96 protein-coding genes and 1 tRNA gene are annotated in these 102,757 nt (G+C 59.4%); 31 read left to right on the top strand and 66 right to left on the bottom strand.

Annotation, left to right across the window (positions count from 1 at the left end):
* On the bottom strand, positions 1 to 2,859 hold a 2,859-nt coding region (locus NNA36_RS18435; RefSeq protein ID WP_255109823.1), incomplete at its 3' end, for a type I secretion C-terminal target domain-containing protein.
* Positions 2,860 to 3,565: 706 nt separating this feature from the next.
* Between NNA36_RS18435 and NNA36_RS18430 the strand changes: the two genes are divergently transcribed.
* Positions 3,566 to 3,688, top strand: a complete 123-nt coding sequence (locus tag NNA36_RS18430; RefSeq protein ID WP_255109821.1) for a hypothetical protein — start codon at positions 3,566 to 3,568, stop codon at positions 3,686 to 3,688.
* Positions 3,689 to 3,784: 96 nt separating this feature from the next.
* On the opposite strand, the gene NNA36_RS18425 is transcribed toward NNA36_RS18430, so the two are convergent.
* Together NNA36_RS18425 and NNA36_RS18420 are read right to left on the bottom strand one after the other, a co-directional pair.
* A tRNA-Leu gene (locus tag NNA36_RS18425) sits at positions 3,785 to 3,869 on the bottom strand.
* A 237-nt stretch (positions 3,870 to 4,106) separates the two neighbouring features.
* Positions 4,107 to 5,777 carry an NAD(P)H-hydrate dehydratase gene (locus tag NNA36_RS18420; protein ID WP_255109820.1) on the bottom strand — a complete coding sequence of 557 codons (1,671 nt, stop codon included), beginning with the start codon at positions 5,775 to 5,777 and terminating at the stop codon, positions 4,107 to 4,109.
* 173 nt (positions 5,778 to 5,950) lie between these two features.
* Here NNA36_RS18420 and NNA36_RS18415 point away from each other — a divergent pair, with 173 nt between their 5' ends.
* Both NNA36_RS18415 and glnA read left to right on the top strand, forming a co-directional pair.
* A complete protein-coding gene (locus tag NNA36_RS18415) occupies positions 5,951 to 6,289 on the top strand; it encodes a P-II family nitrogen regulator (protein WP_127111708.1) in 339 nt (112 codons plus the stop codon).
* 38 nt (positions 6,290 to 6,327) lie between these two features.
* Positions 6,328 to 7,734, top strand: coding sequence for a type I glutamate--ammonia ligase (gene glnA / locus NNA36_RS18410; RefSeq protein ID WP_255109818.1), 1,407 nt, complete (start codon positions 6,328 to 6,330; stop codon positions 7,732 to 7,734).
* A gap of 88 nt (positions 7,735 to 7,822) precedes the next feature.
* Here the strand turns inward: glnA and NNA36_RS18405 are convergent, their stop codons facing one another.
* Positions 7,823 to 8,359 (bottom strand): hypothetical protein, encoded by a 537-nt coding sequence (locus NNA36_RS18405; RefSeq protein ID WP_255109816.1) that lies wholly within the window; start codon positions 8,357 to 8,359, stop codon positions 7,823 to 7,825.
* 339 nt (positions 8,360 to 8,698) lie between these two features.
* Positions 8,699 to 9,355: a hypothetical protein gene (locus NNA36_RS18400; RefSeq protein WP_255109814.1), complete on the bottom strand. Its 657-nt coding sequence runs from the start codon at positions 9,353 to 9,355 to the stop codon at positions 8,699 to 8,701.
* Between the two features lie 176 nt (positions 9,356 to 9,531).
* Here NNA36_RS18400 and NNA36_RS18395 point away from each other — a divergent pair, with 176 nt between their 5' ends.
* A complete protein-coding gene (locus NNA36_RS18395; protein ID WP_255109812.1) occupies positions 9,532 to 10,017 on the top strand; it encodes a flavodoxin family protein in 486 nt (161 codons plus the stop codon).
* Here the strand turns inward: NNA36_RS18395 and NNA36_RS18390 are convergent.
* The 3 genes from NNA36_RS18390 to NNA36_RS18380 all read right to left on the bottom strand — a co-directional run bounded on the left by NNA36_RS18390 (position 10,014) and on the right by NNA36_RS18380 (position 13,731).
* Entirely contained in the window at positions 10,014 to 11,612 is a 1,599-nt protein-coding gene (locus NNA36_RS18390; protein WP_303623801.1) for a sulfotransferase, read from the bottom strand. The two genes, NNA36_RS18395 and NNA36_RS18390, sit on opposite strands and share 4 nt — an antisense overlap.
* Before the next feature lie 94 nt (positions 11,613 to 11,706).
* Positions 11,707 to 12,912, bottom strand: a complete 1,206-nt coding sequence (locus tag NNA36_RS18385; protein WP_255109810.1) for a bifunctional 2-polyprenyl-6-hydroxyphenol methylase/3-demethylubiquinol 3-O-methyltransferase UbiG — start codon at positions 12,910 to 12,912, stop codon at positions 11,707 to 11,709.
* 69 nt (positions 12,913 to 12,981) lie between these two features.
* Positions 12,982 to 13,731: a DUF3445 domain-containing protein gene (locus NNA36_RS18380; RefSeq protein ID WP_255109808.1), complete on the bottom strand. Its 750-nt coding sequence runs from the start codon at positions 13,729 to 13,731 to the stop codon at positions 12,982 to 12,984.
* 127 nt (positions 13,732 to 13,858) lie between these two features.
* On the opposite strand from NNA36_RS18380, the gene dddP reads away from it, so the two are divergent.
* The 4 genes from dddP to NNA36_RS18360 all read left to right on the top strand — a co-directional run bounded on the left by dddP (position 13,859) and on the right by NNA36_RS18360 (position 20,516).
* On the top strand, positions 13,859 to 15,202 hold the full coding sequence (gene dddP, locus NNA36_RS18375) for a dimethylsulfonioproprionate lyase DddP (protein WP_255109806.1): 1,344 nt from the start codon (positions 13,859 to 13,861) through the stop codon (positions 15,200 to 15,202).
* 346 nt (positions 15,203 to 15,548) lie between these two features.
* The gene (locus tag NNA36_RS18370; protein ID WP_255109804.1) at positions 15,549 to 16,760 is read left to right on the top strand and encodes a bifunctional alpha/beta hydrolase/OsmC family protein; all 1,212 of its coding nucleotides are present in this window, start codon (positions 15,549 to 15,551) and stop codon (positions 16,758 to 16,760) included.
* Between the two features lie 145 nt (positions 16,761 to 16,905).
* The gene (locus tag NNA36_RS18365) at positions 16,906 to 18,582 is read left to right on the top strand and encodes a calcium-binding protein (protein WP_255109802.1); all 1,677 of its coding nucleotides are present in this window, start codon (positions 16,906 to 16,908) and stop codon (positions 18,580 to 18,582) included.
* 161 nt (positions 18,583 to 18,743) lie between these two features.
* Positions 18,744 to 20,516, top strand: a complete 1,773-nt coding sequence (locus NNA36_RS18360; protein WP_303623800.1) for a calcium-binding protein — start codon at positions 18,744 to 18,746, stop codon at positions 20,514 to 20,516.
* Here NNA36_RS18360 and NNA36_RS18350 read toward each other — a convergent pair.
* A complete protein-coding gene (locus NNA36_RS18350) occupies positions 20,508 to 20,723 on the bottom strand; it encodes a hypothetical protein (protein WP_255109801.1) in 216 nt (71 codons plus the stop codon). The two genes, NNA36_RS18360 and NNA36_RS18350, sit on opposite strands and share 9 nt — an antisense overlap.
* Before the next feature lie 312 nt (positions 20,724 to 21,035).
* Here NNA36_RS18350 and NNA36_RS18345 point away from each other — a divergent pair, with 312 nt between their 5' ends.
* Positions 21,036 to 21,593, top strand: a complete 558-nt coding sequence (locus tag NNA36_RS18345; RefSeq protein WP_255109800.1) for a TetR/AcrR family transcriptional regulator — start codon at positions 21,036 to 21,038, stop codon at positions 21,591 to 21,593.
* Between the two features lie 28 nt (positions 21,594 to 21,621).
* Here the strand turns inward: NNA36_RS18345 and NNA36_RS18340 are convergent, their stop codons facing one another.
* Entirely contained in the window at positions 21,622 to 21,951 is a 330-nt protein-coding gene (locus NNA36_RS18340) for a hypothetical protein (RefSeq protein WP_255109797.1), read from the bottom strand.
* Positions 21,952 to 22,032: 81 nt separating this feature from the next.
* Here NNA36_RS18340 and purB point away from each other — a divergent pair, with 81 nt between their 5' ends.
* The 6 genes from purB to NNA36_RS18310 all read left to right on the top strand — a co-directional run bounded on the left by purB (position 22,033) and on the right by NNA36_RS18310 (position 27,216).
* Entirely contained in the window at positions 22,033 to 23,337 is a 1,305-nt protein-coding gene (purB, locus tag NNA36_RS18335) for an adenylosuccinate lyase (protein WP_255109795.1), read from the top strand.
* 142 nt (positions 23,338 to 23,479) lie between these two features.
* The gene (locus NNA36_RS18330; RefSeq protein WP_255109793.1) at positions 23,480 to 23,647 is read left to right on the top strand and encodes a hypothetical protein; all 168 of its coding nucleotides are present in this window, start codon (positions 23,480 to 23,482) and stop codon (positions 23,645 to 23,647) included.
* A gap of 90 nt (positions 23,648 to 23,737) precedes the next feature.
* Positions 23,738 to 24,280 (top strand): hypothetical protein, encoded by a 543-nt coding sequence (locus tag NNA36_RS18325; protein WP_255109791.1) that lies wholly within the window; start codon positions 23,738 to 23,740, stop codon positions 24,278 to 24,280.
* A 53-nt stretch (positions 24,281 to 24,333) separates the two neighbouring features.
* The gene (locus NNA36_RS18320) at positions 24,334 to 25,380 is read left to right on the top strand and encodes a flagellar motor switch protein FliG (protein ID WP_255109789.1); all 1,047 of its coding nucleotides are present in this window, start codon (positions 24,334 to 24,336) and stop codon (positions 25,378 to 25,380) included.
* Between the two features lie 50 nt (positions 25,381 to 25,430).
* Complete coding sequence (locus NNA36_RS18315; protein ID WP_255109787.1) at positions 25,431 to 26,288, top strand: DMT family transporter; 858 nt, start codon at positions 25,431 to 25,433, stop codon at positions 26,286 to 26,288.
* Positions 26,289 to 26,295: 7 nt separating this feature from the next.
* Positions 26,296 to 27,216 carry a lysophospholipid acyltransferase family protein gene (locus tag NNA36_RS18310; RefSeq protein WP_255109785.1) on the top strand — a complete coding sequence of 307 codons (921 nt, stop codon included), beginning with the start codon at positions 26,296 to 26,298 and terminating at the stop codon, positions 27,214 to 27,216.
* 3 nt (positions 27,217 to 27,219) lie between these two features.
* On the opposite strand, the gene NNA36_RS18305 is transcribed toward NNA36_RS18310, so the two are convergent.
* From NNA36_RS18305 to yajC, 16 genes are all read right to left on the bottom strand, one after another.
* On the bottom strand, positions 27,220 to 27,918 hold the full coding sequence (locus NNA36_RS18305) for a thioredoxin family protein (protein WP_255109783.1): 699 nt from the start codon (positions 27,916 to 27,918) through the stop codon (positions 27,220 to 27,222).
* Positions 27,919 to 28,041: 123 nt separating this feature from the next.
* Positions 28,042 to 28,824: a DNA-binding domain-containing protein gene (locus tag NNA36_RS18300; protein ID WP_255109781.1), complete on the bottom strand. Its 783-nt coding sequence runs from the start codon at positions 28,822 to 28,824 to the stop codon at positions 28,042 to 28,044.
* Positions 28,821 to 29,672, bottom strand: a complete 852-nt coding sequence (locus NNA36_RS18295; RefSeq protein ID WP_255109779.1) for a DUF692 domain-containing protein — start codon at positions 29,670 to 29,672, stop codon at positions 28,821 to 28,823. Before NNA36_RS18295 ends, NNA36_RS18300 begins: the two co-directional genes overlap by 4 nt.
* Positions 29,673 to 29,741: 69 nt before the next feature.
* Positions 29,742 to 30,008, bottom strand: a complete 267-nt coding sequence (locus NNA36_RS18290) for a hypothetical protein (RefSeq protein ID WP_255109776.1) — start codon at positions 30,006 to 30,008, stop codon at positions 29,742 to 29,744.
* A gap of 227 nt (positions 30,009 to 30,235) precedes the next feature.
* Positions 30,236 to 31,375 (bottom strand): serine hydrolase, encoded by a 1,140-nt coding sequence (locus tag NNA36_RS18285; protein ID WP_255109774.1) that lies wholly within the window; start codon positions 31,373 to 31,375, stop codon positions 30,236 to 30,238.
* Between the two features lie 206 nt (positions 31,376 to 31,581).
* Positions 31,582 to 31,812, bottom strand: a complete 231-nt coding sequence (locus NNA36_RS18280) for a hypothetical protein (protein ID WP_255109772.1) — start codon at positions 31,810 to 31,812, stop codon at positions 31,582 to 31,584.
* 112 nt (positions 31,813 to 31,924) lie between these two features.
* Positions 31,925 to 32,464, bottom strand: a complete 540-nt coding sequence (locus tag NNA36_RS18275) for a DsbE family thiol:disulfide interchange protein (RefSeq protein WP_255109769.1) — start codon at positions 32,462 to 32,464, stop codon at positions 31,925 to 31,927.
* On the bottom strand, positions 32,457 to 32,606 hold the full coding sequence (gene ccmD / locus NNA36_RS18270) for a heme exporter protein CcmD (protein ID WP_255109766.1): 150 nt from the start codon (positions 32,604 to 32,606) through the stop codon (positions 32,457 to 32,459). Before ccmD ends, NNA36_RS18275 begins: the two co-directional genes overlap by 8 nt.
* Positions 32,606 to 33,337, bottom strand: a complete 732-nt coding sequence (locus NNA36_RS18265; RefSeq protein ID WP_255109765.1) for a heme ABC transporter permease — start codon at positions 33,335 to 33,337, stop codon at positions 32,606 to 32,608. Before NNA36_RS18265 ends, ccmD begins: the two co-directional genes overlap by 1 nt.
* Before the next feature lie 109 nt (positions 33,338 to 33,446).
* Positions 33,447 to 34,103 carry a heme exporter protein CcmB gene (ccmB, locus tag NNA36_RS18260; protein WP_255109763.1) on the bottom strand — a complete coding sequence of 219 codons (657 nt, stop codon included), beginning with the start codon at positions 34,101 to 34,103 and terminating at the stop codon, positions 33,447 to 33,449.
* Positions 34,100 to 34,735 (bottom strand): heme ABC exporter ATP-binding protein CcmA, encoded by a 636-nt coding sequence (ccmA, locus tag NNA36_RS18255; RefSeq protein ID WP_255109760.1) that lies wholly within the window; start codon positions 34,733 to 34,735, stop codon positions 34,100 to 34,102. Before ccmA ends, ccmB begins: the two co-directional genes overlap by 4 nt.
* Before the next feature lie 204 nt (positions 34,736 to 34,939).
* Positions 34,940 to 35,293 carry an Mth938-like domain-containing protein gene (locus tag NNA36_RS18250; RefSeq protein ID WP_255109758.1) on the bottom strand — a complete coding sequence of 118 codons (354 nt, stop codon included), beginning with the start codon at positions 35,291 to 35,293 and terminating at the stop codon, positions 34,940 to 34,942.
* An 11-nt stretch (positions 35,294 to 35,304) separates the two neighbouring features.
* On the bottom strand, positions 35,305 to 36,048 hold the full coding sequence (locus tag NNA36_RS18245; RefSeq protein ID WP_255109756.1) for a sulfite exporter TauE/SafE family protein: 744 nt from the start codon (positions 36,046 to 36,048) through the stop codon (positions 35,305 to 35,307).
* Positions 36,048 to 37,016, bottom strand: a complete 969-nt coding sequence (gene secF, locus NNA36_RS18240) for a protein translocase subunit SecF (RefSeq protein ID WP_255109754.1) — start codon at positions 37,014 to 37,016, stop codon at positions 36,048 to 36,050. The genes NNA36_RS18245 and secF overlap by 1 nt, the downstream gene beginning before the upstream one ends.
* 3 nt (positions 37,017 to 37,019) lie before the next feature.
* Entirely contained in the window at positions 37,020 to 38,681 is a 1,662-nt protein-coding gene (gene secD / locus NNA36_RS18235; protein WP_255109751.1) for a protein translocase subunit SecD, read from the bottom strand.
* A gap of 21 nt (positions 38,682 to 38,702) precedes the next feature.
* On the bottom strand, positions 38,703 to 38,987 hold the full coding sequence (yajC, locus tag NNA36_RS18230; protein ID WP_255109749.1) for a preprotein translocase subunit YajC: 285 nt from the start codon (positions 38,985 to 38,987) through the stop codon (positions 38,703 to 38,705).
* 208 nt (positions 38,988 to 39,195) lie between these two features.
* Between yajC and serS the strand changes: the two genes are divergently transcribed.
* Positions 39,196 to 40,488 carry a serine--tRNA ligase gene (gene serS / locus NNA36_RS18225; protein WP_255109747.1) on the top strand — a complete coding sequence of 431 codons (1,293 nt, stop codon included), beginning with the start codon at positions 39,196 to 39,198 and terminating at the stop codon, positions 40,486 to 40,488.
* A gap of 194 nt (positions 40,489 to 40,682) precedes the next feature.
* On the opposite strand, the gene NNA36_RS18220 is transcribed toward serS, so the two are convergent.
* The 4 genes from NNA36_RS18220 to NNA36_RS18205 form a co-directional block, all read right to left on the bottom strand.
* Positions 40,683 to 41,669, bottom strand: coding sequence for a fatty acid desaturase (locus tag NNA36_RS18220; RefSeq protein ID WP_255109745.1), 987 nt, complete (start codon positions 41,667 to 41,669; stop codon positions 40,683 to 40,685).
* Between the two features lie 142 nt (positions 41,670 to 41,811).
* Entirely contained in the window at positions 41,812 to 43,284 is a 1,473-nt protein-coding gene (gene der, locus NNA36_RS18215; RefSeq protein WP_255109743.1) for a ribosome biogenesis GTPase Der, read from the bottom strand.
* A gap of 48 nt (positions 43,285 to 43,332) precedes the next feature.
* Complete coding sequence (locus NNA36_RS18210) at positions 43,333 to 44,640, bottom strand: PQQ-binding-like beta-propeller repeat protein (RefSeq protein WP_255109740.1); 1,308 nt, start codon at positions 44,638 to 44,640, stop codon at positions 43,333 to 43,335.
* A 25-nt stretch (positions 44,641 to 44,665) separates the two neighbouring features.
* Positions 44,666 to 45,331, bottom strand: coding sequence for a tetratricopeptide repeat protein (locus tag NNA36_RS18205; protein ID WP_255109738.1), 666 nt, complete (start codon positions 45,329 to 45,331; stop codon positions 44,666 to 44,668).
* A 220-nt stretch (positions 45,332 to 45,551) separates the two neighbouring features.
* On the opposite strand from NNA36_RS18205, the gene NNA36_RS18200 reads away from it, so the two are divergent.
* Positions 45,552 to 46,790 carry an efflux RND transporter periplasmic adaptor subunit gene (locus tag NNA36_RS18200; protein WP_255109735.1) on the top strand — a complete coding sequence of 413 codons (1,239 nt, stop codon included), beginning with the start codon at positions 45,552 to 45,554 and terminating at the stop codon, positions 46,788 to 46,790.
* Positions 46,787 to 50,488, top strand: a complete 3,702-nt coding sequence (locus NNA36_RS18195; protein ID WP_255109733.1) for an efflux RND transporter permease subunit — start codon at positions 46,787 to 46,789, stop codon at positions 50,486 to 50,488. Before NNA36_RS18200 ends, NNA36_RS18195 begins: the two co-directional genes overlap by 4 nt.
* A gap of 16 nt (positions 50,489 to 50,504) precedes the next feature.
* Here the strand turns inward: NNA36_RS18195 and NNA36_RS18190 are convergent, their stop codons facing one another.
* The 3 genes from NNA36_RS18190 to NNA36_RS18180 all read right to left on the bottom strand — a co-directional run bounded on the left by NNA36_RS18190 (position 50,505) and on the right by NNA36_RS18180 (position 55,671).
* Positions 50,505 to 52,430 (bottom strand): calcium-binding protein, encoded by a 1,926-nt coding sequence (locus NNA36_RS18190; protein ID WP_255109731.1) that lies wholly within the window; start codon positions 52,428 to 52,430, stop codon positions 50,505 to 50,507.
* A gap of 97 nt (positions 52,431 to 52,527) precedes the next feature.
* Positions 52,528 to 54,348, bottom strand: coding sequence for an ABC transporter ATP-binding protein/permease (locus NNA36_RS18185; RefSeq protein WP_255109728.1), 1,821 nt, complete (start codon positions 54,346 to 54,348; stop codon positions 52,528 to 52,530).
* A 96-nt stretch (positions 54,349 to 54,444) separates the two neighbouring features.
* The gene (locus NNA36_RS18180; RefSeq protein ID WP_255109725.1) at positions 54,445 to 55,671 is read right to left on the bottom strand and encodes a LysM peptidoglycan-binding domain-containing protein; all 1,227 of its coding nucleotides are present in this window, start codon (positions 55,669 to 55,671) and stop codon (positions 54,445 to 54,447) included.
* Positions 55,672 to 55,883: 212 nt separating this feature from the next.
* On the opposite strand from NNA36_RS18180, the gene NNA36_RS18175 reads away from it, so the two are divergent.
* Positions 55,884 to 56,435 (top strand): TIGR00730 family Rossman fold protein, encoded by a 552-nt coding sequence (locus NNA36_RS18175; RefSeq protein ID WP_255109721.1) that lies wholly within the window; start codon positions 55,884 to 55,886, stop codon positions 56,433 to 56,435.
* Here the strand turns inward: NNA36_RS18175 and rarD are convergent.
* The 10 genes from rarD to NNA36_RS18125 form a co-directional block, all read right to left on the bottom strand.
* Positions 56,378 to 57,292 (bottom strand): EamA family transporter RarD, encoded by a 915-nt coding sequence (gene rarD, locus NNA36_RS18170; RefSeq protein ID WP_255109718.1) that lies wholly within the window; start codon positions 57,290 to 57,292, stop codon positions 56,378 to 56,380. The two genes, NNA36_RS18175 and rarD, sit on opposite strands and share 58 nt — an antisense overlap.
* Positions 57,293 to 57,414: 122 nt before the next feature.
* On the bottom strand, positions 57,415 to 58,014 hold the full coding sequence (locus NNA36_RS18165; protein ID WP_255109717.1) for a superoxide dismutase: 600 nt from the start codon (positions 58,012 to 58,014) through the stop codon (positions 57,415 to 57,417).
* 70 nt (positions 58,015 to 58,084) lie between these two features.
* The gene (locus NNA36_RS18160; protein ID WP_255109715.1) at positions 58,085 to 58,501 is read right to left on the bottom strand and encodes a hypothetical protein; all 417 of its coding nucleotides are present in this window, start codon (positions 58,499 to 58,501) and stop codon (positions 58,085 to 58,087) included.
* Positions 58,502 to 58,645: 144 nt separating this feature from the next.
* Positions 58,646 to 59,074 carry a hypothetical protein gene (locus NNA36_RS18155; protein WP_255109713.1) on the bottom strand — a complete coding sequence of 143 codons (429 nt, stop codon included), beginning with the start codon at positions 59,072 to 59,074 and terminating at the stop codon, positions 58,646 to 58,648.
* An 86-nt stretch (positions 59,075 to 59,160) separates the two neighbouring features.
* On the bottom strand, positions 59,161 to 59,565 hold the full coding sequence (locus NNA36_RS18150) for a hypothetical protein (protein WP_255109710.1): 405 nt from the start codon (positions 59,563 to 59,565) through the stop codon (positions 59,161 to 59,163).
* Positions 59,566 to 59,665: 100 nt separating this feature from the next.
* Entirely contained in the window at positions 59,666 to 60,130 is a 465-nt protein-coding gene (locus tag NNA36_RS18145; RefSeq protein WP_255109708.1) for a hypothetical protein, read from the bottom strand.
* A 118-nt stretch (positions 60,131 to 60,248) separates the two neighbouring features.
* Positions 60,249 to 60,818: a sarcosine oxidase subunit gamma gene (locus tag NNA36_RS18140; RefSeq protein WP_255109705.1), complete on the bottom strand. Its 570-nt coding sequence runs from the start codon at positions 60,816 to 60,818 to the stop codon at positions 60,249 to 60,251.
* The gene (locus tag NNA36_RS18135; protein WP_255109702.1) at positions 60,811 to 63,822 is read right to left on the bottom strand and encodes a sarcosine oxidase subunit alpha family protein; all 3,012 of its coding nucleotides are present in this window, start codon (positions 63,820 to 63,822) and stop codon (positions 60,811 to 60,813) included. The genes NNA36_RS18140 and NNA36_RS18135 overlap by 8 nt, the downstream gene beginning before the upstream one ends.
* Positions 63,819 to 64,148 carry a sarcosine oxidase subunit delta gene (locus tag NNA36_RS18130; protein ID WP_255109699.1) on the bottom strand — a complete coding sequence of 110 codons (330 nt, stop codon included), beginning with the start codon at positions 64,146 to 64,148 and terminating at the stop codon, positions 63,819 to 63,821. The genes NNA36_RS18135 and NNA36_RS18130 overlap by 4 nt, the downstream gene beginning before the upstream one ends.
* Positions 64,149 to 64,164: 16 nt before the next feature.
* Positions 64,165 to 65,412, bottom strand: a complete 1,248-nt coding sequence (locus tag NNA36_RS18125) for a sarcosine oxidase subunit beta family protein (RefSeq protein WP_255109697.1) — start codon at positions 65,410 to 65,412, stop codon at positions 64,165 to 64,167.
* A 180-nt stretch (positions 65,413 to 65,592) separates the two neighbouring features.
* Here NNA36_RS18125 and ccmI point away from each other — a divergent pair, with 180 nt between their 5' ends.
* The 3 genes from ccmI to NNA36_RS18110 are packed head-to-tail and all read left to right on the top strand — an operon-like array spanning position 65,593 to position 67,543.
* Positions 65,593 to 66,819, top strand: a complete 1,227-nt coding sequence (gene ccmI / locus NNA36_RS18120; RefSeq protein ID WP_255109695.1) for a c-type cytochrome biogenesis protein CcmI — start codon at positions 65,593 to 65,595, stop codon at positions 66,817 to 66,819.
* Positions 66,816 to 67,298, top strand: a complete 483-nt coding sequence (ruvX, locus tag NNA36_RS18115) for a Holliday junction resolvase RuvX (protein ID WP_255109693.1) — start codon at positions 66,816 to 66,818, stop codon at positions 67,296 to 67,298. The genes ccmI and ruvX overlap by 4 nt, the downstream gene beginning before the upstream one ends.
* The gene (locus NNA36_RS18110) at positions 67,295 to 67,543 is read left to right on the top strand and encodes a DUF1289 domain-containing protein (protein WP_255109691.1); all 249 of its coding nucleotides are present in this window, start codon (positions 67,295 to 67,297) and stop codon (positions 67,541 to 67,543) included. The genes ruvX and NNA36_RS18110 overlap by 4 nt, the downstream gene beginning before the upstream one ends.
* On the opposite strand, the gene NNA36_RS18105 is transcribed toward NNA36_RS18110, so the two are convergent.
* The 7 genes from NNA36_RS18105 to NNA36_RS18075 form a co-directional block, all read right to left on the bottom strand.
* Entirely contained in the window at positions 67,534 to 68,319 is a 786-nt protein-coding gene (locus NNA36_RS18105) for a hypothetical protein (RefSeq protein ID WP_255109688.1), read from the bottom strand. The two genes, NNA36_RS18110 and NNA36_RS18105, sit on opposite strands and share 10 nt — an antisense overlap.
* Positions 68,313 to 69,137 (bottom strand): sulfite exporter TauE/SafE family protein, encoded by an 825-nt coding sequence (locus NNA36_RS18100; protein WP_255109685.1) that lies wholly within the window; start codon positions 69,135 to 69,137, stop codon positions 68,313 to 68,315. The genes NNA36_RS18105 and NNA36_RS18100 overlap by 7 nt, the downstream gene beginning before the upstream one ends.
* Positions 69,137 to 70,174, bottom strand: a complete 1,038-nt coding sequence (dusA, locus tag NNA36_RS18095) for a tRNA dihydrouridine(20/20a) synthase DusA (RefSeq protein ID WP_255109683.1) — start codon at positions 70,172 to 70,174, stop codon at positions 69,137 to 69,139. The genes NNA36_RS18100 and dusA overlap by 1 nt, the downstream gene beginning before the upstream one ends.
* Positions 70,175 to 70,401: 227 nt before the next feature.
* Positions 70,402 to 71,184: an IclR family transcriptional regulator gene (locus NNA36_RS18090; protein ID WP_255109681.1), complete on the bottom strand. Its 783-nt coding sequence runs from the start codon at positions 71,182 to 71,184 to the stop codon at positions 70,402 to 70,404.
* Positions 71,185 to 71,196: 12 nt separating this feature from the next.
* A complete protein-coding gene (locus NNA36_RS18085; RefSeq protein WP_255109679.1) occupies positions 71,197 to 72,555 on the bottom strand; it encodes a TRAP transporter large permease in 1,359 nt (452 codons plus the stop codon).
* On the bottom strand, positions 72,555 to 73,223 hold the full coding sequence (locus NNA36_RS18080) for a TRAP transporter small permease (RefSeq protein ID WP_255109677.1): 669 nt from the start codon (positions 73,221 to 73,223) through the stop codon (positions 72,555 to 72,557). The genes NNA36_RS18085 and NNA36_RS18080 overlap by 1 nt, the downstream gene beginning before the upstream one ends.
* A 99-nt stretch (positions 73,224 to 73,322) precedes the next feature.
* Positions 73,323 to 74,555, bottom strand: a complete 1,233-nt coding sequence (locus NNA36_RS18075) for a TRAP transporter substrate-binding protein (RefSeq protein ID WP_255109675.1) — start codon at positions 74,553 to 74,555, stop codon at positions 73,323 to 73,325.
* Between the two features lie 119 nt (positions 74,556 to 74,674).
* Between NNA36_RS18075 and NNA36_RS18070 the strand changes: the two genes are divergently transcribed.
* The 4 genes from NNA36_RS18070 (at position 74,675) to pta (ending at position 80,283) form a co-directional block, all read left to right on the top strand.
* On the top strand, positions 74,675 to 76,297 hold the full coding sequence (locus tag NNA36_RS18070; protein ID WP_255109672.1) for a GMC family oxidoreductase: 1,623 nt from the start codon (positions 74,675 to 74,677) through the stop codon (positions 76,295 to 76,297).
* Positions 76,298 to 76,334: 37 nt separating this feature from the next.
* Complete coding sequence (xsc, locus tag NNA36_RS18065; RefSeq protein ID WP_255109671.1) at positions 76,335 to 78,113, top strand: sulfoacetaldehyde acetyltransferase; 1,779 nt, start codon at positions 76,335 to 76,337, stop codon at positions 78,111 to 78,113.
* A gap of 107 nt (positions 78,114 to 78,220) precedes the next feature.
* Positions 78,221 to 79,261: a YeiH family protein gene (locus tag NNA36_RS18060; protein ID WP_255109669.1), complete on the top strand. Its 1,041-nt coding sequence runs from the start codon at positions 78,221 to 78,223 to the stop codon at positions 79,259 to 79,261.
* Positions 79,262 to 79,275: 14 nt separating this feature from the next.
* Positions 79,276 to 80,283 carry a phosphate acetyltransferase gene (gene pta, locus NNA36_RS18055; RefSeq protein ID WP_255109667.1) on the top strand — a complete coding sequence of 336 codons (1,008 nt, stop codon included), beginning with the start codon at positions 79,276 to 79,278 and terminating at the stop codon, positions 80,281 to 80,283.
* A gap of 409 nt (positions 80,284 to 80,692) precedes the next feature.
* Here pta and NNA36_RS18050 read toward each other — a convergent pair whose 3' ends face one another.
* From NNA36_RS18050 to NNA36_RS17975, 16 genes are all read right to left on the bottom strand, one after another.
* Positions 80,693 to 81,643, bottom strand: coding sequence for an XdhC family protein (locus NNA36_RS18050; RefSeq protein WP_255109665.1), 951 nt, complete (start codon positions 81,641 to 81,643; stop codon positions 80,693 to 80,695).
* Positions 81,636 to 82,088, bottom strand: a complete 453-nt coding sequence (locus NNA36_RS18045) for a CoxG family protein (RefSeq protein ID WP_255109663.1) — start codon at positions 82,086 to 82,088, stop codon at positions 81,636 to 81,638. The genes NNA36_RS18050 and NNA36_RS18045 overlap by 8 nt, the downstream gene beginning before the upstream one ends.
* A 103-nt stretch (positions 82,089 to 82,191) precedes the next feature.
* Positions 82,192 to 82,977, bottom strand: coding sequence for an XdhC family protein (locus NNA36_RS18040; protein WP_255109661.1), 786 nt, complete (start codon positions 82,975 to 82,977; stop codon positions 82,192 to 82,194).
* Entirely contained in the window at positions 82,974 to 84,161 is a 1,188-nt protein-coding gene (locus NNA36_RS18035) for a VWA domain-containing protein (protein WP_255109659.1), read from the bottom strand. The genes NNA36_RS18040 and NNA36_RS18035 overlap by 4 nt, the downstream gene beginning before the upstream one ends.
* On the bottom strand, positions 84,158 to 85,033 hold the full coding sequence (locus NNA36_RS18030; RefSeq protein ID WP_255109657.1) for a MoxR family ATPase: 876 nt from the start codon (positions 85,031 to 85,033) through the stop codon (positions 84,158 to 84,160). Before NNA36_RS18030 ends, NNA36_RS18035 begins: the two co-directional genes overlap by 4 nt.
* Positions 85,034 to 85,095: 62 nt before the next feature.
* Positions 85,096 to 87,522, bottom strand: coding sequence for an aerobic carbon-monoxide dehydrogenase large subunit (locus NNA36_RS18025; protein WP_255109655.1), 2,427 nt, complete (start codon positions 87,520 to 87,522; stop codon positions 85,096 to 85,098).
* Positions 87,519 to 88,013: a (2Fe-2S)-binding protein gene (locus NNA36_RS18020; protein ID WP_255109654.1), complete on the bottom strand. Its 495-nt coding sequence runs from the start codon at positions 88,011 to 88,013 to the stop codon at positions 87,519 to 87,521. Before NNA36_RS18020 ends, NNA36_RS18025 begins: the two co-directional genes overlap by 4 nt.
* Positions 88,014 to 88,024: 11 nt before the next feature.
* Positions 88,025 to 88,879 (bottom strand): xanthine dehydrogenase family protein subunit M, encoded by an 855-nt coding sequence (locus NNA36_RS18015; RefSeq protein ID WP_255109652.1) that lies wholly within the window; start codon positions 88,877 to 88,879, stop codon positions 88,025 to 88,027.
* Between the two features lie 149 nt (positions 88,880 to 89,028).
* Positions 89,029 to 90,132: an MHYT domain-containing protein gene (locus tag NNA36_RS18010; RefSeq protein WP_255109650.1), complete on the bottom strand. Its 1,104-nt coding sequence runs from the start codon at positions 90,130 to 90,132 to the stop codon at positions 89,029 to 89,031.
* A 204-nt stretch (positions 90,133 to 90,336) separates the two neighbouring features.
* Complete coding sequence (locus NNA36_RS18005; RefSeq protein ID WP_255109648.1) at positions 90,337 to 90,927, bottom strand: ferric reductase-like transmembrane domain-containing protein; 591 nt, start codon at positions 90,925 to 90,927, stop codon at positions 90,337 to 90,339.
* Between the two features lie 30 nt (positions 90,928 to 90,957).
* Positions 90,958 to 91,446, bottom strand: a complete 489-nt coding sequence (locus tag NNA36_RS18000) for a twin-arginine translocation pathway signal (protein WP_255109646.1) — start codon at positions 91,444 to 91,446, stop codon at positions 90,958 to 90,960.
* Between the two features lie 460 nt (positions 91,447 to 91,906).
* Entirely contained in the window at positions 91,907 to 92,437 is a 531-nt protein-coding gene (locus NNA36_RS17995; protein ID WP_255109643.1) for a DUF1415 domain-containing protein, read from the bottom strand.
* 223 nt (positions 92,438 to 92,660) lie between these two features.
* Positions 92,661 to 93,734, bottom strand: coding sequence for an AbrB family transcriptional regulator (locus tag NNA36_RS17990; protein ID WP_255109640.1), 1,074 nt, complete (start codon positions 93,732 to 93,734; stop codon positions 92,661 to 92,663).
* Positions 93,735 to 93,776: 42 nt separating this feature from the next.
* Positions 93,777 to 95,162: an FAD-binding oxidoreductase gene (locus NNA36_RS17985; protein WP_255109638.1), complete on the bottom strand. Its 1,386-nt coding sequence runs from the start codon at positions 95,160 to 95,162 to the stop codon at positions 93,777 to 93,779.
* Positions 95,163 to 95,197: 35 nt separating this feature from the next.
* Positions 95,198 to 96,643, bottom strand: coding sequence for a sulfatase-like hydrolase/transferase (locus NNA36_RS17980; RefSeq protein WP_255109635.1), 1,446 nt, complete (start codon positions 96,641 to 96,643; stop codon positions 95,198 to 95,200).
* 3 nt (positions 96,644 to 96,646) lie between these two features.
* Positions 96,647 to 97,135: a MarR family winged helix-turn-helix transcriptional regulator gene (locus tag NNA36_RS17975; protein WP_255109632.1), complete on the bottom strand. Its 489-nt coding sequence runs from the start codon at positions 97,133 to 97,135 to the stop codon at positions 96,647 to 96,649.
* Positions 97,136 to 97,260: 125 nt separating this feature from the next.
* Between NNA36_RS17975 and NNA36_RS17970 the strand changes: the two genes are divergently transcribed.
* The 5 genes from NNA36_RS17970 to NNA36_RS17950 form a co-directional block, all read left to right on the top strand.
* Entirely contained in the window at positions 97,261 to 98,208 is a 948-nt protein-coding gene (locus NNA36_RS17970; RefSeq protein WP_255109628.1) for a tripartite tricarboxylate transporter substrate binding protein, read from the top strand.
* A 69-nt stretch (positions 98,209 to 98,277) separates the two neighbouring features.
* The gene (locus NNA36_RS17965) at positions 98,278 to 98,820 is read left to right on the top strand and encodes a hypothetical protein (protein WP_255109626.1); all 543 of its coding nucleotides are present in this window, start codon (positions 98,278 to 98,280) and stop codon (positions 98,818 to 98,820) included.
* On the top strand, positions 98,820 to 100,418 hold the full coding sequence (locus NNA36_RS17960) for a tripartite tricarboxylate transporter permease (RefSeq protein ID WP_255109622.1): 1,599 nt from the start codon (positions 98,820 to 98,822) through the stop codon (positions 100,416 to 100,418). The genes NNA36_RS17965 and NNA36_RS17960 overlap by 1 nt, the downstream gene beginning before the upstream one ends.
* A complete protein-coding gene (locus tag NNA36_RS17955; protein ID WP_255109618.1) occupies positions 100,415 to 101,929 on the top strand; it encodes a sulfatase-like hydrolase/transferase in 1,515 nt (504 codons plus the stop codon). The genes NNA36_RS17960 and NNA36_RS17955 overlap by 4 nt, the downstream gene beginning before the upstream one ends.
* A 332-nt stretch (positions 101,930 to 102,261) precedes the next feature.
* A partial coding sequence (locus tag NNA36_RS17950; RefSeq protein ID WP_255109615.1) for an integrase arm-type DNA-binding domain-containing protein occupies positions 102,262 to 102,757 on the top strand: 496 nt, incomplete at its 3' end.

Below are 102,757 nucleotides of genomic sequence, written 5' to 3'. Positions count from 1 at the left end.
ATCGTTTGTGCTACTGGATTTTTGGAACCGCAGATATTCGTAATTGCTTGCGCTCCCCTTCATCACGCTGGTGAAGTCCAGCTTCAGCAGGTCCGTCCCCGCTCCGCCGTCCAGCGTGTCCTGACCAAGACCGCCATCAATCGTGTCATCGCCCCAGTACCCGAATATCTTGCTGTTCCGGCGACCATCGTCCCGAAACACGTCGTCACCATCCGTGCCGTGCATCTCGTTGCCAAGAGCGGCGAGATAGTCGGCCTCTAGCGCCGGATTGAAAAAGGAATAGGTCGGATCGTTCAGGGCCGCTGATATTTTGTTCTTGGCGTCCTCAATGCGCGAGTCGTTTTCGAGGAACGACAGAACCGTGTTCAAGGCGTCCAGCGCCCCTGCGGCAACCGTGATTTTCTGGGCCACGCCACGACCAAGCGAATCCTCAATGGCCTGCCCCAGAAAAGCGTCGCCCATCACAGTCGACAGTTCGCCCGATACCGAGCGCAGGTAGGAAATGGTCTCATCCTCGGTTTCTTCGAGAATACCCAGAGCCAGGTCGTAGGCGATCCGAGATTGCGAAAATGCAAAATCCGCAAGCATCACATCATTAAATGAGATGGCATCGCCGGAGGTCGCTGCATCGGAAAACGCGCCCCGATAATTCTCCAGGTTGCTGATATAGCTATTGCTCCCCTGGAAGGCGGGCTCGAGGAGCGTAGAGGCAATCGCCAGTACTTCCTTATCGGTATTCGCGCCGTCGATCTCTCTCGCCAGTGAGTTACCGATCGAAAAAGTCAAAGCCGCAATGGCGAACGGAGCCGCCAGGCCTCCGGTCAATGCTGTAACGCCAATCGCAAAAGCGGCATCGATCGCAAATCCGAAGGCAGCATCCCAATAGGCATCAACGGATGCGCTGTCGATTTCCGAATAGAGGGCCGCAAAATCCGAAGACAGGCTATCGAGCACGCTGTCGTCTAATGCGCCCAAGAATGACATCGTCGCGAGCAAGTTAATGCCATCTTCGTTTTCCGGACGAATGATAGTGCCATCCGCGTCCCTGAAACGGTGAGATATCTCACCATCCAGTTCGATCGTTTCGACAGAGATCCTGTAGCTTTCAACAGTGCCCTCAAGTCCAGATCTCTCCAGTTCGATTTGCCTAGCCGGACCTAGAGACGTCGGCCCGACCTGAACAATCGGGGCAAGATCAAGAATAACGTCTGTACCGGCAATAGCGGAATCGAGCTCGAAGGCTATCTCAGAACCGTCTGGCAGATAATTCAGATAGGCGACCGTAAACCAGTCGCTCTCGTGCCCCGCGCCATCTGTATCAATCTGGAGGGAAAACCGGTCGTCGCCGTCGGATACGACAACACGGACAAGATCCGAGAAAGAAGCACCACCGGCAAAGGCACCGCCAACCAGTTCAGACAGATCGATTACATCTCCTTCGCCGGGATCATATGAACCCGAGCTGAAGTTATAATCGATGATGTGGGTGACGTAGATGTCTGACGCATCCATTGCCCCAAGGAAAAATACATCGTCGCCAGTTCCGCCTTCGAGGCGATCCTCTCCTAATCCGCCCTGCAGCGTGTCCTGTTCTGTGCCGCCGCTCAGGTAGTCGTCACCGGTGCCGCCGAAGAGAACATCGCGCCCTCCCGATCCGATAAGCGTATCCCTTCCGGAACCGCCATCAAGCAGGTCATCCCCAGACAGCCCGACAATTGAATCATTGCCCTCCAGACCTAGCAAGAAATCGAACGTGCTTGATCCGTACAGGGTTTGGGCACCGACATCATCCGGGCCGGGCCCGATATATCCATGTTCAGCACTATAGGCCCCGACGCCCAATATGAGGGAGTGAGAGGCGGTTTTCAGCTGCAGTAGAGGGGAATTTGTTATGGCGTTAAGGTTATGAAGGTAAATCTGGCCGTTGTGCTCCGCACCGTAGCCTTTTGAGTACCCAATGAACCCTCCTTCGTAGTCGACGTCCGCATTATCGACGCTTTGCAAGTCGATGATGTCGTTGGACGCAAACCGAATGTTCCCCTGAATGCTCCAATTTGGGTAAATGCCGTCCCCCCAGAAACCGCTGGGATTTTCGACCGGCCGCCCGACCACATCTTCGCTATGATTGATGCCGATGTAATAATCCGGCCTGGTAAGGCTTTCGATCTTATCGTTTATCAAAGGGCCGGACACGATCGAAGCATATCTTTCATCAATCAGGCCAACATATTTGTCGCTTAGGTTTGAATTGACGCCAGGCGAAGCCAACGCGACGACGGTCAGGTCAATGCCAGCGTCTTCGAAGCGTTTTGCATCGACCAACGTAAAGACATCAACCATTGCCCCACCGAGGCTATGTCCCGATACAACAACCTTGGTGATCCCGTGGGCTACTGCGTAGGAGTACAAGGCTTCAATCAAGGGGCGATGTGCTTCATAGTGCCCTTTGTTGCCCGCTGCTGTCCAAGCTTGGCCGTCCGCGATGGCCTTGTCTGAACTGTCTGTTCCACGAAAAGCCATGACGAGCGCATCGACGCCGCCCACTGTCGTTGTTGCGAGTAATCCTTCTGCCTGTTCGTCGTCTCCGAGAAACTCTTCAACAGTGCCTCGATACAACCCTCCTTGCGTGAATCTCCCGATGCCGCCCCCTACGAAATGGGTGCCAAGACTGCTGGCATCGAGCAAGACCCAAGGGCGTGACAATCCCTCAATGTAGGAACGATAATCATCATCGTGGCCCGCGTCATCTCCATCAACGCCCCGATAGTCGAAGGGAATGGCCGTATCTCCGTAGATTTCAGTCGCAAGAAAACTGCCGACTTGAACTTCTTCCCAAGCTGTTGAAATCGTCTTTTTCACAATACTTTACCTGAACAATCTTCTTTCTATGAAAAACACTGCCGCACAAAAAAACACCAGTCAAACCCTACTGATCTGTAAATTTGATGAGAAGAAAAAATCGCTGGCGAGTGTTGCTGCCCATTGCCGCATTGCTTTGGGCTCGACTACACCCAATCAATGATCCTAATATCGGAACCACAGACAACATGACTACCTTTCCCGCCAAGAGCCAACGTAGCGTTTCCACCCCCATTGGACGCACGGAGGCCACTGCCTGCTCACTGGGTGTGACCACTACCCTCGACGACCGGACTGAGATTTCCTTGGACTCAGACTACTGCGTGTCCTCTGGACACCCAAATCGCTAATTGCGCGCGAAACCGGCGGCAAGGACGAACTCGAACTATCAACCAAGGGGGAAACCTACTCTTTCCTAACGACGTTATCGATCACCGCTTCCTCAGACGCCCCCTCCCATCCAAAGACCCCAAAAAACCGATAAGTTCGAATACCGTATGTATTAAACCATTTGGACGCAGGTTAAGCAGATCACAACCGAAAATTGATTTTTAGTCGATGAGATTAGCAAAACCCGCTTCAGGCCTCAGATCAGAAATAGCGCTTGGAAAGTGATGCCTTAAATTTGACCGTCGCTTGGATTTTCTATCCATCCCGCATTTCACCCAAACAACATGAAGAGAGAAAGATCGGCCAAATTACCTGAATGCGACCGATCAGCAGAGACACGATCTACCGGATGCACAAAAACGGCGACATCAAGCTCTATCGTCTTGGCCGAAGCTCGCTTGTGAAGGTCGAAGAGCAGGACTCCCTGATTGAAAGCTGAGCTTTCTAGCAAAGGCCAAGTGTGGGGTGGAATGTGGGGTGGCGCAAGCTGCCCTTGGTCTTTATATAATAAAAACAAAGTCTTAATTGGATTAGATGGTGCGGGTGGAGGGACTTGAACCCCCACGCCTCGCGGCGCCAGAACCTAAATCTGGTGCGTCTACCAATTTCGCCACACCCGCACGGTCCGCGCGTCTTAGCAAAGCTCTCCGGCGGAAGCGAGAGGAAAAATGCCTTTGTCCCCACAAACCTGTTCCGAATGGGGAGCGGCGCGTTTCAACCCAACGGAGAATCCAAGATGCCCTCGCGAAAACAACTGATATATCTGTGCCTTCCGCCAACAAGTTCAGCCCCCGACAAAATCAAGGGATCAGTCGCTGCGCGATGAAACCGGCCTATGGCCAGCCAGCCACGAAAGGCTAAAGCCCGAGATCGCGGAACACCTGTGGCAGCATTTCGGGCAAATCCTCCGCAATCAGGCCAGGGCCAAACTTTCGCGCGCACTCCACATGTAGCCAGGCCCCGGTCTCAGCAGCCTCCATGCATGGAAAGCCCCGCGCCAGCAGGCCCGTGATGAAACCGGCCAGCACATCCCCCGCCCCCGCCGTCGCCAGCCATGGCGCACCCCGGTCGTAAACCGCCGCATGGATCGCACAGCGCCCATCCGGCGCGGCAATCACCGTATCCGCGCCCTTAAACAACACGGTACACCCGGCCCGCGCCGCCGCCTCGCGTGTCGCATCCACCTTGGAATAGGCCGGCCCCTTGGTCGGCACCTCCTCCAGCCTGGCATGAAGATCCGGAAACAGCCGCTGGAACTCCCCCCCGTGTGGCGTCAGCACACAGTTTTCATGCAGCATCCCGAACAACGCATCCGGCGCACCGGCAAAAGCGCTCAAGGCATCCGCATCCAGAACCACAGCCCGCCGCGCGCCTGCCCCAGCGCCAAGCGCCACCGGCACCAGGTCCCGCGCCCGCTCCAGCCCCAGCCCCGGTCCCAGGCACAAGGCATTCAGCCGCCCGTCGTTAAGGGTCTTCGCCAAAGCCCCCGCATCGCCGACCTCACACATCATCAGCGCCGTAATCTGCGCCGCCACCTCTGCCTGCGCATCATGAGGCACCCCCAGCGTGACCAGCCCCGCCCCAACCCGCAACGCCCCCCGCGCCGCGAGACGGGCAGCACCGGACTTGCCCGCACCACCTGAGAGGATCAGGGCGTGACCATGGGAAAACTTGTGCGCCCCCGCCTTGGCAAGCAAGGCATGAGAGCCATCAACCAAGGTGACAATGTCGCCCGGCGGCACCGCCGGGCAGCCCCCGTCCGCCCCCACGGGCGGACGGGTCCAGCCCTCGAGACCGATGTCGGCAACAACGGTTTTTCCACTTTCCGAAGGCCCACTATCAAGCCTGTGCCCCAGTTTCTCTCGGTGAAATGAAACCGTCAGGTCGCTCGGCAATACAGTGCCCAAAATTCGACCACTGTCGGAACAAAGGCCTGTGGGCGTGTCAACCGCAACACGTCGCACCCCCTTCTGTCTCAACAAATCCTGGATAGAAGGCTCTGCTAGAAAGGCAAAGAGCCCCGAAAAGGGTCTGCCCAGTCCGGTCCCAAACAAGGCATCCACCAATAGATCAAAGTCCTCTTGAATGCTGAAACTGTCATCCAAGAGAGGAGGAGGAGCAATGGCTTTAACCGTGACTTCCCCCATCTCGCCCCACCGCTCATAATTCTTCTTCGCATCCGGCGGCAGTTTCCCGGCGTCCCCATACAGGAACACCTCCACCTCCCAGCCGCGTTCCTTCAACAGCCGCGCCACCACGAACCCGTCACCGCCGTTGTTTCCCGGCCCACACAGGACCACCGCCCGCCGCTTCTTCTTGGCCTCAATACCCCGGGGGGAACGGGGCCCGTCATGGGCCTCGTGGGGGGCAGCGCCCCCCGCTTCCGCCAACGCTGGCCATTCCGCGAAAATCGCCTCTACAACCCCGCGTCCGGCCCGTTCCATCAACTCCAGGCCCGTCACCTCGCCCGACTCGATTGCCGCAATTTCGATGGCGCGCATTTGTGCAGCTGTCAGTATTTCGGTCACTTCTCGATCTTTCGCGATTCAATTCGGCGCAAATTTCGCGCATTTCGCCTATTTTTTAATCACGGTAAGTGGAATTCCCCGTCCTTCGGCCCTCGCGTCATCTTAGCCAATTGTGACCGCCTGATGAAAGTGGTCTGTCGGTTTCCAACAACTCAGGTGAGGAGAATCCCGAGATGAAAAAGATCGAAGCGATCATCAAGCCGTTCAAGCTCGATGAGGTCAAGGAAGCCCTGCAAGACACCGGCATCCAGGGCCTGAGCGTCATCGAGGTCAAGGGCTTTGGTCGTCAGAAAGGCCATACCGAGCTGTACCGCGGCGCCGAATATGTCGTGGATTTCCTGCCCAAGGTCAAAATCGAGGTTGTTCTCGATGATGACCAGGTTGACGCCGCGATCGAAGCCATCGTGGACGCGGCCAAGACCGACAAGATCGGCGACGGCAAGATTTTCGTAAGCCCCGTCGAACAAGCCATCCGCATCCGTACCGGTGAATCCGGTTCGGACGCCCTGTAATCCACCCTGAATTCCATTCAATCAGAAGGACCATGAGAATGAGCGCAGACGCAGTTCTCCAGCTGATCAAAGACGAAGATGCGGCCTATGTCGACATCCGTTTCACCGACGTGCGCGGCAAGCTCCAGCACGTAACCGTTGACGTTGACCTGGTCGACGAAGACTTCCTCGAAGAGGGCTTCATGTTCGACGGTTCGTCGATCGCCGGCTGGAAGTCGATCGAAAACTCGGACATGAAACTGATCCCCGACACCACCTCGGCCTACGTGGATCCCTTCTACGCGGAAAAAACCGTTGCCATCCACTGCTCGATCGTCGAGCCGGACACCGGCGAAGCCTACGGTCGTGACCCGCGCGGCACCGCTCAGAAAGCCGAAGCATACCTGAAATCCTCGGGCATCGGTGACGTGGCCTACATGGGTCCCGAAGCGGAATTCTTCCTGTTCGACGACGTGCGTTTCTCGAACACCATCAACAAGGTATCCTACGAAGTTGATGCGGTTGACGGTTCGTGGAACACCGACACCGAATACGAAATGGGCAACTCGGGCCACCGTCCGGGCCTCAAGGGCGGCTACTTCCCCGTGAACCCGATCGACGATGCACAAGACATCCGTTCGGAAATGCTCTCGACCATGAAGCGTCTGGGCATGAAAGTTGACAAGCACCACCACGAGGTTGCCTCCTGTCAGCACGAACTGGGCCTGATCTTTGACAGCCTGACCAAACAGGCCGACGAACTTCAGAAGTACAAGTACATCATCCACAACGTGGCCGCCTCCTACGGCAAGACCGCAACCTTCATGCCCAAGCCGATCTACGGCGACAACGGCACCGGTATGCACGTCAACATGTCGATCTGGAAAGATGGCAAGCCGCTGTTCGCTGGCGACAAATACGCTGACCTGTCGCAGGAAGCCCTGTACTTCATCGGCGGCATCCTGAAGCACGCGAAAACCCTGAACGCCTTCACCAACCCTGCAACCAACTCCTACAAACGTCTGGTTCCGGGTTTCGAAGCACCTGTTCTGCGCGCCTACTCGGCACGTAACCGTTCGGGTTGTGTCCGTATTCCGTGGACTGAATCGCCGAAAGCCAAGCGCGTGGAAGCCCGCTTCCCCGATCCGGCCGCGAACCCCTACCTGGCATTCGCAGCCCTGATCATGGCTGGCCTCGACGGCATCACCAACAAGATCGATCCCGGCGAAGCCATGGACAAGAACCTCTACGATCTTCCGGCAGAAGAGCTGGCAGGCATCCCGACCGTCTGTGGTTCGCTGCGTGAAGCTCTGGAAGCCCTGGAATCGGATCACGACTTCCTGCTCGCAGGCGACGTGTTCACCAAGGACCAGATCGAAGGCTACATCGAACTCAAGATGGAAGAGGTCACCCTCTACGAAACGACCCCCCACCCGGTCGAGTTCGGCATGTACTACAGCTGCTAATCAAAGCAGGGACAGTGAAAACAAAGGGCGCCTCTCGGGGCGCCCTTTTTGCATGGGTCATCTCATGTCGCCCCGAACGGGCTGGTCCTCACGGGCCATTCATGAAAGCCTCGACATAGGCATTCAACGGCGTTTCCGTTTCGCGCGCCAGCCAGAACAACGTGGACACTGAAGCGGCCATAGAGACCACCTGTTCGAGAGACGAGGCAAAATCCTCGGGCCTGGGCGCGGTATTGATGGCTTCGATGCTGGCCAATATGCTATCGCGCTGCCTTTGATACCCGTGACCAAAGAACCCTTTCTTCTCGACCTCTTCGGGAAGCGCCAAGGTAGCCTCTTGCAAAAACGCCGCGCCCCCATCGACAACCGATTGAATACACTCAATAATCTGGGGAACGGACGCATCCCTGCCTTCGCAAATCGTGCCCACCCGCCCCAGACAACTCGATTGCAGATCATACAAGAAAACGAGATCGGCGTCATCTACCGCAGCCATACAGCCGATATACTGTTGAGCGAGGCTCAGATCTGTTTGATCGGCCAAGGAGCTGCCGGGAACGCCAACCAACGCAAGGCCCAACATTCCCGCAATGCCACTCTTGGCGGCGCGAATACTATTCTTCATGGTCCCAAATACCGTTTACATAATCGGGATCAGAATACGCTTGAGCTGCGCTGATGCAATTCATCTATGCAGCAGACCTGGCCTTGCAGGAAACGTTTGATTGGTATTCTCTTCCTTCCCCCTCCAACAACACCCTTTCAAATCCCCGTCCACGCAATCTTTCCCTGAAGCCAACCGAGCGCCCCTGGAAACGTCTCTCAGTCTTTCTTCTCTCGTCCTATCCTGAGGCACCCATTTGGGGAACACGCTTGTGGGGATTACTGGGGAACACGCTTGTGGGGATTACCCTGATTGAACAGGTAAAGTTTCCGATTGAAGAAACTGGCCGTTTCGCAGTCCTCAGTTGTTAGAGCCTTCAACTCGGCTCTTGGCCTTATGCGCCTCAACAGCAGCCCAACATCGCCCTGGCAGCGCTGCAATTGCGCTGAACTGGTAATGCACAACGGGTTCTAGGGGGGCTTCCTGCTTGGGTAAAACCTGACGTACGGCGTTGGCAACTACAGGCTGGCTTGAAAGCACCAATCCGTGTTCCAGTTCACTGCAACGTGCGACGACAAATCCGGGTTGAGTAGGATCAGTCAGATCTACGCTACCCGAAGTTATCATTGCCTTCTTGAACCAAGCCTCTGAGACGTCGGCCGCTTCCTCCCATTCAACCCAGTCTTGCCATTGCTTTTGATACTCAACCTCCAACTCTGTGTGCCGCCCCCAAAGCAAGCAAGCCGACACTGTTCGACTAGGTGAAAGAAACACCGCCAGAACTGCACCCATTGGTGTGTCCACGTGAATTTTTGACCCTTTGGTGTTTTCGTCGATCAGCGTCCCGATCTCTCGAAGGCGATGATCGGAGCCCTCAACGACACTAGCCTCGCACGCTGAAAACACCGTTGATAACGGCGTCTGCGCGGCCAGCGGTTGTGCGGCAAGAACAATGAGCGCCATCTTGGCGAAGCCGGCCGTTGTCGTTTTCCTTTGGGAACAAATCGCAGGTTTCATTGGCTTGGAATTTCATAGGTTTCAAATTTTAACAGCCTGAACCTAGCAGGATTTCATCTGAACGAAAGTACCCGAAGCAGTGGGTTCAAAGCAGACTTCGACCGTTTGTACGTCCATACACCGCACATCCATAAACAGCCCCTTCCCCTGCCCGCTCCGGCTGCTATCCTGCGGCCATGCCCGAACTTCTCATCGTTTACCATTCCCGCACCGGCGGCAGCCGCCAGATGGCCGAGGCGGCCTATGGCGCGGCCAAGGCCGAGATCACCACCACCCTGATCCAGGCCGATCAGGCCGGCCCCGAGCACCTTCTTGCGGCCGATGGCTATATCTTCTGCGCGCCAGAGAACCTTGCCGCGATTTCGGGCGTCATGAAGGATTTCTTCGACCGCGCCTACTATCCCGTTCTGGGCAAGATCGAAGGCCGCCCCTACGCCCAGATGGTCTGTGCCGGCTCAGACGGGGAAAACGCCGTCCGCCAGATCGCCCGCATCGCGACCGGCTGGCGGCTCAAACCCGTGCAGGAGCCGATCATCGTCGGCACCAACGCCCAGTCGCCCGAAGCCATTCTGGCCCCGAAAACCCTTTCCGTAGAACAGCTTGCACCCTGTAGCGACCTTGGCGCGGCCATGGCGATGGGCCTCGCGATGGGGGTGTTCTAAACCAGCCCCGCCGTCTCAAGCGCCTGTCGCATCGGCGCCAACTCGGCCTCATAGGCCCGCCAGCCCGCATCACTGCCGGTATAGATCGGCCTGCGCACCTGTTCGGCACTCGCCGTCAACACCTGCCCGCGCGCCTTTTCCGGCGCGAGCCATGCCTCGGACCACGCAAGACCAACCCCTTCGGCCAGAGCCCGCGTCGCCGCCTCCGGTGCCTCCACCAGATCGGCGTAGCTCACGTCGACAATCCGCCCCGGACAGACCGCACGCCAATGCGCCATCCATTCGCGGTGCAGCACCATGAAACGCCCGATATCGGCCACGTCATAGGCAAACCCGTTGCCCGCCCCGACAAAGTCATGCCGGTACAGCGACCAGGCCACCGCCATCGGATCACGCGCCAGATGCACCACGCGGGCTTCCGGCAGGGCCGCGCAGATATAGCCGATCCAGCGAAAGTTCAGCGGCATCTTGTCTACCAGCACCGGGCTGCCATCCGAATAGGCCGCCAGCCCCTCAAGCAGCTCTTCCCGCAACGCCTCAAGATCGGCGCGTTTCAACGCCCGCTTGTCGCGTCCCATCACGCGGCGCAACAACCGCCCGACCGCGTTCTGCACCACCGGCAGCTCGCCACAGGTCTGCACCCCGTCGCCCTGTCCCAGCATCCGCTCGACCAATGATGTGCCGGTACGCGGTATGCCGGTCACAAAGATCGGCCGCAGCCCCGACTTGCCCGCAGCCTCGCCCACAGGCGCCTCGAACAGGATCTTGCTTACCGCATAGGGCCGCGCGTCGCTCTGGAAATCATAGCCCAGCGCCTGTTTCTTCAGCGCATTGCCCTTTTGCAAATGGGCAAAGGCCTCGGCCCGTTCGCCCATATCGTCCAGCGCCTTGAACAGGGCAAAATGCAAGGCCGCGCTTTCCGGCGCATCCGCCCCCTTGGCCGCCAGCGCCGCCCGCATCTGGGTCACATGGTCCTCGCCCCCCACATAGGTGGTCACCTGCGAAAGGTTGGCGTGCAGTAACGGCTCATTCGGCTGCAATTCCAGCGCCTTACGGTAATATCCTGATGCGCCCTCCCTGTCCCCGCGCGCCCGCGCAAGAATGCCGAGGTTGGTGTAGGTCTGCGCATCCGTCGCCGGGTTTCCAAGGGCCGCTTTGAAACAGGCCTGTGCCTCGTCCCCACGCCCCATTTCTCGCAGCGCCCGCCCCTTGCAGTTCAAGGCATCCGCCTGATCCGGCAGCGCCGCCAGAACCCGTTCCGCCGCCATCAGCGCCGCCGGTGCCTTGCGCATCTCCAACTGACAGGCCGCCAGCGCCAGCCAGACCTCCGACATCTCCGACGCCAGCGCCACCGCCGCCTGCAAAAGCCGTTCCGCCTCGGCCCAGTCCGCCTTGCCCTGCGCCTCCTGAGCGGCCCGCAAAACCTGCGGCAGGGCCGATGGTTTCAGCGCCGCCATCCCCTGCTGCGCCCGCTTGTTCTTGGGAAACCGTGCGATCACGCTCTGGAACGCCTCGACAGCGCCCACCAGATCCCCCGCCTTCGCCGCCTGTTTGGCACGGGCAATTGTCTTGTCGGCTGACTCTTTCACCGCCATCGGGAAACCTCTTTGCTGCTCGCGGGCGGGCAAACCCGCCGCCTTGTCACAACCCTAAAGTGTCACAAGGCCCCGTCAACGCGGAAAACCCGCCTCAGACATAGAGCTTGGAATAGTTCAGCTCGTTCCACGGCTCGAGCGCGTCATGCACCCTGCGCCATTGTCCCCGAAACACGAACTCGTCCAGCCCCACACGCTCGCGCAAGACACCCAGCGGTGTGCGCCCGTCGATCAGCGCCAAGAGCGGCGCACACTCACGCGGGATTTTCCACTCATAGCTCTCGGTCTGGAAATCCATCACGATCTTGCCCTTGCGCTCGATCATCTTGGCAAGCTGCGGCCCCGCGCCGCTTTTCAGATGCGGCACCAGCCAGGGATCGGTCGGATCAATCGCCTTGAGGTCCTCGCGCCCCTTGTGCACCGCGTAAACGATATGGGTCTTGATGGTCCCGCGCAGCTTTTCGGCCGCCGCCATCCGGTCGATCTCGCTCAGTCCCTCCGGCACGTCCATGCCTTCGGGCAACAGGTCATCCAGCTGGTAAAGCGCCCTTGGCAGGAACCCCGCCGATTGCAGCCCCGCCCGGTCCAGCGCCCCCGCCAGTTCCGACACCGTATAGGGCCGGTCCTGCGAGTGCAGCAGCAGGTCGTAAAACCCCGCATCGCTTTTCTTGTGGTCCACCAGCACCGGATTGGTCTTGAACGGATGCGCCTTGGGCAGGTTCCTGAGCGTAGCCTTACCAAAGGCCAGCCGCTCTTTCGCACTCATCCCCTGCGACAGGGCATTGAACCCCTCCTGCAACGGGTAAACGCCGCTCCGCCCATAGGGCGCATAGACCATCAGCCCCATGCCCCCCTGTGGGGCCAGCGCCTCGGACAGTGCCTTGAAGCCCTTGTCGGGCTCCGGCAGGTGGTGCAGCACGCCGCAACAGTCGATATAGTCAAACGTCCCGTACTCCCGGGCATCCAGCAGGCTTCCGGTGTGGAAGGTGACATTCTGCAACCGCCGCTCGGCAATCCGCGCCTCGGCAATCTCGCGGGCCGTCACGGACAGATCGACATAGGTGATCTCGTAGGGGCGCTTGGCACTGGTCAACACCTGCGCCAACTGCACCAGCGCATCGCCCGTACCGCCCCCGGCCACCAGAATGCGGATCGGCTCGCGCCAATTGCGTTTGCCGCCAAACAGGTAATGGTCCATCTCCACCGGAAACGACGGCGAGCCCTGGATCAGCCGCTTACGCTCGTCCTTGGGGTTCCGCGCCGGATAAGGGTAGGTATCGTATTGTTCTTCAATGCTCATATGCGCCGCCATTTTTTCCGGACAATCGCAGAAATCCCGTCAAGGTCCAAGACCCCTTACCGACACCCATCAGGCCCCGGCAACATCCTCGCGATTCACGACAAAGGTATGGATCGAAAACACCACTGCCCCGCTCTCGGGCAGGCGCAGGATGCTCTGCTTCTCGCTGCGCAGATACGGCCCATCCCCCGTTCCGGCCCCGATCCGACGCGGCTCAAAGGCCGATCTCGGCTGAAACAGCTCCGGATCATGGTACCAAAGCGCATTGAACCGCCAGAGCGGCCGCTCCGCGCGGACACCATCAAACAGGCGCTGCACCCGCTTTGCGATATTGTCGGTATAATCCGCCACCGGCTCGTGGATACCCACCAAGGGTCGCATGTACTTCTCCGCCAGCATCCAGCTTGCCGGAAAACACAGGACCGCGCCCACCAGCACATGCTCGTCGCCACGCTTGTCCAGCAGGCAAAGGTCCTCCTGCACCAACCGCGCAGCCGTCACCAAGGGCGACGTCCGGTCCAGCGCAACCTGCCGCCCGTCGGGGCAAGTCACCACGTCGCCTTCGCACTCATAGTCATCCCGCGTCAGAACCTGCGCCACGATCTTGTCCAGCAACTCGCACGCCGCCGCAAAGCCGCTCTCGTCCAGCGCATAGACCGCGTCGCGCTGCCCCTCCAGCAAAGCCTCCCGACGCGCCATCTGCCCGCCATAGGCCTCGTCCACGATCAGCCAATCGGCCCAGTCCAGCGGTGAAATCCCCGGCAGCGGCACCTCGGCCAGCGGGTCATAGGGAATGGTCTTCTGTAAAATCTCGCTCATGCCACATGCTTAGGGCACCCCGCCGTGCTCTGCATTCAAAAAAGACCATATGGAGGTCGGTTTCAGGCAGGACCGATCTGATTCCCCTCTGCACACTCATGCCCAGAGACAAGGGAGGCCAGCCACCATGCGCGACTATCACCGCGACATTCGCAAGATCGACCCCAACCGCGGCGACCGCACGGGGGACAACACACCCAATGATCAGGACCGTGTCGAAATCGGCCCGACCCAGCTGGCCTTTTCGGAATGGGCCGCCGCAGGCCTGCAACTGCCCGACCTTCAGGCCATGCGCAAATATCGCTGGGAACGCCTGACGCAGCATATCGTCGACCGTGGCTATGGCGGCCTTCTGATGTTCGACCCGCTCAACATCCGCTACGCCACCGACTCGACCAACATGCAGCTCTGGAACACCCACAACCCGTTCCGCGCGCTTCTTCTGTGCGCCGACGGCTACATGGTGATCTGGGATTACAAACAGTCGCCCTTCCTGAGCGAATTCAACCCCCTGGTCCGCGAACAGCGCGCCGGCGCCGATCTCTTCTACTTCGATCGCGGCGACAAGGTCGACGTGGCCGCCGATGTCTTCTCCAACGAAGTGCGCAAGCTCATGGAAGAACACGCCCCGGGCAACAAGCGCCTCGCGGTCGACAAGATCATGATCCACGGGCTGCGCGCCCTCGAGGCACAGGGCTTTGAGATCATGGAAGGCGAGGAAGTCACCGAAAAATCCCGCTCGATCAAGGGCCCCGACGAAATCCTTGCCATGCGCTGTGCCCATCACGCCTGCGAAACCGCCGTCGCCGAGATGGAACGCGCCGCCCGTGCGGGCGTGCCCGGCGGCAACATGAGCGAAGATGACATCTGGGCCGTCCTGCACGCCGAGAACATCCGCCGTGGTGGCGAATGGATCGAAACCCGCCTGCTCGCCTCCGGCCCGCGTACCAACCCATGGTTTCAGGAATGCGGCCCACGCATCGTGCAGAACAACGAGATGGTCAGCTTCGACACCGACCTTGTCGGCTCCTATGGCATCTGCGTCGACATTTCACGCAGCTGGTGGATCGGCGATCAGCCCCCGCGCCCCGACATGGTCTATGCCATGCAGCACGGCCACGAGCACATCATGCAGAACATGGAGCTGCTCAAACCCGGCGTGAACATGCAGGACATCTCCCGCGCCTGTCACAAGCTCGACGACCAGTTTCAGGCCCAGAAATACGGCTGCATGATGCACGGCGTCGGCCTTTGCGACGAATGGCCCCTCATCGCCTATCCGGACGCTCTGGTCGAAGGCGCCTTCGACTACGAACTCGAACCCGGCATGGTGCTCTGCGTCGAAGCCCTCGTCAGCCCGGAAAACGGCGACTTCTCGATCAAGCTGGAAGACCAGGTGCTGATCACCGAGGACGGCTACGAAAACCTGACCAGCTACCCCTTCGACGCCCGCCTGATGGGCCAGGCCTGACCCCTTACCTCCCCGTTGGGCATCATCCAGCCCAGCCACTCTGCCCCGGTGTTCCGCACCGGGGCTTTTTCTTGCCCGATCCAAACCAGTCGATGCGCGGCCCCGATTTTGGAAATCAAAACAAAGGGCTGCGCCTGCCGAGGGGCAGGCAGGCGCAGCCCGGCGGTGCCGCCGGGCACGTATCGCCCAGTTTCGCAAACCGATTTTGTTCAGGCGTCCCCAAGTGACCTGACCGCACCGCCATGTGTAACACCCGGTCACCATCCCGTGACCCTTCCCTTCAAAACCTTGGTTACAGGCAGCTTTACGCTCAGATTGAAAGCAACACCGACGACAAGGATATCCCATGCCCACCGAACGCATCACATTCTCAGGCCACAACGGCGATACCCTCTCTGCGCGCCTCGACCTGCCCAAGGGTCCGCTGCTGGCCACCGCGCTATTTGCCCATTGCTTCACCTGCTCCAAGGACATTCCCGCCGCCCGTCGCATCGCAGCACGCCTGTCCAGCATGGGCATCGCCGTCCTGCGCTTTGATTTCACCGGTCTGGGCCACTCCGAGGGCGAGTTCGCCAACACGACCTTCTCCTCCAACGTCGACGACCTGCACGCCGCCGCCAACTACCTCGCAAGCCGCAACATGGCCCCCTCGCTCCTGATCGGCCACTCGCTGGGTGGGGCTGCCGTCCTGCGCGCTGCCGGCGATATGCCCTCGGTCAAGGCTATCACCACCATCGGTGCACCCTTCGAGCCCGGCCACGTGACCCACAACTTCGGCGGCGCGCTTTCGGAAATCGCATCCACCGGGCAGGCCGAGGTCTGCCTTGGCGGACGCCCCTTCACCATCCGCAAGGATTTTGTCGAAGACGTCGCCGCCACCAACCTCTCCACCGCCATCGGCAACCTGAAACGCGCCCTCCTCGTGCTGCACGCCCCCAAGGACGATGTGGTCGGCATCGAAAACGCCGCCGAGATCTTCGGCGCGGCCAAGCACCCCAAAAGCTTTGTCACCTTGGATGACGCCGACCATCTGGTCTCCACCCCGGAAGACGCCGAATACGCCGCCGAGGTCATCTCGGCCTGGGCCGGTCGCTACCTCGACCTGCGCCCCCCGGCACCGGCCCCTGCCACCCCCGAAGGCATCGTGCATGTCTCCGAGGCCGACACCGCGGGCTTTCTTCAGGACATCAACGCCGGCCCCTTCCACCATGCGCTTGCCGATGAACCGCTTGCCTATGGCGGCACCAACAAGGGTATGTCGCCCTATGGTTTCCTGTCGGCGGGTCTTGGTGCCTGCACCTCGATGACCATCCGCATGTACGCCCGCCGCAAAGGCTGGCCGCTCGAACATGTCAGCGTCGACATCAGCCACAACAAGGTCCACGCCCAGGACGCCGACGACCGCACCGGCGACAAGATCGACAGCTTCCGCCGCGTGATCCACCTCGCCGGAGATCTCGACGACGCCCAGCGCCAGAAGCTCCTCGAAATCGCCGACAAATGCCCGGTCCACCGCACCCTCGAGCGCAGCAGCCACGTGGAAACCGAACTGGCCTGACACATCGGCAACACCTGCCCATCCAAGGGGCGCGTGGCATTGGATTTCCAGCCCGCCCCTTGCTAGGCTCTTCCCACAAACGCGCACCGAATTTCCGCGCCACCGCAATTATCACCCAATGGCCTGGTTTAAGGGATTTGATGTCATGGCAATTATTCGGGGAACCGACAACGACGACCGCCTGATCGGCGGATCAGGCAACGACATCCTTTATGGCCTCAACGGCAATGATCGCCTGTCGGTCAGCTTCGGAAACAACACTCTTCTCGGCGGCGCTGGTGACGATCAACTTAACGCCATCGGGTCGGGCAAGCTGGTCGGGGGGCTGGGCGATGACAACATCATCGCGGGCGGTGGCAGCTTCCTCACCCTGGGTGGTGCAGGAAATGACACAATCTATGCGTCAAACACCGGAGACACCATCTACGGCGGTGCGGGCGCAGATCACATCAAAGACACGCGCGGCAACTCCACGATCCACGGCGGCGCAGGCAACGATACCTTTGAAATCACCGGCAATCACCTTGGTACAAGCACCTCGGTCTTCACCGGCGGCGCGGGCTTTGACACGCTTATCCTGAGTGGTCGCACACCAAGTTCGAAACTCATCCTCAACCAGGTGACCTCAGTCGAAGCCCTTCTTGGGCAAAGCCTCGCCGGCACCGAGATTGACGATCACTTCGAACTCGGCGGCGTCACCTCGATGGATGCGCAAACCGTCTATGTCCGTGGCATAGGTGAAAACCGCTCGGTCTATCTCAACATCAACACCGGCCTCGGCAACGATACCGTCGGCGGCTCCGCCTTTGCCGAATACATCGACGGCGACAGCGGCGACGATCTCATCCGGGGCCGTGGCGGCGATGATATCATTGTCTCCCGATACGGATCCGACACCCTGTTCGGCGGCACGGGCGACGACGTGATCTACTTTGACCGCAACGGTGGATCCATCGAACTCTACGGCGGCCAGGGCACCGACTGGGCCGCCGGGGAAACCGCCGCGGGCGGCATTATCCTCGACGACACCGCCTCGATCGAATTTCTCAGGTTCACCGGCGGCAACTTCGACGGCTCCCAGGGCGACGACCTCTTTGATCTCAGCGGTGTCACCCGTGTCGTCATCAACACCGATGAAAACCCCAACGGCGCCTTCATGCTCATGAGCGGCAACGACACCTTCATCGGCTCCAAAGGCCGCGACGTTGTCTATGACAGCAGCGGAGACGATTTCCTCAAGGGCAACAAGGGCAACGACTGGCTCGCCGCATCCTCCGGCCACGACACCCTCTTTGGCAATGAAGGCAACGACCTCCTAACCTCCTTCGGACATGGCTCGGCCCGCATCTACGGCGGCACCGGCAAGGACTCCCTCGGAGGAGGCAGTGGCAATGACCGCCTCCTCGGCAACAAGGGCGACGATGATCTCTCTGGCAATGACGGCGATGACTTTCTCTCCGGCGGCGGCGGCATCGACTCGCTGGAAGGCGGCAAGGGCAATGACACCCTCCTTGGTGGCAGCCACGCAGACGTGTTGAACGGCGGCATCGGAAATGATCTCCTGAACGGCGGCGCAGGCCCCGATCTCTTCCTGTTCGAAGGCCCCTTCGGCCACGACACGATCACCGGTTTCAACCCCGACCTCGACGCCGAGATCATCCAGATCAGCAATATCCTGACCTTCCCGCCCGTCACCGATATCGCCAACCACATGACCCAGGTAGGCGACGACGTGGTGATTGCATTCGACTCATTCATCTCCCTGACGATCGAGGATGTCACCCTATCCGAGGTCTCGGACCAGATTTTCCTGATCACCTAGCCTGCAAATCCGGCGCTAGCTGAAGAGACGAGAAACGCAACCCAAGCGTGCATTTCTCACTGGTATATGCACATCAAACTGATTACATCTAATTTCCAGAACATGAGCCGAGGCAACTCAGGAAATCCTTTTGAATTCGACTATTTGAGGACGAAAAAACAATGGCAACCATCCGTGGCAGCAATGCAGACGACAGGCTTTCGGGAACAGGCGGCGGCGATCTCATTCTGGGCCTGAAAGGCGACGACTCGCTGACCTCCTACAACGGGGACACGCTGGTTGGCGGCGCGGGTAATGACAATCTCTCAGCGAACGTGTCGGGAAAACTCGTGGGTGGCACCGGCAATGACTACCTCTATATCAGCAGCGGGACCTATGAACTGCTGGGCGGCGAAGGCAATGACACCCTGAACGTCTACGACGGAACTGGATCTATCTTCGGCGGCGCGGGCCAAGATGAGATTTGGGTCCAAAATGGTGCCAGCGTGATCTCGGGAGGGGACGGCAACGACTCCTTCAAGCTGTGGAGTTCCGGGAATGTGGTCGATGGTGGCGAAGGCAATGACACGATCATCTCCACCTCTGGCGCATCCACACTGTCGGGCGGCGCAGGTGATGACCTTTTCGAACTCAGCGATTTCACAACGGGAACAGCTGCCCCCATGTCGATTTCCGGCGGTGACGGCTTTGATACCATCAAATTCACCGGACCGTGGGGCGCATCTGACCTCGTCATCGACAAAGCCGCCTCAATCGAAGCGCTCTTGGGCAATGATATTCATGTCGGCCTTTCCGGCTCTCATATCGATATCAAGGGCATTTCCCACATGGATGCCGAAACGACCTATGATTGGTACTTCGAGGAAACAAAAGAAGTTCACCTGCAAGTAGGACTTTCCGGCGTTGAAAGCTTCTTCGGAGGATCATCCTTCAAAGAAATCGTCCATTGCAACGGATTCAAAAATCTCGTTCGTACCCGCGGTGGGAATGACACAATTCTAGGCGTCGGCAGCAATGATACGGTTTTCGGTGGCGCGGGAGATGACCTCATCACCGTTCATCGTTTCAGCTCTCAGATGGAGCTGTTTGGTGGCACCGGCGACGACACCGTGGTGGGCAATCAAACCGACGGCAGGCTTGTTTTAAACAAGAAGTCGTCCATCGAGTTCTTCGACATTTCAAGCGGATTTTTTGATACGGAACAAGATGACTACGTAAACCTGAGCGGCGTGACACGTGTGCTCAGAGACGTTCAAAAAAGCTCCAAGTTCGGTTTTGGTCTTGGAGACGACACCTTCATTGGATCGCAAGGGCGAGACGTTGTTGATGACTATTACGGCAACAACCTTCTGAAAGGCGGCGCAGGAAACGATATTATCACCGTCAGTAGCGGCCAGAACCGGGTCTACGGCGAAAAGGGCAACGACAACCTTTCGGCCTCTTTCACGGGTACCGCCCTCCTGAACGGCGGCAAGGGCAACGACACCCTCACCGGTGGTGACGGTGCCGACAGCCTCTACGGCCAGAATGGCAACGATCACATCGCGGGTGGCGGCGGCAACGATATCCTGCTGGGCGCTCAGGGTCAGGACACCCTTGCAGGCGACGCCGGCAACGACACGCTGAAAGCGGGCCTCGGGGCCGACCAATTGAACGGCGGCACGGGCGACGACCTGCTAACTGGCAACGGCGGCGGCGACATCTTTGTTTTCGAAGCCGGATTCGGTCATGACACGATCACCGATTTCGATAGCACCATCAACGGCGAGGTGATCGACTTCACCGCAATCTCCGGCAGCTATGGCATCACCGACATTACAACCCACATGACCCAGTCGGGAACCAATGTCCTCATCTCCCTCGACGCAAGCAATACCCTGACCTTGCTGAACACCACGCTGGCCGAGATCGACGCCAGCGACGTCCTACTCTAGGAACGCCGCAGCCTCTTCCACCACGAGCACCGATCGCGCCTCCGTGTACTGCCGCAACTGCGCGATCGGCACCCAGGCCAGATCGTGCGACTCGTCCGACACCGCGATCTCTCCCGCCTCGGCCACCATCAGGAAACGCACGTCGTAATGCAGGTGTGCCGGGTCGTCTCCCCGCGCCGGGATTTCGTGAATATCGACGTCGAACACCCTGTCACTCAACACCCTGATCCGCGAAAGCCCGCTCTCCTCATAGGCTTCCTCGGGGGCCCACAAAAAGGCCGGACCCCTTCGGGGGGCTGGGGGGGGTTTGGCCCCCAAGAGCTGGGGTTCCGCCCGCCACGAAAGCCTCAAGCCGCGCCCATTCTGCCGCCCCACGCGCATCGCGCGCCACGAAATGGCCAACTCCAGTGATGAAACCCATTGCACTCTCCCTGCGCCCTTTGCCCTGAATACGCGGATTCTTTCAAAACTGACAATCACCGACATTGACATCCTGCGTCCATTTGTGAGGCTAGCCACATGAACGAAAAAGAGATTCAAATCCTGGAATCCGCCGTCGAGGTCTTTATCCGCTACGGGGTCAAGCGCACGACGATGAATGATATTTCCGAAGCCGCCGGCGTCGCCCGCCAGACCGTCTACAACAATTTCAAGAACAAGGACGAGATCATGCGCGCCGTGATCCGCCTGTTCTGTATCCGCAGTATCAACGAGATCGAAACCCGCCTTCCCGCGTGTGAAACGCTGGAAGACAGGCTGCGGCTGGTGTTCGAAGTCACAACCCTGCGCCCCTACGAGAAGATGCACAGCACCCCGAACGCCGAGGACATCATCGAGGGCTTCAACAACTCCAGCCAGGCCGAACTGGCCGAGTCCGCCGAACGGGTACGCGCCAAGCTCGAGGAGATCCTGACCCCGCGTGCCGACACGCTCGCCACACGCGGCCTCACCCCCTATAGCCTCTCGGACATGGTCCAAACCGGCGCAAATGCCTCGCGCAAACAGGTGCGTGACCTTGCCCACCTGCAAGAGATTTGTGACACGCTGACGCGCGTGACAGTGGCCGTCGCCGAATAGCGAACCCGACTGGCGGGTTGCTCCGCTCTCAGCGCGTCAGAACCCCGTCGGTCGCATGACCGCTTTCGCCGATGAAACGCAGCACGTCACCATTGCGCTGCATGTCATAGCACGCCCAGCCATCCGCCGGCGGCCACTGGCTGCAATACTGGTCGCCGCGCACCGCCCAGTATCCCCAACTCGGCCGCCCCGCGTCATAGAGCGTGCGCCCGCTCTCATAAAACACCTGCGTGGCATCTTCATACTGAAGTGTCTGCTCGTTCAATGCCGCCGCAATCTCGGCACCATTCAGATCCGACCAGCTTTCCGCCTGCGCCATCCCGGCCAGACCCATAAAAATCAGGGCAATCCGTCTCATCTGTCCCCTCGCACCTTGCCGCCGCGTCCCCTTCAGTCTAAACCGCGCCCAAATCCCAACCGCAAGACACAAGGCCGTGACATGATCCCACGCTATGCCCGCCCCGAAATGGTTGCCATCTGGTCGCCGGAAACCAAGTTCAAGATCTGGTACGAAATCGAGGCACACGCCTGTGACGCGATGGCCAAGCTGGGCGTGATCCCGCAGGAAAACGCCGACGCGGTCTGGAAAGCCAAGGACGTTGAATTCGACGTGGCCCGCATCGACGAGATCGAAGCCGTCACAAAGCACGACGTCATCGCCTTCCTCACCCACCTCGCCGAACACGTCGGCTCGGAAGAGGCCCGCTTTGTCCACCAGGGCATGACCTCCTCGGACGTGCTCGACACCTGCCTGAACGTTCAGCTGGTGCGCGCCGCCGACATCCTGCTGGAAGGCATGGACAAGGTTCTCGCCGCGCTGAAGAAACGCGCGCTTGAGCACAAGGACACCGTCCGCGTTGGCCGCTCCCACGGCATCCACGCCGAACCCACCACCATGGGCCTGACCTTCGCGCGTTTCTACGCCGAGATGGACCGCAACAAGAACCGCCTTGAAAAAGCCCGCTGGGAAGTTGCCACCGGCGCGATCTCGGGCGCGGTCGGCACCTTCGCCAACATCGACCCCGCGGTTGAAGAGCACGTCTGCGAACAACTGGGCCTGCGCCCCGAGCCGATCAGCACCCAGGTCATCCCGCGTGACCGCCACGCCATGTTCTTCGCCACCCTCGGCGTGATCGCCTCGTCGATCGAAAACATCGCCGTCGAAATCCGCCACATGCAGCGCACCGAAGTTCTGGAAGGCGCGGAATTCTTCTCGATGGGCCAGAAAGGCTCCTCGGCGATGCCGCACAAGAAGAACCCGGTCCTGACCGAGAACCTCACCGGCCTCGCGCGTCTCGTGCGCATGACCGTGATCCCGGCGATGGAAAACGTGGCCCTCTGGCACGAGCGTGACATTTCGCACTCCTCGGTCGAACGCGGCATCGGCCCCGACGCCACCGTCACCCTCGATTTCGCCCTGAACCGTCTGGCTGGCGTCGTCGACAAGATGCTGATCTTCCCCGACAACATGCTCGACAACATGAACAAGTTCCCGGGCCTCGTCATGTCGCAACGCGTTCTGCTGGCCCTCACCCAGGCCGGCGTCAGCCGCGAAGACGCCTATTCGATGGTTCAGCGCAACGCCCTGAAAGTCTGGGAAGAACGCCTCGACTTCCGCGAACTGCTGCTGGCCGACGAAGAAGTTGTTACCGCGCTTGGCGTCGACGGCATCAACGAAAAGTTCGACATGGGCTACCACACCAAACACGTCGACACGATCTTCCGCCGCGTCTTCGGCGAATAAGATCCCTTTCGATCAAGATCACCAAGGCCGGGCCCACTGCCCGGCCTTTTTTTTGTTCTGACGGAAACGTGAAGCACCTGACGTGGTTGGCCTGCACAGACGTTCTACCTCGTCACCCGAACACAAACCGAAAGGACGAGACATGCGCACTGCACTGATCCTCATGACAACCCTCGCCGCCGGAACCGCCTCGGCACAGCTGAACAAAACCCATCCCCTTGTCATTCACGACGAAGGCACCCGCATCCATTGCAATGATGGTCTGTACTGGGACCCCAAGCTCGAGATGTGCATCGCCCCCATCCGTTAAGTAACAGGCCGCTTTCCAAATCGTGACTCGGCGGGGGGCAGCTTTATGCTATCGTCCAGACAGTAGTTTCATCTCGACACGGAGATCCCGATGTTCCTTCGCCAAGTTGCCCTCGTTTCCGCCCTGACCCTGACGCCCCTTGCTGCCTTCTCGGCGGGAGGCAATGATTTCGGCGTACCCAAGCCCTCCGAGACCACCAAGGTCTGCAAAAAGGGTGAAGTCTGGGACAAAAAGAAAAAGCGCTGCGTCAAGGCGCAGAACTCCAGCCTTTCCGACGATATTCTCTACGGTGCCGTTCGCGAATACGCCTACGCTGGCCAGTTCGACACAGCACAGACCATCTTGTCGGTCATGTCGGACCAGTCCGATGACCGTGTGCTGACATACTGGGGCTTTACCCACCGCCGCCTTGGCGATCCGGAACTGGGCATGGCCTTTTATGAAAAGGCCCTCGCACAGAACCCCGACAACCTGCTGGCCCGCTCCTACAAGGGTCAGGCCCATGTCGAAAGCGGCGACCTCTACCTGGCGTGGCTCGAACTGGATGAAATCCGCGCCCGCGGTGGCGAAGGCACATGGCCTGCGGTCTCGCTGGAAAACGCGATCCGCACCGGATCAACCTACAACCACTAAGGCTTTGTTCACCGGTTGCTGACTAAGGTGCCTCCACCACACAGGAGGCCCCTTTGAGCAGCGCCGCTTTTGCACCAGCCCCGATCTCCGGCCCTCTTGGGCTCAGCCGCCGCCACAAGGCGGCCATCATCGTGCGTTTTCTCCTGAACGAGGGCGCCGATGTGCCCCTGACCGACCTGCCCGATGATATTCAGGCCGATCTCACCAAGATCCTCGGCAACATGCGCTATGTGGATCGCGAAACGCTGGAAACCGTGGTGATGGAATTCGCCCACGAACTCGAATCCATCGGCCTGTCTTTCCCGCGCGGCATCTCCGGTGCACTCTCCGCGCTTGAGGGCAAGATCAGCCCGCTCACCGCCGCACGCCTTAGGAAAGAGGCCGGGGTGCGTCAGGCCGGTGATCCCTGGGTCCGCATCCGCGCCCTGTCCGTTGAACAGCTGACCGTCATATGTGACCGCGAAAGCACCGAAGTCGCCGCCGTCATGCTGGCCAAACTTGACGTGGCCCGCGCCGCCGAACTCCTTGGTGCGCTGCCCGGCGAAAAGGCCCGCCGCATCACCTATGCCATGTCCCTAACCAGCGCGGTCACCCCCGAAGCCGTGGACCGCATCGGCCTCTCGCTCGCGGCCCAGTTGGATGACGAACCGCCCCGCGCCTTTGATCAGGCCGCCTTTGCCCGCGTCGGCGCCATCCTCAACTATTCCCCCGCCGCCACCCGCGATGACGTGCTGACCGGTCTTGACGACGAAGACACCGATTTCGCCAATGCCGTGCGCAAGGCCATCTTCACGTTTGACGACATCCCCCTCCGTCTCGAAGCGCGCGACGTGCCCGCCATCACCCGCGAAATAGATCAGGCAACGCTGATCACCGCCTTTGCCTATGCGGCCGAAGGGTCACTGGGCGAGTCTACCGATTTCATGCTCGCCAACATGTCGTCCCGCCTTGCCGATCAACTGCGCGAAGAAGTCACCGAACTGGGCAAGGTTGCCCCCCGCGACGGGGAACGCGCCATGACAGAAATCGTCAGCGCCATCCGCACCCTTGCCGACCGTGGCGAGATCAAGCTGGCCAACCCCGACGAAGAGGATGGTTAACGCGTAAACTACATATTTACACGCCCGCCTCCGGCTCCTACAGCTTGGGCATGAACCAACTTTCCCCCACCGCCCGCGCCATCCTGCTGATGATCGCCGCCATCCTGTGCTTTACCCTCATGGATGCAACGGCCAAGGCGCTTGCGCCCCGCGTCGGCGTGGTTCAGGCGCTGTGGACACGCTATGCCGGTCAGGCCCTCGTGGTCTTTGTCCTCGTCGCCCGCCGGATGCCCGCCGTGCTGCACACCCGCTATCCGCTCCTGCAACTCCTGCGGTCGGTCTTCCTGATGGGGGCGACCTGGTGTTTCTTTATCGGAATCAGCAACATAAGCCTTGCCGAGGCCACCGCGATCATGAACGTGAACCCGGTGCTCATCACCCTTGGCGCAGCCCTCTTCCTGGGCGAACGCCTTGGCCCCCGCCGTGTCATCGGCATCGCCATCTCGCTGATCGGTGCTCTGATCGTGATCCGCCCCGGCTCGGACGTCTTTTCGCCCTTCGCCATCTACCCGCTCACCGCCGCCGTCTTCTACACCGCCTACACGCTCACCACCCGCTTCGTCGGCAAGGACGAGGACATCTGGACCTCGATGCTCTACACCGCCCTCTTCGGCGCGGTGGTCCTGTCGATCCTCGTGGTGCCGCAATGGACAATGCCCGACGCCACATCGCTTGGCCTGATGGCGCTGATCACGCTGTTCGGCACCCTCTCCCAACTCCTGCTGATCCGCGCCCTCTCCGAAGGCGAAGCAAGCCTCCTCGCCCCTTTCGCCTATACCGGCCTGATCTTCGCAACGATCTGGGGCATGCTGATCTTCGGCGAATACCCCGATATCTGGACCCTCATCGGCGCGCTTGTGATTGCCGGCGCAGGCACGTATGTGTGGCATCGCGAAACATTCCGCTGAGACCTAGATGAGCCAGCCCAAAGACGCCCCCGTCGGTACCAAGACACATTACGCCACCAATCTGTTCCTGAAGGGCGCTATCGGCCTTGCGCTGACCTTGCCCTATGCCACGCGCGTGCGAATGATGGGGTGGCTGGTCTCGACTGTCGTGGCCCCGCTGGCGGGCTACCATCGCCGCATTCGCAGCAACCTCAACTTCGTGCTGCCCGACCTGCCCGAAAGCGAGGTCAAACGCCTCTGCAAGGCGGTGCCGGACAATGCCGGCCGCACCCTGATCGAAATCTACTCGGGCCAGGCGTTCGTCGAGCGCGCCATCAAGGCACCAATCGAAGGCCCGGGCCTTGCCAAGCTTGAACAGGCCCGCGCCGAAGGCCGCCCTGTCATCCTCGTGACCGGCCACATGGGCAACTACGATGCCGTAAGGGCCAACCTGATTCACCGCGGCCACAACATGGGCGCGCTCTACCGGCGCATGTCGAACCCATACTTCAACGAACACTACGTGAAATCGATCTCCAAGATCGGAACCCCGATGTTCGAACAGGGCCGCAAGGGCATGCTCGAGATGGTACGCCACATCAAGGGGGGCGGCGTGCTCGGCATCCTGACCGACCTCTACCACTACTATGGCGAGGACATTCAGTTCTTCGGCAAGAAAACCCGCACCTCCCTGATCACGGCCGAACTGGCGCTGAAATACAACGCCGCCCTGATCCCGGTCTACGGGCTACGCGAACCGGACGGGCTGAACTTCCGCATCGTCGCGCAGGATGAGATCCCGCACTCCGACCCCATCACCATGACACAAGCCGTCAATGATGGTCTCGAAAGACTGATCCGAGAAAACCTGGACCAATGGTTCTGGATTCACCAGCGTTGGAAGTACCCGGACGAGAACTTCAAAAACGTCAAGATCAACGAAGAGTAAGACCTAGCGCAGACGCGCCGCCGCCAAAATCGGCCCGTGGCCTTCTGCCTGGACCAGCACCACAACAGGCAGATCACCGCGCGCCGTGGCCTTGGTCTTGAGAGGCGCCTTGCCGTCCCATTCGGTCACCACGTCCCAATCTTCAACGATATTGGCATAACGCAGGACACGACCCGCGTTTTCGCCCCGCTTGATCGAAACCTCCGCCCCTGGGCGATAGCGCACGATCTGCACCACCATCGGACCCAGGTCCTCACCGGTTTCAGCATTGATACGCACCCGGTTGCCATTGCGTTCGATACTCAGGTCGACCGGCGCCTTGCTTTTCATATGCGCGTCGATCAGGTCCATCACCTCGTAAGGATGATTGCCCACCACGTGGTCCCGCCCGCCGATGATCATCTGCGGCGTGTAAACCGTACGATGGCCCGCCGCCCGCGCATAATCGCGCTGGCGCTTGGTGTTGGCCGGGCTGGCGAACTCGTCTTTCCAGCCAAGGTAATCCCAGTAATCAACATGCAGCGCCAAGGCGATCACGTCATCCCGACCGGCCAGCTTATCATGAAAATAAGCATCGGCAGGCGGACAGGACGAGCACCCCTGCGAGGTGTAGAGTTCAACCACCACGGGCCGGTCCGCGGCGGACACGGCTGTCGTCAATGCAATCCAGGCAGAGGCGATAAGAGTAGCGGTACGAAACATGGGGTCAGATGTCCTTCGGGGCGTCGTTAGATATGTTTTATGTGCATTCCGTCGAAATAACCAATCAACGATTTGCGAGTTTCAGGTGATACGTGGCGTTTCGGGTTCGATGAGTATGTTTTGTCATCGCATATCCGTCAGGATTTCATTGTCGATCCACTGTCCAAGGTACCCGGCCATACGCACAGCCGCGGTCTCCGGATCGCCCAGAGTTGCCGCAAATTCGCAAAGCGCGGTAAACCCGTGGCCCTGTCCGGCCAGATCAAGCAATGCCCCCTGCTCGGGGTCCAGTTCCATGTGGCGACAGACCAGATCACGACGCCAGACAAGCGCCCAACGCGGTTCGCTCTCGGCCTTGATCTCCGGCGGCATATCCTCGGCCCGCAAGGCCTTGAAGATGTCATACGCATTGGTCTCAAGCCGCAGCAACGTCACGCTCGGATGCAGGATCAGCTTGGCCGTCTCCAGCCCCTGCTGCGCCACGACCCCCAGCTGTTCACGGCTGAAAACGGGATCATCGGCCGCATCAAAAGCATCGCCAAGGGCGCGTTCAATACGCGCCACCTCGGCCACCGAAGGCGTGTCCCGGCCCAATTCCCCCTCTCCCAGGAAATCGGGGAACCGGTGGCTGAACCACCGCGCATTGGGGGTATTCGACGGGTATTTCGTCACGAACTCCTGTGCCAGATCAAAGAACATCTGATCCCCCAGAAAGGTCCAGGTGGTGTCATAGTCCTCCATCATGATCCCCACCAGACGCTGCACATAGGCGTTCTGGTAGACAAACAGGCGTTTTTCGGGCGACGCGCTCTCCGGCACCTTCAGCCGCGCCAGCGCCTCGCCGGTGCGGCCCACGATGTCGCGCTGCAAGGCGGCCTGAAGCGCGGCAAGGTTCGGCGCGCTCATTGTGCCACCATCTTCGGGTCCAGAACATCGGCAGCAATCGCCCGCGCCCGTCCCAGCTCTTCCAGAAGCTCTGCCAGCGGCGGGATATTGTCATCGCGCTCGATCATGGTGGAGATCGGGCCGAAATGTTCAATCGCCTTGCCATAAAGCTCGAACACCTCGTCACAGACCGGCTGGTCATGGGTGTCGATCAGGCAATCATTGCCCTCGCTGTGGCCCGCCAGATGAAACTGCACCACGCGCTCTTTCGGGATCGACTGGATGAAATGCGCGTCGTTGAACTGGTGGTTCTGGCCCGACACGAAGACATTGTTCACATCCATCAGCAACCAGCAATCCGCACGTTTGGCAAGTTCGGCCACGAACTCCCACTCCGACATCTCGGATTCTTCGAACTCGATATAGGAGGATACGTTTTCAATCGCGATCCGCCGTCCCAGGAAATCCTGCACCTGGCTGATCCGATCAGAGATATGGGTCAGTGCCTCTTCGGTATAGGGCACCGGCAAAAGGTCATGCAGGTTCACACCATGCACCCCGGTCCAGCACAGGTGGTCCGAAATCCACTTCGGCTGCACATCATCGGCCAGCGCCTTCAGGCGCTCGAGGTACTTCCAGTTCAACTCGGAGGTCGAGGCAATCGACATCGACACGCCGTGCATCACCAGAGGATAGCGTTCGCGGATGCGATCCAGCATCTGACGCGGCTTGCCCCCCGGCACCATGTAGTTTTCGGAAATGATTTCAAACCAATCAATCGGAAGCTCCTCGTCGGTTTCAAGGATTTCCGGATAATGCTGAGGCCGCAGCCCCAGTCCAAAGCCAAGATAGTCGGGACGGTCGATCATGATGTTCCTGTAAATGGTCTCCCGGGGCTCGCGCTCGCCCCGGGAGTGTTTCTTGGGGCGTTTTGCGAATTAGCTTTCGACGGTGCCGCCGATTTTCTCGCACTGGGTCTTGGTCATCGAAACAAAGCCCTGACCCTTACAGCTGTTCTGACCCGCGCAAGAGTTGCTTGCGGTCGCGCAGTCGCTGGTGCCCTGGCAGGTGTTTACACCAACGCAGTGAACCTTGGCTTCTTCACCGGCGATCGCGGTGGTTGCGGCGGTCATGGTGACGCCCGAAACGGCCAGAGCCAGAGCTGCGGAAGCTATTGCTGCGCCCGATTTTGCGTGGAATTTCATAACATTTACTCCTAGTGGTTTTGCGTTTTCGCAGGTCCACATGACCCAGCAAAACACTCACGTTCAAATGAATTAATCGTTGAAATTCGTCATGACCGCGTCAGCAGGCGGCACGAGAAAAAACTCTCAAGCACTTGAAATACAGGGAAATTATTAACCCTCCAAATATTACAATCGCTAACATACTGCGTGATCACCACTCGATCACACAGCTTTCAGCACGAAATTTATTCTCCCGCATCCAAGGCCCGCGCAATGGCCTGACACATGGAAAGTGTTTCCGCCGTCCTGTCCGGCCCGTCCTGCGTGTATTGCGGATAGGCCGCGTTCATCGCAATCGCCACCTGGCGTTCGGGATTGATGTAGAGGAACTGGCCATAGATGCCGATTCCACTGAAGTCCCCGCCATCCTGAACCGGCGGCAACCACCACTGATTCTTGTAGCCATAGTCGCTTTCCGAATGCGGCGGCCCAATGCCGGGGCGCGATGGCAGGTGATCCGGCACCGCCATCTCGCGAATCCACCGCTCCGGCACCACCTGCCCGCCGTCCAGCGCACGCCCACCGTCAAGGATCATCTGCCCCACCCGCACCAGATCACGCAGCCGCACATGCATCCCGCCGAACACCACCGGCTCGCCCTTGGTGTCGACCAGAACCTGCAAATCCCCCTCACAGCCCAGCGGCCCCCACAACCGCTCGGCCAGATAGGTCTGCATCGGCACACCCGTCGCCCGCCGGATCACCCAGCCCAAAACATGCGTCTCGATGCTGGCATATTGCCCAAACGCCCCGGGCGCGCGCTGTCGCACCATCTCGGCGGCAAAGGCATCCTGCGACCCTTCCATGAACGCCGCTACCGAGCGCACCACCTCGGCCTCGGGGTCGTCATACACCTCGCGCCAGCGGATACCGCTCACCATGTCCGACACCTGCTGCACCGTGACACCCTCGTATCCCGTGCCACTCAGCTCCGGCACATACTCGGTGACCAATGCGTCAAGATCAGGCAGCGCGCCCTCCTCCCGCGCGATCCCAAGCATCAGCGCCGTGATCGACTTGCTGACCGACCACAGGATGGCAACATCTTCCGGCCCGCGCCCGCGGCCATAGACCTCATGCACCAGCCGCCCGCGATGCATCACCGCCAACCCGCTCATCCGCATCCGCTCCAGATGCGCCGCAAGCCCGATGTCCTGCCCCTGATGGGAAAACACCTCGGGCAGCGTCACCGCCCCCCGCGGCAACTCAAGCACCGCCCCCGCCCGCGGCACCGCCACCGACGGCAACTGCTGCCAAAGCGCACGAAAATTTTCATCAATTGTCTCAGGCGCAAAAATCGCCTGCCAGCGTGCCCATGAATCCATGACGGTCCTCCTGTCCGCGACAGCAGAACAACCTTGCAAAGGCTTTGCCAAGCCCAAACGAGAATGGGCCCCGTAAAAGCCAGCCCATTGCGCGGCATGGTGAAAAACCGGAGCAGACGGTTTCTAGGCGGATAGCATTGTTCAAAAGCAAAGAACGGAGGTTTCTTCACACGTGGCAATGAAGGATGGCGCGTGTGCGGAGTTTGCTAGTGTTCTTTTTTCTTTAAGCTGTTCTTGTGTTCGTCCAAGCCATTGCGTGTCGCTTTGATCATTTGAACATTAGATACTTTTGTTGGAGGGATGATATCCGTTCTTTCTTGTTTTCTTGCCATATCAGCTTTTGGTTCTACGAAACGCTCGAAAAACCAAGTGATCACGGCAGGAAATGCGAAACGCAAAAGAAGAAAAAATATGACTGGCGAGATGATATATTCCACCTGACCTACATCGTTATCTTAGTTGAGTATTTCAACCAGGCGCAGAAGCATAAGACCGGAAAGCCACACTTCCGGCCATAAGCGATATTGGCTCAAAACGGATGTCGCGGAATTACTCCGCCGCCAGCTCATCCAGCTTCGGGCGCAGGCGGCTGGCCAGTTCGCGTTGGGTCACGGGTCCGGCGACGCGGGTGATGATCCGCCCCTCGCCATCCACCAGATAGGTCTCCGGCACGCCATAAACGCCCCAGTTGATGCCGACACGCCCCTTGGGGTCCTGCCCCACTGCCGTATAGGGATCGCCCAGTTCAGCCAGGAACCCAAGCCCGTTTGCAGGCTGATCCTTGTAGTTCACGCCGTAGATCGGGATGCCCTCGGCCTCAAGCTGCATCAGCGTCGGGTGCTCGACCCGGCAGGGCGCACACCAGCTGGCCCAGAAGTTGACCAGCTTGACCTCGCCATCCGCCAGCATGCTGCTGTCAAAGCTCGGCAGGTTGCCAAGCGCCTCGACCTCCAGCGCGGGCGCGGGCTTCCCCGCCAGCGCGGTCGGCAGTTCGTTGGGGTTCTCGCGCCCCATGCCGAAATAGAACAGCGCCGCAAGCCCGCCGAAAATCACCGGCGGCAGGATCATCAGGGGGGACACCTTAGCCACGACGACGTTCCTCCACCTGCTCAAGCTCGGCACGCGCCTTGCGCGCGGCCAGCAGGCTCACGAGCACCAGAAGCACCAGCAGGATGATCGAAACGATGTAGGACGACAGAACCGTGTCCGCGTATTTTCCGAGATCAGGCATTATCCGAGCCTTTCACGAGCCAAGAGCGCCTTGGTACGGCGACGATGAATTTCAGTACGGGTGCGCAGGAACACCAGCGCGATGAACAACAGGACAAACCCCGCGATACAGACATAAAGCGGCGTCGAAAATACATCGGCCACGTTCTCTTCCTTGTCCAGCGACAGCGACGCGCCCTGGTGCAGCCCCTGGTTCCAGAAGTTCACCGCATAGCGGCTCAGCATGGCAAAGACCGACCCCACGATGCACAGAACCGAGGTCAGATCGGCCGCCGTGTCCGGATTGTCGATGGCTTCCCAGAGAGCGATGTAACCGAGGTAGAACAGGAACAGGATTAGGAACGAGGTCAGCCGCGGATCCCAGGCCCACCAGGTGCCCCACATCGGCTGCCCCCAGATCGCCCCGGTCACCAGCGCGATCACCGTCATGATGATGCCCACGGGTGCCGCCGCCTTGGCCGCAAGTGCCGAAACGTGATGACGCCGGATCAGCCAGATCAGCGAGGTCACCAGCATCATGAACCACACGTTGATCGCCATCAGCGCCGAGGGCACGTGCAAATAGATGATCTTCACCGTCGATCCCTGGCGGTAATCATCCGGCGTAAAGAAGAATCCCCAGACCAGCCCGGCAATCAGCGTGACCGTTGCCAGGATCGACACCCACGGCAACACGATCTCCGACGTGCGGATGAATTTCACCGGATTGGCGTATTCCCAGATAGAACCCATATCATTCCCCTATCTGCCTTGTTCGGCATTTGCACCTCACATGCCAGTGAGGGCCGCGCACTTCCTTGATTTGGGTTAAACCCGCGTCACATTCATGATCCGGCATTACTTAGCGCAGATTGACCCGCAAGACCAAGGCACTTGCGAAGGGCAAAAGCGCAATAGTGCCGCAGGTGATGCCCCCCAGCATGAGAAGCGGCGTCATCGTATCCAGCCCCTCGGCCCCGCGCCGCGCCACTTCGGCCCCGAAGATCAGGGTCGGCACGTAAAGTGGCAGCACCAGCAGCGACAACAGCAAGCCCCCCCGCTTCAGCCCGACCGTCAGCGCCGCGCCAAACGTCCCGATCACCGAGAGCGCCGGCGTCCCGATCACCAGAGACAGGATCAGCCACAGATAGCCCGCCTCCGGCAGGCTGAGCAGCAGGCCGAACAGTGGTGCCGCAAGACACAGCGGCAGGCCGGTGGTCAGCCAGTGCGCCAGCGCCTTCACGCTCACCACGCCCTCCATCGGCAACGGCGAAGTCGCCAGAAGGTCCAGCGACCCGTCTTCCCAGTCCAGCGCGAAAATCCGGTCCAGTGATAGCAGGCAGGCCAAAAGCGCCCCCAGCCACAGGATGCCTGGCGCGATCTTGGCCAAGAGCCCGCTTTCCGGCCCCACGCCAAACGGCACCAACACCGTCACGATCAGGAAAAACGCCAGCCCAAGGCCAAACCCGCCCCCGGCGCGCATGGCAAGCCGCATATCGCGTACCAGCAAGGCAATCATAGGAAGCCCTCGTCGAAATCCCCGTCAAAGGCGCCCTTGCCCTGGCCCGGCTTGGCCCGGTACGGCCCCACGTCCAGAACATCCACATCTTCGCCCAGCCCAAGGTCGATATGCGTCGCGATCAGCGCCGATCCCCCCTGTTTCAGATGGGCCCGCACTGTATCGGCAAACATCTCCACCGAGGCGACGTCAAGCGACACCGTCGGCTCGTCCAGAACCCAGAGCGGCCGCCCCGTGACCAGCAACCGCGCCAGCCCCAGCCGCCGCTTCTGTCCGGCCGACAACCCGCCAGCCGCACGATCCGCCAGCGCCTCGAGGTCGAACCCCTTCAAGGCTCCGTCAATTCCCTTGGTGCCAAAGACATCGGCCCAGAAATGCAGGTTTTCCGAAACCGTCAGCGTGGATTTCAACCCGTCACTATGCGCCGCATAGGCAATCGCATCCGGCGCACAGATCACCTCGCCCTCCACAGGCGGCTGCAATTTGGCCACCGTGCGCAACAGCGTGGTCTTGCCCACCCCGTTCGGCCCGCGCAACACCAGCGCCCGCCCCGGTTCCACGGTAAAGTTCAGCCCCTCGAGAACGGGAATCCCCCCCCGCGAGATCGTCAGGTCTTTTACGGTCAAAGTCATCTGTCTGCCTTAGCCCATGCCGGCATCCGAAAAAAGCGGAATTGCCCTTTGCGCCCAGCTATGGACGACACCACCCCGAAACGCCTTGAGATGAATCAAGCCCCGCGCCCGCTTCTGCCGCTTCTTCTTGACCCAAATACCCTGGGGTGAATTGCCCCGCACGGGGCAAGAGGGGCAACGCCCCTGACAGCCAACTGCCCGCGATCAGACCGCCAGCAACACCGCCGCCACGCGCCGCCCTTCCGACACCAGCACGTTGTAGGTGCGGCAGGCCGTGGGCGAGGCCATCGGCTCGACACCGATCCCCGCCTCTTCCAGCGCCTCGCGAAACGCGGCCTCGACCGGTGCCATGGTCTCGCCGGTGCCCATCAGGATGAAATCAATCTTGTCCTTCATGCCAAGGATCGCCTCGACGTCACCATAGCCCGCCCAGGACCGCGCCCCCTCGGCATGGATGATGGCGCTGCCCTCGATCACCTGGCCACCGATCCGGAAAAACCCCGGCCCATAGCCCTCGATCGGCTGCGCCTCGGAATAGAACACTTCACTCAGCTGCATTCACTCTCTCCTCAATCCCAGAGCGGCAGGCCCGTCAGCACCGCCAGCGCGATCACGGCATAGGCCGCGGTGCGATAGATCTTCTCGTGCCGCGGATCGAACATTGCCTGCCCGATCATCGTGGTCACGAAATAGGGTACCGCAAGCGCGCCCGCCAGCACAAACAACCGCCAGTCGGTCATGCCGCGCCACATCAGGTTGGCCACGATCACCACGTCCAGCGCCGCAAGGAACAGGATGGTATTGGCCCGCACAACCTCGACCCGCTTCACCCCGGAGAGGTAAAACAGGATCACCGCCGGGCCCGTCAGGCCGGTCAACCCGCCGAACAACCCCGCCGCGCCGCCAATCGCGCCCAGCTTGCCACCCCGAACCTCGCCGCGATAGCGCCAGCCACTCACCAGCGCGGCCAGCATCACACCGGCAATCACCGTCACGATCCAGCGAATGGTCACCTGGTCCAGCTTGGCCAAAAGCCACAGCCCCACCGGAACCGTGAACAGCGCCGCCAAGGACAACAGGCCCACGTCGCGCTTTTCCGCCTGCGCCCAGGCCCGCGGCAAAAGCGCAAAGGTGCTTGCCACACCGGTCAGGGTGATCAGCGCAATCACTTCGGCCGGGGGCAGGAACAGGCCCGCCACCGGCACGAAAATCAGCGCGGTTCCGAAACCAGTAAAGCCGCGGACAATGCCCGCGGCTCCAATGGTGGCCATCAGCCAGATAAGCCCCGGCGTGGCCAGAAGGTCAGCGATCATCAGGCGTCGATATTGGCAAACTGGTTGCCACCGGTGTTCGACGGTTTCGACCAGTCACGCTTCACGCCCAGCTTCAAAAGCGCGGCCGAGGCGATGAAGATCGACGAATAGGTACCCACGATAACCCCCCAGATCATGGCAAAGACGAATCCACGGATAACATCTCCGCCCAGAATGAATAGGGCCAGAAGCGCCAGAAGCGTGGTGACAGAGGTCATCATCGTCCGGCTCAGGGTTTCGTTGATCGACAGGTTCAGAACCTCCTTCAGCTCAAGCTTCTTGTACTTGCGCAGGTTCTCGCGCACCCGGTCGAACACGACCACGGTATCGTTCAGCGAGTAACCCACGATGGTCAGAAGTGCTGCAATGATCGCGAGGTCGAAACGGATCTGCAATTCCGAGAACACACCGATGGTCAGCACCACGTCGTGCACCAGCGCGGCCACCGCACCAAGCGCGAACTGCCATTCGAACCGCAGCCAGATGTAGATCAGAACCGCGCCAATCGCCAAAAGCACCGCGATCACGGCGGTCTGGATCAACTCGCCCGACACTTTCGGACCAACCGACTCGACCGAGACAAAGCTGATGTCCGGTGCCACGGCCTGAAGGGCCACCTCGACACTGCGGATCACGTCCGAAGTCACCGCCTCTTCGCCATCCTGTGCCTGGATGCGGATCATGGTGACGTTCTGGTCCTCGTCAAAGGTCGGGTCGAACACCTCGGTGATGCTCACGTCACCAAGACCCAGCGGCGCAATCGCGTCACGGTATTCCCCCACCACAACTTCCTGCGCGCTTTCGGTCCGGATGGTCGTGCCACCGCGGAAGTCGATGCCGAAGTTCAGGCCCTGGATGAAAAAGCTCACCATCGCCAGCAGGATCAGCGCACCGGAAATCCCGAGCCACAGTGTCGGGCGGCTGAAGAAATCCCACTTGGTTTCTTTTGGAACAAGTCTCAGGCGCATGGCTTATACCTCGATTGTCTTGGGACGGCGGCGTTCGAACCAGATCACGATCATCAGGCGGGTCACGAAGATCGCCGTGAAGACCGAGGTCATGATGCCGAGGCCAAGGGTGATAGAGAAGCCGCGCACCGGACCAGAGCCGACGGCGAACAGGATAACGGCGGTGATGAAGGTGGTGATGTTGGCATCCACGATGGCCGACAGCGCCTTTTCATACCCCAGATCGATGGCCCGCGCCGGACCTTTCGAATTCTTCAGTTCCTCACGGATACGTTCAAACACCAGCACGTTGGCGTCCACCGCCATACCGATGGTCAGAACGATCCCCGCGATCCCCGGCAGGGTCAGCGTCGCACCAATCATCGACAACAGGCCAAAGATCAGGCCGACGTTCAGGATCAGCGCAATATTGGCGAACAGGCCAAAGGTGCCGTAGCTCAGGAACATGAAGACCAGCACACCGACAAAGGCCACGATACAGGCGATCTTGCCCGCCGCGATGCTGTCCGCGCCCAGTTCCGGACCAATGGTCCGCTCTTCCAGAAACTCCAGCCCCGCCGGCAGCGCACCTGCGCGCAACAGAACCGCAAGGTTGGTGCTGTCCTCAACCGTGAACCGGCCGGTGATGATGCCCGAGCCACCCGGAATATGCGACTGGATCACCGGCGCAGAAACCACCTCGCCATCCAGCACGATGGCAAAGGGCGAGCCGATGTTCTCGGCGGTATAGTCGCCGAACTTGCGCGCGCCGGTCGGGTTGAACCGGAACGACACCGCAGGGCCGCCGTTCTGGTCAAACGACGGCTGCGCATCGACCAGTTCCTCACCGGTCACAACGGGCGCGCTTTCCACGGTATAGAAGACACCCTCTTCATCCAGCGAAGGCAGGATCTCGTTGCCCGCACCGGCATTCGCATCCGCGTTCGACCCGCGCCCGATCACCGGATGGAAGGTCAGCTGCGCGGTGGTGCCGATAATGTCTTTCAACTCGGCCGCCGAACCAATGCCCGGCACTTGGATCAGGATACGATCCGCCCCCTGACGCTGAATGGTCGGCTCGCGCGTGCCCACCTCGTCGATCCGGCGACGGATGATCTCAAGCGCCTGCTGTACCGTGCGCTCGTCAGTGGCCAGCTTCTCGGCCTCGGACAGGGTCACGATGATATCTGCCCCTTCGGACGCCACGACAATGTCGCTCTGCCCCGCACCGGTCAGTGAAACAACCGGACGTGCAATACCGCGCACAAGGGCCACGGCTTCGCCAATCGCTTCGGGCTTGGAAATCCGCACCCGCAGCTCGTCAACCGGCGAAGACTGCAAACGGATGGTGCCGATTGTCGCCCGCTCACCGCGCAACAGGTCGCGCACTTCGGGCCACATCGCCTTGATACGCGCCTCGTACACATCCTCGACCTGAACTTCGGCCAGAAGATGCGCACCGCCGCGCAGGTCAAGGCCAAGGTTCACCAGCCCGGACGGCAGGAAAGACGGCCATTGCGCCGCCTGTTCCTCAAGCCCGTTGCCAGCATACCCCAGCTCCAGCGAGGCCACGGCGTCATTGCGCGCCTCGACCCTTTCATAAAACGCGTTGGGCAATGCCAGAAGCAGCCCCAGCGCACATACGGTCCAGATAAGGACCCGTTTCCAAAGGTCGATTTGCAGCATCGTCGCGGCCCTGTTGTTGGATTAGCTGTTTGCCGCCGGCTCGGTCTTGCTCAGAACCTGAGCGATGGTCGACTTGACCACACGTACCTTCACGCCCTCGGCCAGTTCCACGACAACCTCGTTGTCATCCTTGACCTTGTCGACCTTGCCGATCAGACCACCTTGGGTCACGACCTGGTCACCGCGACGCAGCGCTTCCACCATTGCCTGGTGTTCTTTCACTTTTTTCTGCTGCGGGCGGATCAGCAGGAAGTACATGATCGCGAAGATCAGAATGAGGGGCAAAAACTGGCCAATTGCATCCATTGTCGAGTGTCCTTTTGTTGGCGGGGCCGACCCCCGCAAAGTCGCAGGGAACCTATGGGGCATTGGCCTCGGTTGCAAGGCGCGAAAGGCAGTATTGGTCGCGCTGTCGCCACAGTTTCACAATAAGCCCGACGCCCCCGCTTACGATCTCTGAAAAAATACGCCATAAGCAGCCCTGTTAGTGATTCATCAAACATAGGAAAGACCGATGCACGACATTAAAGCGATCCGCGAAAACCCGGCCGCTTTGGACGCCGCCCTCGCCCGCCGTGGAGCCGAGCCGATGTCGTCACAGGTTCTGGCCCTCGACGCCGAGCGCCGCACCAAAATCCAGGCCGCCGAAGAGGCACAATCCGTGCAGAAGAAGGCCGCCAAGGAAGTTGGCGCCGCCAAGGCCAAGGGCGACGAAGCCGAATTCGAACGCCTCCGCGCCCTCGTCGGCGAAAAGAAAGCCGAAGTCGCAGCCATGCAGACCGAGGCCAAGGCGCTCGACCAGCAACTGACCGATCTGCTGATGGGCATCCCGAACACTCCGTTCGACGACACCCCTGATGGCGCAGACGAGGACGACAACGTCGAGATCAACCGCTGGGGAACCCCGGTCGAGCTCAGCTTCGAAGCCAAGGAACACTATGACCTTGCGGGCGTGAAACCCGGCATGGACTTTGAAACCGCGGCCAAGCTCTCGGGCTCGCGTTTCGTGGTGCTAAGCGGTGCCGTGGCCCGTATCCACCGCGCGCTCGCGCAGTTCATGATCAACACCCACGTCGACGAAAACGGCCTGACCGAAGCCTGGACCCCGGTTCTGGTTAAGCCCGAAATGATGTACGGCACCGGCCAGTTGCCGAAGTTCGGCGAGGACTCTTATGAGACCACCAACGGCTGGTGGCTTGTCCCGACCGCCGAAGTGACCCTCACCAACATCGTGAACAACGCCACGGTCGAGGAAAACTACCTGCCCCGCCGCTATGTCGCCCACACCCAGTGTTTCCGCTCCGAAGCGGGCAGCGCCGGTCGCGACACCTCGGGCATGTTGCGCCAGCACCAGTTCGAAAAGGTCGAAATGGTCTCGATCACCAAACCCGACGCAAGCCGCGCCGAGCTGGACCGCATGACCAAATGCGCCGAGGGCATCCTTGAACGTCTGGGCCTGCCCTACCGCACCGTTGCGCTCTGCACCGGTGACATGGGCTTTGGCGCACAGCGCACCCACGACATCGAGGTCTGGCTGCCGGGTCAGAACACCTACCGCGAGATTTCGTCGGTCTCGGTCTGCGGGGATTTCCAGGCCCGCCGCATGAACGCCCGCTTCAAGCCCGCCGACGGCGGCAAGCCGGAATTCGTGCACACCCTGAACGGCTCGGGTCTTGCGGTTGGCCGCTGCCTGATCGCGGTTCTGGAAAACGGCCAGCAGGAAGACGGCTCGGTTGTCCTGCCCGAGGTTCTGCACCCCTACCTCGGCGGCAAGACCACCCTCACCGCCGACGGCACGCTGGCCTGATAGACCTTACATCTGAAACACGAAACAGGCGGCTCCGGCCGCCTGTTTTCGTTTCGATCCCGTGAACCCGCCGCACGATGCCGAAACGCTGGACTTTGGGCAAACCCGCACCTCCGCAATACCGCCACGATACCGACGTAATACCGACGTCGGTTTTCACAGGCACGTTGCCTCTTAACCCTTTGATTCGTTTACTATTCCGCTGGAGTCGCCAAAACCCGCCCGGACCGACGCGGAAACGGCACCAACCGCCCCTCATCCTCGTCCCACAGCTTGAGACGGAAAGACCGCAAAGCCTCGGGCCAGTGGATCACCCGCAGGTCGTATTCCTCGCGAATATCCTGATGACACTTGCGCAACCGGTACGACGGAATGCGCGCGTTGAAATGGTGAATGTCGTGATAGGCGATGTTGGCCGACCCAAGGTCCATCCACCAGCCCAGATCAAGCGCCGACGATCCCTGCAACGCTGCCACACGCGGGTTCAGATCGGGCTTACGATCCCAGTAGGTGTCTTCGAAATTGTGTTGCAGGTAGACAAGGAACACCCCGATCATCCCGCCAACGAAACCCCAGCCAAGCCACATCCATATCCCCGTCCAACCTGCTGCGACGTAAAGGAAAACCAGCCACGCCGCGATGGCAAGGTTATGGGCAAGAAGCCCCATCAGCCCAACCTCACGCGCCTTCTTGGGCCAGCGGTAGCGGATGAAATAGGTGAAAGCCGATCCGATCGGGATAAGGATGAACGGGCTCCGATAGAGCCGATACCCCAGCCGTTCCCAGACCCCCGCAGCCTCCCATTCTCGCACCGTCATGGTGTGGATTTCACCAGTCTCGCGTTCTTCAAGATTGCCAAGGTGCGAATGGTGAAGGTTGTGGTTGTGGCGCATGATCGCAAAGGGCGCGAGGGAAATCACCGACAGCGCATAGCCGCCCAGATCATTCATCCGGCGCGTGGCAAACAGCGAGGCATGTCCGCAGTCGTGTTGCAGAACGTAAAGGCGCACTGCGGCAAAGGCATTGATGATGCCTGCCGGCACAACGACCACCCATTGCCCGACAAAGGCAATGGTCAGATAAAGGCTCAGGAAATAAACAAGGAATGTGCCCAGGAAACTGGCCCAGGCGATACGGTCATCTTTCACGGTATATGGCTGTAAACGCTCACGAATTTCCATTGTTCTGCCACCACTTCACTAAATTTCCCGACTGGGCTGAAAATCGCTGCCCAAGGGTCTGCAACACATAGGTAACACCCGCATGACGCACGTCACGCGGGCGGTATTATATAGCTAAGTTGTTTTTTTCCAAATGACAGGCTTAATCCGCCGAACGCCCCTTAAGGTGTTTGCGAAGACGGCTCGGTGTAGACTTCTTGCGCCCCTTGTAAGGGTTCTTGTCCCCCTGCCCCCGCATCGTCAGACGAATCGGGGTGCCCGGCATGTCAAAATCTTCGCGCAGACCATTCACGAGATAGCGCGAATAGCTGTCCGGCATCTTGTCGGGGTGCGAGCACATGACAATAAACCCTGGCGGACGTGTCTTGGCCTGGGTCATGTAACGCAGCTTGATGCGTTTGCCCTGCGGTGCCGGCGGCGGGTGCTGTTCCAGCATGCCAATCAGCCAGCGGTTCAACTGCGCCGTGCTGATGCGACGGTTCCAGACGTCATAGGCACGCAGGATTGCATCATGCAGACGGTCAAGGCCGCGTCCGGTCTTGGCCGACACCGTGATCAACGGTGCCCCGCGCAGCTGCGGCAACAAGCGGCCAAAGGCTTCTTTCAGGTCGCGGAGTTTTTCCTGCTTGGAATCCTCCACGTCCCACTTGTTCACCGCCACGATCACGGCCCGCCCTTCGCGCTCGGCCAGATCGGCGATACGCAGGTCCTGCTGTTCAAACGGAATGGCCGCATCCAGCAGCACGACAACCACCTCGGCAAACTTCACCGCCCGCAGGCCATCGGCAACAGACAGCTTTTCAACCTTGTCCTGCACCTTGGCTTTCTTGCGCATACCGGCGGTGTCGAAGATCCGCATCGGCGTGCCGCCCCAGTCAACCTGAAGGCTGATCGCATCGCGCGTAATGCCCGCTTCGGGCCCGGTCAAAAGACGGTCTTCGCCGATAATCTTGTTGATTAACGTGGACTTACCGGCATTGGGTCGACCAACAACCGCCACCTGCAGCGGCTTCTTGGATGTGATCCGCTGCGACGGCGGGATCTCGTCGGCGTCTTCGTCTTCCTCAAGGTCGACATCCACTTCGACCTCGGGCGCGCTGTCCTCTGCGTGCTTGTCGAATTCGTCGGCAATCGGCATCAGCTGCAGGTAAAGGTCGTGCATGCCTTCGCCATGTTCCGCCGAAATACGGATCGGCTCACCAAGGCCAAGGCTATAGGCCTCAAGCACACCGGCATCCGCCGCAGCCCCCTCTCCCTTGTTGGCGGCAAGGATCACATGCGCGGATCGCTTGCGAAGGATCTCGGCAAAGATCATGTCTGTCGGGGTGATACCCGTGCGGGCATCCACCATGAACAGGCAGATGTCGGCCATGTCCACCGCACGTTCGGTCAGACGGCGCATCCGGCCTTCAAGGCTGTCGTCGGTCGCATCTTCCAGACCAGCGGTGTCGATCACGGTAAACCGCAGATCCCCCAGCTTGGCCTCACCTTCGCGCAGGTCGCGCGTGACCCCCGGCTGGTCATCAACCAGCGCGAGCTTCTTGCCGACTAGGCGATTGAACAAGGTGGATTTGCCCACATTCGGGCGCCCCACGATGGCGAGGGTTAAACTCATCTGTAGTCTCCGACACGTCTGAAGACGTCCCGTTATATCATTTTCCGATCAACGGAAAGCGTGCAATTGACCTTTGCCGCCCACGACGTAAAGAACACCGCCCGCAACCACCGGGTTCGACGAGGCCCCACCGGGAATTTCCGCTTGGTGAACAATCTCACCCGAGGTCGGATCAAAGCTGCGCAGCACCCCATCCGAAGAGGCCACGATCACCCGACCACCGGCCACGATCGGTCCGTAGTGCGAATAGATCGCCGCCTGACGCTTGGGCTTGTGAGATTGGAACAACGGCAGATCCACAGCCCAGATTGCTTCGCCCGTACGGGCATCGACGCGAACCACCTGGTTGCGGTCGTTCACGAGGAAAAGCGAACCGCCCGCCGGGAACGTTGGGCTTACAGCCCCCTGCTCCGCCGTCCAAATTCGTTCGCCGGTATCCGCATCCAAAGCAACCAGACGACCCGAATGGTTCGACGCATAGACAACCTTGCCATCCAGAACCGGATCACCGCTGATGTCGCCGATCTTGTTCACGGCACGTCCAAGACGCTCACCGGCAATACCCGCCCCCCAAAGGCGCAACCCGCCACGACGGAAGGTCGCCTGCAGTTCACCCGAGCCAAAGGGGAAGATCACCATCTGGTCGTTGATCGCAGGGGCCGCAGGACTTTGAACGTTGGTCACCGCCGGAATAGAGTTCACCTGCCAGGCAATCTTGCCCGTGTCGGTGTTCAGCGCCCAGCCTCGCTCGTCGCCGGACACGAGGTATACCAGCTTGCCATAGACCGCGGGGCTTCCGCTTCCGATGGCGCCAAGCTTTTGTTCCCAAAGGGTTTCGCCGGATGCGGGATCAACAGCCTCAAGGCGCCCGAAGCCTGTTGTGACGAACAGCTTTCCATCACCAAAGGCCAAACCGCCACCGGCCGCATCCTTTGATTTATCTCCGGCAGGCGTCAGGTTGCGCTGCCAGATCACTTCGCCCGCAGTAGAGAAGGCACTCAAAGTGCCCTCGGAATCCATTGTAAAGACGCGATTATCCGCAACAACCGGGTCCGCCGTCAGGCGCTGCTTGCGTTCATTTCCGGAACCAATCTTCGCACTCCAGATACGGGCAGGAGCCGCGCCAAGCGCCGCATTCGGAATACGTGTCGCAGGAGACCCGATACGGCCGGTCCAGCTTGCATTGTTGACAGCTCCGACCAGCCGGATGGGCTTGACCTGGTTTTCAATCTGAACCGGGCCGCTCTCACCGCCACGCAGGTTCTCGCGTTTGCCGGGAAGAATGACTTCCGGCTCACTACATGCTGCCACAAAGGCTGCGCCGGTCAGCGCGATGATCCAATTTTTTACCTTCACTGCCCGGGTCCTCACGTCTTGTAGGTTATTGGTTTGCCGTCCCCGGCACACCACCCAGAGCCACAATCAACTGACTTGCCCTGTTACGCAAGCCTCCAGTGACACCGGCATCCGCAATGATTGCATTCAGGCGATCAATCGCCGCATCAGGATTGCCCTCCTCAATGTCCAGAAGTGCCAATTGCTCTTGCGCGAGCAATGAAAGCGGCGCACCCGGAGCAGCAAGCGCATCAAGAAGCGAACGGCGCTCGGCCGCCGGGGTCTCGGCACCGTTTGCAATAAGCGATTTATAAAGCGCGATTTGACGATAAACCTCCGGCACATCCGTTCCGGTTTCAGAAACCGCCTTGAGCGTTGCCGCCGCGCCTGCATTGTCCCCTTCGGACAACTGGTGCGAAGCCACGAGGTAATCGACAAGAACCTGAGCTTCAGGCGAGTTCGGCTGCAACGCTTCGAGGGCGGCAACCCGGGCTGCGTCGTCCGGGTTCTCAATCGCTTCAAAAATCGCGTCACCTGTGTCCTGCGCGGCAGACACACGCTCGGCTTTCTGCCACTCGTTCCAGGCAGCACCACCAACGATGACCACCACCGCCGCGCCTGCAATCCAGCCGTACCGGCGGAACATGCCGAACAGCCTGTCACGGCGTACTTCTTCGGTAACTTCTTCGATGAAACTGTCGGTATCGCTCACACGATTTCTCCCTTGATTTGCCCTCTCATAACGCGAAGCAGACACAGTGCCAATAGCATCCGACCTCCGGAATCGTTGCGAAGAAGTTTCATTCTGAATAAACTGAACGGATCAGTTCAGTTTTTGCGCCAAACTGGTTGCAATCACGTTCAGCGCGACTATTTCGCAAGACAAATACGTGCGGATAAGCACATCAAAAGACAATAGTGAGGAAAACCCGATGCGCGTGGTGCCAATCCTGACCGCAATCCTGGTCACAGCGTTTCTGTATTTCATCGTCGTCGAACGTGACAAGACGATGGCTTTTGCTGCGACGGGTAGCCCCACTGAGGCTGAAGCACAGCCCCCCGCCTCACAAGAAACCAACGCCGAGAAAGACATTCCCGATGCTGTCCGCGTAAAGGTCATTTCCTCCAAGGCTTCCACCATCGCGAACGCGGTTGTCCTGCGCGGTGAGACCGAGGCCAATCGCCAGGTCGAAGTGCGCGCGGAAACCTCCGCACTTGTCATCTCGCAGCCGCTGCGCCGCGGCGCGCATGTCGAAGCCGGAGAATTGCTTTGCAAGCTCGACCCCGGCACCCGCGAAGCAACTATGGCCGAGGCCAAAGCCCGCCTTCTGGAGGCCCGTGCTCGTCAACCTGAAACCCAGGCCCGCCTCGACGAAGCCCGCGCCCGTCTTGACGAAGCCAACATCAACTACAACGCCGCCGTGAAACTCTCCGAAGGGGGCTTTGCATCGGAAACCCGCGTCGCCTCGACACAGGCCGCCGTGCGCTCTGCCGAGGCAAGCGTCGAAGCCGCCAAATCCGGCCTCCAATCCACCGAAGCGGGTATCGAATCCGCTGAGGCCGCCGTCGCCGCCGCGCAACGTGAAATCGACCGCCTGACGATCACCGCGCCCTTTGCGGGACTGCTGGAATCCGACACTGCCGAACTGGGCAGCCTGATGCAGGCCGGTTCGCTTTGCGGCACTGTGATCCAGCTTGACCCGATCAAGGTTGTCGGTTTCGTCCCGGAGACCGAAGTCTCCAAGGTGGCTCTTGGGGCGCAGGCCGGAGCCCGCCTCACGACCGGTCAGGAAGTCGTTGGAAACGTGACCTTCCTGTCACGCTCGGCCGACCCGACCACCCGCACCTTCCGTGTCGAGATCGACGTCCCCAACCGCGACCTCGCCATCCGTGACGGCCAGACCGCCGAGATCGCAATCGCTGCCGACGGCGCCAAGGCCCACTTGATCCCGCAATCCGCCCTCACACTGAACGACGAAGGCATCCTCGGGGTCCGCACCATCGAAGAAGCCAACATGGTCAACTTCCACTCCATCAATATCCTGCGTGACAGCAAAGACGGCCTCTGGGTCACCGGCCTTGCAGATGAGGCCAACATCATCGTCATCGGACAGGAGTATGTCGTAAAGGGCGTCGCAGCGGTGCCGGTCTTTGAGGAGCACAACCAATGATCGGGATCGTAGACTGGGCTGCCGACCGCGCCCGGATGGTACTGGCATTCATCTTCCTGTCGCTTGCGGTAGGAGGATATGCCTATTGGAACCTGCCCAAGGAAGGCGAGCCGGATATCCAGATCCCCGGACTCTTCATCTCGGTCCCCTTCCCCGGAATTTCCGCCGCCGACAGTGAAACCCTGCTGATCAAACCGATGGAAACCGAACTGGCTGACCTCGACGGTCTCGACAAGATGCAGTCGACGGCGGCCGAGAACTATGCCGGTATCTTCCTCGAATTCGATTTCGGCTGGGACAAGTCCAAGATCATCGCCGACGTGCGCGATGCCATGAACACCGCCGAAGGAAAGTTTCCGGACGGTTTTGAAAAGTATTCGATCAACGAGATCAACTTCTCGGAATTCCCGATCATCATCGTCAACCTGACAGGTGACGTCCCCGAACGCACCATGTCGCAGATTGCCAACAAGTTGCAGGATCAACTTGAAACGATGGATGCGGTTCTCGAAGCCGGTCTGGCCGGCGGTCGGGACGAGATGCTCGAAGTGGTTATCGACCCGCTGCGCCTCGAGGCCTACAACGTCACGGCAGGCGAACTCATCAACGTGGTTGTCAACAACAACCAGCTGATCGCGGCAGGTGAGATCGAAACCGAGCAAGGCACCTTTTCGGTCAAGATCCCCTCGTCCTTCGATGAACCGCGCGATGTCTATGACCTACCCGTCAAGACAAACGGCGACCGCGTTGTCACGCTCGGCGATCTCGCACAGATCAACCTGACCTTCGAAGACCGCCTCGGCACCGCTCGTTTCAACGGCGAAAACACCGTGGCGCTTCAGGTGGTCAAGCGGAAGGGGTTCAACCTGATCGACACTGCGAACCTTGTCCGCGAGGAAGTCGAGAAGGCCTCGGCTGAATGGCCCGAAAACCTGCGCGCCGCTGTCGAAGTCGGCACGTCGAACGACCAGTCCCGCATCGTCGGCTCGATGGTCTCCCAGCTCGAAGGCTCGGTTCTGACCGCCATCGCCCTCGTGATGATCGTCGTGCTGGCCGCCCTTGGCTCCCGCGCAGCCCTGCTGGTCGGCTTTGCCATCCCGACCTCGTTCCTACTGTGTTTCGCGCTCTTGGCCGTGATGGAAATCACCATCTCCAACATCGTGATGTTCGGTCTCATCCTTGCAGTGGGCATGCTCGTGGACGGTGCAATTGTCGTTGTCGAATACGCCGACAAGCGCATCTCCGAGGGCACCGGCCCGATGCACGCCTATGTCGAGGCTGCCAAGCGCATGTTCTGGCCCATCGTATCCTCGACCGCCACAACCCTCTGCGCCTTCCTGCCGATGCTATTCTGGCCTGGCGTTCCAGGTCAGTTCATGGGCATGCTGCCGGTCACGCTGATCTTCGTGCTTTCGGCCTCTCTGGTCGTGGCGCTGGTCTACCTTCCCGTCATGGGCGGGGTCTCGGGTCGCCTGAGCCGCAAATTCCACCTCAGCTCCGAATGGCTTCGCGCGACCACACCGTGGTTTGTACGCGCCCTTCTGGTACCGCCCTCGATCCTGATGCTCTTTGTCGGGATCATGCAGGCAATCAACCCGGCGTTCCTGCTGGGTGATGCGGCCCCGGCCCCCGGGCTGATGAGCTTCCTGCCCGGCTTCCTGATCTTCATGTTCGCAGCCTTTGCCGCGTCGATCACACTGGACGCCGCCCGCATCGAACGCAAAGCCAAGAAGGTTGAATCCGGCAGCCCCCTTTCGCTGTTCGGACGCTTCATCCACCTCATCGCGGGCAATCCGATCATGCCGATCGTGACCATCGGTGCGGTGATCTTTTTTGTTGTAAGTGTCTTTGGCTACTACGGCGCCAACAACAAGGGCACCGAATTCTTCGTGGAATCCGAGCCGGAACAGGCCATCGTCTACGTCAAGGCACGAGGCAACCTTTCACTCGATCAGAAAGACGACCTTGTCCGCGAAGCCGAGGAAATCGTTCTCGCTCACCCCGGCATCAAGACAGCCTTTTCCTTTGCCGGTGAAGGCGGTCTTGACCAGAACACCGGCGGTGCTCAGGCCCCGAAAGACACCATCGGCCAGATCCAGTTGGAAACCATCCCGTGGGAAGACCGTCCGGATGCTCGTGAGCGTTGGTTCACCATTCCCTTCCTCGGGATCGACGTCAATCGCACCGTCAAGGACACGGTCATGGACGGCAATACGGTTCTGAACGAACTGGAGGCCGAACTGAAAACCATCGCTGGTGCACAAATCGAAATCCTCGAAGCCTCGCGCGGCCCGGCCTCGGCCAAACCCGTTCACCTGCGCATCAAAGGCAACGATTGGGAAACGCTGACCGCCGCGACCGAAATTGCGCGCGCGCAGTTTGATGCTACGCCCGGTCTGCAACTGATTGAAGACACCCTGCCACTCCCGGGCATCGACTGGCAGATCGACGTCGATGTCACCAAGGCGGGCCGCTACGGTGCCGACGTGGCCACCGTGGGCGCGATGGTGCAACTCGTGACACGCGGCATCCTGCTCGACACCATGCCCGTCGAAAGCTCGGATGAAGAAATCGAAATCCGCGTCCGCCTGCCCGACGAAGACCGCGTTCTGTCGACCCTTGATACCCTCAAGGTACGCACCGCCGACGGCCTCGTGCCCCTGTCGAACTTCATCACCCGCAAACCGGTCGAAAAGCTGGCTGAGATCAACCGCATCAACCAGACGCGTTTCTTCGATGTCAAAGCGGGGGTCACTAGCGACCTGACCGTCCTGACAAACGCCGAGACCGGTGAAACCGAAGTGATCGACACAACCACCTGGGAGGCCGACAGCGCCCTGCAAGCAGACTATGCAGAGCGCGGCTTTACCTCCGTTCCCCTCACCGCGAACGAACGCCTTGCCAAGCTGACCGAATGGTTGGAAACCAAGCCCTTCCCGGCCGGCATCGAATGGGAATGGACTGGGGATCAGGAAGATCAGGCCGAAAGCCAGGCCTTCCTGGGCAATGCCTTTGCCGGCGCACTTGGCCTGATGTTCATCATCCTGCTGGCCCAGTTCAACAGCTTCTACAACTCGGTGCTGGTGCTTCTCGCCGTTGTCCTGTCCACCGCGGGCGTTTTGATCGGCATGTTGGTCATGGACCAGACGTTCTCGATCATCATGACCGGCACCGGCATCGTGGCGCTTGCCGGGATCGTGGTGAACAACAACATTGTTCTGATCGACACCTATCAGGAATTCTCGCAATACATGCCGCGGATCGAGGCCATCGTGCGCACCGCACAGGCGCGTATCCGCCCGGTTCTCCTGACCACGATCACGACAATGGCGGGCCTCGCCCCGATGATGTTCGGCCTCTCGCTCGACTTTGCCAATGGCGGCTATTCCTTCGACAGCCCGACCGCGCTCTGGTGGAAACAGCTCGCCACCGCAGTGGTCTTCGGCCTTGGCATTGCAACCGTCCTGACGCTGATCTTTACCCCGTCGATGCTGGCGCTGCGTGTCTGGTTCACCACCTACCTGCGCTGGATGGCGGCCCTTCTGGCCCGCTTGTCGCTGGGCCGTGGCAGCCGCGCCGCCCGCGACTGGGCCCTGCGCCGCGAAGCCAAGCGCATCAAGGCACCGGTCCTCCTCTGGGACGACGAAGAAGAAACCGTCACCCCGCCGTCAGGAAAAGCCCTGCGCGCGGCCGAGTAATCGGCCCGCGCCCACCTCAGAACAAGTCCACGACAAAGGTGATCGAATTGGGGTCGGTGATCCCTTCGAATGCAAAATGCATATCGAAGGGATTGCCGCCAAAGATCTTTGTATAGGCAATGTAGGTGTTGCCATCTGCAACCGTCGCAACCGAGCGCAGATCGGCAATAAACGCCCCGACATCCCCGCCGACATAGCTACTTGATGCGTTGATCTGCACCAGATCAAAGCCCGCCTGATAGTCTTTCACGGTTTGCGTATCACTGGCGTAAACATCCATCACGAAGGTATCAGCACCTGCGCCCCCGATCAGCGTATCGGCATCATTCTTGCCATGTTCGGTGCCGCCAAACAGAACGTCATTCCCCGCTCCCCCGTCCAGCTTGTCATGTCCAGCGTCGCCCATAAGCGTGTCACGCCCGTTCTGACCGAACAGAACATCGTTTCCCTTACCGCCTTTCATGCTGTCAAAACCGCTGCCGCCCCACATCCGGTCACGGCCCGCCCGTCCTTCCAGCACATCCCCAATGGCACCGCCCAAAAGAACGTCCGCGCCCTGGTCTCCATAAAGGAAATCCTTGCCATCACCGCCCTTGAGGGTGTCGTTTTTGTCGCCACCATAAAGCGTGTCCTCACCGTGCTCGCCGTCCAGCACGTCGACACCATCGCCACCTTTCAGATTGTCTGCACCGGTGCCACCCAAAAGCGTGTCGTCTCCCGTACCACCGATCAATGTGTCGGCTCCGGACTGCCCGCTGAGCGAGTCGTTGCCCTTGCCGCCCTCAAGCTCGTCGTTGTCTTCCCCGCCAAACAGCCTGTCCTGCCCGTCTGCACCAAACAGGCTGTCATCGCCGGTACCTCCGTTCAAAACGTCATTCGAACGCCCACCATTAAGCCGATCGCCGCCGGCGCCGCCCGTCAGGTCATCGCGCCCAAAGTTGCCCTCGAGAGTGTCGGCACCGCCTCCTCCGATCAGGACATCATCATCGCCGCCGCCGGAAAGATAGTCATTTCCAAGCCCACCGGAGAGACGGTCTTTATCAATCCCTCCGTACAAAAGGTCATTGCCACCCCCGCCGAAAATACGGTTGGCGCCCGCAAGACCCTCCAGGCGATTGTCCTTGCCGTCCCCGGTGATCGTATCTTCGAGGTTGGACCCGATAACGTTTTCGATCAGGAACAACCGATCCCCAAGCGCATCCCCAGCCGTGCCCTCGGTCGTAAGCAGGTTCACAACGATTGAGGAATTGGACGACTCATAGTTCGCCGTATCTATGCCGGCGCCGCCATCCAGCGTGTCAGCGCCGCCGCTTCCGGTCAGCAGGTCATCCCCCTCGTTGCCGTAGATGAGATCATCGCCCCCCTGACCGTTCAGCGTGTCGTTGCCCCCCTCGCCACACATCTCGTCGTCGTCATTGGTGCCAAGCAGGTTGTCGGGGTTATCCGTGCCGCAAATCGGAGATTGCTCCTCCACCACCCCCGGCATCCCGCCAAACGGTATGACCTCGCCCGGTGCATAAGGCCCGGTAACAACCTGCCCGAAAAGGGCAATTTCCGCGGCCCAGTCGTAAAAGCTGGTCACATCCGTAATAGGAGGAAGCGGGTCGCCGCCAATGACGAAACTATAGGTCTCGTTGGCCACCGGATCGTGGAAATCCATGACAATCGTCTGTTTCCGGTCGCTGAACGGCCCCCAGTCGAACTGGCTGATGCGAACGACGAAATCGGACCGGAACGCACTGCTCCCGTTGAACTCGGCGTCACCGGGTCCAATACCGGTCAGAACCGCAGGCGGCGGTGATCCCCCATCGGGTGCCCCAATGACATAAGAGAACCCCGTGCCATCCACGTTGAACGTGACAGTTGCGTCAGAAACACTATCCAAAAACCCGGTAAACTCGGAAAAACCATAAGTCTTGCCTTGCAAAATATACGTCGGCATCGCGCATACCCCCGTCGGAAAAGAATGGGGCAAGTCTGCGAGGCAAAAGCCATCCTGTCAAATTTCGGTGCGCAACCGGTGCTTCCGCCCGACCACGTCAGGCCGCTTCCTGCTCCGACATCTGCCGCTGCCAGAGCTGGGAATACCGTCCGCCACGGGCCACCAGTTCGTCGTGGGTGCCTTCTTCCACGATTCTCCCGGCCTCCAGAACCACGATCCGGTCGGCTTCGGCAACTGTCGACAGACGGTGCGCAATGGTGATCACGGTCCGCCCCTCTGCCGCACGTGCCAGCGCGCCCTTGATCTCGCCCTCTGTCTCGGTGTCCAGCGCCGAGGTGGCCTCGTCCAGCAACAGGATCGGCGGGTTCTTGAGCAACGTGCGCGCAATGCCAACACGCTGTTTCTCACCGCCAGACAGCTTCAGCCCGCGTTCCCCCACCATCGTCTCGTAACCTTCGGGCAGCGACATGATGAAGTCGTGAATCTGCGCCGATCTTGCCGCCTCTTCGATCTCTTCGGTGGTCGCCCCGTCGCGCCCATAGGCGATGTTGTAGCGGATGGTGTCGTTGAACAGCACCGTGTCCTGCGGCACCACGCCAATCGCCGCGTGAAGGCTCTTCTGTGTGACGTCCCGCACGTCCTGACCGTCAATCCGCAGCGCCCCGCCATCAACGTCATAGAACCGGAACAGCAACCGCCCGATGGTCGACTTTCCAGATCCGGACGAGCCGACAATCGCAACATTCTGTCCCGCGCCCACGTCAAGGCTGATCCCCTGCAGGATCGGGCGCGTGGCCTCGTAACCAAAGGCCACGTTGTCCAGCTGGATTGCACCGCCATTGACCTTCAGGTCCTTGGCACCCGGCTTGTTGGAAACCTCGGCTGGTTGCTCCAAGAGGTCGAACATCTCGCCCATATCCACCAGCGACTGCCGGATTTCCCGGTAAACCGTGCCAAGGAAATTCAACGGCATGGTGATCTGGATCATGTAGGCGTTGACCATCACGAAATCCCCGACGGTCAGCGCCCCGCTCTCCACGCCAACAGCCGCCAGAACCATCACGGCAACGAGGCCGGTGGTGATCAGGAAAGATTGGCCAAAGTTCAAAAAAGCCAATGAATACGAGGTCTTGAGAGCCGCTCTTTCATACCCCGCCATCGAGGCATCATAGCGCGCCGCTTCCCGTTCCTCGGCCCCGAAATACTTGACCGTTTCAAAGTTCAGCAGGCTGTCGATGGCCTTCTGGTTGGCCTCGGTGTCCTGGTCATTCATCTCGCGGCGCAGGCGCACCCGCCACTCGGTCACCTTGAAGGTGAAAAAGACGTAGCCGCCAATCGTCAGGGCCACCGCCGCCAGGTACCAGGCATCAAACAGCCAGAACAGGATCGCCGAGATCATCAGCAATTCGAGGAAAAGCGGACCAATCGAAAACAGCAGGAACCGCAGCAGGAACTCGACCCCCTTCACACCACGCTCGATGATCCGGCTAAGCCCCCCGGTCTTGCGGGTAATGTGATAGCGCATCGACAGGCGGTGAATGTGCACGAAGGTCTCAAGCGCCAGCGCCCTCAGCGCCCGCTGACCAACCCGCGCAAAAATCGCGTCGCGCAGCTGCTGGAAGCCCACGGTCATCACCCGCGCCATACCATAGGCCACGGTCAACCCCACGGCCCCAAGCACAAGCGTCGACACGCCCTCACCGGCCAGAGTATCAACGGCCGCCTTGTAGATCAGCGGCACGCAAACCGCGATCAGCTTGGACACGAACAGCGCAACAAGCGCGAAAACCACGCGGTAACGCACCCATTTCGGCTCTTCCGGCCACAGATAGGGGGCTACACGGCGGATCGTGCGCCAGCCGGATCTTTGCTCATTTCGGGCAACTTCGTCGGCCGAGGCCGTATATCTTTGTCTCATACGAGATCCTCGTGTCTTCAATAGACAGGTAATGCGCCCTCCGGACATTACCAGAGGGCGCACCAAATCAATCCGGTTCGCCGGCTCTCAACGGCATCATTCTTCGGGAATGCTGAAGATCTGGCCGGGGAAAATCAGGTTGGGATCAACGATCTGATCCTTGTTGGCCTCGAACACCCGCACATAAAGCACACCATCACCATAGTGTTCGTTGGCAATGGCCCAAAGCGTCGATCCGGGCTGAACCGTCACCGCTTCAACCTTGTTATCCCCTTGCGGTGCAACCGCTTGCAGGGCCTCGGGTGCCTCGCGCTTGAAAGGCGTCTCCACACGCGAGACAACCTCGCCTTCCGCATCCACCTGATCGACACGCAGGGTATAGACCCCGGTATCAACATCCGGCAGTTCAGTGCGCCAGTTCCCCCCGGCCTCGATCCGCGAAGAGGTGATCGGTGCATTGTCCAGATAGACCCGCACAAAGCCCTCATCCGATCCACGGCCCGTCAACGAAACCTCACCGGCATCGGAATAGGCAATCGTATCCAGCGCAAGCGACGTTGTGACATCCGGCCCGGTCTCGATCACCGCTGGTGGCTGAAGAACCCGTACACCATCCCCGTCGGACAACAGCACTGTCGGCGCGGCGGGTTGCGTCTCTTCAACGGCAGTCACTTCGGTGTCTTCGACCGTTTCCGGCTGGACGTCCACAGTTTCAACCGTGTCTTCCGCGACCGCGTCTTCAACGGCCTCCACAACAACTTCCGCCGGCTCTGCCACGGGCTCGGGCTCCGCCTCCGCGACCACCGGCTGAACCGGTGCGAGGATCACCGTCGCCTCGGAAAAGACATCGCCGTCTTCACGACGCTGAACAAGGCTCAGAACCTGCGGTTCGCTGCTCGGAGCGATCGACGCGAAGGTCACGAATTTCCCACCCGAGTCCGTCGGGGCCTCGGCCAGATCGGCACCATCCAGAAGCACCGTGATAGACACCTCCGCCGCAGCATGGCCCGCAATAAGCGTGTTTCCATCCGGCTCGACCCGCACGACATCAAACGACGGCACAACCGTCTCGACAACGACCTCGGCTTCGGGTTCGGCTTCAGGCGTGGGTTCCTCCACCACCGCTTCCTCGGTGGCAGGCGCTTCGGTCACCTCGGGTGCTGGCGCCTCTTCGGTTTTCGGCATCGCAACGACAGGCGTTGGCGCAACCTCAGGCTCCGGTGACTTGAACACGCCACTAACAACCACGGCCACAACCCCGACAACGGCTGCGCCCCCCACGATGACGGCGTTTCCACCAAGCAAAGATGCAATTCTGCTCATGCCAGCCTTTCCCCAGATTCCGCTAGCTCAAACGCCACGCGATGAACTTAGTGCATAAGTCTGGCGCGAAACGCTCGCAAGATGTTGTCGTCTTGGGCATATCGAAAACACGCGCGGCAGCATAATGAATTCGACGGCCCCTTGACGGTTGAGCGACCATATCAACCCGAGTAACACTGGTCAAAACAGCATTGAAGATATTGGGGAATTCCATGACCAACCCGTCAATCTGTGTCTTTTGCGGCTCACGTTCCGGCAAGGACCCTGCATTTCAGACCTTCGCAGAAGATCTCGGCGCGCTTCTGGCACACAAGAACTGGCGGCTTGTCTACGGTGCCGGAGACATCGGCCTGATGGGCGCGGTGGCAAATGCCACCCAGGCCAACGGCGGCGATACCTTTGGCGTGATCCCCGTTCACCTCTTGAAACGCGAGGTCGGCAAGGTCGATCTGACCCGCTTCATCGTCACCGAAAACATGCACGAGCGCAAAAAGGTGATGTTCATGAACTGCGACGCCATCATCGTTCTGCCCGGCGGCGCAGGGTCACTGGACGAGCTCTTCGAGGTTCTCACATGGCGCCAGCTGGGTCTGCACGACAAACCGATCCTGCTCGCCAACGTGAACGGCTACTGGGACGCGCTGATTGCCCTCATCAACAGCGTCATCGACCAGGGGTTTGCCGATGCCTCCCTGAAAGACTTCATTCAGGTGGTCGATGATCTGGCGACACTGGAATCTACCTTGGACGCTGCCTTCTCCTGACGCAGCGCCGCAAAGGAATAAAGCGCAAGCGCGATCCAGATCAGGGGAAAGGCGATCCCGTGCCAAACACCAAAGGGTTCGCCAAAAATCACTACAGCACAGAAGAACTGCAAGGTCGGGTTCAGGTACTGCACCAACCCGATCGTCGACAGCGCCACCCGTTTGGTCGCAAAGCTGAACAGGATCAGCGGCGTCGCCGTCAGCGCTCCGGACAGGACCAGCAAGACACTGTCCTTCACATCCGCGCCGAATGCCCCCTGCCCGTCACCATGGGCAAACCACAGGATGACCGTGGCAATCGGAACCAGCACGATCACCTCGGCTGTCACGGACACCACCGGCCCGATGCTGAGGCCCTTCTTGATCAGCCCGTACAATCCAAAGGTTGTCGACAGCGCCAACGCGATCCACGGCGCAACCCCCAACCCCGCGGTCAGCAGGACCACGGCAAACAGTGCGATGCCAATGGAAATCCACTGCAGCCTCTGCAACTGTTCGCGAAACACCACCCGCCCAAGCAGCACCGCCACGAGCGGAAACAGGAAGTATCCAAGCGACGCCTCCGTGGCCTTGTCGTTGGCGACCGACCAGATAAAGAAATACCAGTTGAAGGAAATCAGGAAGGCCGCAGCCGCGACCACCACCACCGTGCGTCGTGACAAAAGCGCCTCGCCAAGCAGTTTGAGCCGCCCCTGGAACAGCAGAACCCCGACAAAGATCACCGCCGACCAGATCGTGCGATGGGCCAGGATTTCGATCGGCGGAATATGCTCAAGCTGTTTGTAGAACAGCGGCACGAGGCCCCATGTTAAACAGGCCACCACCATCGCCAGAATGCCTTGCCGCACCTCGCTCATGCGCCGCCTCCCCTCAAATCACCCGACGATTGATGAACCTGTTCACGGCAATTGGCAAGCAGCCATGAAAAAGGCCCCGAAGGTTTCCCTCCGGGGCCCGAATTCTCGTGTGGCAAACCCGATTACAGGCGCGATGCCACGTTCTCCCAGTTCACCAGCTTGTCGAGGAAGTTCGACAGGTAAACCGGACGCTTGTTGCGGAAATCGATGTAGTAGGAGTGCTCCCATACGTCACAGCCCAGCAGCGCGGTCTGGCCAAAGCAGAGCGGGTTCACGCCGTTCTCGGTCTTGGTGACTTTCAGGCCGCCGTCGGCGTCCTTGACCAGCCAGCACCAGCCCGAACCGAACTGGCCGGCACCGGCAGCGGCGAACTGCGACTTGAACTCGTCAACCGAGCCAAAGCTCTCGACGATGGCTTTTTCCAGCTCACCCGGCATGGCGGTCTGGTTCGGGCCCATCATCTCCCAGAACTGGTTGTGGTTCCAAAGCTGCGAGATGTTGTTGAAGATGCCGTTCTGAGCAACAGCGTTGGCGTCATAGGTGCCAACGATGATCTCTTCCATCGACTTGCTTTCCCACTCGGTGCCAGCAATCAGCTTGTTGCCGTTGTCGACATAGGCCTTGTGGTGCAGGTCGTGGTGGTACTCGAGGGTCTCTGCCGACATGCCAAGATCAGCAAGAGCATCGTGTGCATAGGGAAGATCGGGAAGTTCGAAAGCCATGGTGAGCATCCTTGTGTTCGTGCGGGTTGTTCTGCGGTACAGATGTGTGTGTCAGGGCAGAAAGGTCAAGTCAAAACCGTCGCTTGGCGTCGTACTTGCAGGTTCCATTCCCGAAAGAAGTATTGTCATAGCTCAAAAGCAGGACGTTCACGTGCACACGGCCCGATGCGCGTTCGATATTTGCCGTATACTTGACCCGCCCGCTCGGCTTACCGGAATCCGTTTCGATATTACGCAATTCCCAACTAAAAACGACGGCCTTGTCGGTGGCCCGTTTCACCTCTGCATCAAGCGGCTTCTTGTCAAAGTAGTGGTGGGTATACGCGTCATAAATCCGAGCACCCTTAGAATTCTCTTCGTACTCAAGGTAGATCTTATCCGAAATCCAGCCGTACCGGCTTTTTTTCGTCATATCGCACTCGAAAACGCCCGCGTGTGCCACCGTCGAAAATGCCAAAATCGGCAGAAGGGTCAGACAAAACTTCATAAAAATCTCCTGTTCAGAACATCTCACCTCATCACTAGGAAACACCAAGTCAAGGAGAGGAACTACCTTTATTTTCAAAATAGTACGTCAGTCATCTGACGCATCACTGCATTGCCTCGCCGTTGTCGAGACGCAACTGGCGCCTCAACGCTCCGAACATTTTCCTCCAGCGCTGAACACGACATTGCCACCACCGCGATTTCGGAAATCGTCAAGCCCCGGCGCCACCGCAAAAAGCGTCGCATCGTTGCCATTCTTCAGACGCGTAAGCGTATAGTTGATGCGCGGCGCAAAGCCCGACCGCAAGTGAACATCGCGCAGCTTCCACTTGAACGTCGTGCGCTGGTCGTTGTCCGCGGAAACCCGCGCTTCAATCGGACCAGAATGCTGGCTGTTGATCAGGGAATCGTAAACCGTCGCCGGTTTTGTCTCTGTCGCATCCGTAAGGAACACCTGCCCGCGCAGCCAGCCATCAGCCTTTTGACCGCCGAAACTGCATTCCCAGCTTCCAGCTTGCGCGCTCCCACCGACGAGACCAAGTGCCAGGACAGGTCCAAACAAAAATGGTTTCATTGTGCTTTCTCCCTACTGGTTGCCCAAAGGGCGTCGAACATTGAACTGGGGCCAGAGCACGAGTTTATCAAGAGGTCCGTCCACCCTCACTTGGGAAAGCAAATTCCCTTGCCCGTACCACCATCAGCGTCATCCGAATAGCGCGCCGTGACCTTGATCCGGTTCTCACCTCTTTCAATCTCTGCCTCGAACCGCCCGCCCCTCTGTTCATCTCCAAGCGGGCTGGGCAGTTTCTTGACATCCCAGGTCACGTGGATTGTCTCATCGGTCAACGTGACAACTTCCGACTTCACCGGTTTTTGCGAAACAAATCTGATCGTTGGATCGGAAACCAGAACCCGCCCGCGATCGGCATCGACCTCGAAGGTATACCATTCGGTCACCAGACCACCCCAACTGCGCTGACTGATGTTGCAGTCAACAACCTGCGCCGCTGCGCCTTGCGCAAGCAGGGCGAGAACTCCGGTAACGTAGAGTGCTGATTTCGACACGGGTGCCTCCTTGGATCACGAGCCACATTGGTTTACCCCGCAAGGCCAAAGCTCACAACGGTCTATCCCGAAAGTGAACGCGATCCAGAGATCGATTTCACTATTTCTTCTTCATCTGAAGGATCTTGCGCCAGCGTTTTTCTTCTTTCAACGGCTTGCACGACCCCTTGCTGTTCCAGAACTGAGATTGGCCAGGGCGGGCCGAAATTGCAAATTGGCCCGTGTCCCGTGTGAGATAGCCAATGTACTCCATACGGGAAACCGGTCTCTTATTGGAATCTCTGACGCCGGATACTCTCCAATAGAACACGTCCTTCTTGGCGCGTGTCTTTACCTTTGCCTCTACCGGATGCCCCAAAAAGACAAGCGCGACATTGTCTGCAACAACAGCCGTCTTGGCGCCGGGAACATGGGCAATGATGACCTGCTCCGAAAGCCAGGTCCGATTGTCGCCCTTATCAATTTCGCATTGCCAGATTATCTCTTTTCCCTCGGCATGACCGACAGCTGGAACGGCCAAGGCTCCCGCAATCACAGCAGCAAAAACAATTTTTAAATCAAACATTTGCCTTCACATTCCAAGTTTCTTACAGGAGACTTTTTAGCGTGCCTCTAAATAGCGTCAAGAAAAAGGCGCCCTTCCGCGTGGGAAAGGCGCCTCGAAAATCATCAGGGTAACTGGATCAGTTCAGGAAACCGACTTCGCCCCCTCTTTCAGACGAGATCGACAGCAGGTCAAAGACATACTGCGCCACCGACCGGAAGCAGATCATTTCGAACGAACCGTCCTCGTTCAGCCAGAAGGCCGCCGCCACTTGCGCTACCCGCGAGCGACGGAATTCGCCGGCAGGAAAGGCCGCCGGCGACATGTCGACAGGCGCCAGCTTGGCAATCACTTCACGTGCAGCCTCGCCCGAGATACGGAACACGGCGCGCGCATCAGAGACCTTCACGACCAGCGCGTGCTGACCGGCCAGAGCCTCGGTCATCGCCGCAACCTTGGCGTCCGCCTCCTCATAGGCGCAAACCACCAAAAGCTCGTCCGGCGACATCCAGGCAACCGATCCGCCTTCGCCATGCACGATCTTGCGCACGGCCGGCATTTCGGCACCGTTAACAGCCTTGACCGCCTCCGCCATCTCTTTCGAGTCCAGATCACCGCGCACGGTGATCATGCCGCGTAGGCCGGTTTCCTCGACCTTGGCAAAGCCTTCGAACGATGCCCCTTCAAGGGCGCTCACAGCCTTAGACATTCTGCTTCTCCCCATCCTTGTCATAGAACACCGGATCAACCACTTTGGCCTTCACGGTCGAGCCATCCACCTTGTTGAACTCGACCACGTCACCCAGACGCTTCATGCCACCGTCGATCAGGCCCATGGCGATGCCACGGTCCAGCGTCGGCGAATAGTAGGTCGAGGTCACACGACCCTGCACATTGCGCTGGCCGTTGGCATTCACGCCGGTCCCGACGATATAGGCACCGTCCGGAATGACCGACCCGTCTACCGTCTCAAAGCCCGCAAGCTTCCAGCGGTCGTCGGACGCCATGAACGGACGCAGCTGCGCACGTTTGCCAAGGAAGTCTTCCTTCTTCTTGGAAATCGCCCACTGCATGTTGAGATCCTGAGGGATCACCGTGCCGTCGGTTTCGTCGCCGATCATAATAAAGCCCTTCTCGGCACGCATCACGTGCAACCCTTCGGTGCCGTAAGGCATGATACCGAACTCGGCGCCAGCTTCCATCAGCGCATCCCAGAACGCCCGTCCCTGCGACGCGGGAACCGCGATCTCGTAGGACAGTTCACCCGAGAACGAAATCCGGTAAGCGCGGGCGTCGAATTCGCCGATCTTGCCGTCTTTCCACTCCATGAACGCGAGGCCTTCTTTCGAGACATCCATCTCGCCGCCCAGCTTTTCGATCACCTTGCGGGCGTTCGGGCCCACAACCGCGATCTGCGCGTATTGCTCGGTCACGTTCGCGGTATAGACTTTCCAGTCCCACCACTCGCACTGCAGCCAGTCTTCCATCCAGCCGTGGATGCGCTCGGCACCGCCGGTGGTGGTGTGGCACAGGAAGGTATCCTCATCGATGCGTGCAACAACACCATCGTCGATCAGGAAACCGTTCTCATTACACATCAGGCCATAGCGGCATTTGCCCGGCTTCAGCGTCGACATCATGTTGGTGTACATCATGTCGAGGAACTTGCCTGCATCGGGGCCCTTGACGATGATCTTACCAAGGGTCGAGGCATCCAGCAGGCCCACGCTGTTGCGGGTCTGGTTGATCTCGCGCTTCACCGCATCGGCATGGCTCTCGCCTGCTTTCGGGAAGCAGTACGGACGACGCCAGTGGCCAACCGGTTCAAAGAAGGCTTTCTCGTCTTCGTGGTAGGCGTGGATCGGGGTCCGGCGCAGCGGTTGGAAGACCGCGTCACGCGCTTCACCAGCGATCGAACCCATCGAGATCGGCGTATAGGGCGGACGGAAGGTGGTGGTGCCCACTTCCGGGATCGGTGCATTCAACTGGCCCGCCAGCGTGGCAAGGCCGTTGATGTTCGACAGTTTGCCCTGGTCGGTCGCCATACCCAGCGTGGTGTAACGCTTGGTGTGCTCGACGCTCTCGTAACCCTCCTGGGCCGCGAGACGCACGTCCGAAACTTTTACGTCGTTCTGGTAATCCAGCCACGCCTTGATGCGCAGTTCCGGGCCAGCGCCCTGCGGCATGAGCCAGACGGGTTCCATCGCGGCTTCGGCTGCTTCGGCAACGGCAGGCGCAGCAACGCTGCTATCCTGACCAACCGCTTTCGCAGCGGCAACACCGGCGGCATTGGCATCAGCAACGACACCCGCCAGTTCCAAAGGACCATTGGCCGACCCTGCCGGGATCACGAAACCTTCGCCATTCGCGCCTTTCGGCGGACGTGCGGCGTCGGGGCGGAAATGTGCCTGCGCATCATCCCAGATCAGTTTGCCACCGCAATGCGACCACAGGTGCACAACCGGCGACCAGCCGCCCGACATGGCAACCGCATCACATTTGATCTCTTCCAGCATCGCGCCCTGGCCCGCCTGGGCACAGACCACAACACCGGTCACACGCTTGCCGCCCTTGACCTTGGCGATACCCTTGCCGTTCTCGACACGGATACCAAGCGCCTTGGCCTCATCCGCCAGAGAACCGCCACCCGACGCACGGGCGTCAAGGATCACCGGCACTTCAAGACCGGCCTTTTTCAGAGCAATCGCAGTACGATAGGCGTCGTCATTGTTGGTCACGACAACGGTACGGTCACCCACGGACACACCGTAATCCACGGCATAGTCACGAACCGCAGAGGCCAGAACCACGCCCGGAATATCGTTGCCCGCAAACGACAGCGGACGTTCAATGGCACCGGTTGCCGTGATGATCTGCTTGGTGCGGATACGCCACAGGCGGTGACGCGGGCCGGTGTTCATCGGGGTGTGATCGTTCACACGCTCATAGCCCAGAACATACCCGTGGTCATAGACACCTGCGCCCATCATGCGGTTGCGCATGGTGACGTTGTCCATGGCTTGCAGCTCGGCAACCAGACCGTCGATGTATTCGGCCACCGGCTTGCCGTCGACCTCGCCACCGTCAACCGGCGCGCGGCCACCCCAATGCGGGGTCTGTTCCATCAGCAAAACCTTGGCACCCGAGGCACCCGCCGCTTTTGCAGCCTGCAGACCGGCGATACCGCCACCGATCACCACCACGTCGACAAAGGCGTAGAAGTGCTCATAGGTGTCCGCGTCGCGATCCTGCGGCGCTTTACCCAGACCCGCCGACTGACGCACAATCGGTTCAAAGACATGCTTCCACGCAAAGCGCGGGAACATGAAGGTCTTGTAGTAGAAACCCGCCGGGAAGAACCGGGTCATGTGGTTGTTGATCGCACCGATATCGAACTCGAGCGACGGCCAGTGGTTCTGCGAGGTGCAGGTCAGACCATCAAACAGTTCGGTCGTGGTGACGCGCTGGTTCGGTTCGAACTTGCCGCCCTCGCCGAGGTTGACGAGGCCGTTGGGTTCTTCCGAGCCGCTGGCGACAACACCGCGCGGGCGGTGATACTTGAACGACCGGCCGATCATCATCTGGTCGTTTGCCAGAAGTGCCGAAGCAAGGCTGTCGCCTTCGTAGCCGGTGAATTGCTTGCCGTTGAAGCTGAACTTGAGCTGCTTGCCCTTGTTCAGCAGACGGCCGCCTGATGCGAGACGCGTGCTCATGCGAATTCCCTCCAGGTCCAGCCGGGATACTTGGCCGAAATCTTGTCTTTGATCTCCTGAGGCGGCTCCAGCGTCTGTGCCGAATAGGTGCCAAATACCTCAAGGGTCATGGTGCAACGGGCGGCGTGAAAGAACTTGCCGCAGCCGTTCGAGTGGCGCCAACGCTCAAAGTGAACCCCTTTCGGGTTTTCACGCATGAACAGGTAACCTTCGAAGTCATCGTCCGACGAACCGGGACCGAAACGCTTCAGGTGCGCTTCACCTTCCGCGTGCAGTTCGGTTTCCTCGGCCTCTACGCCGCAATAGGGGCATTGAAGAGTAAGCATATCCTGTCCCCTTCCCTTAGTGAGCCACGCCGGCCGCGACGGATTCGTCGATAAAGCGGCCTTCGATGAAGCGTTCCATGCCGAACTCGGCACTCAGCGGACCCGGTTCGCCCTTGGCGATCAGCTCGGCAGTTGCCCAGCCGCCACCCGGAATGGCCTTGAAGCCGCCGGTGCCCCAGCCCGCGTTGATAAAGCAGTTGCCCAGAGGCGTCTTGCCGATCACCGGCGACCGGTCGCCGGTCACGTCCACGATACCGCCCCACTGGCGCAGCATCTTGAGGCGCGACACCATCGGGAAGGTTTCGCACAGCGCGCGCACCGTTTCCTCGATGTGGTGGAAAGACCCACGCTGGGTGTAGTTGTTGAACCCGTCGGTACCACCGCCGATCACCATCTCGCCCTTGTCCGACTGGGACATGTAGCCATGCACGGTGTTGGCCATGACGACCACGTCCATGCAGGGCTTGATCGGCTCGGAAACCAGCGCCTGAAGCGCAACGCTTTCCATCGGCAGACGGAAGCCCGCCATATCGGCCAGCGCCCCCGAGTTGCCCGCCACGACAAGACCCAGCTTGTCACAGTCGATCGGCCCCTTGGTGGTGTCGACACCCTTGACCATGCCGCCCTCGGACCGAACGCCGATGACTTCGCATTTCTGGATGATGTCCATGCCCATGTCGGAACATGCACGCGCATAGCCCCAGGCCACCGCGTCGTGACGACCTGTGCCGCCGCGTTCCTGCCAGAGGCCACCCAGAACCGGATAGCGCGGACCATCAATGTTGATGATCGGCACCAGTTCCTTGACGCGCTCGGGACCGATGAACTCGGTCTTGACGCCTTGCAGGGCATTGGCGTGCGCGGTGCGCTGGTAACCGCGAACCTCGTGCTGGGTCTGCGCCAGCATGATCACGCCACGCGGGCTGAACATCACGTTGTAGTTCAGGTCCTGCGACATGGTCTCGTAAAGCGAACGCGCCTTTTCATAAAGCGCCGCCGAGGGGTCCTGAAGATAGTTCGAGCGAATGATGGTCGTGTTACGGCCGGTGTTGCCGCCGCCAAGCCACCCTTTCTCGATGATTGCAACATTGGTGATGCCGAAGTTCTTACCAAGATAGAACGCCGTGGCGAGACCATGTCCCCCCGCGCCTACGATGATCACATCGTATTTCTTCTTGGGTTCCGGCGAACGCCACGCGCGTTCCCAACCGGTGTGGTACCGGGCGGCCTCGCGGGCGATGGCAAAAGCTGAGTAACGTCTCATGATGATGATTCCGATCTGGGACGGGTATTGGAAGATTAATGTACCTTCACATGCCGTTTCACCCGGTTCAAACCGTCGGTTTGGCGAACGGTTGCGACATGTTCATGTTTCCTTGACTTTTGCCCTTTTTACCGCCCCCCCGAAGATATAGATGAAGGGCACTGACCACAGGAGGCCTCCATGCTGTTCTGGATTACCGCCATTGCCCTGACATTGATCGTCGCGCTCTTGCTCGGGCTTGCCATCCTGCGCGGACGCACCGGAAGCGAACCGCCCGCAGCCTATGACCTGCGCGTCTACCGCGATCAGCTCAAGGAAGTTGACAAGGATCTGGCCCGTGGCGTGATCGAAGAGGCCGACGCCGAGCGCGTGCGTGCGGAAATCTCCCGCCGTATTCTTGCCGCCGATGCCCAGCTCAAGGAAGGCGGCGACACCGGTGGCCAACCCGCAGGCGCGGGGCGCGTGGTTGCCGTTCTCATGGCCCTGTTCGTCATCGCTGGCGGCCTCGGTCTTTACTCCTCGCTTGGCCAACCCGGCTTTGAGGATGCCCCCCTTCAGGCACGTATCGACGCCGCCAAGGCAAAACACGACAGCCGCCCCGTTCAGGCCGCCTTCGAGGCCACCCTGCCCGTCACCCCAGGCCAGACACCTGACGGCGAATATGCCGAACTTATTGAAAAACTTCGCGCCAGCGTTGCCGAACGCCCCGACGACCTGCAAGGCCAGATCCTGCTGGCCCGCAACGAGGCCAACCTCGGCAACCTCAAGGCCGCCTACGAGGCACAGGCCGCCGTCCTGCGCATCAAGGGCGACGAGGCGAACATCGACGACTACCTGACCCACGCCCAGCTCCTGATCAGCGCCGCCGAAGGCTATGTCTCTCCCGAAGCCGAAGCCTCGCTGCGCAGGGTCATGGAACGCGATCCCCGCAATCCGCTGGCACGTTACTACTGGGGTTTGATGCTGTTGCAGAATGACCGCCCCGACAGAACCTTCCGTCTCTGGGAACAGCTTCTGCGCGACAGCACCCACGACGCCCCTTGGGTCCCGCCCATCCGCCAGAGCCTGCCGGAACTGGCTTGGTTCGCGGGCGTCGACTACCAACTGCCCCCTGCCGCCCCCACCGGCGGTCCGACCGCAGAAGACATGCAGGCCGCCTCGGAAATGAGCGCCGAAGAACAAAGTGAAATGATCCGCGGCATGGTCTCGAGCCTTGCCGAACGCCTCAACACCGAAGGCGGCACACCGCAGGAATGGGCCCGTCTTATCGGGGCCTATGGCGTTCTGGGTGAACAGGACCGCGCCATCGCCATCTGGAACGAAGCCCAAGACGTCTTTGCCGCCAACGAAGAGGCCCTCGCCATCGTACGCGGCGGCGCCGTGCAGGCCGGGATCGCTTCGGAATGACCCATCTTTTCGAGACAGTCGAAGACATCCTGCCCGCCATTTCGAACATGCAGGCCCTGATGGGCCTTGATCTTGGCACCAAGACAATCGGCGTGGCGCTTTCCGACAGTTTTCAGACGGTTGCCACCCCGATGGAAACCGTTAAGCGCAAGAAATTCGGCATCGACGCCGCCCGCCTTCTGGAAATCATCGACCAGCGCAGCGTTGGCGCCATCGTCCTTGGCCTGCCGCGCAACATGGACGGCACCGAAGGCCCGCGCTGCCAATCCACCCGCGCCTTCGCCCGCAATCTCGCTAAGCTGACACCGATTCCGATCTGTTTCTGGGATGAACGCCTGTCGACTGTTGCCGCAGAAAGGGCCCTTCTTGAGGCGGATACGACTCGCAAACGTCGCTCAGAGGTTATCGACCACGTCGCGGCCTCCTATATCCTTCAGGGAGCATTGGACAGGATGCGACACCTGAGGAGCGCGCAATGAAGGCAACGCAAGCGGAAAAAGACAAGGTCTGGAAGCGGAACGAGGTGGAAAGCCCCTGCATTCAGGTCTGCGTGATCCACAAGGAAGAGCGCTTGTGCACCGGATGTCTGCGCTCGATCGACGAGATCACCCGCTGGTCGCGCATGGAACCGGAAGAGCGCAGCGCCATCATGGACGAACTGCCCTCACGCGCACCGCGCCTGCGCAAACGGCGCGGTGGCCGCGCCGCCCGCACTCAGGGCTGATCCAGCCAGGCTTCGGCCCCACCGGCAATCTCGGGACGGAAATAGGCGATGATCCGGTTCTCCGGATCACCCGCACGCCGCGTCTCCCACCCCTTTACCCCATGCACAACCAACCGGTGCATCAAGTAGCATTCGCCGGGCCGCGCATGCACTTCGACCATCGGGCAGGTCTCGAAAGCCCGTTTCCGCGCAGCAACATAGGCGTCGGTGATATCCACCCTGCCCCAGTCCGCGCGTGGTACATCCTTGAGGAAATCCGCCATTCCGGCACGGATCACCTCGTGACTTCCTTCCCAGACCACCAGCGGCGCCGCATGGGCGGGCGCATCGTTCATCGGGATGCCAAGGATAAACGCATGTGGTTCCGCGATGGTCCGGCGGCGATCCGGCCCCTCGAACTTCAACCCGTCCACATGCGCCGCAAACCGCCTGTCGCGATACCGGAAGCCCGCCTCGCTCTCACCCCGCCTCGGACGCGGATAACCGGGGCGCACAACCGACACCTGCGCGCGGTGCAGCGGAGGCATGGCCCCAAAAGTCTCGTGAATGAAATCAACCGCTTGCCCCGCCAGCGGCTGGCCGGACACCGCGCCGCTCTCGTCATTGTGCAGGGCATCGACACCGATAAACCACGTATCCTCGCAATCCCACCATTCGGCGAGCGCGGGATCTTCCATCGACGCCATCGCGTGTGGCAACGCCGCCTCGACCCAGGCCGCAATCCCCGCATCCCAGCCGAACCGTGTCCAGCCACGCGCCGCCAGCGCGCTTACCATCCAAAGGCCTTCCGCAACATGTTGATCGCCACCAGCGTCAGGAACACCGCAAACACCCGTTTGAGCGGCTTGGGGTCCATCGCATGGGCGAGCTTAACCCCCAAGGGCGTGGTGATCAGCGTCATCGCAATGATCAACACAAAGGCCGGAATATTCACCGCACCAACCGTATAAGGCGGACGTGTCGCCGGATCGATCTCGAGAAACAGGAACCCAAGCACTGAGGGCGCCGCGATAATCACGCCAAAACCCGCCGCCGTGGCAACCGCGCGGTGAATGGGCGTGTTGAACAGGCTCATCAGCGGCACGCCGAAACTGCCGCCTCCGATCCCCATCAGCACCGACAGGAACCCGACACCGGGGCTCAGAACGGCGCGTGTCACGCCTTTCGGCATCGCCTGCCCAAGACGCCACTCAGACTTGCCGAACCCCATGTAAAGACCGATCACGATACCTAGACAGCCAAAGATACCCTGCAACGTCACCGACCGCAGCGACGACGCCACCAGAACGCCCAGAACCGCGCCAATCGCGATCCCGATGGCCCAGCCGCGCAGGATATCCCAATCCACCGCGCCCTTCTTGTTATGGCTCAGCACCGAACGCACCGATGTCACCACGATCGTCGCCAGCGAGGTGGCCAGACAGACCTGCATCAACTGCGGTCCTTCATAGCCAAGGCCGCTGAACGCATAGAAAAACGCCGGCACAAGAACGATACCGCCGCCAACGCCCAACAGGCCCGCAAGCACACCGGCAAACCCACCGATGACCACCAGCATTGCGGCCATCGGCAGCAAACTCGACATTTCAGGCATCACGCGCTCCTTGCCTCAGACCCATCAAATTCCGCCACATGCGACAGGGCCTCCTCGACAAGCGCAACACCGGCACCCGGCTTGGTTGCGTTCTCCGACAGCACCCGCCGCCACGCCCGCGCCCCGGGACGCCCCGAGAACAGGCCCAGCATGTGACGGGTAATCTGGTGCAGCTTCCCCCCGCCGTCCAGATGCCGCTCGATATAAGGCAGCATTTCCCTCACGGCATCATGCGCCGTGATCTGGCGCGCACCGCCGTAAATCCGGCGATCCGCCTCGACAAGAATGTCTGCAGGGTTGTGATAGGCCGCCCGCCCGATCATCACCCCGTCGAGCCCCGCAGCCAGCAGCTCTTCGGCGAGGTCAAGCGAGGCAATGCCCCCGTTGATCGAGATATGCAGATGCGGATAGGCCGCCTTCATGCGTTTCACGAGGTCGTAGTCCAGGGGCGGAATATCGCGGTTCTCCTTCGGGCTCAGCCCTTGAAGCCAGGCCTTGCGCGCATGGATCGTGAACCGCGTCACCCCCGCTGCCGAGGTCTTCTCGAGAAAATCCGGCAAAACCTCTTCCGGTTCCTGCTCATCCACACCGATCCGGCATTTGATCGTCACCTCGACGTCGCTGGCCTCTGCCATCGCGGCCACACAGTCCGCCACCAGCTCAGGCTGGCGCATCAAAACCGCCCCGAAGGTGCCCGACTGCACACGATCCGACGGGCAGCCGACATTGAGGTTGATCTCGTCATACCCCACATCCGCCCCAAGCCGCGTCGCCTTGGCCAACTCCTGCGGATCTGACCCGCCCAACTGCAAGGCGACCGGATGCTCTTCGGGGTTATAGTCCAGAAGATGCAACGCCCCCCCCTGCACCAACGCCGGCGCCGTCACCATCTCGGTATAAAGCAACGCCTCGCGCGACAGGATACGATGCAGATACCGACAATGCCGGTCTGTCCAGTCCATCATAGGTGCCACGCTTAAACGCGCTGCGTGCTGCACTTCGGCAAACCCTGATCTTGCTTGGCTTTTCGGCCCCATCGTCTTCACCGTTTTCCTCACCTAGGCCCAGCGCGCCCCTGTTTCCGGACGCAGCCCCAAAGAATGTCGCTTTGAAGCCGCCGTGTAGCACTTTTCCCAATGCAAATTCCAGCACCTCAAATCACACTGTCGTGCGGACCATGAGGTCGCATAGGTGCATCCCTTTCCAATGAGATCACTTAAGTTGGAAACACCCCACCTGTCGCAAAGGTCGATGCCTGTTCGGGCTATTGAATTCGGTTGAGTTCAGAGAGCTTATCCGCAGCGGTCCTCAGGGGTTCCAGAAAGCCGATGATTTGCTCAAGGGAGCACCGCGTGACCGGCGCGTGGACAGACAGCGTTGCCAGAAGTCGATCCTGCGGGTCCAGGATGGGAACCGCAATCGCAGCCATTCCTGTCATGAACTCCTCGTTGTCCTGCGAAAACCCTTGCTTGCGGATCTCCGCAAGTTCCCTGCGAAGGACTTCGGGATCAGAGATTGTCTGCTCGGTCAGCTTTTCCAACGGCTTGGAACTCAAGACACTGTTCAGTGTCGTGGACTTGAGCGAGGACAGGTACATCTTGCCGCTTGCCGTACAGTGAAACGGAACCTGCGTGCCGCGTGGCAGCTGAATGCGCAATGGCCATTTGGTTTCAACCCGATCGAGATAAGTCATGCCCTCCCGATCTGGCGTTGCAAGATTGATTGTCTCACCGATTTCCTCGGCCGCACTTTTCATGATCGCCAAACGCGCGGTCCGCACCCGTTCGGACGACATCGTATTCACCGCCAAAGCCCGCAGCCGATCCCCCGGGCCATAGGACCGCCCGTCGATATCGCGCTGCAAAAACCCTTCGGCCTCCGCAGTTTGCAGAAGCCGATGGATCGTTGGTTTTGGCAAGCCCATCGACTCGATCAGGTCGGTGGGCTTAACCGAGACTCCAAGACGCGCAACTTCTTCGAGGATGATAAGCAGCCGTAGGTTGGTTGGTATCTGTCCGTCTTTGCTTGTTGGCGCGTCTTCGGGCATCGCATCTCAGTCTTATCTGTCGGGCAGCAAGAACAACGCGATATCCGGTACAAGAGAGACGAGAATCCAGACGCCGATCAGTGCTGCAAGGTAAGGTACTGTATAGCGAAGCAGCCGGAAATAGGGAACACCTGTGACCCCTGATGCGACATAGAGGTTCAGCCCGTATGGTGGCGTGATGAAGCCGATAGATGCCCCGACCAGGAAGATAACCGAGAAGTGGATCGGATCAATGCCAACAGACGCGGCGATCGGCGCCAGGATCGGTGCCAGGATGATGGTCACTGGAAGGCTTTCCAGAACCATCCCCGAAAAGAACACTATGACCATCGAAGTGAACAGAACCGCGTGATACCCCCCCATCGAGGTCACAAAGTCGCCGATGGTCTGTTGTGCGCCCAGCAGCGACAGGATCTGCTGCATCACAACGGAAATCGCGATCAGGGGCGCGAGAATACCGCTGATTTGCGCCGACCGCACAACAATCGAGGGGATTTGCGGAATGGTGAACCCTTCTACGACAAACATCTGCACAAAGCTCTTTTCGGCCAGTGGTGTATCCTTGTCCGTTCCCATCAGCTTGTTCAGCGGATAGCTGACCAGGCCGGCGATAACGCAGAAGCCCACGGTGACACCTGCCGCCTCGGTTGGGGAGAACTTGCCGGTGTAGATGCCCCAGAGCACAAGACCGATGGCAAAGAAGCCGAGCCAGGCCCCAAAGGCTGTTTTCAAAACGCGGTTCAGTTGCAGCGGGATGAGATGGCCCCATCCGTTGATCCGGCAGATGATCCAGCATGCCAGCTGCATTCCGATCACCATGAGAGCCCCCGGAAGAATACCGGCAACAAAGAGATCGGAAATAGGCAGGTTCAGAAGGAACCCGTAGACAATGAAGATGATGGACGGCGGAATGATGATGCCCACGGTCCCACCCGCAGCCGCGGTTGCAGCCGAGAAACGTTCGTCGTAGCCCCCCTTCACCATCTCGGGATGCAGCATCGAACCAATCGTTGCCGTTGTCGCAGAGTTCGATCCGGAAATCGCTGCAAACAGACCGCAAGCCCCCAGCGAGGCCATCGCAAGCCCCCCTCTTAGCCACCCCAGGCAGGCATAGGCAAAGTCAGACAGGCGTCTTGCGATGCCCGACTGGTTGATCAGGTCGCCAGTGAGGATGAACAGCGGCATGGCCAAAAGCGCAAACCCCTTGTTGAAGACGTTCATAAGCTCGGCCCCCATGTTGTCCAAGGTCAGGCCGAGGACAAAGGAACAGCCCAGAACCCAGTACCCGATGACAAGAAGCACCGGCACACCAAGCATGAAGAGAAAGGTGACCCCAATCGAGATCAAGGTGACCCAAGTACCGTCAGTCATTACGTGTCTCCTCCGATCACGGCTTGTTTGATCATCGTTGTTCCGCGGCGATAGTTGCCAATGTCTTCGAACAGGTTCTCGAAAACACGTGCGGTCATCAGGATGGCAGAGAACGGAACGGTGATCAGGAACCACCATTGCATCGTGTTGTCGGTCCCCAGGACGATCTGGAAATTTGCCGCCGAAAGGGCGGTGGCACGGCTGGTCGTCACAACGATGATCACCGCAAAAATGAACCACAGAACCGCGTCCAGTGTCAGGCATGCCATCTTGCCGCCACGTGGCATCGCCATGCGAAACTCTGCAAAGCTCAGGTGCGTGCGTAGTCGCACGTTAAAGGCCGCTCCAAACCAGGCCATTATCATGAACAGAAGTGGCGGAATGGTCGTCGACCAAGGTTGCTGGTTGGAAAAGATAAACCTATCAATAACGCCCCAGAAAATGATGAAGGCGATCGCGAGATAGCTGTACACCATGATGGTGCGCTCCAAATGGCGATCCAGCCAAGGAACCCGCTTGTAGACCCAAAGAACCAACAACCCCAGCAAGGCCGTGGCAATGGTCCCGAACACCCAGGCGGCATCGGATTTCAGCGCTGTGCGAATTTCAAAACTGTCAAGCGACAAGAAGGCGCTGAAAATGGCGCCTATATCAGACCAAAGTGACATGGCCCCCTCCCTTTAGTACCCTTTCCTGCAACCGCGGATGGCTACAGGAAAGAAAAGCCGGCGCATCGTCGCGCGCCGACTCTCGCGTTGTTGAAGATATTATGCTTTCCACCAGCGGCGTGGCTCAACATTCTCCGGCTTCATGTCCTTGGGAACCTGGCGGGCGATGTCATAGATTTCCTGATAGGTGTCGATACCACCAGCCCACTTGTTCAGACGATCACGCCATTTTTCCCAGAGCTGCGGCTGGAACTCGGGCGAACACATCTCTTCGGCCATCCTGATCTGGTCATCGGCCAGGAAGGCGTTGCGCACGTTGTTCTCGGCAAAGATCGTGCCCGGCATTTGCGGATCGGAATGTCCAACCGTTTTCACAAGGGCGGCTTCGTTTGCTGCCTGAACGTGGGTCTGTGCCCAATAAGCAGATTCCATAACCGCGTCCTGAAGATACCCTTCCAGGCTGTCAAAGACACTTGCACTCATCGAAGTGTGCTCGGTGCCGCAGAAGAACTTGAGATCAACAGACTGGCTGACCACGGGCGACATGTTGGCATAGGCCACCGCCGAGGCCCAGGTCTCTGCGCCGTCGATCAGGCCCTGCTTCAAGCCGTCCAGAGTTTCCTCCCACGCCACCGGGACCGGGTTCAGGTTCAGCGCCTGCATTGCAATACGGCCAAGCTGCGTACCGGTTACGCGGTTCTTGGTACCGAACAGCTCTTCCAGCTTGGTAACCGTGGGCTTGTCCTCCCAGCCAAGACCCAACTGAATACCGCGCAGTTCGCAGTGGCTGAACAGGAACTTCAGGCCGTGACGCTTTTCCAGCGGGTCACGCAGGATGCGCTGCGAGTCCGGGCTGTAAAGGAAGTGGTACTGCGACGCGCGCCCCGGGAACATATAGGCATAGTCCAGCACGTTCAGATAAGGCGCACCACCCGCAGAGTTCTGGGTCGAAGCGGCGTAAATGTCGACAATCCCCTGCTGGGTTTTCTCAACACAGGACGTCTGACCGCAGATCTGGTTGTTGCCGATGAACTCGATACGGATTTCACCGTCAGTACGGCTTTCAAGATCACGCGCGAACTCAAGAGCGCCGGCACGTTCGATCAGCAGGTTCTGCGCGTTGAAGCCCGATGCACCGAACTTCAGGGTGTGTTTCGCGGTCTTGGAATAGCGCTTTTCATAAGTCGACTCCGCAGCCTGCGCGAGATTTGCCAGGCTCATTGCTCCCCCAAAGCCTCCGGCCGCTAGCAAGGTCGAACTTAATCCATAACGCCCTGCGACGCGGAACAAGTCGCGCCGGGTGATTTTGCTCAGATTGTTGGAGACACTCATGTCTTTCCTCCCATTTTTACAATTATTGAGACTTGTGGTCTCATTTTTAATCATTTAGTGAAGTGTTACGCAAGGGAATTCTCGAAACCCAAATAAACCCGCCGCCGGAGGAAACGTTTATGTCACCGAAAACAGCCGATTTTCTTATAGTTGGGGCCGGATCCGCAGGGTGCGTTCTTGCCAATCGGCTAAGTGAAAATCCTGCGAATCGGGTGGTTCTTCTCGAGGCCGGCGGGCGGGATCTGAACCCGTGGATCCATGTTCCGGTCGGATATTTCAAAACCCTGCACAACCCGAACACTGATTGGCGCTACAAGTCCGAACCCGATGCCGGATTGAACGGTCGCTCTCTGGACTGGCCCCGCGGCAAAACACTCGGCGGCTCCAGTTCCATCAACGGTCTTCTATATGTGCGCGGGCAAAAGGAAGACTATGACCGCTGGGCGCAGATGGGCAATCGAGGCTGGAGCTATGATGACGTCCTGCCCCTGTTCAAGCGCTCCGAGGCCCATGAAAACGGGGCCGACACGTATCACGGCGGCGACGGCGGGCTTTCGGTCTCTCTGATCCGCGCAAAAAGCGAGATTTCCGAAGCTTTCATCGACGCGGCCGTCGAAATGGGTGTGCCGCGCACCGAAGACTACAATGGTGAAAACCAGGAGGGTGCAGGCTACTTCCACCAGACCGCCAAAGGCGGGTTCCGATGCTCATCGGCGCGTGCATTTCTCAATCCGGCCAAGAAACGCCCGAACCTGCAGGTCATTACCCATGCGCATACGGAAAAGCTGATTTTCGACATCAATGACGCACGGCGCGTGGTCGGCGTGCGCTATTCTAAAAACGGGCAAACCCACGAGGTCCGACTGAACCCCGGTGGCGAAGTCGTGCTTTCGGCAGGCGCGATCGGGTCTCCCCAAATCCTCGAGCTTTCCGGCATTGGCCGCGGCGACGTCCTGCAAAATGCCGGCGTCGCGGTGCGACACGAATTGCCGGGGGTCGGCGAAAACCTTCAGGACCACCTGCAAATTCGACTGGTCTACGAAGTCAACGCGCAAACCCTCAATGATGCGATCAACCGGTTCATTCCCCGAATGGGCATCGGCCTCAACTACGTCCTGTTCAGAAAAGGCCCGATGAGCCTTGGGGCCAGCCAGGTGTGTGTTTTCGCAAAGTCGATGCAAGGCCTGGAAACGCCCGACATCCAGTTTCACTTTCAACCGCTCAGCGCCGACAAACCCGGGATCGAGATGCATCCGTTTTCGGGCATCACGTCATCGGTCTGCCAGCTGCGCCCGGAAAGCCGTGGCCACATTCACATCAGCTCGCCAAAGGCCTCAGATTACCCCAAGATCGTACCGAACTACCTGTCAGCGACCGCAGACCAACTGTGTGCAGTGCGCGCTGTCAAGTTCGCACGCGCCATGACCAAGACACAGGCCCTGAGCCCGTTCATCGTCCGCGAACATGTCCCCGACGGCAATCCGCAGACCGACGAAGAGCTCTTGGACTGCGCCCGCAACATCAGCCAGACCATCTACCATCCCACCAGCACCTGTCGCATGGGAAATGACGACCTTGCCGTCGTCGACGACCGTCTGCGCGTGCGTGGCATAGACGGTCTCAGAATTGCCGACGCATCCATCATGCCCGACATCGTTTCGGGCAACACCAACGCCCCCACAATTATGATTGGCGAAAAGGCCAGCGACATGATCCTCCAGGATCGTGCGGCCCGCGCCTGACCCCTACCCGACCTAAATCCGCACAGGAGACGTGACTATGAAAATGACAACCGAAGAAGCCTTTGTAAAAGTCCTGCAGATGCATGGGATCGACCATGCCTTCGGGATCATCGGCTCGGCCATGATGCCCATTTCCGATTTGTTCCCGGCGGCTGGGATCAAGTTTTTCGACTGCGCCCACGAATGCAACGCCGGCATGATGGCCGACGGGTTTACCCGTGCGTCCGGCAACATGTCGATGATGGTCGCCCAGAACGGCCCGGGCATCACAAGCCTCGTAACCCCGATCAAGACCGCCTACTGGAACCACACTCCGCTTCTGATCGTTACCCCTCAGGCGGCAAACAAAACGATGGGCCAAGGCGGCTTCCAGGAAGTTGAACAGATGGCCCTGCTCGAGGACATGGTCGCCTACCAAGAGGAAGTGCGTGATCCAAGCCGCATGGCCGAAGTCCTGAACCGGGTGATCCTGCAGGCCAAGCGCGCAAGCGCCCCTGCGCAAATCAACATCCCGCGTGACTACTGGACCCAAGTCATTGATATCGACCTGCCTGCCGTCGTGGATTTTGAACGTCCTTCAGGTGGCAAGAAAGCCGTGGCCGAAGCCGCTGCACTGCTGTCCGACGCCAAGTTCCCCGTCATCCTGAACGGTGCAGGTGTCGTCCTCGGCGATGCCATCGGTGACTCGATGGCGCTGGCCGAGCGCCTCGACGCGCCCGTTTGCGTTGGCTACCAGCACAATGACGCGTTTCCGGGCAACCACCCGCTTTTTGCAGGACCGCTGGGCTACAACGGCTCCAAAGCGGGCATGGAGCTTATCTCCAAAGCCGATGTTGTTCTCGCGCTCGGCACCCGCCTGAACCCGTTTTCGACCCTGCCGGGCTATGGCATCGACTACTGGCCCAAGGATGCAAAGATCATCCAGGTCGACATCAACCCTGACCGCATTGGCCTGACCAAACCGGTGTCCGTGGGCATCGTGGGCGACGCCAAGCAGGTTGCACAGGGTATCCTGGAACAACTCTCCGACACCGCCGGCGATGCAGGTCGTGCGCAGCGAAAAGAAACGATTGCCACCACCAAATCGGCCTGGGCCCAGGAGCTGACGTCGATGGATCACGAAGACGACGATCCCGGCACGACGTGGAACGAACGTGCCCGCGGCCGTGAACCCGAGAAAATGTCTCCGCGCATGGCGTGGCGCGCCATCCAATCGGCGCTCCCCAAGGATGCGATCATTTCCTCTGACATCGGCAACAACTGCGCCATCGGCAATGCCTACCCGTCCTTCGAACAAGGGCGCAAATATCTCGCTCCGGGTCTGTTCGGCCCCTGTGGCTATGGTTTTCCCTCAATTTGTGGAGCCAAGATTGCCTGCCCCGAGACACCAGTGGTCGGTTTCGCCGGAGACGGCGCCTTCGGCATTTCGATGAACGAGATGGTCTCGGTCAACCGCGATGACTGGCCCGCCATCACCATGGTGATCTTCCGCAACTACCAATGGGGCGCGGAAAAGCGCAACACGACCCTGTGGTTCGACGACAACTTTGTCGGCACCGAACTCAGCACCGAAGTGTCCTATGCCGGTATTGCACGCGCCTGCGGCGTGGACGGTGTTGCCGTTTCCTCGATGGAAGAGCTGACCGACGAGTTGAACAAGGCGGTCAATCGCCAGATGAAAGAGGGAAAAACCACCTTCATCGAAGTGTTGCTCAATCAGGAACTGGGCGAACCTTTCCGCCGCGATGCGATGAAAAAACCCGTCAGCGTTGCCGGTATTGATGCGGCAGACATGCGCAGGCCTGTCCAAGCCTGACCATTTCCTCGGCCGGGGCGACACGATCCACGCCCCGGCTTTCCTCGCGCCCCCTTTTCCCTCCTCTCAAAAGGGGGCGCTTCCTTGTTTTCGAAAGGTCTTGTCGGATGCGCGCTGTTCTTCAGTCGAAACTCTCCTTGTCGGACACCCGTCTGTGGGCTCGGCGCATTTGGCGCGGCTTATTGGTGTCGGTCATGGTTGCCGTCACCGCGCAATTCTTGTCCGAACACTATGGCGCACCGGCGATGCTCATGGCGCTGCTTCTGGGAATTGCCTTTCATTTTCTGGTCGAAGAGGACGCGGCTAGCTGTAAGGAAGGTGTTGATTTCACCGCCAGAACCGTCCTTCGGATTGGCGTTGCATTGCTTGGAGCACGGATCAGCGTCGAGCTGATGATCGGCCTTGGTCCACAGCTCATCGCGGTGGTTGTCTTGGGTGTTGTCCTGACGATCCTCTTTGGTTTGCTTGGTGCGCACCTGCTGGGACGCGGCTGGCGTTTCGGCCTGTTGACCGGTGGCTCCGTTGCAATCTGTGGCGCCTCAGCCGCAATGGCAATCGCAGCCGTCCTGCCCAAGAATGAACAATCCGAGCGTAACCTGATCTTCACCGTTCTGTCGGTCACGGTTCTGTCGACCATCGCAATGATCGCCTACCCTATCCTGACCGAGATGTTCTCCTTCAACGATGAAGTATCAGGTGTTTTCCTTGGTGGCACCATCCATGACGTTGCCCAGGTTGTCGGCGCAGGTTTCTCGGTATCGGACCAGACCGGCGAGGTGGCGACCATGGTGAAACTGATCCGGGTTGCCATGTTGGCACCCGTCGTATTGATCATCTCAATCGCTGTACGGCGATATGCCGAAAATGGTGTCGAGAAAGGCAAGCGACCACCCATCTTGCCAACCTTTGTCGTCGGCTTTCTGATCTTCGCCACGCTCAACTCGCTTCACCTGATCCCCGGCTTCCTCGTGGATGCAATGTCCTCGATAAGCCGCTGGGCGCTTCTCATCTCGATCGCCGCCGTTGGAATGAAAACCTCTCTGAAGCGCATCCTCGACGTCGGCGGTCAGGCAATCGCTCTGATTGTCGCGGAAACCCTGTTTATCGCCCTGTTCGTTCTGCTGGGCGTGCTGCTGTTCGGACACTGAAAAGGATTTCGAGAATGAAACCGCTGGAACTGCTGCTGCGCAACGCGGCCCGGTCGCAAAAGAAAATCGTGCTGAGCGAAGGAACAGACGCGCGTGTCGTGGCAGCAGCCATCGAAGCCCACAGGCAAGGCATCGCACGCATCATTCTCATAGGCGAAGAGCTCGCGGTGCGCTTGCAGTTCTCTATGCTGAAAATAGAGCCTGATGCGAGCATAGAGATACACGATCCCGCAACATCTCCCCTCCGGGACGAACTTGCGCTCTTGTACTATGGCCTGCGAAAGCACAAGGGCGTCACGCTGGAAAAGGCGCTTCGGGCTGTCGCCAAACCACACTTATTCGCGGCGCTTCTGGTCAGGAAAGGGTATGCAGACGGAACCGTGGGAGGTGCCGTGGAAACAACCGCGGAAATCGTCCGCACGGCCATCCAGGTGATCGGACCACGCGAAGGCGCCAAACTGGTGTCCAGCTTCTTTCTGATGCTGTTCTGCGCCGAGCATCACGCAAAGAAAGGGGCATATATCTTTGCCGACAGCGGTCTCGTCGTGGATCCGAACCCGGAAGAAATGGCGCAGATTGCCGTGGCATCCGCCAAATCCTTCGCGGCGCTCACAAGGGAAACGCCCCGGGTTGCAATGCTCTCGTTCTCTACCCACGGCAGCGCAGAGCACGACAAGGTCTCGAAAGTGGTAACTGCAACCGAACTCGCAAAGACGGAAAACCCAAGCCTTCTGATCGATGGTGAACTACAGTTTGACGCCGCCTTTGATCCGATCGTTGCCGCGTCCAAGGCCGAAGATTCCCCATTGAAGGGAGACGCCAACATCTTTGTCTTTCCAAACCTGGAAAGTGGCAACATCGCCTACAAGATCGCCCAACGGGTCGGCGGGGCCCATGCCATTGGCCCGATCCTGCAGGGCCTCGACAAACCCGCCAACGATCTTTCCCGGGGATGCTCCTCAGAAGATGTCCTCCACATGATCGCGGTTACGGCGGCACAGGCCGAACAAATGCACGGCTAATTCCGCCGGTGCAGGATCCACGAATTCGCAAACCATCATGCCATAGCGCTTCGCCGGATCTAGGGGCCGGTCGGGGTTCCAAGTCTGTGTTTGGAGGTTCCAAAGCAAAAGGCCACACTGGAAAAAATCGTTTTTGCAAACAACTACCGCTCCTCACATTCACTTTTGGAAGGGCATAAGACGGCCCATTGCCGCCAGCCGTCGTCGCTCCCCGCACCGTGATACAGCAACACGAAACCAGACCTTCACTTCACTTTGAACGAACATCCGAAACGCGGGACAAAGGTGCCATTCAATGGAGCAATTCCGCCAAACAATTCAGGTAGCCGGGGGCCAAGTGAGTTTGCCGATCAATCTCCCTAAACAAGCGGCTCAAGTCCGAGGAACTCCAACTGTGAAATTGCCAGGGCTAAGCCGCCCGTCCCTGCCGCTCCCCGCTTGTGCAGTAAATGCTTGACGGAAACGCCTCAATGACCTGCGCCAGCGCCGACACCGCAATGGAGGGGGCGTTGCGAAGCGAGGGCACAAGGCCGATCGGCCCCTTCAGACGGCTCAGGGACTGCGTGTCGACGCCATCTGCCTGAAGGTTAGCAAGGCGCATTTGATGAGTTTTCCTGCTGCCAAGACACCCGATGAAACGTGCATCGGTCATCAGCGCCGCCTTTAACAATTCCGGTTCCCAGTCATGGTCGTGGAACAATGTCAAAAACCCCGAAAAGCTGTCCAAGGGTAATGCCAGCTGGGCCAGCGGATTGGAAATGAAAGCCGGATCCAAAGACGAGACATGCCTCACGGCCTCAAGATCGGCTTCGTCTGGCGAATACGCAAGAGTTTCAAAGCCTGCAGCCTCGGCAACCTGCACCGTGGCGCGAAACACCGCCCCCCTGCCCGCAATCGCAAGCCTCGATTTTGGCGAATACAGGAAACTCGCAAGGCCGTTTCCTCCGGGCAGTGCGAAATCCATGCGCGTCGCGCTCCTCTCCAACAGCGCCGAGTGGGCGTCGTGCAAAGCTTCCGGGTCTGGTCGCGCATCCAACAGCAACTCCAGAGAGCCCCCGCACGGGAGCTTGAGATCAAAGAACGGCGATCCTTCACCGTATCGGAGCGTCTTGGCCGGATCGTCGCTTTCAAGCAGGGCAAGCGCCTGCAGACGGATGTCCCGGTCGATACAGCCATTCGACATATAGCCGATCATGCTGCCGCTTTCGCAGACCACGGCCAGCGACCCGACTTCGCGCGCGGCACCGCCCTTGATATCGATTGACGTGATCAGAACACACCGCCGACCTGCATCAAGCAAGTCAACGGCGTGCCCCAACACGTCAACCGCGTGCTCCGTATAGACGTGCGGATCAGGCAACGGATTCTTCCGCCATGACATCCGCAAAGGCCTTGAAGAACTTTGCGGCCAGCTTCTTGGCCGTGCTTTGGATCAGCCGGCTTCCAAGCTGCGCCAGCTTGCCGCCGATTACGGCCTTGGCCTCATACCGCAGGATGGTCTGCGCACCATCTTCGGTCAGGGTCACGTCGGCCCCGCCCTTGGCATGGCCAGCCGCGCCACCATTGCCCTGCCCCTCCAGCGAAAACGCCTCTGGCGCCCCCTCGGTATTAAGCACCACATCTCCGGTGAATTTCGCTTTCACGGGGCCAACCTTGAGAACAACTTTGGCCTCGAGTTCGGTGTCGGATTTCTTGATCAGCTCTTCGCAACCGGGAATACAGCGTTTGAGGATCTCAGGGTCGTTCAAGGCGGCATAGACCACGTCGCGCGGGGCATCGATGATGATTTCGTCAGCCAGTTCCATGGCGGTTCCTTTCTTTGGTCAGCAACAGGGGTATTTGATCGTGGCAAGCACCTCGGCCTGTTCTGGCGAGGGTTTGAAGACACGTGTGAAGGCTTTGAAAAACTTACGCATTCTGGCTCCTTTCGATGGAGGTTCGGCGCACGGTGATCAGTTCCGCCAAAATCGAGAGTGCGATTTCCTCGGGCGTAACGGCACCAATGTCCAACCCGGCCGGAGCCGAAACGGTCGCAAGCGCGGCCTCGGACACCCCCGCCTCAGAGAGCTTCCTCGAAAGGGCCGCGAATTTCTTCTTGCTACCGACAAAGGCGACGTATTTCGCGTCCTGGGAAAGCGCGTCGCGCAAGGCATCGAGATCGCCCTGCCCTTGGGTCGCCACGACAACCGCACTCATCTTGCCAGACACGGCCGCGCCATCGACTGCACGCGAGATCGACCAGTGGAACTGCGGCGCGATCTGCGCCAGAGCCTCGGCGACGGGCGAATTCCCAAGCACCGTCAACGCCGGCATGGGCAGACAGGGTTCGATAAAGATGTCGATGGTGCCACGAGAGGGGCACCCGTTGCGCGCATAAAGCACGCCCTCCACGATGGCCCCGGCGCTGACACCGATATCGTTCAGGAAGTCCTCTGGCGCGACAGACACAAGCCTTGGGGTGCCGGTTTCCAGAGCCTCAAGGGTGGCACGTCTCACCGCGCCACGGGTGCAGCCGCCGCCAAGAAACCCGTGCAGGATCGTGCCATCGGCACCAATGATCGCCTTTGCGCCGGGTTTTGCCGCGGTGGTTCCGGCGGTGCGCACGATCGTTGCAAAGGCAAAGGGTTGCTCCTTGGCGCGCAGGGCTTGGGCGGTTTCTGCCAGATCGGGTGAAAACAGTTCTGCAGGGGTCATAGCGTTACCAGCTCCTTCTCCAGCGCGGCGAGATCCGCCAACGTGTTGGCCGCGACAAAGCGGTCCAGATGCGGCAAGGCGGCGGCCATACCTGCGGCGACGGGGGCATAGTCGCGCCAGCCTTTGAGCGGATTGAGCCAGATGATGGCGCAGCCGCGTTTGCGCAGCTTGGCCAGCGCCGCATCAATATGTTCGGGCGACGAGGTGTCATAGCCGTCCGACAGGATCATCACGACCGAGCGGCCATCAACGAAACGGCGCGCGTAGGTGCCTGCGAACCGCTCCAGGCTCTCGCCGATTTTGGACCCGCCACCAAAGCCATCCGCCATTAGCGACATGCGTCCGATGGCACGCATCGCATCCTTGTCGCGCAGGGCCTCGGTGATCCGCACAAGGCGCGTGTGAAACAGATAGGCGTCCGCGGTGGGATCGCCGCGCATCAGCCCCGCAAGAAAAGCGAGGAACACCTGCGCATAGACACTCATGGAGCCCGACACATCGCAAAGCGCGACGATCTTGCGGCTGCGATCGGGGCGTTTGCGCTTGATAAGCCGGATGGGCTCGCCGCCGGTTGCGAGGCTGCGCCGGATGGTTTTGCGAAAATGCAGCCGGTCGCCTTTGCGGGCCGCAATGCGGCGGCGCGAGCGGCGGTCACGCAGCGCGTTGCCAAGACGGCGGGCAATGTCTTCGGCTTGCGCGATCTCTTCGGGGCGCACCAGATCACGCAGATCTCGCCGCGACAGATTGCGCACCTCGGTCGCGATCAGCTTTCCTTCCCCGTCACCGTCCGCTTCTCCCGTCCCGCCGTCCGGCGTCGTGGCGCTTCCTGCTCCGCCGGCGTCTTCTCCCTTGGCATCGCGCGAGGAATGCACACTGTCGTCCCCCTTTGCAGGCGGTGTCGCCTTGGGCATCACCTTGGTCCGCACGCGGCCGGCATCCATCCAGAAACTGTCGAACAGAGTATCGAACCGCTGCGCCTCGTCTTTGCAGCCGGTGCACACCGCCTTCAGCGCGCGGCGTGCCTCGGCAGGATCGGCAGCCTCGACATGGGTCAGTGCCGACAAGGCCGTTTCGGTTTCCTGCACCCCAAGGCGCAGGCCATTCTCTCGCAGGTGAGCAAGAAAGCCCGCCATACGCGCCGTCGCGCCGGGATCGCGGCCTGCAAAGCGGGTCACACGGCTCATGCGGCTTTCCCCGCAATGCGTTGTGCTACGTCCGAGGTGATATGGGCGCGATCGCTTTGGGTTTTCAAAAGTGTTGTGAGCGTGGCTTTAAGGGCTGCGGGATTCTCGGTCAGATCACCAATGCCCAACCCCATAAGGGCCGCGGCAAAATCCAGAGTTTCTGCGATACCGGGCACTTTCTCCAATTCCTCTTTGCGCAGCGTCTGCACGAACCCGATCACCTGCTCGGCCAGGTGGGTCTCGATCCCCGCGCAGCGTGTTTTCAGGATCGCGAGTTCGGTTGTCCGGTCGGGATAGTCGACATAGGCGAAAAGACAGCGCCGTCTCAAAGCGTCTGATAAATCCCGTGTGCCATTCGATGTCAGGATCACGGTCGGCACGGTGGTCGCCGTGATGGTGCCAAGCTCCGGCACCGTGATCTGATAGTCGGCGAGGATTTCAAGCAGGAAGGCTTCGAACTCCTCGTCCGCCCGATCAATCTCGTCAATCAGCAGCACCGGAGAGACATCCTGCGTGATCGCCGCCAGCAAAGGGCGTTCCAGCAAATACTCTCGCGAGAAAATCCGATCCTCGACCGCCTTGCCGGTCTCGCCCGCTTCGGAAGCGGCGCGGATCGCGAGCAGCTGCCGTTGATAGTTCCATTCGTAGATCGCCTGCGCGGCGTCCAGCCCTTCGTAGCATTGCAGGCGGATCAATCGCGTATCTTGCGCAGCCGCCAACACGCGGGCCACTTCGGTCTTGCCAACACCCGCTGCCCCTTCAAGAAGCAAGGGGCGCTGCAGCGACAATGCCAGATGCAGCGAGACCGCAAGATCCTCTGATGCGACGTAGTTCTGTTCCGCGAGCGCGGATTGAAGGGTGGTCCAGGACATGAGCGCCTCGAATGGGTTGAGTGGCGCGCGCAGCGATCCCCATGGCTGCGCGCGCAGGGAGCTTAGCCGTGAAGGCCCAGCTCGTTCGCAGTCTTCCAGATCCGCCAGTGGTCATGCGGCATATGCGTATGGCGCAGACCAAAGGCGCGGAAGGCGTCGTTCACCGCGTTCGAGAAACACGGCACACCGCCCACATGGGGGCTTTCGCCGACGCCCTTGGCCCCGATCGGGTGGTGCGGGCTGGGTGTCACGGTGTGATCGGTCTCGTAGTTGGGAACTTCCCAGGCCGTCGGCAGGAAAAAGTCCATCAGTGTACCGGTCTTGACGTTGCCCATCTCGTCATAGGCAATCTCCTGCCCCAGAGCGACAGCCAGCGCCTCGGTCAGGCCACCATGAACCTGCCCCTCGATGATCATCGGGTTGATGCGGGTGCCGCAGTCATCCAGCGCATAGAAACGGCGGATGTCGGTGACGCCTGTGTCCACGTCGATGTCCATCACACAGACATAAGCTCCGAAGGGATAAGTCATGTTGGGCGGGTCATAGTAGCTGACCGCCTCCAGACCCGGCTCGATCCCCGGGATGGCCTGATTGTAGGCGGCGAAGGCGATTTCCTTCATCGTCTTGAACTTTTCAGGCGCGCCCTTGACCACGAAACGGTCGACATCGAATTCGACATCGTCGTCGTGCACCTCCAGCAGGTAGGCCGCAATCATCTGCGCCTTGGCGCGGATCTTGCGCCCCGCCATGGCCGTTGCCGCCCCGGCGACCGGGGTAGACCGCGAACCGTAGGTGCCGAGACCGTAAGGCGCGGTGTCGGTGTCCCCTTCCTCGATGGTGATCGAGTCTGCGGGAAGGCCGATCTCGGTCGCAAGGATCTGCGCAAAGGTCGTCGCGTGACCCTGACCCTGAGAGATCGTGCCGAGGCGCGCAATTGCAGAGCCGGTCGGGTGGATGCGGATTTCGCAGCTGTCGAACATGCCCAGACCAAGAATGTCACAGTTCTTGACCGGACCCGCGCCGACGATTTCGGTGAAATGCGTCAGGCCAATGCCCATAAGCTTGCGGGTCTTGCCCGCCTTGAAATCCTCGACCCGCTGCGCTTGTTCAGCGCGCAGACCTTCGTAGTCGACGGCTTTCAACGCCTTGTCCCACGCGGTGTGGTAATCGCCCGAGTCATACTCCCAGCCCAGTGCAGACTGATAGGGGAACTGTTCCTTCTTGATGAAATTGATCCGGCGCAGCTCGGCTGCGTCCATGTTCAATTCGATCGCCAGAACCTCGATCATGCGTTCGATGAAATAGGCCGCTTCGGTCACGCGGAACGAACAGCGATAGCTGACCCCGCCCGGCGCCTTGTTGGTATAGACACCATCCACGGCCAGGTAGGCGGTCGGGATGTCATAGGACCCTGTGCAGATGTTCATGAACCCCGCCGGAAACTTGGTCGGGTCGGCGCAGGCGTCAAAGCCACCATGGTCCGCCGTGGTATGACACCACAGGCCGGTGATCTTGCCTTCCTTCGTGGCGCTGATCTTGCCCCGCATCCAGTAGTCGCGGGCAAAGGCCGTGGTCATCAGGTTTTCCATCCGGTCCTCGACCCATTTCACCGGAACGCCGGTGACAATCGAGGCCACAACCGAACAGACATAGCCGGGATAGGCCCCAACCTTGTTGCCGAAGCCACCTCCAATGTCGGGCGAAATCACGCGGATGTTGTGCTCTTCGATCCCGGAAATCAGGCTGACGACGGTGCGGATCGCGTGCGGTGCCTGAAATGTGCCATGCAGGGTCAGCTTGCCGTTGACCTTGTCCATCGAAGCCACACAGCCGCAGGTTTCCAGCGGACATGGGTGCGTCCGGTGGTAATAGACCATCTCTTCGGCCACCACGTCGGCCTCACCCATCACTTGCTCGGTCGCGTCTTTCTCGCCAACTTCCCAGGTGAAAATGTGGTTGGGGTGTTTGCGGGGGCCGTGGGCACCATCCGGAATGCTGCCACCTTCGCCCATCAGGTCTTCGCGCAGAACCACATCGGACTCCAGCGCCGCATGGGGATCGGTCAGAACCGGCAGTTCTTCGTATTCCACCTCGACCAGCTCAACAGCATCGGCCGCGATATAGCGGTCCTTGGCGACCACAAAGGCCACCTCCTGCCCCTGGAACAGAACCTTGCCATCTGCCAGCACCATCTGCTTGTCGCCAGCAAGCGTTGGCATCCAGTGCAGGCCAAGCGGCGCGAGGTCTTCGGCGGTCAGAACGGCGATCACACCATCCAGAGCCAGCGCCGCCTCGGCATTGATCGACACGATCCTTGCGTGGGCATAGGGCGAGCGCACGAAATCGCCATGCAGCATTCCCGGCAGTTTGATGTCATCGACATAGTTGCCCTTGCCTTGGGTAAAACGGGCATCCTCAACGCGCTTGCGTTTACAGCCCATACCACCCAGCGCATCTGCGCGTTCTTCGCGGGTCAGTTCCTTGTTCATTGTGCCGCCTCCTTTGCAGAGTTCATCTCGGCCGCGGCGGCGAGGATGGATTTGACGATGTTCTGGTATCCGGTGCAGCGGCAAAGATTGCCCGCCATGCCAAAGCGTACCTCTTCCTCGGTCGGGTTCGGGTTTTCCTCGAGCAGCTTGGAGGCACGGGTGATCATCCCCGGCGTGCAAAAGCCGCACTGCAAGCCGTGATGTTCCTTAAAGGCTTCCTGCAGCACGTGAAGGCTGTCTGGATTGCCAAGCCCCTCGATGGTGGTGATCTCGGCGCCATCCGCCTGTGCCACGAAGACGGTACAGGATTTCACAGACTTGCCGTTCATCGTCACGGTACAGGCACCGCAGTGCGAAGTTTCGCACCCGATGTGCGGGCCAGTCTTGCGCAGCCGTTCGCGCAGCGTGTGGATAAGCAGTTCACGAGGTTCGGCCAGGAATTCCTGCTCCTCGCCATTTACGGTCAACGTGATGTGTTTCTTGTTTGACATGATCTCTCTCCTCAGGCCCTGGCCCAGGCGTTTTCGATCGCGCGGCGCAGGATGACCGCCGCTGCATGACGTTTGAATTCGATGGGGCCGCGGTTGTCCTGCGTCGGGTCGATATCGCCCAGCATGGCATCCACCGCTGCCTTGACGGCCGCATCATCCAGCGACGTCCCTACAAGGGCCGCACCTGCCGCGTCCGAGTGAACCGGCGTATCGCTGAGGTTGGTCATGGCAATGGACGCGGCCGTGCACGTGCCCCCCTCCTTGGTGAGCAGCACCGCAGCCGCCGCCGTCGCATAGTCGCCAATCTTGCGCTTTTGCTTTTCGTAGGCGTAGCCGCCTGACGGGGCTTCAAATGATACAGCGGTCAGGATTTCATCATCTTCCCGATCCGTCATATAGGCTGCTTCATAGAAGTCGCGGGCCGCAACCTCGCGCTCGCCCTCGGGACCAACCAGGGTAAAGGTCGCATCCAGGCATTGCATCAGGCCGGGCATGTCGTTTCCCGGATCGCCATTGGCGACGTTGCCACCAACGGTGCCCATGTAACGCACCTGCGGGTCTGCGATCTGCAACGATGCCTCGCGCATGATCGGCGCGGCCGATGCCAACTGCACATCATTGATGATGTCATGCTGCGTTGTCATCGCACCGATGCGAATGGTGTTTCCCTCGATGGAAATCCCGCTCAGCCCGTCAACATCCTGAAGGTCGATCAGGTGCGGCACCTCGGCCATGCGCAGTTTCATCATGGGGATCAGGCTGTGACCGCCTGCAAGCACACGTGCGTCGTCTCCATGTTCTTCAAGAACGGACAGTGCGCCCTCCAAATCCTTTGGACGATAGTATTCAAAGGCAGCTGGAATCATTGCCTCTCCTCCCTTCAGCAATTGTTCTGGCTTCCAGGAAGGCTGGCGCGACGCGTGGTCTATGGCCCGAAAAAACACTTTGTTTTCGTACATTTTGCACGAAATGCGCCTGAGGCTGCACGAGTTGCGCGGAGAGCTAGCGCGAAATGCTAGCCAAAGGCGGTCAGCGCGGCTTTCAGGTTCGACCGGCTGACCGGCACAGGGGGAAGATCGGCCTCACCAAAGGTGCACTGGCCCTTGTCCTTGGTCCGTTCGAACCCGACGACACGCCGGGGATTCACGATATAGCTGCGATGAACACGCAAAAAGCCGGTCGGCTCGAGCCGCTTCACGGCTTCGGTAATCGGCCAGACGCAGAAGTATTTCTCGGTGAGGGTATAGACCTGAGTATAGTGACCGTCAGCCCGCACAAACACCACGTCCGGCGCAGCAACAAAGACCTTGCCGCCGTCCCGTTCACAGGGGATGCGCAGGGTAGCGGCTGGCTGTTCCGGCACGGCCGCGTTTTCGGAACCCTCCGCCTCCGTCGTCGGGACATTCGCAGGCACCAGATAGGTTGTTCCAACCCAAAGGAACGCACCGAAGATAACAAAGCTCGACAGGATCACCCCAACTGCCATGACTTCGTTGCTGATGACCGGGCCAAACTCGCGGATGTTGTCCAGAGCCACAAAATTAGTGCCCGCCATGGCCAGAAAATGCACCGAAAAGACGGCGACACCGAAACACACGGTCCCGATCACAATGGTCCTGTTAGACCGCTCGTTATAGGCAATGCCGATGGCCAGAATGCACAAAACGATTGCCAGAACCGACGACCCGAGAACCCCCGGCAGGGTATAGACGGGTTTGCACAGCTGCATGCCGGCCATGCCGACATAATGCATCGCCAGAATGCCAGAGCCGACAATCGCGCCGGCCGCAATGATGATCTCTCTGGAACGCTCGGTGAAATGCAAAAGCACAAGCGCCAGGGCAACCATGAGGATCGCGATAAGCGCCGAAGCCAGCGTGATCGCGGCGTCATAGTAAAACAGGATCGGCAGCTTCAGCCCCAGCATCGCAACAAAATGCATCGACCAGATCCCGCCACCCAACGCAATGGCGCCAAGCGCAACAGCCAGCCTGCGCTGCGAGAGCGACTTTTCGGACAGGTCCCGCGTCAGGGACAATCCCGTCGCGCCCGCAACCAAGGCGACGACAAAAGAGATCGCCACCAGCCATTGGTTATGTCCGAAGTCCAGAAAGTCCATGCGCCGCACAATGCCGCAGCGCATTTCGTATTTCAATCTTCACCTTAACACAGCAACGGTTCACCGGACCAAACCCCATCCTGCCCCACGTTCAGCGAGCCGGTGTTTGCTTCGGTGACAATAGCCAGAGAAAGCAAGGCGGTCTCCGAAGCAACTGCTGACCTGTAACGCCTGAATACCAGAAAATCAGCTTGATCCGCCCAATCAACGCCAAATGGTCCACGCACGCAGGTCTTTCAGGGCCTTGGCAGTTGCCACCAGAACAAACAGGCAAAGCGCCGATTTCGTGACGATCTCCATTGCCCCCTCGATCAACATCGCGTGAACGATGCTGACGCACACGACACCTGTCGTCAAAGGCAGGTGAATGCGCCTCCACGTCCGCGGCGATAGTCGGGCCCTGCGGCGAACGGCAGCCACCGCTCCGGTCAGAAACAAAGCCCACATGCCGATCACGCCCCAGGCAGAGAACGGCGTAGGAGACCTGAAGAGCAAGGCATCAACGACATCAGGCGGGCTGGTTATCCAGAGCGCGATCACATGGACGGCGACAGCGATGATTACCCCAAATCCGATCCAGCGATGCACGCGCCTTCCGCGCGCGCCCGCGAAGCCCGGCAATTGGTTCGTGGCCAGCATCGGCTGCACCAGCATCAGCACCATCGCGAAAATCCCGGCAAATCCGGCGAGGATATAGACAGCACTTCGCCACGCCAACAACGGGCTTGCCGCTGCTGCCGCCATCGGAACCGTCATCACCGCGATCAACAAAAACCAGATCAGCCAGCTGTTCACTCGGTCGCGCATATGTTCCAGTCGCCCCGTTCAGGCAGGTTCCAGAACGAAATGGGCTTCCAGACTGGTATCTTTCGAACTCGACATGACCGGGCGCAGGAAAACCGTTTTGAAGTCACCACTGTCATAGGCAAGGTGCCCATGCGGCTGACCAAAGGCCGGAACGATCTGCGGCATCTCCAGCCGGAACACCCCATTCGCATCGGTAAGCGTCGCCCCGTGACTGTGCCAGTCGCGTTCATACCCCTCCGTCGTATGCGCCCAGATCTGGATGCGCTGACCCGCAAGAGGCATACCGTCGCCCGCGCGTCGCACGGTCCCCGACATCCAGAACCCTCCACCGCCGATCCGGTCAACGATTGGCGCGCCAGCCATGTAGTTATTGGCGCCTCCCCGCATCGAGCGCGTCGGCCTGAGCCCCGACGCCCGCGCAGGCACCGCGATGCCGGACACGACGCCCGAAACTGCGGCGATCCCCGTGGTCACAAACCTGCGGCGCGTAATCCGATCTGTGGTCATGACAAACGCTCCATTCGGGTCATTCAGGTCGAAAGATCGAACACCAGGCATACAAACATGGTGATCCATCAACGTTGTAGGGCCACAATACAGAAGACACGCTCCAAACCCAAAGACACAGCTTCGTGAACCCCTGCCATACTTGCAATGGCAGGACATGGACTACGCACTTACGGCCTTCAACAGCCATACGACAACGCCACAACGTGATCCCTGCCCTAAAGGGTTGATCACACGTCTGATGGCGGCAGCAGGCAGGCTAATATGGTCATCGAAATCGAATGCCGCGATTCAACTTATCTAAGGCTTACGCTTCCTTTCATCCTGCCGCATTTCATGGGACCTGATGGATGTCACGCGACCTTTCCCAAAACTGAAAAAAAGCCCTCGCTTCGCTCAAGCCGCCTTTGAACCAGAAAAACTGACGGCAGAAGCGGCTACAAGGCAACGCAAGCCGTTTCTATGTACCCCAGGGGCAGAGAGCTTCGACCTGGCGGCGACCAAGCTTCTTCAGTGTTTCTATATTGTCCAAATAGATCTTCTCGGGATCCGAAACATGAGCGAGAACTTTGCTCATCTGATCTTGACGCAGAAGATGTATGGTTGGAAAGGGCGAGCGATTGGTATAGTGGCCAAGATCGTCCGCGGGCACACCCTCAAATTGATATTGAGGATGAAATGACGCCAATTGCACATCTGCTGTTAGTTCAGCTTGCTCCAACAACTGCTGAAACCAGTCGAGTACGTCGAGGAAATCTCCGAAGTCTTCAAGACTTTGGGTAAACATGAGCAAGCTCGTGGCCAAATCGTTTTCGTTCGTCTCAAGCAGGCGTTGCAATTCAGTCAGATAGAATTGCTGTAGTTCTGCGTCGGCAGTGCCATCACAGACAGCGTAGTGGACTTGGTTTCGGGCTATGACGCTCGACGAAAATGGACATAGATTTAGGCCTACTACCATTTGTTCAAGCCATCGACGGGTGGTTTCGACCACGTCTTGATGAGCTGCTGAGAGCGTCTTGGGGTCAAACTTATTGATGCGATATTTCCTTTGTCATTTTGACGAACTTAAAACTGTTCCGAACATATTTCCAATTTGTTTGTTGAAACCAACCATCGACACGGCGCAGACACAATCGTCAGTGCGTCATTCCTTTCGTCGCAATTGTTAATGAGCCCACGGCTCCTGTTTCTTGCACCTACATGTCTGGCTGGACCTAGGGTTCTGGCCGGCTATTTCCAAACCGCTTGAACAGCAAACCGGCCAGGCCCACGGTGAACAAAATGCGAAAGAGATGATGGGTCGAGACAAGAACCGGACTGACCCCGAGGCTGAGCGCAACAAGGCTCATCTCGGTGACCCCGCCAGGCGCAAAACTGATCAGCAATGTCTGGAAAGACATTGAAAGGAACTGTCCCAGCATCAATGAAAACGCCGATGCTATGGCAAGCGTCACCATGACCGATACAAAACCAAGAGCGACGGCGGACACCAGTCTTCGTGGGGTTGTCTTGGCAAACTGTGCGCCAAGGCTTGCGCCGACGATTAGCTGGGCAAGGTTGAGAAGTGCCGGAGGCCCGTCCAGATCGATACCACCCGATGATTGCAGAATTGCCGTCAGTACCAACGGCCCAAGCAAAGGGGCCGCCGGCAATCGTGAGGCTTTGCCGATCCAAAGGCCAGCGGGGGCAATTGCCGCCACCATCAGCCAATCGTTCCAGTCAGATGGCCCCCTTTCAAGTGCCTGACTCGCTGCACTCCCCACGGCTTCTCCGGTCACCACCAGGAAAAGCAGTGGAACAATCAGGATCACCAGCACGATACGCACGAAATGCTGGATGCTCAGTGTTTCGACATCTCCGCCCGCTTTCGTCCCCATTTCCACTGCTTCGATCAGCCCACCCGGCATGGCTGCATAGAACGAGGTTGGCCGGTCATAGCCACCCAGATGATGAAAAATGACATAGTTCGACGCCTGCGCCAGAACGACAAAACCCACCATCGCACACAGGGTAACGGCAAGTGTCGGCGCCATGGACAGCACGTCAGGCGTGAAGGTCGCGCCAATCATCGTGCCAATCACGGCAATGAATACCTCGCGTAGGGTTTTGGGAAAGAACACCGGATAGCCCGTGCGCGCGGCGAATGTCAGCGCAAGGATCGCTGTTGCCACAAGGCTTCCAAGAAGGAAGGGAATTGGCCACCCCATCGCAAGCGCCGCAAAAGCCCCGGCCAACGCTGGCACAAGAACCAGTGTCAATTGCAAGGTTCTGGACTTGAGGTCTTTCATGCGGATGACGGTTCTATTTGGCGGAGCACGCGGTGTTTCCGGTCAGTTAACCGAAACCAGCTTTCCCGGGTTCATGATGTTCAGCGGATCAATAGACTGCTTCAACTGCGCCATAAGCAGGTAGGCCGTTCCGTGTTCCTCCGCCATGTATTTCTTCTTGCCGGTTCCGACGCCGTGTTCGCCCGTCACCGTGCCCCCAAAGGACAACGCTGTCCGGTTTACATCGGACGCCAGTTGCTTGGCCCGCGCCATTTCGTCGGCATTTTCTGGATCAATCAGGATAAGAAGATGATAGTTACCGTCGCCAACATGCCCCACGATCGGAGCGATCAGGTTGGACTCGGCGATCAATTCCTTGGTGCGCGCGATACAATCGGCCAGAGCCGATATCGGAACGCAGCAATCCGTGACGACGCCCTCGCAGCCTTTTCGAAGCGACTTGCCCGCGTAATAGGCATTGTGACGTGCCTGCCAAAGCCGCTCACGATCTTCCAGCTTCGTGGCCCAGTCAAAACCCGAGACTCCAAATTCTTCTGCCACGCTTTCAAACAGCTCAACCTGTTCTTTGACACCCGCTTCGGATCCGTGAAACTCGAGAAACAGATGCGGTTTTTCGGGCAGGTTCAGGTCGGGGTTGAAGATGTTCATGCCCCTCATCTGCACGTCATCCAAAAGCTCGATCCTGGCCATGGGCAGTCCCATTTGAATGGCCATGATCACCGTGTTCACAGCATCATCAATGGTTTCAAACGCACAGGTGGCCGAAAGCTCGGTATCCGGCCTCCCGAACAGTCGCACTGTCAATTCGGTGATGATGCCCAAGGTCCCCTCGGCCCCAACAAAAAGGTGGGTCAGGTCATATCCGGCCGAGGATTTACGGGCGCGCGACCCCGTGTTGACAACCCTGCCATCCGGCAAAACGACCTCGAGTGACAAAACGTTTTCACGCATGGTGCCATAACGAACGGTATTGGTCCCTGACGCGCGGGTCGAGGCCATGCCGCCCAGCGTGGCGTCCGCGCCCGGATCGACCGTGAACATTAGTCCCGTTGCACGAAGTTCGTCGTTCAGTTGTGTGCGTGTGACGCCCGGTTGCACAACCGCGTCCAGATCGCTCTCGTGAACTTCCAGAACTTTGTTCATCCGGTTTGTGTCAACACTGATGCCGCCATGGATCGGGATCACATGCCCCTCCAAGGAAGTCCCGATGCCAAAGGGAACAACGGGTACTTTATGTGCCGAGCATATCTTCATGATCGCCGAAACTTCCTGCGTGCTTTCAGGGAAGACTACAGCATCAGGTAATGCTGGTTCCGAATAGGCCTCGTCACGACCATGGATTTCGCACACTGATTGGCCCGTGGACAAACGGTCCCCCAGAAGGTCGCGCAGTTCAGACAAAGCCAAAGAAATAGTATCCTGCGTCATGGCAGATCCTCGTTTTGATTTTTCCCAGAAGCCGCTCAGGTGGCGGGCGGTGGCGTTGCGGATGGCGCACCCAGTTTCGACGCAGCCTCTTTGCCGCCATAGGATTCAATCATTGCGTCCTGATCTTCGAAGGCTTCCGTGTTGACAGCGTCCGGATCGCAAATCTTGCGAAGCTCTGCCTGCATTCGGGCAAGCTCGCCCGCATAAGCCGGATTCTGCGCCTGGTTGATCAGCTCCTCGGGGTCCTCGGCCAGATTGAACAGCTCAGGCTCAAAGCCGACATATTCGATCAGTTTCAGATCGCCCTTACGCAGCATGAACTCGCCAGACACCGCGCCGATCGCGTGGTATTCGCTGAACACGGCACGATCGGTGTCGTCTTCTGACGCGGCAATGTCGTAGAGCGATTTCCCGGGCCTCTCTCCCGGAAGCTCGGCATCAAAGTGGTCGATGATTGTCTCCGAGATGTCCAACAGGCTTGTTGTCGTGTGACTGGTTGGTCGGGGATCGACACCCAGATCGGGCGCAGGTGCAACAATCAACGGGATCGCGGCGGATTCCTCATACATGTTCATCTTGCCCCACAGGTCGCGAACGCCAAGGTTTTCGCCGTGATCGCTGGAATAGATGATCGTTGTATTGTCGAACTGTCCGCTGTCTTTCAGCGCAGCGACGATCCGGCCAACATTATGGTCCATGTAGCTGGTCAGGCCATAGTAAGAGGCGATTGCGACGCGTCTCTCTTCCTCATCCTTCCATCCATCCTCTCCGACCATCGCATCCGCCATCTTGTCCAGCCAGGGGTGACGTATATAGCCATCCTTGAGCCGCAGCTTGTCTGGTGGAAGCTTGTCCAATGGATAGAGGTCAAAGAACTCCTGAGGCGAGATCAGCGGGTGGTGCGGCGCGACAAGCCCGACATAGAGGCACCAGGGCGCGGCGCTGTCTTGGGCCTTCGACAACCAGTCACAGGTCATGTCCGTGACGCTGCGATCGTATTTCGTGTAGCTGCTTTCGCCGGGTCCGATCCTGTCGCCCATCATCCGCACGTGCTTGTTATAGACGCGTTCGTCCTCGCGGCGGATCGACCCCCAGACCATACCAACGCCATCCGCGACATGCATCGGGATGTGCTGCACATCAAAGCCACTATCGTCTTCTGCCGTTCGGTAGTGAAGCTTGCCGATGGATTCGACGCGAATACCCTTGTCCTGCAAGGCATGCCCCCAGCCGCGCGGCGTTCCCTTGTAGGGCATCGCGTTGTCCCAATTTCGAATGTCGTGCACTTGGCGACCTGTTGCAAATGCCGCGCGGGCAGGAACACAAATCGGAGACGGCGTATAAGCGTTTGTAAAGCGCGTGCCTCGTGCCGCCAGTTCATCCAGATGCGGTGTCTGCACCACCGCATGATCCGCACAGGACATGGCACGAGCCTGGTGTTGATCCGAAAGTATGACGAGAAGGTTGGGCGTTTTTTTCATGGCTTACTCTTCTTTCCGGATGGGTTTGGGATCGGCGAAGTCCGTCTTTGTAGCGGCATCCGCCATGACCCGGATTGCCTTGTAAATCACGGCCAGTTCTTCTTCGCTAAGCGTGGCAATGAGGTGCTGCTGCCGTGCATCCAGCACCGGGCCAAGCCGTTCATGCGCGTCGCGTGCTTTCTGGGTCAGCTCGATAACATGCTGACGCTTGTCACTCTCAAAGGGATGCAGCACGACATAGCCTTTTTTTTCCAACACGCTCAGCATCTTGCTGAACTGACTCTTGTCGATACCTGTGGCTTTGCGCACGGGTGTCGTCGTGTTTTCGATCCCCAGGGCAATCACCCGAACAATCCGCCACTGTGCGAGATTCAGGTCGCCATAACGAGAGATGATCACCTTCGCTTGCGCGTTGAGCGCAGAGTTAAGTTGGGAGATCTGAAAGGGCAGAAGCAAACCCAAATCGATCGCACTGTCTCGCGAATTAGTCATTCTTTCGCCTCCTCTTCTAAAGGGTTTTATTGTCCACTTGGTGGAAATGTCAACTTGATTGTTGACTTTTCCACCTTATTGATCGAAAACAGGCGTCAACCAATTTGCGCTTCAGGGAGGAAAGCATGAAGAAGTTACTCAAACTCGCGGCCGTGGCAGCAACGGCACTAAGCACATCCACCGCTGCCATTGCTGCAGACTGGACCCCGCCCGGCCCCATCAAAATGATCATCGCTTTCGCCGCTGGCGGAGGGGCAGACACACAGGCCCGCCTGATCGCTGAAGAACTAGAGGCGACTCACGGATGGAAGATCATCCCCGAGCAAGTCACTGGCAAAGGCGGTCTGAACGCCGTGAATGCGCTCAAGGATGGCGCAGCAGACGGTACGGTTATCGGAATGATCGTAACCGAAACACTCGGATACAACATGGCCTCGGCCAAAGCAGGCAAGCCCACCGATGTGACCGCGATCACCACTACGGCCGGCACGCAGATGGCAATCGTTGCATTGGCCTCCAAGGGATGGAAAACCTTTGGCGACGTTATTGAGGCTGCGAAAGCCGGAGAGGATATCCGCTTTGGCGTGATGACGGGTATGCTGGGCGACCTTGCGTATATCACCGGCAAAGAAAACGGCGTTGATTTTAACATCATCTCCGTGAAAGGCGGCAAGGCGGTCATGAACGGCCTGAATGCAGGTGACATGGACATCGGCTTTGGTGCCGGCATCCAGGCCAAGGCGGTTGCTGCAGGCGATATGGTTGAACTGGCATCCGCACGCAGTGAACCGCTCAAGAACTCACCAGATGCGCCAATGCTGTCAGAATTTGGCGTCGACTATGTCAATGAAACAGCTTTCCTGTTTGCTGGTCCGCCGAACATGGACCCTGCTGCGCGTGATGCCATTGCTGCTGCAATCGCAAAAGTTGTGAACACCGAAGGTGGCAAGGCCAACGCGTTTATCACCAAAGGCTTTGGCGGCCCCGTTGTTATCTCGGGAGATGCGCTGGATGCCGCGCTTCAGCAGGACTTTGACTCCTCGGGCGCTCTCATTGCAGCCGCAGCCGAATAAAACGGCGCACTGGCAATCAGGGCGGCGGTTGCCGCCGCCCGCGAGCTTCTACCAGCAAGCGAGACAGACATGCGTAAACTCTCTGCCAGCACGGCACTGGGTGTGGGATGCATTGCATTCGCTTTGATCCTTGCCTTTATCTGGATACCACTCGACACCGAGACCTGGTTGGTTGAGCGCAAACGCGGGCGCTATATCGCCGGTGACAGTCTTGCACCGACGCTGGCCGCGGGTTTCATCCTGATTGCGGGTTTAATGCTCCTGTTCGAACGCCAGGCGTCTGACTATCGCCCGACACGCTACAATCTGGCCTTTATCGGGACGATTTCGACAATTGGTATCGTGGGCATTCTTCTGATGAGATGGGCGGGCCCCATCGCGGCAAGCATGTTCGGGGACGGTGAGTACAGGCTTCTGCGCGATACGGCTCCCTGGAAATACATCGGTTTTGTCCTGGGAGGCGGCACGATGATTTTCTGCATCGTTTCGTTTGTCGAACAGCGCGTAACCTGGCGTGCATTGTGGATCGCACTTGTGGCGGTGGTCGCGATCATCGCCATGTATGACCTGCCATTTGACGACGTGTTGCTACCACCAAATGGGGATGTCTGATGACTGATTTGGGCACCATCGAATACATCTGGCTCGGCATACTTGCGGTTTTTCAGGGGCCCGAGGCATTCTCTCTGCTAGGTGTTTCAATCTCGATCACCGTGATGATGGTCGCGTTCGGTCTGGTGCTGGGCATCATTGTCGGGGCCACGCCCGGTTTGGGCGGGGTGATCGCGATGGCGATTTCCCTGCCCATCCTCATCTCTATCTTTGGCTTCAATTCGGACGCGCTCCTGCCCGTGATGGGGTTTCTGATTGGCGTCATGAAAGGATCCACAGTCGGTGGTGCAGTTCCCGCGATCCTGTTCAACACGCCCGGCACGCCCGACGCCTATATGACAACGCTGGACGGTTATCCGATGGCGCAAGCGGGGAAAGCTCGAAAGGCGCTCAAGGTTTCACATTTCTCATCTGTCGCGGGGGACACGTTCTCTGACATCGTTCTGATTGTCTGTGCGCCATTCCTTGCAATTCTGGTCGAAGCCTATCTGGACCTCCCCGAAAAGACGGCCCTTTTGATACTGTCTCTCAGCTTTATCGCTGCGGTTGTCGGCGGATCCGCCGCAAAGGGCCTGCTCAGCTGCGGACTTGGCTTGCTGGCTGTCTATATTGGAACCGGAGAAGACTTTTATCCGCGCCTCAGTTTTGGCAGCAAAGCCTTGTCCGACGGGATACCAATCACCGCAGCCGTAATTGGCGTGCTCGTGATCGGTGCAATCTTTGGCGAGTTGGAAAGCCTGTGGAGCCAGAGCCGTCGAACAGGCGCGATCAAGGCCGCCCGGGACGAAGGGGACCAGCGCCTTCACTGGTCCGATATCCGACGCATCTTCCCGTACATTGGTAGATCAGCCGTTATCGGTACCACCATCGGGGCACTTCCCGGGGTCGGGTCAACGCTTGCCGCAACAATCGGATACGCCGCGGGCAAACGCATTCACGCCAAGAAGAAAAGGCCGCAGGACCCTGAATTTGGACAGGGGGCGCCCGAAGGCATCGCCGCAACCGAAGCCGCTAACTCCTCTGTATCCGGCGCTAACCTTATTCCGGTCTTGTCGCTTGGCATTCCCGGCAATACGGCCGCAGTCTTCCTGATACTCGCCGCAGAATCCATCGGCGGATTCAATCCGGGACCTGCGGTCTTCAAGTTTTCATCCGACCTGAACCCTGAACTCGTGATTGCCTTCGGGCTTTTCACGACGATGATCCTGGCCAATCTCCTGAACTGGACAGTTGGCGGGGTGTTCATGCGGTCGATGGGAGCCCTTATCCGTGTCCCGAAACAGTATCTCTTGCCCGTAGTCCTGCTGCTGACGCTTGCGTCCCTCTATGTTCAGGAAACCTCGATGAGCGCGATCTGGTTTGCCTTCGGGTTTGGTATCCTTGGCTATTTCATGATGCGCTTCGGAATCTCTCCGCTCCCGTTCGTCATTGGGTTCGTCCTCGGCGGACGTATCGAAGACACTGCCAGACAGGCGTTTTCCGCAACCGGTGGTGATCCGTGGTTCCTTCTCAAGAGCCCGATCGCTGCCACATTCATCCTATGTGCCTTCACCGTGATTTTTCTATCTCTCCGCAAACCAAAGGCAGACAAGACATGACACGCCCGAATATTCTGTTCATCACGTCCGACCAACAGCGCGGAGATTGCTATGGGTTTCGCGGGCGCAATGTCTACACGCCGCATCTGGACATGCTTGCCGCCGAAGGTACCAGCTTGGAAACGGTCGTGACGCCTTGTGTGGTGTGCCAGCCTGCCCGGGCCTCCATCCTAACGGGCCTCTTGCCGCGCACCCATGGCGTTCACGACAACGGTATCGATCTGGATCCCGAATTGGGTGAAAAGGGCTTTGCGGCTTCACTTTCTGCGGCGGGCTATCACACTGCAAAGATCGGCAAGGCGCATTTCGCGACCTATCACACCTTTGGTGATAGCAACACGGTCGAGTCCATTCCCGGATCGGCCAAGGTGCCAGAAGGGTGGCGCGGGCCTTACATGGGGTTCGATCATGCCGAGCTCGTCCACATTGGCCACAACTGGTGGCTCCCCGAGAAACCTCCTGCCGGGTTGGCCTATGAAGAATGGTATTACGCAGATGGTCGGGGAGATCAGAAGAACAAGCTACTCTGGGAAAGCCACCACGGGCACAAGGATGCGCCGCAGGTCTGGTCGTCGAAATTGCCGGTGGCCTATCACAACTCGACCTGGATCGCCGACAGGGCAATAGACTTCCTCAAGCAGGAGCACGAAGAGCCGTTTTGCATGTGGGTCTCATTCCCCGATCCGCATCACCCGTTTGACTGCCCCGAACCCTGGGCATCGTTGCATCGTCCCGAAGATGTCGATCTACCCGAGCACCGCAGACGCGATTTCGAAGGGCGTCCGTGGTGGCACCAGGCCGCTGTCGAAACCAAGATCGAGGGTGCTGGCGCCGAAGTAAGGACCAGCTACTCTCGATACCCGGAAATACCGGACGAACAATTGCGCGAGGTCATCGCAAATACATATGGGCAGCTGTCCCTGATTGACCACTCGGTCGGCCGCATTATAGCAGAGCTGGAAACCCAAGGTTTGGCGGACAACACCTACATCGTTTACACCGCCGACCACGGCGACTGGCTGGGCGATCACGGCTTGGTTCTGAAAGGGCCAATGCCGTTTGAGGGGCTCTTGAATGTCCGCGCCATCGTGAAGGGCCCAGATGTACCCGCCGGCAAGGTCAGCCATGAACCGCTTTCGACCCTTGATCTGGGCGCAACATTTATGGATTGGGCCGGGGCGGACAGCCTGATGGATATTCATGGCCAGTCCATGCGCGACGTCATCTCGGGGGACGGTACACGCGACGCCGCGTTGAGTGAATGGGAACTGCTCCCTGGTCGCGTGGGCGTCGGATTATCCCTGCGTACAGTGCGCAGCAAGACTGCCAAACTCACTGTGGACCTGCAGTCAGGTGCCGGTGAGATGTATGATCTGGAGATCGATCCACACGAGCTTCGCAATGTATATGATGACCCTGACTACGCCTCGATGAAGGCCGACCTGACCGAAATCCTGATGTCGCGCCCTGACGACATGCGCCCCAATCAAGTGCCTGTAGGAATGGCGTAAAGGGGGCCAAAATGCCAAAGTCTCCCGCGTCGAAAGCGCTCACCAGCGCGTCCAACAGCACGTGTTCAAGATGCTCTATCCCCATGCCGAACTTACATCTCGCTCGATCTCGATGATCGACAGCAACAAAACCTATTACGGGCAGGTAAAAATGGTGCCCCCACACGGCCCTGAAGCCCCATATCTTTCAAACTCGCCTTACCTCAATCTCTACCAAGACAATTGAAGTTATTGATCTTTTTCACACCAGTGAGGATCATGCAGTCTCGACATGCCTCAATCAATACTATAGCAAAAGGTGGACTGAGGGGTGGACTAGTGAGGCTGCTTTATTGGCAACCAATCGACTGAATGCACGAACCGCGGCAGCGCTGGATGCTGGCAAATACTGTGACGGTGCGGGGCTGTGGCTGGCAAAATCTGACGCCAAGAACGGCAAATGGTTCCTGAGAGTAACCGTGCACGGCAAACGCCGTGAGATGGGCCTTGGGCGGTGGCCCGATGTTTCCTTGTCAGAAGCTCGCACCAGAGCCGAGGCCGCAAGACTCGAACTGCGAAACGGACTGGATCCTATTCGAGAGCGTCAGAAACGACGGCTCGAAGCCCAGCGCAACCTGCACCTGTTTCGAGATGTAGCAAAGGACGCCTTTCAGGCCCGGCAAGCGGAACTAAAAGGGGATGGAAAAGCCGGTAGATGGTTCAGCCCTCTGGAGCTTCATGTCCTGCCTAGACTGGGACACATCCCAGTCGCCGAGATCAATCAACTCGATATCCGTGATTGCCTGTCTCCCATCTGGCATTCGAAGGGGGAAACCGCAAAGAAAGCTC

It is taken from the genome of Shimia sp. CNT1-13L.2, from assembly GCF_024331145.1.
Taxonomy (GTDB): Bacteria; Pseudomonadota; Alphaproteobacteria; order Rhodobacterales; family Rhodobacteraceae; genus Shimia.
Note: the sequence above shows the minus strand (reverse complement) of the source record. Positions and strands in the feature narration are given on the sequence as shown.

Coding starts and splice junctions, on each gene's coding strand:
- NNA36_RS17990 (WP_255109640.1), bottom strand. CDS start 93,734: ATGAAAGACCTCAAGTCCAGAACCTTGCAATTGACACTGGTTCTTGTG.
- NNA36_RS17965 (WP_255109626.1), top strand. CDS start 98,278: ATGCGTAAACTCTCTGCCAGCACGGCACTGGGTGTGGGATGCATTGCA.
- NNA36_RS18345 (WP_255109800.1), top strand. CDS start 21,036: ATGAACGAAAAAGAGATTCAAATCCTGGAATCCGCCGTCGAGGTCTTT.
- NNA36_RS18390 (WP_303623801.1), bottom strand. CDS start 11,612: ATGGCGGTGAAAGAGTCAGCCGACAAGACAATTGCCCGTGCCAAACAG.
- ccmI (WP_255109695.1), top strand. CDS start 65,593: ATGCTGTTCTGGATTACCGCCATTGCCCTGACATTGATCGTCGCGCTC.
- NNA36_RS18360 (WP_303623800.1), top strand. CDS start 18,744: ATGGCAACCATCCGTGGCAGCAATGCAGACGACAGGCTTTCGGGAACA.
- NNA36_RS18330 (WP_255109793.1), top strand. CDS start 23,480: ATGCGCACTGCACTGATCCTCATGACAACCCTCGCCGCCGGAACCGCC.
- NNA36_RS18080 (WP_255109677.1), bottom strand. CDS start 73,223: ATGTCACTTTGGTCTGATATAGGCGCCATTTTCAGCGCCTTCTTGTCG.
- NNA36_RS18155 (WP_255109713.1), bottom strand. CDS start 59,074: ATGAAACCATTTTTGTTTGGACCTGTCCTGGCACTTGGTCTCGTCGGT.
- dddP (WP_255109806.1), top strand. CDS start 13,859: ATGCGCGACTATCACCGCGACATTCGCAAGATCGACCCCAACCGCGGC.
- NNA36_RS18250 (WP_255109758.1), bottom strand. CDS start 35,293: ATGCAGCTGAGTGAAGTGTTCTATTCCGAGGCGCAGCCGATCGAGGGC.
- NNA36_RS18075 (WP_255109675.1), bottom strand. CDS start 74,555: ATGAGTGTCTCCAACAATCTGAGCAAAATCACCCGGCGCGACTTGTTC.
- NNA36_RS18310 (WP_255109785.1), top strand. CDS start 26,296: ATGAGCCAGCCCAAAGACGCCCCCGTCGGTACCAAGACACATTACGCC.
- secD (WP_255109751.1), bottom strand. CDS start 38,681: ATGCTGCAAATCGACCTTTGGAAACGGGTCCTTATCTGGACCGTATGT.
- NNA36_RS18415 (WP_127111708.1), top strand. CDS start 5,951: ATGAAAAAGATCGAAGCGATCATCAAGCCGTTCAAGCTCGATGAGGTC.
- NNA36_RS18010 (WP_255109650.1), bottom strand. CDS start 90,132: ATGGACTTTCTGGACTTCGGACATAACCAATGGCTGGTGGCGATCTCT.
- ruvX (WP_255109693.1), top strand. CDS start 66,816: ATGACCCATCTTTTCGAGACAGTCGAAGACATCCTGCCCGCCATTTCG.
- NNA36_RS18370 (WP_255109804.1), top strand. CDS start 15,549: ATGCCCACCGAACGCATCACATTCTCAGGCCACAACGGCGATACCCTC.
- NNA36_RS18125 (WP_255109697.1), bottom strand. CDS start 65,412: ATGAGACGTTACTCAGCTTTTGCCATCGCCCGCGAGGCCGCCCGGTAC.
- NNA36_RS18285 (WP_255109774.1), bottom strand. CDS start 31,375: ATGGATTCATGGGCACGCTGGCAGGCGATTTTTGCGCCTGAGACAATT.
- NNA36_RS18045 (WP_255109663.1), bottom strand. CDS start 82,088: ATGGAACTGGCTGACGAAATCATCATCGATGCCCCGCGCGACGTGGTC.
- NNA36_RS18395 (WP_255109812.1), top strand. CDS start 9,532: ATGCCCGAACTTCTCATCGTTTACCATTCCCGCACCGGCGGCAGCCGC.
- NNA36_RS18110 (WP_255109691.1), top strand. CDS start 67,295: ATGAAGGCAACGCAAGCGGAAAAAGACAAGGTCTGGAAGCGGAACGAG.
- purB (WP_255109795.1), top strand. CDS start 22,033: ATGATCCCACGCTATGCCCGCCCCGAAATGGTTGCCATCTGGTCGCCG.
- NNA36_RS18145 (WP_255109708.1), bottom strand. CDS start 60,130: ATGTTTGATTTAAAAATTGTTTTTGCTGCTGTGATTGCGGGAGCCTTG.
- serS (WP_255109747.1), top strand. CDS start 39,196: ATGCACGACATTAAAGCGATCCGCGAAAACCCGGCCGCTTTGGACGCC.
- ccmD (WP_255109766.1), bottom strand. CDS start 32,606: ATGCCTGATCTCGGAAAATACGCGGACACGGTTCTGTCGTCCTACATC.
- ccmB (WP_255109763.1), bottom strand. CDS start 34,103: ATGATTGCCTTGCTGGTACGCGATATGCGGCTTGCCATGCGCGCCGGG.
- NNA36_RS18190 (WP_255109731.1), bottom strand. CDS start 52,430: ATGCCGACGTATATTTTGCAAGGCAAGACTTATGGTTTTTCCGAGTTT.
- glnA (WP_255109818.1), top strand. CDS start 6,328: ATGAGCGCAGACGCAGTTCTCCAGCTGATCAAAGACGAAGATGCGGCC.
- NNA36_RS18185 (WP_255109728.1), bottom strand. CDS start 54,348: ATGAGACAAAGATATACGGCCTCGGCCGACGAAGTTGCCCGAAATGAG.
- NNA36_RS18025 (WP_255109655.1), bottom strand. CDS start 87,522: ATGAACAAGGAACTGACCCGCGAAGAACGCGCAGATGCGCTGGGTGGT.
- NNA36_RS18165 (WP_255109717.1), bottom strand. CDS start 58,014: ATGGCTTTCGAACTTCCCGATCTTCCCTATGCACACGATGCTCTTGCT.
- NNA36_RS18195 (WP_255109733.1), top strand. CDS start 46,787: ATGATCGGGATCGTAGACTGGGCTGCCGACCGCGCCCGGATGGTACTG.
- NNA36_RS17970 (WP_255109628.1), top strand. CDS start 97,261: ATGAAGAAGTTACTCAAACTCGCGGCCGTGGCAGCAACGGCACTAAGC.
- secF (WP_255109754.1), bottom strand. CDS start 37,016: ATGCGCCTGAGACTTGTTCCAAAAGAAACCAAGTGGGATTTCTTCAGC.
- NNA36_RS18000 (WP_255109646.1), bottom strand. CDS start 91,446: ATGACCACAGATCGGATTACGCGCCGCAGGTTTGTGACCACGGGGATC.
- NNA36_RS18340 (WP_255109797.1), bottom strand. CDS start 21,951: ATGAGACGGATTGCCCTGATTTTTATGGGTCTGGCCGGGATGGCGCAG.
- NNA36_RS18180 (WP_255109725.1), bottom strand. CDS start 55,671: ATGAGCAGAATTGCATCTTTGCTTGGTGGAAACGCCGTCATCGTGGGG.
- NNA36_RS18070 (WP_255109672.1), top strand. CDS start 74,675: ATGTCACCGAAAACAGCCGATTTTCTTATAGTTGGGGCCGGATCCGCA.
- NNA36_RS18015 (WP_255109652.1), bottom strand. CDS start 88,879: ATGATTCCAGCTGCCTTTGAATACTATCGTCCAAAGGATTTGGAGGGC.
- NNA36_RS18200 (WP_255109735.1), top strand. CDS start 45,552: ATGCGCGTGGTGCCAATCCTGACCGCAATCCTGGTCACAGCGTTTCTG.
- NNA36_RS18265 (WP_255109765.1), bottom strand. CDS start 33,337: ATGGGTTCTATCTGGGAATACGCCAATCCGGTGAAATTCATCCGCACG.
- NNA36_RS18175 (WP_255109721.1), top strand. CDS start 55,884: ATGACCAACCCGTCAATCTGTGTCTTTTGCGGCTCACGTTCCGGCAAG.
- pta (WP_255109667.1), top strand. CDS start 79,276: ATGAAACCGCTGGAACTGCTGCTGCGCAACGCGGCCCGGTCGCAAAAG.
- NNA36_RS18400 (WP_255109814.1), bottom strand. CDS start 9,355: ATGAAACCTGCGATTTGTTCCCAAAGGAAAACGACAACGGCCGGCTTC.
- NNA36_RS17955 (WP_255109618.1), top strand. CDS start 100,415: ATGACACGCCCGAATATTCTGTTCATCACGTCCGACCAACAGCGCGGA.
- NNA36_RS18380 (WP_255109808.1), bottom strand. CDS start 13,731: ATGAGCGAGATTTTACAGAAGACCATTCCCTATGACCCGCTGGCCGAG.
- NNA36_RS18305 (WP_255109783.1), bottom strand. CDS start 27,918: ATGTTTCGTACCGCTACTCTTATCGCCTCTGCCTGGATTGCATTGACG.
- NNA36_RS17975 (WP_255109632.1), bottom strand. CDS start 97,135: ATGACTAATTCGCGAGACAGTGCGATCGATTTGGGTTTGCTTCTGCCC.
- NNA36_RS18035 (WP_255109659.1), bottom strand. CDS start 84,161: ATGAGCCGTGTGACCCGCTTTGCAGGCCGCGATCCCGGCGCGACGGCG.
- der (WP_255109743.1), bottom strand. CDS start 43,284: ATGAGTTTAACCCTCGCCATCGTGGGGCGCCCGAATGTGGGCAAATCC.
- NNA36_RS18315 (WP_255109787.1), top strand. CDS start 25,431: ATGAACCAACTTTCCCCCACCGCCCGCGCCATCCTGCTGATGATCGCC.
- yajC (WP_255109749.1), bottom strand. CDS start 38,987: ATGGATGCAATTGGCCAGTTTTTGCCCCTCATTCTGATCTTCGCGATC.
- NNA36_RS17960 (WP_255109622.1), top strand. CDS start 98,820: ATGACTGATTTGGGCACCATCGAATACATCTGGCTCGGCATACTTGCG.
- NNA36_RS18430 (WP_255109821.1), top strand. CDS start 3,566: ATGCGACCGATCAGCAGAGACACGATCTACCGGATGCACAAAAACGGC.
- NNA36_RS18135 (WP_255109702.1), bottom strand. CDS start 63,822: ATGAGCACGCGTCTCGCATCAGGCGGCCGTCTGCTGAACAAGGGCAAG.
- NNA36_RS18365 (WP_255109802.1), top strand. CDS start 16,906: ATGGCAATTATTCGGGGAACCGACAACGACGACCGCCTGATCGGCGGA.
- NNA36_RS18040 (WP_255109661.1), bottom strand. CDS start 82,977: ATGACCCCTGCAGAACTGTTTTCACCCGATCTGGCAGAAACCGCCCAA.
- rarD (WP_255109718.1), bottom strand. CDS start 57,292: ATGAGCGAGGTGCGGCAAGGCATTCTGGCGATGGTGGTGGCCTGTTTA.
- NNA36_RS18300 (WP_255109781.1), bottom strand. CDS start 28,824: ATGAGCGCGCCGAACCTTGCCGCGCTTCAGGCCGCCTTGCAGCGCGAC.
- NNA36_RS18295 (WP_255109779.1), bottom strand. CDS start 29,672: ATGATCGACCGTCCCGACTATCTTGGCTTTGGACTGGGGCTGCGGCCT.
- NNA36_RS17985 (WP_255109638.1), bottom strand. CDS start 95,162: ATGACGCAGGATACTATTTCTTTGGCTTTGTCTGAACTGCGCGACCTT.
- NNA36_RS18090 (WP_255109681.1), bottom strand. CDS start 71,184: ATGCCCGAAGACGCGCCAACAAGCAAAGACGGACAGATACCAACCAAC.
- NNA36_RS18290 (WP_255109776.1), bottom strand. CDS start 30,008: ATGAAATTCCACGCAAAATCGGGCGCAGCAATAGCTTCCGCAGCTCTG.
- xsc (WP_255109671.1), top strand. CDS start 76,335: ATGAAAATGACAACCGAAGAAGCCTTTGTAAAAGTCCTGCAGATGCAT.
- NNA36_RS18085 (WP_255109679.1), bottom strand. CDS start 72,555: ATGACTGACGGTACTTGGGTCACCTTGATCTCGATTGGGGTCACCTTT.
- NNA36_RS18220 (WP_255109745.1), bottom strand. CDS start 41,669: ATGGAAATTCGTGAGCGTTTACAGCCATATACCGTGAAAGATGACCGT.
- dusA (WP_255109683.1), bottom strand. CDS start 70,174: ATGGGGCCGAAAAGCCAAGCAAGATCAGGGTTTGCCGAAGTGCAGCAC.
- NNA36_RS17980 (WP_255109635.1), bottom strand. CDS start 96,643: ATGAAAAAAACGCCCAACCTTCTCGTCATACTTTCGGATCAACACCAG.
- NNA36_RS18140 (WP_255109705.1), bottom strand. CDS start 60,818: ATGTCTAAGGCTGTGAGCGCCCTTGAAGGGGCATCGTTCGAAGGCTTT.
- NNA36_RS18060 (WP_255109669.1), top strand. CDS start 78,221: ATGCGCGCTGTTCTTCAGTCGAAACTCTCCTTGTCGGACACCCGTCTG.
- NNA36_RS18245 (WP_255109756.1), bottom strand. CDS start 36,048: ATGATCGCTGACCTTCTGGCCACGCCGGGGCTTATCTGGCTGATGGCC.
- NNA36_RS18405 (WP_255109816.1), bottom strand. CDS start 8,359: ATGAAGAATAGTATTCGCGCCGCCAAGAGTGGCATTGCGGGAATGTTG.
- NNA36_RS18160 (WP_255109715.1), bottom strand. CDS start 58,501: ATGAAGTTTTGTCTGACCCTTCTGCCGATTTTGGCATTTTCGACGGTG.
- NNA36_RS18100 (WP_255109685.1), bottom strand. CDS start 69,137: ATGCCTGAAATGTCGAGTTTGCTGCCGATGGCCGCAATGCTGGTGGTC.
- NNA36_RS18020 (WP_255109654.1), bottom strand. CDS start 88,013: ATGTCAAACAAGAAACACATCACGTTGACCGTAAATGGCGAGGAGCAG.
- NNA36_RS18385 (WP_255109810.1), bottom strand. CDS start 12,912: ATGAGCATTGAAGAACAATACGATACCTACCCTTATCCGGCGCGGAAC.
- ccmA (WP_255109760.1), bottom strand. CDS start 34,735: ATGACTTTGACCGTAAAAGACCTGACGATCTCGCGGGGGGGGATTCCC.
- NNA36_RS18105 (WP_255109688.1), bottom strand. CDS start 68,319: ATGGTAAGCGCGCTGGCGGCGCGTGGCTGGACACGGTTCGGCTGGGAT.
- NNA36_RS18130 (WP_255109699.1), bottom strand. CDS start 64,148: ATGCTTACTCTTCAATGCCCCTATTGCGGCGTAGAGGCCGAGGAAACC.
- NNA36_RS18325 (WP_255109791.1), top strand. CDS start 23,738: ATGTTCCTTCGCCAAGTTGCCCTCGTTTCCGCCCTGACCCTGACGCCC.
- NNA36_RS18030 (WP_255109657.1), bottom strand. CDS start 85,033: ATGTCCTGGACCACCCTTCAATCCGCGCTCGCGGAACAGAACTACGTC.